Source organism: Paraburkholderia tagetis (assembly GCF_022213065.1).
Taxonomy (GTDB): Bacteria; Pseudomonadota; Gammaproteobacteria; order Burkholderiales; family Burkholderiaceae; genus Paraburkholderia; species Paraburkholderia tagetis.
In genome coordinates, this window is the sequence record NZ_JAKLJA010000005.1 from 171,912 (window position 1) to 287,254 (window position 115,343).

General features: G+C 65.2%; 98 protein-coding genes and 1 pseudogene (1 of these 99 only partly in view). 66 read left to right on the top strand and 33 right to left on the bottom strand.

What is annotated here, in order from left to right; translation table 11 throughout:
• The 11 genes from L5014_RS09505 to L5014_RS09555 all read left to right on the top strand — a co-directional run.
• On the top strand, window positions 1-221 hold the final stretch of the coding sequence (locus L5014_RS09505; protein ID WP_238463370.1) for a class I adenylate-forming enzyme family protein. 1,402 nt of this gene lie to the left of the window's left edge; the window shows 221 of its 1,623 coding nt (coding positions 1,403-1,623); its start codon lies off the left edge, out of view; the stop codon is at window positions 219-221.
• A gap of 172 nt (window positions 222-393) precedes the next feature.
• The gene (locus L5014_RS09510; RefSeq protein WP_238463371.1) at window positions 394-1,491 is read left to right on the top strand and encodes a porin; all 1,098 of its coding nucleotides are present in this window, start codon (window positions 394-396) and stop codon (window positions 1,489-1,491) included.
• Window positions 1,492-1,511: 20 nt separating this feature from the next.
• Entirely contained in the window at window positions 1,512-2,486 is a 975-nt protein-coding gene (locus L5014_RS09515) for a cyclase family protein (protein ID WP_238463372.1), read from the top strand.
• Window positions 2,487-2,670: 184 nt separating this feature from the next.
• Window positions 2,671-3,432, top strand: coding sequence for an SDR family NAD(P)-dependent oxidoreductase (locus tag L5014_RS09520; protein ID WP_238463373.1), 762 nt, complete (start codon window positions 2,671-2,673; stop codon window positions 3,430-3,432).
• Complete coding sequence (locus L5014_RS09525) at window positions 3,429-4,601, top strand: acyl-CoA dehydrogenase family protein (protein ID WP_238463374.1); 1,173 nt, start codon at window positions 3,429-3,431, stop codon at window positions 4,599-4,601. The genes L5014_RS09520 and L5014_RS09525 overlap by 4 nt, the downstream gene beginning before the upstream one ends.
• Window positions 4,598-5,665, top strand: coding sequence for a phosphotransferase (locus L5014_RS09530; protein ID WP_238463375.1), 1,068 nt, complete (start codon window positions 4,598-4,600; stop codon window positions 5,663-5,665). The genes L5014_RS09525 and L5014_RS09530 overlap by 4 nt, the downstream gene beginning before the upstream one ends.
• On the top strand, window positions 5,662-6,462 hold the full coding sequence (locus tag L5014_RS09535) for an enoyl-CoA hydratase/isomerase family protein (RefSeq protein ID WP_238463376.1): 801 nt from the start codon (window positions 5,662-5,664) through the stop codon (window positions 6,460-6,462). Before L5014_RS09530 ends, L5014_RS09535 begins: the two co-directional genes overlap by 4 nt.
• Window positions 6,455-7,615: an acetyl-CoA C-acetyltransferase gene (locus tag L5014_RS09540; RefSeq protein WP_238463377.1), complete on the top strand. Its 1,161-nt coding sequence runs from the start codon at window positions 6,455-6,457 to the stop codon at window positions 7,613-7,615. Before L5014_RS09535 ends, L5014_RS09540 begins: the two co-directional genes overlap by 8 nt.
• A 7-nt stretch (window positions 7,616-7,622) precedes the next feature.
• Complete coding sequence (locus L5014_RS09545) at window positions 7,623-8,600, top strand: NAD(P)H-dependent flavin oxidoreductase (RefSeq protein WP_274389318.1); 978 nt, start codon at window positions 7,623-7,625, stop codon at window positions 8,598-8,600.
• Between the two features lie 38 nt (window positions 8,601-8,638).
• Window positions 8,639-9,829: an acetyl-CoA C-acyltransferase gene (locus L5014_RS09550; protein WP_238463379.1), complete on the top strand. Its 1,191-nt coding sequence runs from the start codon at window positions 8,639-8,641 to the stop codon at window positions 9,827-9,829.
• Window positions 9,830-9,960: 131 nt separating this feature from the next.
• Window positions 9,961-11,004, top strand: coding sequence for a CaiB/BaiF CoA transferase family protein (locus L5014_RS09555; protein ID WP_238463380.1), 1,044 nt, complete (start codon window positions 9,961-9,963; stop codon window positions 11,002-11,004).
• 25 nt (window positions 11,005-11,029) lie between these two features.
• Here the strand turns inward: L5014_RS09555 and L5014_RS09560 are convergent, their stop codons facing one another.
• The 8 genes from L5014_RS09560 to L5014_RS09595 are packed head-to-tail and all read right to left on the bottom strand — an operon-like array spanning window position 11,030 to window position 18,573.
• Window positions 11,030-11,818, bottom strand: coding sequence for an SDR family NAD(P)-dependent oxidoreductase (locus L5014_RS09560; RefSeq protein WP_238463381.1), 789 nt, complete (start codon window positions 11,816-11,818; stop codon window positions 11,030-11,032).
• 2 nt (window positions 11,819-11,820) lie between these two features.
• Window positions 11,821-12,927 carry a glycerol dehydrogenase gene (locus L5014_RS09565; RefSeq protein ID WP_238463382.1) on the bottom strand — a complete coding sequence of 369 codons (1,107 nt, stop codon included), beginning with the start codon at window positions 12,925-12,927 and terminating at the stop codon, window positions 11,821-11,823.
• Entirely contained in the window at window positions 12,921-13,646 is a 726-nt protein-coding gene (locus tag L5014_RS09570) for an HAD family hydrolase (protein ID WP_238463383.1), read from the bottom strand. The genes L5014_RS09565 and L5014_RS09570 overlap by 7 nt, the downstream gene beginning before the upstream one ends.
• Window positions 13,643-15,160, bottom strand: coding sequence for a xylulokinase (locus tag L5014_RS09575; RefSeq protein ID WP_238463384.1), 1,518 nt, complete (start codon window positions 15,158-15,160; stop codon window positions 13,643-13,645). Before L5014_RS09575 ends, L5014_RS09570 begins: the two co-directional genes overlap by 4 nt.
• A gap of 36 nt (window positions 15,161-15,196) precedes the next feature.
• The gene (locus L5014_RS09580) at window positions 15,197-16,111 is read right to left on the bottom strand and encodes an MBL fold metallo-hydrolase (protein ID WP_238463385.1); all 915 of its coding nucleotides are present in this window, start codon (window positions 16,109-16,111) and stop codon (window positions 15,197-15,199) included.
• Window positions 16,112-16,113: 2 nt separating this feature from the next.
• The gene (locus L5014_RS09585) at window positions 16,114-16,887 is read right to left on the bottom strand and encodes an SDR family NAD(P)-dependent oxidoreductase (RefSeq protein WP_238463386.1); all 774 of its coding nucleotides are present in this window, start codon (window positions 16,885-16,887) and stop codon (window positions 16,114-16,116) included.
• A 43-nt stretch (window positions 16,888-16,930) separates the two neighbouring features.
• Window positions 16,931-17,932 (bottom strand): shikimate dehydrogenase family protein, encoded by a 1,002-nt coding sequence (locus L5014_RS09590; protein ID WP_238463387.1) that lies wholly within the window; start codon window positions 17,930-17,932, stop codon window positions 16,931-16,933.
• Window positions 17,929-18,573 (bottom strand): glucose-6-phosphate isomerase, encoded by a 645-nt coding sequence (locus L5014_RS09595; RefSeq protein ID WP_238463388.1) that lies wholly within the window; start codon window positions 18,571-18,573, stop codon window positions 17,929-17,931. Before L5014_RS09595 ends, L5014_RS09590 begins: the two co-directional genes overlap by 4 nt.
• Window positions 18,574-18,783: 210 nt before the next feature.
• Between L5014_RS09595 and L5014_RS09600 the strand changes: the two genes are divergently transcribed.
• The 5 genes from L5014_RS09600 (at window position 18,784) to L5014_RS09620 (ending at window position 24,923) form a co-directional block, all read left to right on the top strand.
• Window positions 18,784-20,208: an FAD-binding oxidoreductase gene (locus L5014_RS09600; RefSeq protein WP_238463389.1), complete on the top strand. Its 1,425-nt coding sequence runs from the start codon at window positions 18,784-18,786 to the stop codon at window positions 20,206-20,208.
• 75 nt (window positions 20,209-20,283) lie between these two features.
• On the top strand, window positions 20,284-21,261 hold the full coding sequence (locus L5014_RS09605) for a sugar ABC transporter substrate-binding protein (RefSeq protein ID WP_238463390.1): 978 nt from the start codon (window positions 20,284-20,286) through the stop codon (window positions 21,259-21,261).
• A gap of 96 nt (window positions 21,262-21,357) precedes the next feature.
• Window positions 21,358-22,908: a sugar ABC transporter ATP-binding protein gene (locus tag L5014_RS09610; protein ID WP_238463391.1), complete on the top strand. Its 1,551-nt coding sequence runs from the start codon at window positions 21,358-21,360 to the stop codon at window positions 22,906-22,908.
• 61 nt (window positions 22,909-22,969) lie between these two features.
• Window positions 22,970-23,980 carry an ABC transporter permease gene (locus L5014_RS09615; RefSeq protein ID WP_238463392.1) on the top strand — a complete coding sequence of 337 codons (1,011 nt, stop codon included), beginning with the start codon at window positions 22,970-22,972 and terminating at the stop codon, window positions 23,978-23,980.
• An 85-nt stretch (window positions 23,981-24,065) separates the two neighbouring features.
• Window positions 24,066-24,923, top strand: coding sequence for an SIS domain-containing protein (locus tag L5014_RS09620; protein ID WP_238463393.1), 858 nt, complete (start codon window positions 24,066-24,068; stop codon window positions 24,921-24,923).
• Between the two features lie 122 nt (window positions 24,924-25,045).
• On the opposite strand, the gene L5014_RS09625 is transcribed toward L5014_RS09620, so the two are convergent.
• Window positions 25,046-25,519: an Lrp/AsnC family transcriptional regulator gene (locus L5014_RS09625; protein WP_238463394.1), complete on the bottom strand. Its 474-nt coding sequence runs from the start codon at window positions 25,517-25,519 to the stop codon at window positions 25,046-25,048.
• A gap of 254 nt (window positions 25,520-25,773) precedes the next feature.
• Between L5014_RS09625 and L5014_RS09630 the strand changes: the two genes are divergently transcribed.
• The 11 genes from L5014_RS09630 (at window position 25,774) to L5014_RS09680 (ending at window position 37,458) form a co-directional block, all read left to right on the top strand.
• Complete coding sequence (locus tag L5014_RS09630; RefSeq protein ID WP_238463395.1) at window positions 25,774-27,201, top strand: amino acid permease; 1,428 nt, start codon at window positions 25,774-25,776, stop codon at window positions 27,199-27,201.
• A gap of 122 nt (window positions 27,202-27,323) precedes the next feature.
• Window positions 27,324-28,520 carry an amino acid aminotransferase gene (locus L5014_RS09635; protein WP_238463396.1) on the top strand — a complete coding sequence of 399 codons (1,197 nt, stop codon included), beginning with the start codon at window positions 27,324-27,326 and terminating at the stop codon, window positions 28,518-28,520.
• Window positions 28,521-29,142: 622 nt separating this feature from the next.
• Window positions 29,143-29,541 carry a DnaJ family domain-containing protein gene (locus L5014_RS09640; protein WP_238463495.1) on the top strand — a complete coding sequence of 133 codons (399 nt, stop codon included), beginning with the start codon at window positions 29,143-29,145 and terminating at the stop codon, window positions 29,539-29,541.
• A gap of 125 nt (window positions 29,542-29,666) precedes the next feature.
• A complete protein-coding gene (gene tadA / locus L5014_RS09645) occupies window positions 29,667-30,224 on the top strand; it encodes a tRNA adenosine(34) deaminase TadA (RefSeq protein ID WP_238463496.1) in 558 nt (185 codons plus the stop codon).
• Between the two features lie 93 nt (window positions 30,225-30,317).
• On the top strand, window positions 30,318-31,244 hold the full coding sequence (gene ldcA / locus L5014_RS09650) for a muramoyltetrapeptide carboxypeptidase (protein ID WP_238463397.1): 927 nt from the start codon (window positions 30,318-30,320) through the stop codon (window positions 31,242-31,244).
• A gap of 313 nt (window positions 31,245-31,557) precedes the next feature.
• Complete coding sequence (locus L5014_RS09655; protein ID WP_238463398.1) at window positions 31,558-32,280, top strand: GntR family transcriptional regulator; 723 nt, start codon at window positions 31,558-31,560, stop codon at window positions 32,278-32,280.
• Window positions 32,281-32,691: 411 nt separating this feature from the next.
• The gene (locus tag L5014_RS09660) at window positions 32,692-34,206 is read left to right on the top strand and encodes an NCS1 family nucleobase:cation symporter-1 (protein ID WP_238463399.1); all 1,515 of its coding nucleotides are present in this window, start codon (window positions 32,692-32,694) and stop codon (window positions 34,204-34,206) included.
• Between the two features lie 35 nt (window positions 34,207-34,241).
• Window positions 34,242-35,030, top strand: coding sequence for an aspartate/glutamate racemase family protein (locus tag L5014_RS09665; RefSeq protein WP_238463400.1), 789 nt, complete (start codon window positions 34,242-34,244; stop codon window positions 35,028-35,030).
• 256 nt (window positions 35,031-35,286) lie between these two features.
• A complete protein-coding gene (gene puuE, locus L5014_RS09670) occupies window positions 35,287-36,246 on the top strand; it encodes an allantoinase PuuE (protein ID WP_238463401.1) in 960 nt (319 codons plus the stop codon).
• Window positions 36,243-36,764, top strand: a complete 522-nt coding sequence (gene uraD, locus L5014_RS09675; protein WP_238463402.1) for a 2-oxo-4-hydroxy-4-carboxy-5-ureidoimidazoline decarboxylase — start codon at window positions 36,243-36,245, stop codon at window positions 36,762-36,764. Before puuE ends, uraD begins: the two co-directional genes overlap by 4 nt.
• Window positions 36,765-36,930: 166 nt before the next feature.
• Window positions 36,931-37,458: an ureidoglycolate lyase gene (locus L5014_RS09680; RefSeq protein WP_238463497.1), complete on the top strand. Its 528-nt coding sequence runs from the start codon at window positions 36,931-36,933 to the stop codon at window positions 37,456-37,458.
• Window positions 37,459-37,569: 111 nt separating this feature from the next.
• Here the strand turns inward: L5014_RS09680 and L5014_RS09685 are convergent, their stop codons facing one another.
• Both L5014_RS09685 and L5014_RS38995 read right to left on the bottom strand, forming a co-directional pair.
• Window positions 37,570-41,337 (bottom strand): YadA-like family protein, encoded by a 3,768-nt coding sequence (locus tag L5014_RS09685; RefSeq protein WP_238463403.1) that lies wholly within the window; start codon window positions 41,335-41,337, stop codon window positions 37,570-37,572.
• A gap of 138 nt (window positions 41,338-41,475) precedes the next feature.
• Window positions 41,476-41,592, bottom strand: a pseudogene (locus L5014_RS38995) (ESPR domain-containing protein); the annotation flags it as partial.
• A gap of 599 nt (window positions 41,593-42,191) precedes the next feature.
• On the opposite strand from L5014_RS38995, the gene L5014_RS09690 reads away from it, so the two are divergent.
• The 4 genes from L5014_RS09690 (at window position 42,192) to L5014_RS09705 (ending at window position 48,260) form a co-directional block, all read left to right on the top strand.
• Window positions 42,192-43,154, top strand: coding sequence for a hypothetical protein (locus tag L5014_RS09690; protein WP_238463404.1), 963 nt, complete (start codon window positions 42,192-42,194; stop codon window positions 43,152-43,154).
• A gap of 102 nt (window positions 43,155-43,256) precedes the next feature.
• Window positions 43,257-44,477, top strand: a complete 1,221-nt coding sequence (locus L5014_RS09695; protein WP_238463405.1) for an HlyD family secretion protein — start codon at window positions 43,257-43,259, stop codon at window positions 44,475-44,477.
• Between the two features lies 1 nt (window position 44,478).
• Complete coding sequence (locus tag L5014_RS09700) at window positions 44,479-46,593, top strand: peptidase domain-containing ABC transporter (protein ID WP_238463406.1); 2,115 nt, start codon at window positions 44,479-44,481, stop codon at window positions 46,591-46,593.
• Entirely contained in the window at window positions 46,590-48,260 is a 1,671-nt protein-coding gene (locus L5014_RS09705) for a TolC family outer membrane protein (protein WP_238463407.1), read from the top strand. The genes L5014_RS09700 and L5014_RS09705 overlap by 4 nt, the downstream gene beginning before the upstream one ends.
• A gap of 118 nt (window positions 48,261-48,378) precedes the next feature.
• On the opposite strand, the gene L5014_RS09710 is transcribed toward L5014_RS09705, so the two are convergent.
• Window positions 48,379-49,572: a urate hydroxylase PuuD gene (locus L5014_RS09710; RefSeq protein WP_238463408.1), complete on the bottom strand. Its 1,194-nt coding sequence runs from the start codon at window positions 49,570-49,572 to the stop codon at window positions 48,379-48,381.
• 194 nt (window positions 49,573-49,766) lie between these two features.
• Window positions 49,767-50,120, bottom strand: a complete 354-nt coding sequence (uraH, locus tag L5014_RS09715) for a hydroxyisourate hydrolase (protein WP_238463409.1) — start codon at window positions 50,118-50,120, stop codon at window positions 49,767-49,769.
• Window positions 50,121-50,842: 722 nt separating this feature from the next.
• Here uraH and L5014_RS09720 point away from each other — a divergent pair.
• A complete protein-coding gene (locus L5014_RS09720; RefSeq protein ID WP_238463498.1) occupies window positions 50,843-52,171 on the top strand; it encodes an 8-oxoguanine deaminase in 1,329 nt (442 codons plus the stop codon).
• A gap of 142 nt (window positions 52,172-52,313) precedes the next feature.
• On the opposite strand, the gene L5014_RS09725 is transcribed toward L5014_RS09720, so the two are convergent.
• On the bottom strand, window positions 52,314-53,246 hold the full coding sequence (locus tag L5014_RS09725) for a LysR substrate-binding domain-containing protein (protein WP_238463410.1): 933 nt from the start codon (window positions 53,244-53,246) through the stop codon (window positions 52,314-52,316).
• 290 nt (window positions 53,247-53,536) lie between these two features.
• Between L5014_RS09725 and L5014_RS09730 the strand changes: the two genes are divergently transcribed.
• From L5014_RS09730 to L5014_RS09745, 4 genes are all read left to right on the top strand, one after another.
• Window positions 53,537-55,204, top strand: coding sequence for an ABC transporter ATP-binding protein (locus tag L5014_RS09730; protein WP_238463411.1), 1,668 nt, complete (start codon window positions 53,537-53,539; stop codon window positions 55,202-55,204).
• A 155-nt stretch (window positions 55,205-55,359) separates the two neighbouring features.
• Window positions 55,360-56,466, top strand: coding sequence for an ABC transporter permease (locus tag L5014_RS09735; RefSeq protein ID WP_238463412.1), 1,107 nt, complete (start codon window positions 55,360-55,362; stop codon window positions 56,464-56,466).
• A 61-nt stretch (window positions 56,467-56,527) separates the two neighbouring features.
• Complete coding sequence (locus tag L5014_RS09740; protein ID WP_238463413.1) at window positions 56,528-57,457, top strand: ABC transporter permease; 930 nt, start codon at window positions 56,528-56,530, stop codon at window positions 57,455-57,457.
• Window positions 57,458-57,532: 75 nt separating this feature from the next.
• A complete protein-coding gene (locus L5014_RS09745) occupies window positions 57,533-58,618 on the top strand; it encodes a BMP family ABC transporter substrate-binding protein (protein ID WP_238463414.1) in 1,086 nt (361 codons plus the stop codon).
• Between the two features lie 202 nt (window positions 58,619-58,820).
• Here the strand turns inward: L5014_RS09745 and L5014_RS09750 are convergent, their stop codons facing one another.
• Entirely contained in the window at window positions 58,821-59,030 is a 210-nt protein-coding gene (locus L5014_RS09750; protein WP_238463415.1) for a dodecin, read from the bottom strand.
• A gap of 216 nt (window positions 59,031-59,246) precedes the next feature.
• Here L5014_RS09750 and L5014_RS09755 point away from each other — a divergent pair, with 216 nt between their 5' ends.
• From L5014_RS09755 to L5014_RS09770, 4 genes are all read left to right on the top strand, one after another.
• On the top strand, window positions 59,247-60,170 hold the full coding sequence (locus L5014_RS09755; protein WP_238463416.1) for an NAD(P)-dependent oxidoreductase: 924 nt from the start codon (window positions 59,247-59,249) through the stop codon (window positions 60,168-60,170).
• A gap of 268 nt (window positions 60,171-60,438) precedes the next feature.
• Window positions 60,439-62,031, top strand: coding sequence for an ABC-F family ATPase (locus L5014_RS09760; protein WP_238463417.1), 1,593 nt, complete (start codon window positions 60,439-60,441; stop codon window positions 62,029-62,031).
• Between the two features lie 207 nt (window positions 62,032-62,238).
• The gene (locus L5014_RS09765) at window positions 62,239-63,672 is read left to right on the top strand and encodes an aldehyde dehydrogenase family protein (protein WP_238463418.1); all 1,434 of its coding nucleotides are present in this window, start codon (window positions 62,239-62,241) and stop codon (window positions 63,670-63,672) included.
• A gap of 171 nt (window positions 63,673-63,843) precedes the next feature.
• Window positions 63,844-65,034: an NAD(P)H-dependent flavin oxidoreductase gene (locus L5014_RS09770; RefSeq protein ID WP_238463419.1), complete on the top strand. Its 1,191-nt coding sequence runs from the start codon at window positions 63,844-63,846 to the stop codon at window positions 65,032-65,034.
• A gap of 97 nt (window positions 65,035-65,131) precedes the next feature.
• On the opposite strand, the gene L5014_RS09775 is transcribed toward L5014_RS09770, so the two are convergent.
• Window positions 65,132-65,335, bottom strand: coding sequence for a DUF1289 domain-containing protein (locus tag L5014_RS09775; protein ID WP_238463420.1), 204 nt, complete (start codon window positions 65,333-65,335; stop codon window positions 65,132-65,134).
• Window positions 65,336-65,850: 515 nt separating this feature from the next.
• Between L5014_RS09775 and L5014_RS09780 the strand changes: the two genes are divergently transcribed.
• The 6 genes from L5014_RS09780 (at window position 65,851) to L5014_RS09800 (ending at window position 71,328) form a co-directional block, all read left to right on the top strand.
• A complete protein-coding gene (locus L5014_RS09780) occupies window positions 65,851-66,951 on the top strand; it encodes a polyamine ABC transporter substrate-binding protein (RefSeq protein WP_238463421.1) in 1,101 nt (366 codons plus the stop codon).
• A gap of 157 nt (window positions 66,952-67,108) precedes the next feature.
• Window positions 67,109-68,269 carry an ABC transporter ATP-binding protein gene (locus L5014_RS09785; RefSeq protein WP_238463422.1) on the top strand — a complete coding sequence of 387 codons (1,161 nt, stop codon included), beginning with the start codon at window positions 67,109-67,111 and terminating at the stop codon, window positions 68,267-68,269.
• Entirely contained in the window at window positions 68,266-69,201 is a 936-nt protein-coding gene (locus tag L5014_RS09790) for an ABC transporter permease subunit (protein ID WP_238463423.1), read from the top strand. The genes L5014_RS09785 and L5014_RS09790 overlap by 4 nt, the downstream gene beginning before the upstream one ends.
• The gene (locus L5014_RS09795) at window positions 69,198-70,016 is read left to right on the top strand and encodes an ABC transporter permease subunit (RefSeq protein WP_238463424.1); all 819 of its coding nucleotides are present in this window, start codon (window positions 69,198-69,200) and stop codon (window positions 70,014-70,016) included. The genes L5014_RS09790 and L5014_RS09795 overlap by 4 nt, the downstream gene beginning before the upstream one ends.
• A 238-nt stretch (window positions 70,017-70,254) precedes the next feature.
• Window positions 70,255-70,383, top strand: a complete 129-nt coding sequence (locus tag L5014_RS38600) for a hypothetical protein (RefSeq protein ID WP_274389307.1) — start codon at window positions 70,255-70,257, stop codon at window positions 70,381-70,383.
• A gap of 135 nt (window positions 70,384-70,518) precedes the next feature.
• Complete coding sequence (locus L5014_RS09800) at window positions 70,519-71,328, top strand: class I SAM-dependent methyltransferase (RefSeq protein ID WP_238463425.1); 810 nt, start codon at window positions 70,519-70,521, stop codon at window positions 71,326-71,328.
• On the opposite strand, the gene L5014_RS09805 is transcribed toward L5014_RS09800, so the two are convergent.
• From L5014_RS09805 to L5014_RS09820, 4 genes are all read right to left on the bottom strand, one after another.
• Window positions 71,310-72,824: a flavin-containing monooxygenase gene (locus tag L5014_RS09805; RefSeq protein WP_238463426.1), complete on the bottom strand. Its 1,515-nt coding sequence runs from the start codon at window positions 72,822-72,824 to the stop codon at window positions 71,310-71,312. The genes L5014_RS09800 and L5014_RS09805 overlap by 19 nt on opposite strands.
• Before the next feature lie 133 nt (window positions 72,825-72,957).
• Window positions 72,958-74,160 (bottom strand): tetratricopeptide repeat protein, encoded by a 1,203-nt coding sequence (locus tag L5014_RS09810; RefSeq protein WP_238463427.1) that lies wholly within the window; start codon window positions 74,158-74,160, stop codon window positions 72,958-72,960.
• Window positions 74,161-74,270: 110 nt separating this feature from the next.
• The gene (locus tag L5014_RS09815) at window positions 74,271-74,951 is read right to left on the bottom strand and encodes a PspA/IM30 family protein (RefSeq protein WP_238463428.1); all 681 of its coding nucleotides are present in this window, start codon (window positions 74,949-74,951) and stop codon (window positions 74,271-74,273) included.
• A 433-nt stretch (window positions 74,952-75,384) separates the two neighbouring features.
• Window positions 75,385-76,038 carry a hypothetical protein gene (locus L5014_RS09820; RefSeq protein WP_238463429.1) on the bottom strand — a complete coding sequence of 218 codons (654 nt, stop codon included), beginning with the start codon at window positions 76,036-76,038 and terminating at the stop codon, window positions 75,385-75,387.
• A gap of 605 nt (window positions 76,039-76,643) precedes the next feature.
• On the opposite strand from L5014_RS09820, the gene L5014_RS09825 reads away from it, so the two are divergent.
• Complete coding sequence (locus L5014_RS09825; RefSeq protein WP_238463430.1) at window positions 76,644-79,151, top strand: penicillin-binding protein 1A; 2,508 nt, start codon at window positions 76,644-76,646, stop codon at window positions 79,149-79,151.
• 353 nt (window positions 79,152-79,504) lie between these two features.
• Here the strand turns inward: L5014_RS09825 and L5014_RS09830 are convergent, their stop codons facing one another.
• The 4 genes from L5014_RS09830 to L5014_RS09845 form a co-directional block, all read right to left on the bottom strand.
• Entirely contained in the window at window positions 79,505-79,876 is a 372-nt protein-coding gene (locus L5014_RS09830) for a hypothetical protein (protein WP_238463431.1), read from the bottom strand.
• A 306-nt stretch (window positions 79,877-80,182) separates the two neighbouring features.
• Window positions 80,183-81,727, bottom strand: coding sequence for an efflux transporter outer membrane subunit (locus L5014_RS09835; protein WP_420800047.1), 1,545 nt, complete (start codon window positions 81,725-81,727; stop codon window positions 80,183-80,185).
• A gap of 74 nt (window positions 81,728-81,801) precedes the next feature.
• Entirely contained in the window at window positions 81,802-85,002 is a 3,201-nt protein-coding gene (locus L5014_RS09840) for an efflux RND transporter permease subunit (RefSeq protein WP_238463433.1), read from the bottom strand.
• Window positions 84,999-86,174, bottom strand: coding sequence for an efflux RND transporter periplasmic adaptor subunit (locus L5014_RS09845; RefSeq protein WP_238463434.1), 1,176 nt, complete (start codon window positions 86,172-86,174; stop codon window positions 84,999-85,001). The genes L5014_RS09840 and L5014_RS09845 overlap by 4 nt, the downstream gene beginning before the upstream one ends.
• Before the next feature lie 437 nt (window positions 86,175-86,611).
• Between L5014_RS09845 and L5014_RS09850 the strand changes: the two genes are divergently transcribed.
• Window positions 86,612-87,244, top strand: coding sequence for a TetR/AcrR family transcriptional regulator (locus L5014_RS09850; RefSeq protein ID WP_238463435.1), 633 nt, complete (start codon window positions 86,612-86,614; stop codon window positions 87,242-87,244).
• A gap of 19 nt (window positions 87,245-87,263) precedes the next feature.
• Here the strand turns inward: L5014_RS09850 and L5014_RS09855 are convergent, their stop codons facing one another.
• From L5014_RS09855 to L5014_RS09875, 5 genes are all read right to left on the bottom strand, one after another.
• Window positions 87,264-87,494, bottom strand: a complete 231-nt coding sequence (locus L5014_RS09855; RefSeq protein WP_238463436.1) for a DUF2795 domain-containing protein — start codon at window positions 87,492-87,494, stop codon at window positions 87,264-87,266.
• Between the two features lie 168 nt (window positions 87,495-87,662).
• Window positions 87,663-87,932 carry a hypothetical protein gene (locus L5014_RS09860; protein ID WP_238463437.1) on the bottom strand — a complete coding sequence of 90 codons (270 nt, stop codon included), beginning with the start codon at window positions 87,930-87,932 and terminating at the stop codon, window positions 87,663-87,665.
• 413 nt (window positions 87,933-88,345) lie between these two features.
• Complete coding sequence (locus L5014_RS09865) at window positions 88,346-90,091, bottom strand: ClcB-like voltage-gated chloride channel protein (RefSeq protein WP_238463438.1); 1,746 nt, start codon at window positions 90,089-90,091, stop codon at window positions 88,346-88,348.
• 47 nt (window positions 90,092-90,138) lie between these two features.
• Window positions 90,139-90,873, bottom strand: a complete 735-nt coding sequence (locus tag L5014_RS09870) for a glutathione S-transferase (RefSeq protein ID WP_238463439.1) — start codon at window positions 90,871-90,873, stop codon at window positions 90,139-90,141.
• Between the two features lie 300 nt (window positions 90,874-91,173).
• A complete protein-coding gene (locus tag L5014_RS09875; RefSeq protein ID WP_238463440.1) occupies window positions 91,174-92,250 on the bottom strand; it encodes a YeiH family protein in 1,077 nt (358 codons plus the stop codon).
• 116 nt (window positions 92,251-92,366) lie between these two features.
• Here L5014_RS09875 and L5014_RS09880 point away from each other — a divergent pair, with 116 nt between their 5' ends.
• The 8 genes from L5014_RS09880 (at window position 92,367) to L5014_RS09915 (ending at window position 100,469) form a co-directional block, all read left to right on the top strand.
• The gene (locus tag L5014_RS09880) at window positions 92,367-93,374 is read left to right on the top strand and encodes a LysR family transcriptional regulator (protein ID WP_238463441.1); all 1,008 of its coding nucleotides are present in this window, start codon (window positions 92,367-92,369) and stop codon (window positions 93,372-93,374) included.
• 179 nt (window positions 93,375-93,553) lie between these two features.
• Window positions 93,554-94,351, top strand: a complete 798-nt coding sequence (locus L5014_RS09885) for a TIM barrel protein (RefSeq protein WP_238463442.1) — start codon at window positions 93,554-93,556, stop codon at window positions 94,349-94,351.
• A gap of 130 nt (window positions 94,352-94,481) precedes the next feature.
• Window positions 94,482-95,483, top strand: a complete 1,002-nt coding sequence (locus tag L5014_RS09890) for a sugar kinase (RefSeq protein WP_238463443.1) — start codon at window positions 94,482-94,484, stop codon at window positions 95,481-95,483.
• A gap of 78 nt (window positions 95,484-95,561) precedes the next feature.
• Window positions 95,562-96,845 carry an MFS transporter gene (locus L5014_RS09895; protein ID WP_238463444.1) on the top strand — a complete coding sequence of 428 codons (1,284 nt, stop codon included), beginning with the start codon at window positions 95,562-95,564 and terminating at the stop codon, window positions 96,843-96,845.
• A 120-nt stretch (window positions 96,846-96,965) separates the two neighbouring features.
• Complete coding sequence (locus L5014_RS09900) at window positions 96,966-97,931, top strand: 2-hydroxyacid dehydrogenase (RefSeq protein WP_238463445.1); 966 nt, start codon at window positions 96,966-96,968, stop codon at window positions 97,929-97,931.
• Window positions 97,928-99,109 (top strand): LacI family DNA-binding transcriptional regulator, encoded by a 1,182-nt coding sequence (locus L5014_RS09905; RefSeq protein WP_238463446.1) that lies wholly within the window; start codon window positions 97,928-97,930, stop codon window positions 99,107-99,109. The genes L5014_RS09900 and L5014_RS09905 overlap by 4 nt, the downstream gene beginning before the upstream one ends.
• Window positions 99,110-99,196: 87 nt before the next feature.
• Complete coding sequence (locus L5014_RS09910; protein WP_238463447.1) at window positions 99,197-100,033, top strand: YhfC family intramembrane metalloprotease; 837 nt, start codon at window positions 99,197-99,199, stop codon at window positions 100,031-100,033.
• A 70-nt stretch (window positions 100,034-100,103) separates the two neighbouring features.
• Complete coding sequence (locus L5014_RS09915; RefSeq protein ID WP_238463448.1) at window positions 100,104-100,469, top strand: DUF3022 domain-containing protein; 366 nt, start codon at window positions 100,104-100,106, stop codon at window positions 100,467-100,469.
• A gap of 45 nt (window positions 100,470-100,514) precedes the next feature.
• On the opposite strand, the gene L5014_RS09920 is transcribed toward L5014_RS09915, so the two are convergent.
• Both L5014_RS09920 and L5014_RS09925 read right to left on the bottom strand, forming a co-directional pair.
• Window positions 100,515-100,949 carry a PGDYG domain-containing protein gene (locus tag L5014_RS09920; protein WP_213295632.1) on the bottom strand — a complete coding sequence of 145 codons (435 nt, stop codon included), beginning with the start codon at window positions 100,947-100,949 and terminating at the stop codon, window positions 100,515-100,517.
• A 315-nt stretch (window positions 100,950-101,264) separates the two neighbouring features.
• The gene (locus tag L5014_RS09925; RefSeq protein ID WP_238463449.1) at window positions 101,265-101,813 is read right to left on the bottom strand and encodes a Spy/CpxP family protein refolding chaperone; all 549 of its coding nucleotides are present in this window, start codon (window positions 101,811-101,813) and stop codon (window positions 101,265-101,267) included.
• A 367-nt stretch (window positions 101,814-102,180) separates the two neighbouring features.
• Here L5014_RS09925 and L5014_RS09930 point away from each other — a divergent pair, with 367 nt between their 5' ends.
• Window positions 102,181-102,645, top strand: a complete 465-nt coding sequence (locus L5014_RS09930; protein ID WP_035532630.1) for an Lrp/AsnC family transcriptional regulator — start codon at window positions 102,181-102,183, stop codon at window positions 102,643-102,645.
• Between the two features lie 181 nt (window positions 102,646-102,826).
• The gene (locus L5014_RS09935; protein ID WP_238463450.1) at window positions 102,827-103,930 is read left to right on the top strand and encodes a saccharopine dehydrogenase family protein; all 1,104 of its coding nucleotides are present in this window, start codon (window positions 102,827-102,829) and stop codon (window positions 103,928-103,930) included.
• Window positions 103,931-104,016: 86 nt separating this feature from the next.
• Here the strand turns inward: L5014_RS09935 and L5014_RS09940 are convergent, their stop codons facing one another.
• A complete protein-coding gene (locus L5014_RS09940; RefSeq protein ID WP_238463451.1) occupies window positions 104,017-104,607 on the bottom strand; it encodes a P-loop nucleotide/nucleoside kinase family protein in 591 nt (196 codons plus the stop codon).
• A gap of 424 nt (window positions 104,608-105,031) precedes the next feature.
• Between L5014_RS09940 and L5014_RS09945 the strand changes: the two genes are divergently transcribed.
• The 7 genes from L5014_RS09945 to rbsK all read left to right on the top strand — a co-directional run bounded on the left by L5014_RS09945 (window position 105,032) and on the right by rbsK (window position 113,208).
• The gene (locus tag L5014_RS09945) at window positions 105,032-105,424 is read left to right on the top strand and encodes a hypothetical protein (RefSeq protein ID WP_238463452.1); all 393 of its coding nucleotides are present in this window, start codon (window positions 105,032-105,034) and stop codon (window positions 105,422-105,424) included.
• A 220-nt stretch (window positions 105,425-105,644) separates the two neighbouring features.
• The gene (gene corA, locus L5014_RS09950) at window positions 105,645-106,622 is read left to right on the top strand and encodes a magnesium/cobalt transporter CorA (protein WP_238463453.1); all 978 of its coding nucleotides are present in this window, start codon (window positions 105,645-105,647) and stop codon (window positions 106,620-106,622) included.
• 169 nt (window positions 106,623-106,791) lie between these two features.
• Window positions 106,792-107,781, top strand: coding sequence for a sugar ABC transporter substrate-binding protein (locus L5014_RS09955; RefSeq protein WP_238463454.1), 990 nt, complete (start codon window positions 106,792-106,794; stop codon window positions 107,779-107,781).
• 173 nt (window positions 107,782-107,954) lie between these two features.
• Window positions 107,955-109,805 (top strand): sugar ABC transporter ATP-binding protein, encoded by a 1,851-nt coding sequence (locus L5014_RS09960; RefSeq protein ID WP_238463455.1) that lies wholly within the window; start codon window positions 107,955-107,957, stop codon window positions 109,803-109,805.
• Window positions 109,802-110,887 carry an ABC transporter permease gene (locus L5014_RS09965; protein ID WP_238463456.1) on the top strand — a complete coding sequence of 362 codons (1,086 nt, stop codon included), beginning with the start codon at window positions 109,802-109,804 and terminating at the stop codon, window positions 110,885-110,887. Before L5014_RS09960 ends, L5014_RS09965 begins: the two co-directional genes overlap by 4 nt.
• A gap of 166 nt (window positions 110,888-111,053) precedes the next feature.
• On the top strand, window positions 111,054-112,097 hold the full coding sequence (locus L5014_RS09970; RefSeq protein WP_238463457.1) for a LacI family DNA-binding transcriptional regulator: 1,044 nt from the start codon (window positions 111,054-111,056) through the stop codon (window positions 112,095-112,097).
• Between the two features lie 184 nt (window positions 112,098-112,281).
• Entirely contained in the window at window positions 112,282-113,208 is a 927-nt protein-coding gene (gene rbsK / locus L5014_RS09975) for a ribokinase (protein ID WP_238463499.1), read from the top strand.
• A 76-nt stretch (window positions 113,209-113,284) separates the two neighbouring features.
• Here rbsK and L5014_RS09980 read toward each other — a convergent pair whose 3' ends face one another.
• A complete protein-coding gene (locus L5014_RS09980; protein WP_238463458.1) occupies window positions 113,285-113,458 on the bottom strand; it encodes a hypothetical protein in 174 nt (57 codons plus the stop codon).
• A 444-nt stretch (window positions 113,459-113,902) separates the two neighbouring features.
• Between L5014_RS09980 and L5014_RS09985 the strand changes: the two genes are divergently transcribed.
• Complete coding sequence (locus tag L5014_RS09985) at window positions 113,903-114,664, top strand: 2-keto-4-pentenoate hydratase (RefSeq protein ID WP_238463459.1); 762 nt, start codon at window positions 113,903-113,905, stop codon at window positions 114,662-114,664.
• Window positions 114,665-115,343 lie beyond the last annotated feature (679 nt).

Below are 115,343 nucleotides of genomic sequence, written 5' to 3' on the forward strand. Positions count from 1 at the left end.
GAACACCGTGTGCAGTGCTGGGTGAGCGTGCGCATGCTTTCGTCACGTTGAAGAATGCAGCGCTTTCTGCAGAAGAACTGCGGGCCTTCTGTGCAGAGCGCTTGTCGGACTATAAGGTCCCTGAGTCATTCACCATCCTGAACGACCCCTTGCCACGCAATGCGAATGGGAAAGTGCTCAAGCGAGTATTGCGGGATCGACTGATCGGTAAAGCGGATTGATTTGCGAGATAGTCGTCTGCCTGGTGTTCTGATGTCTTAACCAGGCAGGATTTTTGACGGATTTCCATGAATTAAAAATAATTAGGATTACAAATATAAATTACATGAGGCGAAATCCTTAAATCGAATGAAATAAATAAAGGTACGCCTCTCAAAACAAGGAGACGTTTGCATGAAGAGGTCGATCGCTCTATTGATTTCGTCTGGGTTGGCAGTTGGGGCAGCACATGCACAATCATCGGTTGTGCTTTTTGGCGCAGTTGACACGTCGGTTCGATATATCAGTTATTCGGGGAAGGGATCTGCTGTAACGATGGGCTCGTTTGGCAACTCGCCCTCCATGATCGGATTCCTTGGTACGGAGGATCTGGGTGGCGGGTTGCAAGCGGTCTTTCGACTGGAGGCTGCCTATGTGCCTGCGACAGGCCAGTCGGCCACCGGGGCGTTCGGTTTGCCGTTTTTTAACCGTAGTAGCTGGGTCGGCCTGAAAAGCAGCAAGTATGGCGAGGTGCATCTGGGCAGAGACTGGAACCCCGCCTACGTCAACCTTTACCTGTTCGATCCAACCTACAACCTGGGTGTCGGTAATCTGGTTCACTACTCCAATCTGCTTAATCAGGGGCTAGTGCCGAACTATTACTGGAATTCGAACACGATAACGTATTACACACCCAGCAACATGGGTGGTTTCTCCGGCATATTCCAGGTTTCCGTCCGAGGTGACGGAACCGGCTGCAATGGGAATGTTGTCTGCACAACCACAATCGGAACTTATGTCGGCGGACGTCTTGCATACGAGGCCGGTCCCCTGACGATATCGGCGGCCCTTGCGCAGACCGGCATTTCGTCGAATACGCGCGCGACGTCCCCAACAGGAAAATGGACGCAGGCCAATGTCGGTATGGCATATGACTTCGGCATCGCCAAAGTACTGCTGTCGTTGAATACCGACAAATTTATCAATTTGCGCGAAACACGGGGAAGCATTGCCGCCCAGATTCCGATAGGCGGTGACTACGCGTGGATTTCATACGAGGGTTCGCGAGTCGATTCGAGCGCACAAGCCGCTGGCGTGTACGGCGCGCAAGGAGGCGGAATGGGCTTTGTGCACAACCTGTCGAAGCGGACCGCGGTATACGCATCGCTCGCGTATTTGAAGAACCGCGGCAAGGGCACGCTCAGCGTCGAGGACGTCGGATCGTACTCAACCAACACCCCACCAGGAGGTGTCACCACTGGATGTGAGATCGGCTTGCGGCACACCTTTTAACGGAGCAAAGGAGACGCGTGATGAGCAATGAATCGAAGGAAAAGATGGTCCCCGATATGGCTGAGCTGCTTGCGAATTCGCCGAAGAATTGGGGGAAGTGGGGCTCTGAAGACGAAGTCGGATGCCTCAATTACCTCACCCAGGAAGAAGCGTTGCGCGGCATCGCGGCGGTGAAGCAGGGTAAGACGTTTACGTTGCAGGTCAAGATGGGTGATCCGTCCGGTGACCCGATCTGGCCGGGGCGCAGAGAGGCGCAGCGCCTGAATGTGCTCGACCGTGGGCATTTTATGTGCGGTTGCGGCCCACGCTTCCCCGGCAACATGGAGTATGCGGATGACATGATGGTCATTTATCTCCAGGGCTCGAGCCAGTATGACGCACTCGGCCATGTCTGGTACGACGAGCAGCTCTATAACGGATTCGATGCATCGACGACGATCGGCGGCATGAAGAGAGCCAGTGTGCTGCCGCTCGCAGAGCGTGGCGTGGTGGGAAGAGGCGTTTTGATCGACATGGCCAGGTATCGCAACAAGGAATCGCTGGACAAAGGCGAGACGTTTACCCACGTCGACCTGATGAATGCTGCAAAGGCACAGGGATGCGAGATCCAGAAACGCGATGTGCTGCTCATTCGAACCGGATGGCTTGGACGGTTCTATAGCTCGGATCATGCCGAGTTCTACAAGGATTTCATCGAACCGGGGCTGACTTATAGTCCGGAACTCGTGGAATGGTTCGCGACCATGGAAATACCTAACCTGGTTACGGACACGATCGCGAATGAAGTCACCATCGATCCGGTGTCAGGCGTGGCGCTTCCATTGCATAACGCGCTGATGCGCAATCTCGGCGTTGCGTTCACCGAGATCATCGCACTGGACGCCCTGGCGGCCGATTGTGCCGCGGATGGGCAATGGACTTTCTTGTACACCGCTGCTCCTCTGAAAGTGGTGGGCGGGACGGGCGCTCCCGTCAATCCCATCGTTATCAAGTAGTCCATAAAAGCGATTTCTACGGCCAAATACTCCTTGACAAGCCTTGGGCTATGCTAAATTATTACTCATTAGTACATATGTTACTTTGAAGTAGATATTTGCCTGACCAGCGCTCTAGACCAGTTCGGGCTGGAGCGCTGCTCAAGCTGGCGTATCGAAAACTGACGTTGACGTGGAGGCGGAGATGCAAATCAGGAATGTGGCGGCAATCGTGACGGGAGGGGCTTCCGGCTTGGGTGGCGCGGCGGCGAAACGGCTGGCCGATGCGGGTGCGAAGGTTGCGATCTTCGATCTGAACGAGGAACTGGGGCGTGTGCATGCCGCGGCCATCGGTGGGATTTTCCTCAAGGTCGACGTGACTGACGAGGCAGCCGTTGCCCAAGCTATTGCCGAGGCCGAGGCGCAGCATGGCCCGGCCCGGATTCTGGTCAATTCCGCCGGTGTGGGGACGCCCGCCAAAGTGATCGACCGCGATGGCAAGCCGCTGCCCCTCAAGACTTTCTCCAAAATCATTTCAGTCAATCTGCTCGGCACCTTCAACGTGCTTTCGCAGTTCGCTGCCCGGCTGCATTCGGCCGAAAAAGAGGGGGAGGAGCGCGGCGTGATCGTGAATGTCGCAAGCGTCGCCGCCTTCGACGGGCAGATCGGTCAGCCGGCCTATGCCGCGTCGAAAGCGGGCATCGTTGGCATGACCCTGCCCATCGCGCGCGAACTCGCCCGCTACGCGATTCGCGTGATGACCATCGCCCCCGGGATTTTCATGACGCCGCTGCTCGCAAGCCTGCCGCAAGAGGCGCAGGATTCGCTCGGGCAGCAGGTGCCGTTTCCGAGCCGTCTTGGCCAGCCCGACGAGTTTGCGCAACTTGTCGAGGCGATCGTGACGAACCCGATGCTCAACGGCGAGGTCATCCGTCTCGACGGCGCGATCCGGATGGCGCCGCGATGAGCTACCCGGACTACGCCGAGGCATCCGCGATTGCAGAGCGGGTCGAGCGTTTCGTGCGTGACGTCGTGGTTCCGTATGAACGCGATGCACGCCGAGACCATCACAACTGCCCCACCGAGGCGCTGATTGTCGAGCTTCGGCAAAAGGCGCGGGAAGCGGGGGTGATGACGCCGCACATCCTGAGCGACGGCAGCCATCTCAGCCATCGTGGTACGGCCCTGGTCCTGACCAAAACAGGGTTGTCTCCGCTGGGTCCATTGGCATGCAATACCGCGGCTCCAGATGAAGGCAACATGTACTTGCTGGGGAAAGTCGGCAGCCCGGAGATCAAGGCGCGCTTTCTCGAGCCGCTGGTCCTGGGGGAAGCGCGCTCGGCATTTTTCATGACCGAGCCGGCGAGCGAGGAGGGAGCAGGCTCCGATCCGTCGATGATGAAGACGGCTTGCCGGCGCGATGGCGACGGTTGGGTGATTCGCGGCCGCAAGGCGTTCATCACGGGCGCCGACGGTGCGCAGATTGGCGTTGTCATGGCGAAGGCGGATGAAGGTGCGTGCATGTTCCTGGTTGACCTGCCGAACCCCTCGATCCGGATCGAGCAGGTGCCGCGCACGATCGACTCGTCCATGCCGGGTGGTCATGCAACCTTGTACATCGACGACCTTTATGTCCCCGCGAATCAAATGCTCGGCGATGCCGGAGAGGGCTTTCGCTACGCACAGGTGCGCCTGGCGCCCGCGCGGCTGACCCACTGCATGCGCTGGTACGGCGCGTGTCTGCGCGCGAACGAGATCGCCACGGGCTACGCGAACCGGCGGACGGCGTTCGGCAAGTTGCTGATCGACCACGAGGGCGTGGGATTCATGCTCGCCGAAAACCTGATCGAACTGCAGCAGGTGGAGTTGATGATCGATTGGTGTGCCGATGCGCTCGACAAAGGGCTGCAGGGCATTACCGAAAGCTCGATGGCCAAGGTCGCAGTTAGCGAAGCCCTGATGCGAGTTGCGGATCGTTGCGTCCAGGTCATGGGCGGCAGTGGCCTGACTGAAGAGACGATCGTCGAGCAGGTGTTTCGGGAAATTCGCGCGTTCCGGATCTATGACGGCCCGACTGAAGTGCATAAATGGTCGATCGCGAAGAAGATCAAACGTGACTGGAGTATGAAGCCATGAGCGCCGTCGGACAGGATGCGAATAGCGGGGCCGGTGACGTGCGTGATGCGATGCGTTTCGAATCCGCAGCGCTCGAACGCTGGATGCACGAACACGTCGCCGGGTTTCGCGGGCCGCTGACCGTGTCGCAGTTCAAGGGTGGGCAGTCGAATCCGACCTACCGGCTCGAGTCGCCGTCGGGCAGCTATGTGCTGCGCCGCAAGCCGCCCGGTGAGATCCTGAAGGGCGCCCATGCAGTGGAGCGCGAAGCGCGGGTGCAGCAGGCACTGCGCGCGGCGGGTTTCCCCGTTGCGAGGATCCACGGCCTGTGTGTCGACGAGTCGGTCATCGGCAGCTGGTTCTACGTCATGGAACTGGTCGAGGGCCGCATTTTCTGGGACGCGACCTTTCCGGGTGTCGCCGACGATCAGCGTGCGCGCTACTTCGATGCCATGAACGCTACGATGGCCGCGCTGCATCGGATCGATCCCGGCGCAATCGGCCTCGCGGACTACGGCAAATCCGGAAATTACTTCGCTCGCCAGATCGGCCGCTGGTCCAGGCAATATCTGGACGATACCGATGCCGGCCGCGATGCCCACATGGATGCACTGATCGAATGGCTGCCCGCGAACCTTCCAGCCGATGAGGCGTCGAGCGTCGTGCACGGGGATTTTCGCTGCGACAACATGATCTTCCATCCGACGCAGCCGGTGGTGGTGGCGGTGCTGGATTGGGAGTTGTCGACACTCGGCGATCCGCTGGCCGACTTCGCGTACCACGCGATGATGTACCAGATGCCGCCGCATATCGTTGCCGGGCTGGCGGGAGCCGATTTGACTGCGCTGCGCATTCCCGACGAGCGCTCCTATGTGCGCGATTATTGCGCGCGTACCGGGCGAACCGGTATCGAAAACTGGCCGTTCTATATCGCGTTTAATTTCTTCCGGATGGCGGCGATTTTCCATGGCATCAAGGGGCGCGCGATACGGGGCACGGCTGCGTCCGAGCATGCGCGCGAACGCGCGGAGAGTTTCCCGGTGCTGGCGGAACTGGCGTACCGGGCAATGAAGGAGTGCCAATGAACAATGCACACGTATTGTTTTCAGTGGACGGGCCGGTTGCGACCATCAAATTGAATCGGCCGGAGGTTGGCAACGCGATCGGTCTGCCGCTGGCGCGCGCGCTGCTCGAGGCCGCGATCCGCTGCGATCACGATCCCGCGATTCGTTGCGTCGTGCTGACCGGGAACGGGCGACTGTTCTGCGCCGGCGGAGATCTGGCCGAGTTCCGCACCGCGGGAGACGGGATTCCCGGCTACCTCAGCGAGCTGGCCGGCATCCTGCATCTGGCCATTTCCCGGCTCATGCGCATGCCCAAGCCATTAGTTGTGCTGGTCAACGGTCCGGCCGCCGGCGCAGGCCTCAGTCTCGCGATCATGGGCGATATCGTGCTCGCGACCCGCTCGGCGCATTTCACGCCTGCATACGGCGCGGTCGGGTTGAGCCCCGACGGCGGTCTGAGCTGGCTGTTGCCGCGCTTCATCGGCATGAGGCGCGCGCAGGAAATGATTGTCGCGAACCGCCGCGTGGCGGCGGTCGAAGCCGAGTCAATCGGACTCGTCACGCGTGTAGTCGACGACGACGCGCTCGCGAGCGAAGGGGCGAAACTGGTGCAATCGCTGGTCGCGTCTGCGACGCAGGCCATCGGCGCGACGCGGCGTCTATTGCTGGAAACGTATGAGAACGGACTCGAGGCTCACCTGGAAAAAGAGGCGCGCAGTATCGCGGCCCTGAGCTCGGGTCCCGAGGTTCGAGAAGGCGTCGCTGCATTTTCGGAACAGCGAAAACCGAATTTCTGTCTGGAGAACATCAATGGCTGAGGCATATATCGTCGAAGCGGTACGGACCGCAGGAGGACGACGTAACGGGGCGCTGGCGGGGTGGCATCCTGCCGATATGGCTGCTGAAGTACTCAATGCCGTGGTCGATCGCTCGGGAATTGATCCCGCGCGCATCGACGACGTGATTCTCGGCTGCGTCACGCAGGCCGGCGAGCAGTCGTTTGCATTCGCGAGAAATGCCGTACTGGCTTCCCGCCTGCCGCAAACCGTGCCAGCCGTCACCATCGACCGGCAATGCGGAAGTTCGCAGCAGGCCGTCCAGTTCGCCGCCCAGGCGGTCATGTCCGGAACGCAGGATGTCGTGATCGCCGCGGGTGCGGAGAGCATGAGCCGCGTGCCGATGGGGTCGAACTTCGCGCTTCACGAGAAAGCCGGCATCGGCGTTGGTCCGTTCAGTGAGCGGATCAGGCAGCGCTTCGGCGTGCAGTCGTTCAGCCAGTTTCGAGGCGCTGAAATGATCGCGAAGAAGTATGGTTTCGATCGCGACCAGCTCGATCGCTTTGCGCTCGAGAGCCATCGCCGCGCGATTCTGGCGACCGATGCAGGCGCGTTCAAGGATGAGATCGTCCCGCTCGCAATCGATGCGGGGCTGCATCGGGTGGACGAGGGCATTCGCCGGGACGCGACGCTGGAAGGGATTGCGGCGGTCAAATTGCTGTCTGACGACGGCGTCATTTCGGCGGCCAATTCGAGTCAGATCTGTGATGGCGCGTCGGCCGCGCTCGTCGTGAGCGAGCGGGCGCTCGAGGAGTACGGGCTAAAGCCTCTTGCCCGCATCGTCAACATGACCGTCACGGCGGGTGACCCGATCATCATGCTGGAAGAACCGATCGAAGCGACGCGCCGCGCGTTGCGCAAAGCGGGCATGAGCATGGGTGACATCGACCTGTACGAAGTGAACGAAGCGTTTGCGCCGGTGCCCTTGGCCTGGCTCGAGGCGCTCGACGCCGATCCGGCGCGCTTGAACGTCAACGGCGGCGCGATTGCGCTAGGCCACCCGCTCGGCGCGTCGGGAACCAGGCTCATGGCGACCTTGATTCACGCGTTGCGGGCACGCGGAAAACGTTACGGATTGCAGACCATGTGCGAGGGCGGCGGCGTGGCCAATGTCACGATCCTGGAGGTACTCTGAAATGGCGCTGCGGACTCGAGTTACGGAACTGCTCGGCATCCGTCATCCCGTCGTGCAAGGCGGCATGATGTGGGTTGGCCGGGCCACGCTCGCGAGCGCTGTGTCGAACGCGGGCGGGCTCGGCATCCTGACCGCCCTCACGCAGCCGACACCAGACGATTTGCGGCGCGAGATCGATCGGTGTCGCAGTATGACCGACAAGCCTTTTGGGGTGAACCTGACCATCCTTCCGTCGGTGAACCCGCCGCCGTATGCGGACTACCGGCGCGCGATCATCGAGAGCGGTGTGAAAATCGTCGAGACGGCCGGTAGTCGGCCGCAGGCGCACGTCGAGGAATTCAAGGCACATGGCATTACGGTGATTCACAAATGCACGTCGGTGCGTCATGCCGTGTCGGCGCAGAAGATGGGCGTCGACATCATCTCGATCGATGGTTTCGAATGTGCGGGACATCCCGGCGAAGACGACGTCCCGGGGCTGATCCTGATTCCGGCGGCGGCCGCGCAAGTGTCGATTCCGATGATCGCCAGCGGCGGGTTTGCGGACGGTCGTGGCCTTGCCGCGGCGCTGGCGTTGGGAGCCGAAGGCATCAACATGGGTACGCGTTTTTGTGCGACCGCCGAAGCACCGATTCATCACGCTATCAAGCAGTTCATCGTCGATAACGACGAGCGTGCGACGAACCTGATTTTACGGAAGTTTCATAACACCGGCCGCGTTGCACGCAATAGCGTGTCGGACAAGGTCGTCGAGCTGTCGGGTCTGCCGGAGACGACATTCGATGATATTCGCCCGTTGGTAGCGGGTGCCAACGGACGGCAAGCGCTGGAGTCGGGCGACCTCGACGGGGGGCTCATTTGGGCTGGCCAGGTTCAGGGGCTGATTCACGACATCCCGGACTGTGCAGAGCTCGTTGCACGCATCGTCGACGAAGCCGAGACGCTCATTCGGAAACGTCTTCTGGATCTGATCGAGCCCGCCTGACGAATATCGAAACCCGAATCCCATTGAGGAAAATTGACATGTCCGATCCTGTGGTAATTGTCTCCGCCGCCCGTACCCCGATGGGCAAGTTCCAGGGCGCATTTTCGGGCTTGACCGCTTCGAATCTGGGTTCTTTGGCTATCAAGGCTGCGATCGAGCGTGGCGGCATCGACGCCAGTCTGATCGACGAAGTATTGCTGGGATGCGTGCTCCAGGCAGGACAAGGGCAGGCGCCGGCCCGGCAGGCAGCCATTCAGGCCGATCTGCCGCGGACTGCTGGCTGCACGACGATACACAAGGTGTGCGGATCCGGGATGAAGGCCGCGATGCTCGGACATGACGGTATTCTGGCGGGATCGTACAGGGCCGCCGTCGTTGGGGGCATGGAGTCCATGACCAATGCGCCTTACCTGGTGCCGAAAGCTCGTGGAGGCTATCGCCTCGGACATGCCCAGTTGCTGGATCACATGTTCTTTGACGGATTGGAGGACGCTTACTCCGATGAGACACGGGGTCGCCTGATGGGAACATTTGCCGAAGAATGTGCGGCCGGTTACGGCTTCACCCGGGAAATGCAGGATGATTTCGCGATTCGATCGACCCTTCGCGCCAGGCAGGCCTGCACCGACGGCGGCTTCGATTGGGAGGTAATTCCGGTCAACGTGACCAGCCGGGCGGGCAGCGTCATCATCGATAGGGATGAAGGGCCCTTCGCGGTCGATATCGAGCGGATTCCGACGCTCAAAGCGGCCTTCGCAAAAAATGGAACGGTAACGGCCGCCAATTCGTCGTCGATATCCGATGGTGCGGCGGCGATGGTTTTGATGCGGGCTTCCCAGGCAGACAAGCATGGTCTTTCGCCGATTGCCCGTATCGTCGGACATACAACGCACGCGGGTATTCCGGCGCAGTTTCCGTCAGCGCCGGTCGGCGCAATACGGAAGCTGTTCGAGTTGACTGGCTGGAACGAGAAGTCGACGGATCTCTTTGAGATCAATGAGGCGTTTGCAGTGGTCGCGATGGCCGCTGAGCATGATCTGGGACTTGATCCCGACAAATTGAACGTACATGGGGGGGCCTGCGCGTTGGGGCACCCGATAGGTGCCTCGGGTGCGCGGCTTGTCGTTACGCTCCTCGGTGCGTTGCGCAAGCACGGCCGCAAGCGTGGGGTTGCGTCACTCTGCATTGGCGGAGGAGAGGCCACCGCTATGGCCGTCGAGATGCTCTGATGCTTCGGGATGGACCAGCTTCTGCCTGACCGAACCCCATGCCGGCTCGGACGCAAGCGCATGGTGATCGGTAAGGCGGTCGCTGCCGCGCAGGTGTGGTGGCCATTCAACACACAGAGGTACTTTCACTCATGAACCCGCCGCTCGCAGGCATCCGCGTAATCGAGTTTGAGGGGCTTGGACCCGGACCGCTGGCGGGTCGCATGCTCGCTGACATGGGCGCGCAGGTCACGGTCATTGCCCGGCCGACACGGGGTCCGGTCAACGCGCGCTTCAGCAGCGAGCACCATGACCCGTTAGCTCGCGGCAAAACGATCGTGACGCTAGATCTGAAGCAGGCAGTGGGGCTAGCCGAGGCAATGGATCGAATAGCCGATGCAGATGCGCTGATCGAGGGTAATCGTCCTGGTGTGATGGAGCGGCTCGGGCTTGGCCCCTCCGAGTGTGCGGCACGTAACCCGCGTCTCGTCTACGGCAGGATGACGGGCTGGGGACAGGACGGACCATTGGCTCAGGCTGCCGGGCACGACCTGAACTATGTGGCGCTGACCGGGCTCCTGTCTCTATCCGGTCGCGGGGGTCGCGGGGGGCGCGGTAGCGAGCCGCCGAGTGTGCCGCCGACCGTGGTCGGGGATGCGGCCGGCGCACTGGGGCTCGCTTTCGGCATGGTCTGCGCGATGCTCGAGGCGCGTACAAGCGGTCACGGCCGAGTAGTGGATGGTGCGATTATCGATGTAGTGGCAATGCTCGGCACCATTGCGCAGTGGATACGTGCCAGTGGACAACTCGATGGCGAGCAACCCAGTCCGTTCCATGATTCGCCGTTCTACGACGTCTACGCCTGCGCCGATGGCAATTACGTCACGGTGGGGGCACTGGAGCCGCAGTTCTACGCGCTGCTGCTCAACAAGCTGGGGCTCACTGATGTAGACCCGACAGCTCAATATCACGTTTCAACCTGGCCCGCGCTTAAGAAACGCTTCGTTTCTCTTTTCGCGAGCCAACCGCGTGCGCATTGGTGTGCGCTGCTCGAGGGCAGCGATGCTTGCTTTGCGCCCGTGCTAACGCTGGCTGAAGCGGCAGTCCATCCGCACAACGTCGCGCGTGGCATCTATCACGTTGACGCACACGGCGGCATCGAAGTGGCTGGCGCACCTCGGTTCTTCACGCTTTAGCCTGCCGTCGTGATGCCCGCTCTTCCTAGCTGCCGCTCACATAGCCCCCATCGACCGGCAAGGTAACCCCCGTGACAAACGCCGCCGCGGGCGAAGCGAGAAAGACGGCGGCGCCCACGAGATCCTCGGCTTCTCCCCAGCGCTTGAGCGCCGCGCGCGCCGCGATCTTGCCGGCTGACACGGGCGACTCCCACAGCGCGCGCGTCATGTCCGTGCGATGGTAGCCTGGCGCAATCGCATTCACGCGCACGCCCGCCACGCCGAACGAATGCGCGAGCGCGCGTGTGAGGCCCAGAATTCCGGTCTTGCTCGCGCAATAGGCGGGCACTTCGACATCCGCGAGATAGCTGAGCATCGACGCGACGTTTACGACCACGCCCTTCGAACGTTCGAGCAGCGGCCGCGCCGCCATCGAGAAGCGCATCGCCGCAGTGAGGTTCACGTCGAGGACCTCGCGAAATACGTCGTCACGGTATTCGTCGAAGGGGCGCGCCACGCCGGCTGCATTGATCAGGATATCCAACGATTCGAGATCGCTGCAAAAGCGGTTGATGTCCTCGACTTCGCGCACGTCGACGCGCTCGAAGCGGATATGCGAGAGCGTGGCGTCGGCGCGCAGCGCTTCGAGCTTGGCCGCCGAGCTGCCGGTGGCGATCACGCGCGCGCCGAGCGAGGCGAAGCCTTCGGCGATCGCGAGGCCGATGCCGCTCGTCGCGCCCGAGACGAGCACGGTCTTGCCATTGAAGAGGCCGGGCCGGAAGGCGTGAATTTCGTGTTTTTCCGCGGAGTCGTGGTGCTGGGCGGTTTGCGTCATGGTCAGGCAGCTCCTTGCAGGACGAGTGTGTCGAGGCGTGCGCCGTAGCGGTCCATTGCCCTGAGGGCGGCGACCACCATGTCGGGCTCGACGGGATACGGTTCGTTGTGGATGATTTCGCCCGCGCGGCAGGCGCGCGCTGCCACGGTTTCGAGCGCGTGGCTGTCTTCTGCCTCCACATTCACCTGGGCGAGGCGCGTGGGCAGGCCGACCGCGCGGCAAAAGCGGAACACGCGCTGGCGTTCGTCGTCGGGGACGGTCGAGAGAAACAGCGAGGCGAGTACGCCGATCGCCACCTTTTCGCCGTGCAGCAGGCTGTGCGACGAAGGCAGGTCGGCGAGCCCGTGGTGGATCGCGTGCGCGGCGGCCACGCCGCCCGATTCGAAACCGATGCCCGAGAGCAGCACGGTGGCTTCGAGCGTCGCGTCGAAGTCGGGCGTGACGATCTGCGCGCGGCAGTCTTCGACGGCCTGCGGCGCGTGCGCAAACAGCAGGTCGCGGCATAGGCGTGCGGCTTCGAAGGCGAGCGCCGTGCCACGCCCGCCGCACAGGTTGCTCTTATGGGCGCGCCGGCAGGCCTCGGCTTCGTAGTAGGTCGCCAGCGCGTCGCCAATGCCGGCGATGAAAAAGCGCGCGGGCGCGCGCACGATCACGGCGGTGTCGAGCAGCACGAGGTCCGGGTTGCGGCGCACGAAGCGGTCGCGCACCACGCGGCCCGCTTCGTCGTAGATCACGGCGAGCGCACTGCACGGCGCGTCCGAGGCCGCGATGGTCGGCACGCAGGCGAACGGCAGACGCAGGTCGTCGGCGGCGGCGCGGCCCGTGTCGGTCACCTTGCCGCCGCCGAACGAGACCACCACGTCCGCGCCGCTCGCGCGGATCCACCCGGCGGTTTCGGCGACCGAGCGCTCGGTGCAGGCGGCGTCGACTTCACGCACCTGCAGCGCGACGCGCTCGGCGCGCGCGAGCACCGGTTCGAGCAGCGCCGCGACGTTGCGGTCGACGAGGCAGGCGGCGCGCGAGCCAAGACGCGCGAGTTCGGCATCGAGCGTGGCGAGCGCACCGGCGCCCTGGACGTAGCGCGAGGGGAAAATGCTGGTTCTCAACATGGTGTGGTGTGCGGACTCGGTTCAGATGCGGGTTCAGACGCGGGCTCAAAAAAAAGCGCGCCCGGCAGCCCGAGCGCGGCGGCGATTTCGCGCGCGCTGCGCACGATCTGCGTGCCGTGCGGAAAGTTCGCGTTGGCCTCCGATGCGCCCGCATCGGGCCAGCCGAGCACGCGCATGCCGGCAGCGAGCGCGGCACGTGCGCCGGTTGGGCTGTCTTCGATGGCGATGGCCTCGGCGGGCGCGACGTCGAGCAGATACGCGGCGCGCAGGTAGCCTTCGGGGTCGGGCTTGCCGTTGCGCACGTCGCTGGCGCTCACCGAGACGCGTCCGGGCGCCTGCAATCCGAGTGCATTCAGATTGGCTTCGAGCAGCATGCGACCCGCGTTCGAGACGATGGCCTGGCGCAACCCGGCCGCGTGTGCGGCGCGCCAGAGTTCGAGCGCGCCAGGGCGCGCTTCGAGCTGCGGCGCCTCGGCCACATAGCGCGCGGCGCGCAGCGCCGACCAAGTGTCGAAATCCGCTTCAATGCCGAAGCGTTCGCGGCAGATGCGGTACACGTCGAGGCCGGTGCGCCCGAACATCAGCGGATGCAACTCGTCGCCGGCTTGTATGCCGTAGTGCGCGAGCGCCGCGATCAGTGTGTGCATGTGCAGCGGCTCGCTGAGGGCGAGCGTGCCGTCCATGTCCCAAAGCACGGCGCGTGGAGGCGGTGCGTTCATGCTTCGTCTCCGGCGAGTCGGTCGAGGTCGTCGTAGAACTGCTGCGAGTGCGCATAGAGGCGTTCGAAGATCGGCATCATGCGGTCGTAGGTGTCGGCGGCGCGCGGGTCGGGCTGCACTTCGCGCGCGAAACGCACGAAACGGCGCACGGCGTCGCCGAGCGTCGCGAACTGGCCGGTGGCCGTTGCCGCGAGCAGCGCGCAGCCCATCACGCCGCATTCGACCTCGGCGGGCACGAGCACCGGGGTGCGATACATGCTGGCCTTGATGTCGAGCCACAATGCAGCCTTCGCGCCGCCGCTCGCTGCCACCAGCCGCTCGATCGCCACGCCCGCGGGCTGGATCATGGCCATGTGGCGGCGCACGCCGAAGGCCACGCCTTCGAGCACGGCGCGATGCAGATGCGCGAGGCCGTGGCGCGCGGCGATGCCGAAGAACTGCGCGCGCGAGTTCGGGTGCGCGCCGAAGCGCTCGCCGGTGAGGTAAGGCAGGAAGAAGAGGCCCTCGGCGCCGACGGGCGCTTCGGCGGCCTTGCGCGCGACGTCCTCGTACGAGAGCGCGTTTTCGTGGAAGGCGCGGCGCGCCCAGCGCATGGCGTCGCCGCCCGAGTCGAGCAGCGTGAAGCGGCCCCACAGGCCCTCGCAAGTCGCGACGTTCGAGACCTCCGGGTGCAGCATGGGCGTGTCGGCGATCACCGTGATGATCGACGAGGTGCCCGTGATGTCCGAGGCGAGGCCTGGCTCATACACGCCCGAGCCCAGCACCGAGGCCGGATAGTCGGCTGCGCCCACCAGCACGGGCGTGCCTTCGCGCAGGCCGGTGGCCTGCGCGGCCGCCCTCGTCACCGCGCCCAGCACCTCGTGGGGCGCGCGGATGGGCGGCAGCTTGCGGACGTCCAGGCCGAGGGCTTCGAGCATGACCGGCGACCACGCGCGCGTTTGCGGGTCCATCAGGAAGGTCATCGAGGCGTCGCTCCAGTCGCATGCTCGCTCGCCGGTCAGCCGGAAGTTCACGTAGTCCTTCGGCATGAACACGGTCGTGGCGCGTTCGTAGGCGTCGCGCTCGTGCTGGCGGAGCCACTGAAGCTTGAAGCCGGGCCACGCGGGGGTGGGCGGGTTCGCGGTGCGCGCGAGCCATGCCTGCGCGTCGGCGCCGCTGCCGTGGCGGGCGCGAAACGATTCGACCTGTGCGGCGGCGCGCTTGTCGTTCCAGAGCGGCGCGGCCTCGCGCGTGAGCTTGCCGTCGGCGTCGATGAGCACGGTGCCGTGCATCTGTCCGCAGGCGCAGATCGCGGCGATGTGCTGCGCCGCGCCCGGCTCGGCTGCGAGCACTTCGCGGATCGCGTGGACGGCGCCCGTCCACCAGTCGAGCGGGCGCTGCTCGGACCAGCCATAGCGCGGCACGATCTGCTCGTGCTCGCGCGCGGCGAGGCGGCGAATCGAGCCGGTCGCATCGACGAGCGCGGCGCGCACGCTGCCGGTGCCCACGTCGATTGCCAGATAGGTTGTCTCCATGTTTGCTTGTCCCATCGTCGTGGGGAGTGTCGAGGTTCAGGCGTTGCCAGCATTGGCGCGCACGCGCCACGCGCATTGCGTGCGCGCGCGGTAGAGCGCCAGCGCGCCGCGCTCCTCGACGATACGCGCGTCGATCTCGGCCGGCGCGATCGTGTTGAAGTCGAAGAGGCCATGATGATGCGCGATCATCACGCGCACGCCCGCGTCCTTCGCGAGCGTCACCGCTTCGTCGAGCGTGAAGTTGCCCGGCACGCCGTTGCCGCTGCGCTCGGTGTCGCGCCCGTTCACGGGCAGCAGCGCGACATGCGGTGCGAGCGCGGCCACGCGAGCGGCGAGCCCCGCATACGGCACGCAGTCGCCCGAATGATAGACGCGCACGCCCGCAATCTCGATCACATAGCCAAGCCACGGATGCCGCCCCTGCGCGTCGGTGTCGAGCGTTTCGTGCGCCGAGGCGAGCGGCGCGACGCTGAGTCCCGGCACGCTTGCCAGCGGCTGCACGCGCTCGCCCGCATCGACGGCGATCAGGCGCGACGCATCCACGCCGCAGCGCTTCACCGCTTCGTCGAGCGTGGCCGCTGGCACCACGAAACGCAGCCCGGGAAAGCGCCGCGCGAGCGGCTGCAGGGTGTCCGGGTCCATGTGGTCGGTGTGGCGGTGCGTGCAGAGCACGAGGTCGACGCGTTCGAGATCCTCGGGCGCGATCGGCGCGGCCATCATGCGCTCGTGCGGATAGTGCGTGCCGCGGTACTTGCGCGCGAGCGAATCGGAAAGATACGGATCGATCAAGAGGCGCAAGCCCGCGCCCTCGATCACGAAGCCCGCCTGGCCGAGCCAGTAGAGCGCGACGTCGGCGGCAGCGACCGGCGCATGCGCGCGCGGCGCGGCGAGGCGCGCTGCGAGCGGCATCTCGAAGGTCTCGACGTCGATGGAAAGGCGCGCGGCGCTCATGCTTACCAGCACACGTAGCCGCCGTCCGCGAGCACGATCGAGCCTGTCATCAGGCTGGCGGCGTCGCTAGCGAGAAAGAGCACGACCGAGGCCACTTCGTCCACGCGGCCAAGCCGGTTCATCGGCGTGCCGCCGACCCAGTGGCGATACATCTCCTCGTTCTCGTAGACGTACTTGTTCATCTCCGTGTCGATATAGGTGGGCGCAACGGCGTTCACGCGCACGCCGCGCGCGCCCCATTCGGCGGCGAGTGAGCGCGTGAGGTGATGCACGCCCGCCTTCGACGCGTTGTAGTTCGCCTGCTCCTGCGGCCGGTTCACGATGAAGCCCGACATCGAGCCCACGTTCACGATGCTGCCGCCGCCGTGCTCCAGCATGCTCTTGCCGAACGCGCGGCAGCAGCGGAACACGCCGTTGAGGTTCACGTCGATCACGCGGTCCCAGACCTCGTCGCTCATGGTTTCGGCGGGATGGTTCGAGATGGCGATGCCCGCGTTGTTCACGAGCACGTCCACGCGGCCGTGACGCGCGATCACGGCGTCGTGCACGCGTTGCACGGCGGCCACGTCGGTGACGTCCAGCCGTTCGCCTTCAACCTGCGCGCCCGCCGTCGCGAGCTTGCTCACCGCTTCGTCGAGCGCGCCCTGATGCATGTCCGTGAGCACCACGCGCGCGCCGGCCTGCGTGAGCGCGTCGGCGATCGCGAAGCCGATCCCGCGCGCGGCGCCCGTCACCACGGCGAGCTTGCCGTCCAGGCGGAATTTGTCGAGATACATCGTTGGTCCTTCGAATGGAGTGGATGAGTGCGTCAGCGCGCGTTCATGCGACTGGCTGCTTCAGTTGCGTGCCCGGGTGCGTGGGTTGCGCTGATTGCGGCTTGCCCGCCGCGGCGGCGATCCGGCAGATTTCATCGAAAGCCGGGCCGTGCGTCGGAATGTCGATATGAAACACCTCGGCCATCACCCGAGTCCAGCCGTAAATGAAATAGGTCCAGCCGTCCTCGACCTGCAGATGCCGCGCGTCCTGCTGCGCGCGCGCCTGATCGAGGAACACGAGGTCGCCGCGATAGTTCAGGTCCCACACGATGGCGCGCTCGGGAAAGCGAGCCGCGCTCGTGAGCGGCGAACCCGGTGCGTCCTTGCCAAGGCCGGTGGCGTTGATCACGAGCGCGCCGGGTTGCAGGCGCGCGAGCACGGCGTCGTTGTCCTCGGGGCGCGGGGCGATCACATACTCGCACGGCACACCCAGATCGAGCTCGCGGTGGATGCGCTCGATTTCCGCGAGGCGCGCGCCCGAGCGGTTCGAGACAATCACGCGCGAGGGCCGGTTCGCGCCGCGGCTTTGCTGCATCAGATGCCAGGTGAGCGCGATGGTCGAGCCGCCCGCGCCCATCGAAAACACTTCGGCGCCCGTGCGCGCGAAATGCTCCGGCGGCAGAAAGCCGTCGAGCGCGAAGCCCGATGTGATGGGGTCTTTCGCGTGGCACACGAACTTGCCGTCGCGTTTCGAGAGGCAGCTCGTTTCGCCCATGAAGCGCGCGTGCGTGTCGATCTCGTCGAAGAGATCCTGGCACGCGGCGTACAGGTCGATCTTGTGCGTGGTGACGAGTGCGCCGAGCGAGAGCGGATCGCGGCGAATGAACTCCACCGCTTCGCGATACGCCTCGGCGCTCGCGTGCGGCGCGAAGTCGATGCCTTTCATCTCGACGTCGCCGAGCCCGAGATGGCGCGCCCACGCGGGGAACACGCGCATGATCGAGCTCTGCGCGGTGCTCACGCCAATGAAGTAGAAGGTCGGTTTCGTGGCGGGGGCGTAGCTCATCGTGCCTGCTCCATTTCAGTGTGGGACGCGAGCAGCGCGTCGATCTCGGCGTGCGTGCGCGCGCGCCAGGCGGGATTGGGCGCGCTCTGCCAGCCGCCCTGGCCGTCGTCGACGATGCGCGTGCGCATGCCGTTCGAACGCTCGATGATCGCGTAGTCCTGGCCCGAGTCGGCGGGGTAGCAGAACAGCATCACGAAGTCGCTTCCGCCCAGATTCACGGAACGATGAATCCAGCGCGGCGGCACATAGCACACTGTGTTCGCGCGGATCTCGACGATGCGCGTCTCGCCGTCGGGCGCCTCCATCAGCATCAGCCCGTGGCCCTTCAAGCCAAAGTACAGCTCCGGGCGTTCGACGTTCGCGTGAATGTGGCCGCGCGTCATGAAGAACTCGTCGCCCACCTTGCCCGCGCCCATGCGGGTCACGCCCGTGATGAGGTCGCCCGCGTTCGCGTTGGGCCGGTGGTCGGTGACTTCATAAACGACTTCGTCGCCGCGCGAGGCCGCGAGCGCCTCGAAAGCGCGCGCATCGGCGTAGAGCCCGGCGAGATCGCCAAGGCGTTTCTGGTAGTGCGAACCGGTGCCGGCCATCAGGCCGGTCGCCAGATCCACCTCGAACGAACGCGGTTCGGGCCATTGCATCGCTTTCATCTCCCTCGAAGATTGGGTCCGTGTAGCTTTCTGAACGTTAGCGTTTGTGATGATAAAGTTTGTGAAACAAACGACTATTCGGGTTTTTACGGAGTAATATCGTCATTTTCATTCATTTAATAGAAGTGTTACTATCGTTTCAATTCGAGCAACCCACGCTTTGCGACTGGCTGAGCGTCATGGAAAAAGCAGGAGGCAAGCATGCAACAGAGCGCTCATCCGGCGCGCGCCGCGGCAGGCGCACCCGTGGTGGAAGCCTTGCGCGAGGCGCTGGGCGCGGGGGTGGTGAGCCTGCCGGCCGAATTCGCCGGTCGCAGCCACGCCGATTCGAGTCGCATGCCGTGCGCCGAGCCCATTGCGCTCGTGCGTCCGCGCACGACCGAACAGGTAGCCACGGCGCTGCGCATCTGTCATGCGCACGCCCAGCCGGTGGTGACCCAGGGCGGGTTGAGTGGCCTCGCGGGCGGCGCGTGCCTGCTCGGCGGCGAAGTGGCGTTGAGCCTCGAGCTGATGAATGCGATCGAGGAGATCGATCCGGTGAGCGCGACCATGACGGTGCAGGCGGGCGTGCCGCTGCAAACCGTGCAGGAAACCGCCGACGCCGCGGGCTTCATGTTTCCCCTCGATCTGGGCGCGCGCGGCAGCGCGACCATCGGCGGCAATCTCGCGACCAACGCGGGCGGCAACCGCGTGATCCGCTACGGGATGATGCGCGAGCAGGCGCTCGACGTGGAGGCCGTGCTCGCCGACGGCAGCGTGGTGGGCGGCCTGCGCAAGATGATCAAGAACAACACGGGCTACGACCTGCGCAATCTGCTGATCGGCAGCGAAGGCACGCTCGGCGTCATCACGCGCGCCGTGCTGCGGCTGCGTCCGAAGCCGCGCGCCGTGTCCACCGCATGGTGCGGCGTGCCCGACTACGCGAGCGTCACGACGCTGCTTCGTCTCGCGCAGGAGCGGCTGCCCGCCGGTGTTTCGGCCTTCGAAGTGATGTGGCCGGGCTATTACGACTTCGTGCTCTCGCGCCTGCCCGAGCTGCGCGCGCCGCTCACGGGCCGTCACGCGTTCTACGTGCTGCTCGAAAGCAGCGGCGCCGACCCCGAAAGCCAGAACGCCGCCTTCGAAGCCTTTCTCGCCGAGATGCTCGAAGCGGGCACGCTCGAAGACGCCGCGCTCGCGGCCAATGAAACGCATGCCGCCGCCTTCTGGGCGATTCGCGACGCACCCGGCGAATACGGCCGCCTGATTCCGGGGCGTGTCTCGTTCGACGTGAGCTTTTCGATCGCCGACGTGGGCGAGGCCGCGCGCCGCTGCGACGAGCGCCTGCGCGCGCAGTGGCCCGGCGCCACGATCCTGATCTACGGGCATCTCGGCGACGGCAACCTGCATATCGTCGTTCAGCAGCCGGACTGGCCCGCGAGCGCCGCCGCCGAAGTCAAACGCACCGTGTATGGCGTGACGGGCGAGATGGGCGGCTCGGTGTCGGCGGAACACGGCATCGGCATCAAGAAGCTCGAAGTGCTCGCGCTCTCGCGCAGCCCCGCTGAACTCGCTGCGATGCGCGCCGTGAAGGCTGCGCTCGATCCGCTCGGCATCCTGAATCCCGGCAAGTTGCTCGCGTCATGAAACTGACGCCACACCGAAGCGCACCGCGCGCAACGCGCCGTTTTACCGCGTGACACACCTATATAAGGAGGAGACATGTCGCGTCTCATGCAGAAGCTGATGTGCGCCGCCGCGCTTGCCGCGGCCGGCATGGTGGCCGCCGCACCCGCGCTCGCCGCGGACAAGCTCAAGGTCGGCGTTTCGATGAAGGTGCTCAATGCGCCGTACTTTGCCGCCGCGATGGAATCGGCGAAGGCGCGCGCCACCGAGCTTGGCGCCGACGTGATCGTCGCCGACGCGCAGGGCAAGATGCAAAAACAGATCGCCGACGTGGAAGACCTCGTCACGCGCGGCGTGAAAGTGCTCGTGATCGATCCCGCCGATCCCGAAGCGCTGGTGGGCGCGGTGAATGCCGCGAGCGCGGCGGGCGTGAAGGTCGTGGTGATCGACAGCACGCTCAACCCGAAGGCCAACTACCTCACGCTCGTGCAGTCGTCCAATCGCCAGAACGGCGCGCTGGTGGGTCGCTGGGTAGTCGACAACATGGGCGACAAGCCGCTGAAGATCGCGCTCATTTCGGGCGAGAAGGGCAACCCGGTGGGCAAGGAGCGCCGCGACGGCGTGCTCGAAGGGATCATCGAGGCGCAGCTCGAAAAGACCGGCAAGTCCAACGTGCAGATCGTTGGCCAGGGCTGGGGCAACTGGTCCGACGAAGGCGGCCTGAAGGCAATGGAAGACCTGCTCGTGGCCAACAAGGACATCAACATGGTGCTCGGCGAGAACGACAGCATGGTGCTCGGCGCGCGCCGCGCGATCGAAAGCGCGAACCGCCAGGGCATCACGCTCGTGGCCGCCGCCGACGGCCAGAAGGAAGCGCTCGCGCTCATCAAGCAGGGCAAGTACGGCGCGACCGCGCTCAACGACCCGGCGCTCGTGGCACGCACGGCCGTGGACATCGGCGTGAAGGCCGCGAAGGGTGAGACCGTGAACGTGCCGAAGGTGTCGTACACGCCGTCGGCGGCGATCTCCAAGGGCAATGTCGACAAGTTCTACAACCCGAAGGCGATCTTCTGAAGCAGCCGTTCATCAGGTTTCCGAACCGTTTTGGTCGTTGAAGACGCAAGCGCGCCGCGCACAAGGCGGCGCGCCTGTTCGACTGGAGAGAGTTACATGATTCCGTTCATCGCGCTCACGGGCATCGACAAGCGCTTCGGCGGTATTCACGCGATCGAGAACATCGACTTTGACGTGATGAGCGGCGAGGTGCATGCGCTCGTCGGCGAAAACGGCGCGGGCAAGTCGACGCTCATGCGCGTGATCGGCGGCGGGCATCAGCCCGACGCCGGCACCATCCGCGTGGCAGGGCGCGAAATGGTGCTGCGCAATCCGCACGCGGCGCTCGCCGAGGGCATTGCCGTGATTCACCAGGAAACGGCGCTCGCCCCCGATCTTTCGGTGGCCGAGAACGTGTTTCTCGGCGCGTTGCCGCGCGTGATCGACTGGCGCACCCTGCGCGAAAAGGCGCGCGCGCTGATCGAGAGCCTTGGGTTCGAGATCGATCCGGCTGCGCTCGTTGGCACGTTGTCCGCCGCGCAGTGCCAGGTGATCGAAATCGCCAAGGCGCTTTCCGGCGAGCTCAAGCTGCTCGTGCTCGACGAGCCGACCGCCGCGCTCGCGCCAACGGACGCCGAGCGCCTGCTCGAGATCGTGCGGGCGTTGCGCGCGCGGGGCGTGGGCATCGTCTATATCTCGCACCGGCTCGAAGAGGTGTTCGCGATCGCCGACCGCATTACCGTGCTCAAGGACGGCAAGCGCGTCGACACCGTCAAGCCCGCCGATCTCACGCGCGACGAGCTGATCCGCAAGATGGTGGGTCGCCCGCTTTCGGTGCTGTTCCCCGAGCGGCACGCCACGCTCGGCGAGGCCGTGCTCAAGGTGAGCGATCTCACGCGCGGCGACGCGGTGCGCGGCGTTTCGTTCGAGGTGCGCGCGGGCGAAGTGGTGGGGCTGGGCGGCCTGATCGGCTCCGGGCGCACCGAGGTCGCGCGGCTGATCTTCGGCGCCGACCGGGCTGACGCGGGCGAGGTCGAGCTCAAGGGCCGGCGCCTGAACGCACGCACGCCGCGCGCGGCAGTACGCGCGGGCATTGGCTTCGTGCCCGAGGACCGTAAAGGCCAGGGCGCGGTGCTCAAGATGCCGATCCGCATCAACGCGACGCTCGCGGCGCTCAAGTCGGTCAGCGCGCCGGGCGGCTTTCTCGCCTTCGGGCGCGAACGCGCGAGCGTCGCGCAACTCATGGACGCGCTGCGCATCAAGGCGCGCTCGATGGACGCCGACGTCTCGACGCTCTCGGGCGGCAACCAGCAAAAGGTCGTGCTCGCGAAGTGGTTCCATGCCGACGGCGATCTCATCATTCTCGACGAGCCCACGCGCGGCGTGGACGTCGGCGCGAAAGTCGAGATCTACACGCTCATCAATCAGCTTGCCGAGCGCGGCAAGGCCGTTCTCGTGATCTCGTCGGAGCATCAGGAACTGATCGGCTTGTGCGACCGCATTCTCGTGATGGGCGACGGCCGCATCCGCGGCGAACTGCAGCCTGCGGGGTACAGCGAAGAAGCGATTCTTTCGCTCTCGCTGCGCCGCGATCCGGGCGAAACACACGGCAGCCCGCACGGCAACGCGGCGTCGCCGCGCGAGAGCGCCTCGATCACGCATGCCTGACCCCAAAGATCATCAAGCTCATCAAGCTCATCAAGCTCAATCCAGTCTGGAGACACCCATCATGAACCCCAGCGCCGTCACCTCCGACCCGCGCGAGCGCCGCTCCGGCATCGCGTCGCTCAAGCACGGCTGGCAAGCCGCGCGCAAGTTCAACACGGTCGCGATTCTCGTCGTGCTGATCGTGGCCGCCTCGTTCATCTCGGACGACTTCTTCTCTGTCGCGAACCTCTCGAACATCTCGCGCCAGGTGGCGGGCGTCGGCATCATGTCGGTCGGCATGCTGCTGGTCGTGCTCACGGGCGGCATCGATCTTTCGGTGGGCTCGGTCGCGGCGCTCGGCAGCGTGCTTTCGGCGCTGCTCATTCCCGAGCATGGCCTCGCGTTCGCACTGGCTGCCACGCTCGTGACCGGCGGCCTGTGCGGGCTCGTCTCGGGCGTGCTCGTGGCGTTCTGCCGCCTCACGCCGTTCGTCGTCACGCTCGCGATGATGACGGTTGCACGCGGCATTGCGATGATCGTCTCGAACGGCTCGCCCGTTCTCGTCGACGATGCCGGCCAGGCGCTGCTCGATTTCGGCCGTCACAGCTACCTGGGCATTCCGGGGCCGACGCTCGTGATGCTGATCGTGTTCGTGCTGGGCGGCATCGCGCTCGGGCGCATGCGCGCCGGACGCGTGGTGCGCGCGATCGGCTCGAACGAGGAGGCGGTGCGGCTTTCCGGCGTGCCGGTGGCGCGCCACGTGCTCGGCACCTACGTGTGTTCGGGCGTGCTGGCGGCCATGGCGGGCATCATCTCCACCTCGCGCGCGAGCGTGGGGGCGCCGACCGTGGGCGTGGGCGACGAACTCACCGTGATCGCGGCGGTGGTGATCGGGGGGGCGAGCCTTGCGGGCGGCAAGGGCGGTGTGCTCAATACGCTGATGGGCGTGCTGATTCTCGGCGTGATCGGCAACATCATGAATCTCGCGAGCGTGCCGGGCTATCACCAGCAGGTTGTGATGGGCGCGATCATCGTCGCGGCGGTGCTCATGCAGCAGGGCCCGAACTTCTGGCGCCGCTGGCTCTTCCGCTAAACTGCGTCGTAACCGCGTGACAGCCGCAGGGTGGCCGCCATGCGGCGATGGCGTTGCGCCAGCCCATCGACGAAGGAATTTTCGCGTGCCCGATTACAACATTCTCGAAGTGATTGACCGCGCCCGGCCGGACCTGCGCCGCGGCAGCCGGCAAGTCGCCGATTACATTCTCGCCAACGTTCACACGATCGCGGACCTGAGCCTTTCCGAGCTCGCGCGGCTTGCGCAGGTGAGCGAGCCCACGGTGCTGCGCTTTTGCGCCACCATCGGCTGCAGCGGCTTCAAGGAGTTCAAGATTCGCGTGGTGCAGAGCCTCGCGCTGGGGGCGCCCGCCACGCACTCGGTGCTCAAGGGCGCCGACACGCCCGAAACGGTGGCCACCAAGATCTTCGACTACACCATCACGAGCCTGGACTGGGCGCGCAAGAAGCTCGACTTCGAGGCGATCGGGCGCGCCGTGGATCTGCTCGCGGTGGCACAGCGCATCGAGTTCTTCGGCTTTGGCGCGTCAGGCATCGTGGCGCTCGACGCGCAGCAGAAGTTTCCGCTCTTTGGCGTGCCTTGCATCGCGCACCAGGATTCGCACCAGCAGTTCATCGCGGCCTCGATGCTCAAGCCCGGCGACGCCGTGGTGGCGATCTCGAACACGGGCTCGACGCGCTCGCTCATCGAAGTGGCGCGCACGGCGAAGGAGCGTGGCGCGAGCGTGGTGGTGATCACCGGCTCGCACGGGCCGCTCACGCGCTACTGCGACGTGGCGGTGGTGGCGGAAACGCTGGAGAACACCGACGTCTATACGCCGACGACCTCGCGCCTCGCGGCGCTCGTGATCGTCGACATCCTGTCGACCAGTGTGGCATTGAAAAAGGGCGAGGCGCACGCGCTCGACGTCCAGGACATGAAACGCCATCTCGCCGACATGCGCTCCTCGGGCGTGATCTGAACGCTCGCGCGCGGTCCGGAAACACAATCATCCCTCATGCGGGGCGTGCAAATGAGATAAAATTGCATATCCGCGCGGAACTTATCCCCAGCGAGCCTGCTTCGCTCCGTTTGACGCTCCGCTCACGGCTCCAGCGGCATCGCGCTCGTTCCCTTGAGTTCATCGAGGCAAACGATCGAATGCACGCTGCTCACGCCGGGCGCGCGCATGAGGGTATCGAGCAGGAATTCGGACAGCGCCTTGAGATCGCGCGCCACCACCTTCAGAACGTAGTCGATATCGCCGGTCACGGAGTAGCACTCCTGCACCTGCGGCAGCTTCGCGACGAGCTCCTTGAACTTGACGAGCTCGCGCATATGCCCGCGCTCCATCGTTACCTGAATGAACGCGACCACGCCGAAGCCGAGCGCCTGGGCGTCGAGCCGCGTCTCATAGCGCTTGATGACGCCCAGTTCCTCGAGCCGGCGATGGCGCCTCAGTGTTTGCGCCGGCGAGAGCTTGACGGCGGCGGCCAGTTCGATATTCGAGGCGCGTCCGTGCTCCTGAAGCGCGGCGAGGAGCCGCATGTCGATGGGGTCTAGGGCGAAGTTTTGCACTTTTCTTGCCTTGGAAGTAGCCAATGCGAAATGAAATTGTACCAATCAGGGTTTGCCTGCGTATCAGATGAAATCATATTTTTCGGCTCCGCCTATACACTGGGCACACCTGACAGGGCTGTCGGCCAACACTGGCGGCCCTGAGAGCGCGCCAGCGCAGAAGGTTGCGCGCGCAATTTTATTTCGCGTGGCTGCGAAGGGATCCCACCCGGATTCACAGCAGACGCATCGATAAAGAAGAGACAGGAAGAGACATGGTTTCAAACGAATCACGTGGTGGCAGTACTCAACCCGGAGCGCAAAACGGCGACCAGAACGGTCACCTGAAGCGCGGCCTCAAGAATCGTCATATCCAGCTGATCGCGCTGGGCGGGGCGATCGGCACCGGACTGTTCCTCGGCATTGCGCAGACGATTCAGACCGCCGGGCCCTCGGTGCTGCTCGGTTACGCCATTGCCGGCGTCGTCGCGTTCTTCATCATGCGGCAACTGGGCGAGATGGTCGTCGACGAGCCGGTTGCCGGATCGTTCAGCTATTTCGCGGACAAATACTTCGGCCCGTTCGCGGGCTTCCTTTCGGGCTGGAACTACTGGGTGCTCTATGTGCTGGTGAGCATGGCCGAGCTTTCGGCCGTCGGCATCTACATGCATTACTGGTGGCCGACCCTGCCTACCTGGGTTTCGGCGCTCGTCTTCTTCGTCGTGATCAACGGCGTCAACCTTGCGAGCGTCAAGTCATACGGCGAGCTTGAATTCTGGTTCGCGATCATCAAGGTGCTGGCGATCGTCGGCATGATCGCGTTCGGCGGCTGGCTGCTGCTCTCGGGCTCGGCGGGGCCGGAAGCGGGCGTCTCGAACCTCTGGCGCCACGGCGGCTTCTTCCCGCACGGCATGTCGGGTCTCGTGATGTCGATGGCCGTCGTCATGTTCTCGTTCGGCGGTCTCGAGCTCGTCGGCATTACCGCGGCCGAAGCCGACGATCCTTCGCACACGATCCCGCGCGCGACCAATCAGGTGATCTATCGCATCCTGATTTTCTACGTGGGCGCACTGGGCGTGCTGCTTTCGCTCTATCCGTGGGAAAAGGTCGTGTCGGGCGGCAGCCCCTTCGTGCTGATCTTCCACGCGATGAACAGCAATCTGGTGGCGAACGTGCTCAACGTCGTGGTGCTCACGGCGGCGCTCTCGGTCTATAACAGCGGTGTCTATTGCAACAGCCGCATGCTCTACGGCCTCGCGCAACAGGGCAATGCGCCCAAGGCGCTGCTCAAGGTGAACCGGCGCGGCATTCCGCTGGCGGCACTCGCCGTGACGGCGGTGGCGACGGCGGCCTGCGTGGTCATCAACTACTTCATGCCGGGCAGGGCGTTCGAGCTGCTGATGGGGCTCGTGGTGTCCGCGCTCATCATCAACTGGGCGATGATCAGCCTGATTCACCTGAAGTTCCGCCGCGAGAAGGCACGTGCGGGCCAGACGACGCGCTTCCAGAGCCTCGGCTATCCGCTCACGAATTACCTGTGCCTGGTGTTCCTCGCGGGCATTCTCGTTGTAATGTATCTGATTCCGGATCTGCGGATTTCCGTCTACCTGATTCCGGTATGGCTCGTGGTGCTCGCCGCCGCGTATCGCTTCTGGCGTCGCGGGGCAGTGCCGGCGCTGCAGGGCAGCGTCCAGACCCGCTGAACCTGGCGGCGCGTTCGGTCGCGCCGCCTCGCTCAGCGCTTCGGCCAGCCGTTTTTAGCCAGGCGCTTTGGCCAGCAATTTGTAATCGCCTATAACCAGCAAGCAACCGTCAAGCAAACGCCATGTTCGAACATATCGATGCCTATCCCGGCGACCCGATCCTCTCGCTCAACGAGAACTTCCAGAAAGATCCGCGGCAGAACAAGGTCAATCTGAGCATTGGCATCTATTTCGACGACGACGGCCGTCTGCCGGTGATGGAGGCCGTCCACGAGGCCGAGGCGGCGATTCTGGCCGAACCCGGCCCGAAGCCGTATCTGCCGATGGCCGGTTTCGCCCAGTACCGTGACGCCGTGCAGGCGCTCGTGTTCGGTGCGCAGTGTCCGTCGCGCGCGGCGAACCGCATCGCCACGGTGCAGACGCTCGGCGGCTCGGGCGCGCTCAAGGTGGGCGCCGATTTCATCAAGCGCTATTTCCCGCAAAGCCAGGTGTGGGTGAGCGATCCGACGTGGGAAAACCATCGCTTTATCTTCGAGCGCGCGGGCTTTGTGGTGAACACCTACCCGTACTATGACGAGGCCACCGGCGGCCTGAAGTTCGAGGCGATGCTCTCGGCCATCGATGCGCTGCCGGCAAAGAGCGTCGTGCTCCTGCATGCGTGCTGCCATAACCCGACCGGCGTGGATCTGGACGAGTCACAGTGGGCGCAGTTGATCGACGTGCTGGAAAAGCGCGATCTGCTGCCGTTCGTCGACATGGCGTACCAAGGCTTCGGCGCGGGTCTCGACGCCGACGCGTTCGCGGTGCGCGAGCTCGGCCGACGCGGCGTGCCGGCGCTGGTGGCGAACTCGTTCTCGAAGAACTTCTCGCTGTACGGCGAGCGCTGCGGCGGTCTGCACGTGATCTGCGAAGACGCGGCGGCGACCGATCGCGTGCTCGGGCAACTGACGGGCTCGGTGCGCTCGAACTACAGCAATCCGCCGACGCACGGCGCGAAGATCGTCACGCGCGTGCTCACGAACCCCGAGCTCAAGCAATCGTGGGAGACGGAGCTGGCGGCGATGTGCGAGCGCATCGCGCGCATGCGTCAGGCGATTCACGATGGGCTGAGCGCGCACGTGAGCGGCGAGGCCCTTTCGCGCTACGTGAAGCAGCGCGGCATGTTCACGTACACGGGCTTGAGCGCCGACCAGGTCGAGCGCCTGAAGGAAGAGTTCGGGGTGTACATCCTGCGCTCGGGCCGCATGTGCGTCGCGGGGCTCAACGAGAAGAACGTGAGCATCGTGGTCGATGCGGTGAGCAAGGTGTTGCAGGCATAACCGGCGTTTCTCGTATCAAGCCGGCACCGGATTGCCGTCCGGTGCCGGCCTGAGTGCCGACTTTGGGTTTCAGGCCTCGGTCCCGGGCTTTGGTCCCGGCTTCGGCGCCTTCAGGCGCCTCAAAATCTCATCCCCGTTCCCACCCCGCACCCACCCCCGACGCCACCGCTGCCGCCTCCCGCGGCGCAGAATACGCCGCAGCCGGAAAGGCTGGCGGCCAGTAGCACCAAAGCGGCGCCAAGGCGCAGCCGTCCCACCACGCGGTTCCCGCGCGATAGATTCCGAGGCGCACCGGCGCGAACGCCAGAGGTCGGCGAAGCACTGGAAATCGAAGCATGTTTCATCGTGATTTGAACCCGAATTGAGCCTGAACGCGGAGTTGAGCCGCCGGATCGCCGCTCGATAATCGCGGCCGCAGCGGAGTCGGATCGACGATAAACTACCCGCCGCGTGCGCTCCAATCAGACGAATCCGGCTTTACGTTGCCTGCTTTCATATGCGCATCGCATTAAATCCTCCGCCTGTCAATCTGTAGGAATCCGACGTCGGCCACGACAGACGAGCCGGGTCTTCCAGGTGTTACCCTGATAGAATGCAAGCGCCGCAACGTAGTGGATTGCCGATGAAATTGCTTGATGCCCTCGTCGAACAACGGATTGCCGCCGCAGCCGCGCGCGGTGAGTTCGACGATTTGCCGGGTGCCGGAGCGCCGCAGGTGCTCGACGACGACCCCTTCGTGCCCGAAGAAGTCCGCGTGGCGAACCGCATTCTGAAAAATGCGGGCTTTGTGCCGCCTGCGGTCGAACAGCTTCGTGCGCTGCGCGATCTCGAGGATGAACTTGCCAAGGTGAGCGACAAGGCCGAGCAGTGCCGGCTGCGTGCCCGCATGCTGGCACTCGACATGGCGCTCGAGTCGCTGCGCGGCGGTCCGCTGGTGGTGCCGCATGAATATCGACGCCGCATCGCCGAGCGCTTGACCGAACGTGCGACGTTGCAGGACGTCGCGGCGGGGGCCGCGTGAGCGTGCCGGCCGCCACGCCGCCAGGCGAGGCTGAACAGCACGACGCGGAGCGCCACGAGCCATTGCGGGGCGATGCCGCGCCGCAAACCGAACCTGTTGAACCTGCGAAGGCCGCCGAACCGCAAGTGGAGCCCACTGAACCGCAGGTTGATCCCATCGCCGAGCGGGACCGCCATTTCATGCGTCTCGCGCTAGAGGCTGCCGAAACGGCGCGCGCGGCCGGCGAAGTGCCCGTTGGCGCCGTGCTGGTGCTAGGGGACGAGGTGGTCGCGACGGGCTTCAATCATCCAATTGGGACACACGATCCCTCGGCGCATGCCGAAATGGCTGCGCTGCGCGCCGCGGGCACGGCGCTGAGCAACTACCGTCTGCCCGGCTGCGAACTCTATGTGACCCTGGAGCCGTGCCTCATGTGCGCCGGCGCGATCATGCACGCACGCATCGCGCGCGTGGTGTACGGTGCGCGCGATCCGAAGACCGGAGCTTGCGGCAGCGTCGTCGACGCATTTTCGAATGACCAACTCAATCACCATACGAGCGTGGCGGGCGGCGTGCTCGAGACCGAGTGCGGCGACGCGCTGCGCTCGTTCTTTGCGGAGCGCCGCCGCGCGAGCCGCGAAGTGCGCCGTGAAGCCCGCAGCGCCGCCGGGTCGGAGCCGGGCGTTGCCGATAACGGCCGATAGCGATCGATAACATCGGATAATAGCCACTGGCGGCCGCGCGTCCGCGCCGTGGCAGGCGCATGGCGCGGTTGCCGATCACCTAACCCGTTGACCATGACCATGCATCGCACCATCGAACTGATTGCACCGTCGGGCTATCCGCATGACCCGGAAGCGGTGCAACGCGGCATTACGCGTCTTCGCGCCGAGGGCCACCGCGTAGAGGGGATCGTGGCGACCGAGCGGCGCTTCCAGCGCTTTGCCGGCACCGACGGCCAGCGCGCCGCCGAGCTGAACCGTCTCGCCGACCCGGGGCGCGGCTTGCCCGATATCGCGCTTGCCGTGCGCGGCGGCTACGGCGCCGTGCGGATCCTGCACGGTCTCGACTACGACGGCTTGCAAAAACGTCTCTCCGGGCAGCCGATCGCATTCGTCGGACATAGCGACTTCACCGCGGTCCAGCTTGCGCTCTATGCGCGCGCGGGCCTTACGACGTTCGGCGGCCCGATGCTGGTGAGCGATTTCGGCGCGCCGGAGTTGAGCAGCTTCACGATGCATCACTTCTGGAACGCACTCACGAAACCCGAATTCACGCTCAAGGTGAAGGCGCCGCAGGCGCAGCACGCCAACGTATCGGGCATGTTGTGGGGCGGCAATCTTGCCACCCTCACTTCGCTCGTCGGCACGCCCTATATGCCGCCAGTGGAGGGCGGGATCCTGTTTGTCGAGGACATCAACGAGCAGCCGTTCCGGGTCGAGCGAATGCTTTATCAGCTCCATCTCTCGGGGATTCTCGCGCGCCAGCAGGCGCTGGTGCTTGGCGATTTTTCCGGCGGCAAAACGTTCGATTACGACAACGGTTTTGACCTGCACGCGGTGGTCGAGCAAGTGCGTTCGGTGGTGGGGATTCCCGTCATCACGGGCCTGCCGTTCGGCCACATCGAGAATATGGTCACGTTGCCATTCGGCGCACAGGCTCATCTGAATGCCGATGCCCATGGATTCGAGCTCACGATGAGCAACTATCCGTACCTCGCCTGACCGGACGATTTCAGGCAGGACAAGCGCTCTCGAGCGCTTTTTTCCGGTGTCAAACATGCAACTAACAGCTTGTCCAATGAAAATTAGCCGAATGCTCTGGAGACCGTACCGCATTTAAATTGTTGACAAAAAATGAGCCGTTATGAGCCGCCGTATCACCAGAATAGGGCTCAGTGCCCCGTAATGGCGCGGGTTTCATGGAGCGCAGGCATACAAACGTTGAGCCAGCCTGGGTATCTTCCCCAGGTTAGCCGATAAAATTGTTGACAATATTTATGTCCAAACTAGGATACTCAACATCAAGGTGAGAGACATGCGAAACGCCGATACCGAAGCCGACGCGACCGGCACGAAACCCGAGGCCATTGCCGCGCGCATCCGCGCCGCGATCCTCGAACATCGTTTGCCGCCTGGCGCGAAGCTCACGGAAGCGCAGTTGTGTGAAGTGTTCAATGTGAAGCGTGGGCCGATCCGGCAGGCCCTCTCGCTGCTGGCCGGCGATCATCTCGTCGATCTGGAGCCGAACCGTGGCGCCTTTGTGGCAAGCCCGTCGCTCCAGGAGGTGCACGAGGTGTTCGAGATGCGGCGCATCATCGAGCTCGCGGTGGTGGAGCGCATTTGTAGCGCGCAGCACGGCAGCCGGAGGCTGAAGGGTATTAGCGAGACCATCCGGCGCGAGCGCAGGGCCTTCGAAGGACGCGACTTTCCGGCCTGGATTCGTCTGTCGGGCGAATTCCATACCGAACTGGCGGCGCTGACCGGCAATACGGTGCTGTGCGATTGCCTGAACGGCCTCGTGGCGCGCTCGACGCTGATTTCCGCGCTCTACGAGTCGCCGGGACGCAGCCCGTGCTCGTTCGACGACCACGAAACGATTATCGCGGCGCTGGAGGCCGGGCAGGCAGAGGAAGCCGCCGCATTGATGACGCGGCATCTGCAGGGCGTCGAGCTGAGGATGCTTGACCGTCCGGCGGGCGCCTCGGTGGACCTGCAGGACGTGTTTGGCACGCGTGCCGCAGCCACGGCCGGGCGTTGAGGAAGGGCCGAGCGGCTTTGCACCGGCGCTGAGCAGCATGGCGCCGGGCAGAAACGAAAACTGAAGCATCACGGCGGCGTTTGCTCGAAGGGCGGACGCGCCGGGCAGGACTGAACTGGAGACACGCGCGGCGGGGCGCAACGCCGGCCGCGCGCGAGAGAAAAGATCGATGTGGCAGTGGGCGCCGCGAGGGCGCCCGACGGGCAGGGGGCACGGCGAGCAGGGCGCGCGCAGGCGCGACCGGCATGGTGCTACGGGCGTCGAGCCAGACGCCGGGAGGGCGGAGCCCTCGAACCCCTAGTCAGAGCCATCCGCAGACATCGCGGCAGCCGCAATACGCGGCGCGGCACGCGTTTCGAGGCGTTTCAAGCGTCTTTTTTCCGTCGGCGTATCCATCCCAAGGAGCGGATCATGGCTCAGTTCAGCGCGTCACCAGGCAGTCCGGCAGTGCCCACGTTCGATTCATCCGAGAGCAGCCAAGCGGCAGACAGCATGCAGCTACCGGCCGGCTACAGCGAGCGCCTCTACAACCACGATCTCGCACCGCTCAAGGAGCAGACGTGGGGCGCCTATAACATCTTCGCGTTCTGGATGTCCGACGTGCACAGCGTCGGCGGCTATGTGTTCGCGGGCAGTCTCTTCGCGCTCGGGCTCACGAGCTGGCAGGTGCTGCTGGTACTGATCGTCGGCATTACGATCGTCAACGTGCTCTGCAATCTCATCGCGCGGCCCAGCCAGCGCCACGGTGTGCCCTATCCGGTTGCGTGCCGGGGCACCTTCGGCGTGCTCGGCGCGAACATTCCTGCCGTGATCCGCGGCCTCATCGCAGTCGCATGGTACGGAATCCAAACTTATCTTGCATCGAGTGCGCTTGTGATCGTCGTGCTCAAGTTCGTGCCTCAGTTGATGCCCTACGCGGACGTGCACAAGCACGGCATGCTCGGCCTCTCGGCCATGGGCTGGGCCGGCTTCATGACGCTGTGGGTGCTGCAGGCGCTGGTGTTCTGGAACGGCATGGAGACCATCAAGAAGTTCATCGACTTCGCAGGCCCGGCCGTCTATGCCGTGATGTTCATTCTCGCCGGCTACATGGTGTATCGCGCGGGCTGGCACAACATCGGCCTGAATCTCGGTGGCGTGAAGTATCACGGCACGGAAGTGATCCCGGTGATGATTACCGCAGTTTCGCTCGTGGTGTCGTATTTTTCGGGGCCGATGCTCAATTTCGGCGACTTCTCGCGCTACGGCAAATCGCTCAAGAGCGTGCATCGCGGCAACTTCTGGGGCTTGCCCGTCAACTTCCTCGCGTTCTCGATCGTCACGGTGATCACGACGTCGGCCACGCTGCCTGTGTTCGGACAACTGATTACCGATCCCGTTGAAACAGTGAGCCGCATCGATCACCCGACGGCCGTCATTCTCGGCGCGCTGACGTTCACGATTGCAACCATCGGCATCAATATCGTCGCGAACTTCGTTTCGCCGGCGTTCGACTTCTCGAATGTCGCGCCGCGCCTCATCAGCTGGCGTGCGGGTGGCATGCTTGCGGCAGTGGCCTCGATTTTCATCACGCCGTGGAATCTCTTCAACAACCCCGCCGTGATTCACTACACGCTCGATGTGCTGGGTGCCTTCATCGGGCCTTTGTATGGTGTCCTGATCGTTGACTTCTATCTCGTGAAGCGTGGCCGTCTTGCCGTCGACGATCTCTATACCGTCTCGCCGAAGGGCGCGTACTGGTACAGCAACGGCGTGAACTGGCGTGCGGTGTCGGCGCTGCTGCCCGCTGCCGTCATTGCGGTCCTCTGCGTGATGCTGCCGGCGCTTGACGGCGCGGCGAACTTCTCGTGGTTCATCGGCGCGGGACTCGGCGCGCTGTTCTACCGCGTCTTGACGGTGGGTGAACGTGCACGGGCACGGGCGTAATACCAAACAAGCTACGAAACGAGCAGAGAACTGACATGCGTATCAAGTTGATTAATCCGAACACCACGCAGCGCATGACGGCTGCGATGGGGCAGTGCGCGCGCGCGGTGGCTGCGGCGAGCACCGAGATCGTCGCGGTGAGCCCGACGATGGGACCGCCCTCGATCGAAGGCTACTACGACGAGGCGCTTGCGACGCCCGGTCTGCTCGCGGAGGTGGAGGCGGGCGAGCGCGAGGGCTTCGACGGCTACGTGATCGCCTGTTTCGGCGACCCGGGACTGTACGCGGCGCGCGAACTGGCGCGCGGGCCGGTGGTAGGCATTGCCGAAGCGGCCATGCACGCGGCGAGCGTGCTTGCGCCTGGATTTTCGGTCGTGACCACGCTCTCGCGCACCAAGGCGATGGCGTGGCACCTCGCTGAACGCTACGGCATGAGCCGCTTTTGCCGCAACGTGCGGGCGATCGACGTGGCCGTGCTCGAACTCGACGAGCCGGGCTCGGCCGCGCGCCGGGCGATCGTCGATGAGTGCCGCCGCGCGCTCGACGAAGACGGCGCGGACGCGATCGTGCTCGGCTGCGCGGGCATGACGAGTCTGTGCGCGCAGGTGGAGGAGGCGCTCGGCGTGCCGGTGGTGGATGGCGTGACGGCTGCGGTGAAGTGGGTGGAGGCACTGGTCTCGCTGCGCCTCGCAACGGCCAAGCGGGGCGACTTCGCGCGCCCCCTCGCGAAGCGCTACGATGGCGAATTCGCGCACTTCAGCCCGACCAATGCGGCGAGTGTCACCGAAACGCCGCCGCCGGTACGGCCCCTACGGTACGGGTAAACACGCAAAACGCGCTCCGCCGCACCAGGCGGGGCGTGCCCGGCACATAACCCTCGCTTGACCCGTACTATCTGTCGGCGCGTATGGGCGCGCCGGAGTGATTTAGCTACACTGGGCCGATCCTGAAAACGGTATGACCCGGCGTAACGCAAAGCCTTGTGGCGCAAGGATTTCAGCCGGTTCAGCCGCTTTCCGCCAGTGCGGGTTGCCCGCGCGGTTTTTACGTTTCGTTATCCATTCGAAAGATTCGACCAGCATGCCACTCGATCCCCAATATCCACGCGATCTGATCGGTTACGGCCGGCATCCGGTGCAGGCCAACTGGCCCGGTCAGGCGCGCGTCGCGGTGCAGTTCGTGCTCAATTACGAAGAGGGCGGTGAGAACTGCGTGCTCCACGGCGACCCGGCCTCCGAGCAATTCCTCTCCGAGATCGTTGGCGCCGCCGCCTATCCGGCGCGTCACATGAGCATGGAGTCGATCTACGAATACGGCTCGCGCGTGGGCGTGTGGCGCATTCTGCGCGAATTCGAAAAGCGCGGCCTGCCGCTCACCGTGTTCGGTGTCGGCATGGCAATCGAGCGCCATCCCGAAGTGGCGCGCGCGTTCGTCGAGCTCGGTCATGAGATCGCTTGCCACGGGTATCGCTGGATCCACTATCAGGACGCAACGCCCGAACTCGAAGCCGAGCACATGAAGCTCGGCATGGAAGCGATCGAGCGCGTGACGGGCGTGCGGCCGTCAGGCTGGTACACCGGCCGCGACAGCCCCAATACGCATCGCCTCGTGGCGGAGCACGGCGGCTTCCTCTACGACTCCGACTATTACGGCGACGACCTGCCGTTCTGGATGGATGTCGAAGTCACCGGCGGCAAGCGCGTGCCGCAACTGATCGTGCCTTATACGCTCGACACGAACGACATGCGCTTTGCGACGCCGCAGGGCTACAACACGGCGGATCACTTCTTCACCTACCTGCGCGATGCGTTCGACGTGCTCTACGCAGAAGGCGACGAAGCGCCGAAGATGCTTTCGATCGGCATGCACTGCCGTTTGCTCGGCCGCCCGGGGCGGTTCCGCGCACTGCAACGCTTCCTCGATCACATCGAACAACACGACCGCGTGTGGGTTACGCGTCGTGTCGACATCGCGCGCCACTGGCACGAGAAACATCCCTATCAACCGCAGCAGAACGACCACCGCGGGGCCGCCGCATGAAGGCAATGCAATACACCCTCGACCAGTTGAACAACGCCTCGGCCGACGCCTTCGTGGCGGCGCTTTCGGGCATCTTCGAGCACTCGCCCTGGGTGGCGGAAGCGGCGGCGCAGCAGCGCCCTTACACGAGCATCGACACGTTGCACAAGACGATGTCGGCTGCGGTGGAGACCGCGGGCGAAGCGAAGCAACTCGCACTCATCAACGCTCACCCGGAACTCGCGGGCAAGGCGGCAGTGCGCGGCGAGCTGACCGACGAATCGACGCGCGAGCAAAGCGGCGCAGGCCTGAACCTGTGCACGCAGGAAGAGTTCGACAGGCTTCAGGCGCTCAACAGCGCGTATCGCGAGAAGTTCGGCTTTCCGTTCATTCTCGCGGTGCGCGGTTTCGATCGCCACGGCATCATCGCGAATTTCGAGTCGCGCGTGAACAACACCCGCGCCGACGAAATGCGCGCGAGTCTCGACCAGATCTACCGCATCGCGCGCTTCAGGCTCGACGAGCTGATCGACGCATGAGATTGACGCCGCGCCTCGCGTTTAGCGAAGGCGCGGCGCCGTTTTGATCTAACCAAAAGACACGAAGGCACTCTCGATCCTGGCGCGCTCACGAATGGCAGCGTCTCGCGCGTGCGTCCGCAGGGCACGCTCGCTTGAGTGCGGTAACGAGGTGAATATGAGCGATATGACACAGGATCTTGGCATGACACTTGTGATCGAGCGGCTGACTCCCGAAGCATTCGCGCCGTTCGGCGATGTGATCGAGCTTGCGGGCGCGAAACAAATTCCGATCAACCTGGGCACGACGATCCGCTATCACGATCTCGCGAACGTGGACGTCACGGACGAGAACGGCCGCACGCTCGTCAATCTTTTCCGTGGGCAGCCGCGTGTGTTGCCGTTCGAGATCAAGATGCTCGAGCGGCATCCGCTGGGCAGCCAGGCATTCATACCGCTCAACGACAAGCCGTATCTCGTCGTCGTGGCGCCGGCGGGCGACCTGGACGTCACGAAGATTCGCGCGTTCGTTTCGCATGGCTGGCAAGGCGTGAACTACGCCAAGGGTGTCTGGCATCACCCGTTGATCGCGCTGGGCGAAGTGAGCGACTTCATCGTCGTCGATCGCGGCGGGGATGGCTTGAACCTCAACGAACAGGATCTGCCAGAGTCGTTCTGGTTGACCGAAGAGGCGATGGCGGCCGCTCAGCGTTGATGCTCTGACACATCGAGCTTCGCGAACGAAAAAGCCAAGGCCGTGGCTTTTTGCATTTGAAGAGGCACGCGCGTCAGCGACGTGCCCCCGGTCATGCCTGGTTAGCGAGGATCAGAACTCGTAACCGACCTGAGCGCGTGCTGCCGTGTTACCGGTACTCGTGACGGAAACGCCGCCGTTGACGAGCCAGTGCATGTTCGTCGAGCGATACGTCACGCCGACGGCTGCCGCACTGCCGCCCATGTAGTAGCCGCCACCGGCCGCGACCACTGCGCGCCCCGGACCCGAAGGCGTCAGGTTCGGCATGGCCATTGCCGCGGCCACACCCGCGTACGCGTTCTTCGAAACCGTGTTGATCGAGTTTTGCAGATTGCCGATCTGCTGGCCGAACGCGTTCGATTGCTGCGTCATCGCGTTGTTCAACTGGTTCAGGTTGACCGCGTCGGTACCCGACGTGCCGGCAGCCACGTTGACGATCTGGCGCTCGGAGCCTTCGGCACCGACCGACACCGCGTTGTCGCGGTTCGCGATCGAGTTGGCGCCGATTGCCACGGCATTGTTCGCCGATGCATTGGCCTTGTCGCCGATCGCGGTCGAGTTCGCGCCCGTCGCGACGGCGCCTCCGCCGACCGCAAGCGATTGCATGCCCGAGGCTGCCGCGACACCGCTCGTCGAGTTGACCGAGGTTGCCGTGGAGCCGCCCGTGCCGATATTCTGCAGCGCCTGGTTGAGGCTCGCGACTTGCTGGTTCGTGGCGTAGAGCTGCTGGCCGGTCACCGCGTCCGTGCTGTCCAGAGAGAGGGCGCCGTTCGAAAGGCCGCTCAAGCTGACGTTGCCGCCGCTCGTGCTGCTCAACGTCACGCTCGAGTGATCAGCGGTGTCGTAATGGAGCGCCTCGGCGTCGGTCGAACCGGTCGCGGTGTCGGCCGGGCTCGTTGCGGCGAAATTCGCCACCGCGGCTTCGGCGGTGCTGCTGCCTGCGCCTGCGCCGAGCAGCGTGCGCGATGCGGCGACCATGCGCGTCGTGGACGAAGCCGCAGTCGGGCTTGAGGTGCTCTCGACAGCCACAGGCGCGTTCGCGTCCGTAGCCGCCAGCGCGGCAATCTCGGCCGTGTTCTTCTGCACACGGTTGTCGAGATTAGCGATTGCGTCGCCCACCGTATTCACGGTCGTGCCGCCCACGGAGTAGGAGGGCGCGATAAGGCCGCCGACCGAATTGATTCCGGCGCCGCCGCCCAGTGCCGCTGCCACGCTGCGCAATTGCCCGACGTTGACCGCGTCGGTATCGCCCTGGCCCGCGGCCAGATTGACGATACGGCGCGTGTTGGCGCCGTTCTGAACCGTATAGGCCTGGCCATTTGCGTCATAGGCGACATACGAGCTCGTGCCGTCGTTGCCGACCGAGACCGTGTTCTGCTGGTTAGCCACCGAGCCGGCGCCAATCGCCACCGCGTCCCTTGCGCTCGCATAGGCCTGCACGCCGAGCGCGACGCCGTTCGAGGCGGGCGTATAGGCATTTGAGCCGATAGCGATGGCGCCGGCGCCGATTGCACGCGCGGCGTCGGACGGGCCTTGCGAGCCGGAGCTGTCCGCGAGGCCTGCGACCTGCGAGTAGTACGCCGCTGTCGTATAGCTCCGCGTGAGGCCGGTCGAGTTGACACCGGAGGTGCCGTTCGCGGCGTCTGCCGCCGATGCGCGCATCGGGAGGGACATGAGGCCACCGCCGGTTGCCGCACTGACGATGTCGTAGACCTGGCCGACGTTGGCGGCGTCCGTATCCACGATGCCGTCGGCCACATTGCTGATGACGGTGCCTTTGGGCAGGAACTGAGTGCGGTTGCCGTTGACGAAATACGGACTGTTGCCTTTACCCGGATCAAGGACGATTTGCGCGTTTTCCGTGCCGATGGTGTTCGGGACGTAGAGGACGGCGGGATTGCTCACGTTGCCGTTCGCATCCATGATGAAGCCGCCGTACGTATACGCGGTCGGATCCGTCGACGTTGCCTGCGCGCCCCAGCCAGCCGTGGCCAGCGTGTTGTGGATCCGCGTGATGTCGCTGTTGATGTTCGTGACATTCTCGGAGACGTCGTACAGCTGCGCGCCATTGACCGCATCCATGCTCGAAGCCGTCACGGCTCCCTGCGCCACGTTGACGAGCTTCGTGCCATTCGCGCCGCCAAGCGTAATCGAGCTCTTGTTCGAATCGTCGTATTGCACGAAGTTGGCACTTTGCTGCGCGAGGCCGTCGAGCGCGGTATTGGTCGCGTACAACTGCGAGCCATTGACGGCATCGGTCGACGACGCGCTCAGGCGGCCGGCTGCGACGTTCGTGAGCGTACGTTCGTTGCCGACGCTGCCGATACTGATGGTGCTCGTCGGATTGCTGCCTGCGAAGGTGTAGTCCTGGCCCGCGATCGTTGCGCCCGTCGTGGCGACCGCGGCTGCCGTCGTGGAACCTGCTCCGAGTGCGACCGAGTCGTTGTGCGCGGCAGTGGCCCCGGCGCCGATGGCGAGCGCATTGTCGCCGCTGGCGAGTGCGTTCGCGCCGACGGCGATCGCGGCATTGCCGGTTGCGCCTTCGCCGCTGTAATTACCATCGTTCGGGTCGCTGTTGATGCCGATGTAGTGCGTCGACTTGCTATCGAATTGCTGGATGGCGTCATAGAGCTGCGAACCGTTGATGGCATCGGTGCTGCCAGCCGAGAGCTCGCCATCAGCCACGTTATGCAGTGCGACCGGCTTCATGGCACTTGCGCCACCGAGCGTTACTGATTCGTGTGCGGACGAATCGTAGACCACGGCATCGGCGAGCTTGCCGTTGATGTTGGTGATATCACCCTGGATGTTGGTGACGTTGCCAGCGAGGTTCGAGATGCTCGAGTTCGTGGCGTAGAGCTGGCCGCCGTTGACGGCGTCGGTGCTGCCAGCCGAGAGCTCGCCATCAGCCACGTTATGCAGTGCGACCGGCGTGCTTGCGTCTTTGCCACCGAGCGTCAGCGAATCGTGCGCGGACGAATCGTAGACCACGGCATCGGCGAGCTTGCCGTTGATGTTGGTGATATCACCCTGGATGTTGGTGACGTTGCCCGCGAGGTTCGAGATGTTCGAGTTCGTGGCGTAGAGCTGGCCGCCGTTGACGGCGTCGGTGCTGCCAGCCGAGAGTTCGCCATCAGCCACGTTGTGCAGTGCGACCGGCTTCATGGCACTTGCGCCACCGAGCGTCAGCGAATCGTGCGCGGACGAATCGTAGACCACGGCATCGGCGAGCTTGCCGTTGATGTTGGTGATGTCGCCCTGGATGTTGGTGACGTTGCCAGCGAGGTTCGAGATGCTCGAGTTCGTGGCGTAGAGCTGGCCGCCGTTGACGGCGTCGGTGCTGGCAGCCGAGAGTTCGCCATCAGCCACGTTGTGCAGTGCGACCGGCGTGCTTGCGTCTGCGCCACCGAGCGTGACAGCGCTCCGCGCCGGCGAGTCGTATTGCACCGAATTGCCGACGCCTGCGGCAACGGCGTAGAGCTGCGAGCCGTTGACGGCCTCCGTGCTGTCAGCCGAGATTGTTCCCGGCGCGAGCTGCACGATCTTCTGGTTGCTCATCGTAACGACGCTGTCGAACGTCGTCGGACCGTAAACCATCACGCTCGCGCCACGGATACTGAGCGTGCCGTTCTGGTAGCCGGTTACCTGCGCGGTCGACGCGCCAAACCCATAGCCACCCTTTGCATCACCGGCGTTGTTCAGCGAGAAGGCGAGGCCGTCGGATGTGCCGTTGCCATCTGCCGAGCAATCGAGCGACTCGCTACCGCCGCTGGCGCCCCACGAATAGCCCCTTGCGCCCGAGCAAATCTCAAGGCCGCCCTGGCCCAATGTTCCTGGCACTGGCGCTACGGTTGTTCCGGATGAGGTGCCTGTAGTTGTTTCAGAAGCCGTAGTCGCTGCGGCAAGGGCGGCAAGTTGCGCTGGTGTTAGCGCGGCAACGGCTGCGCCGGACGAGATGCCTGTAGCGATTCCCACAGCTCCAGTGGCGAGGACGGCAAGTCGGCGTGAAGATTTGCGGTTCGCCTTGGCGGTTTCGGGTGCGGCGACCCAGGTTTGGTCTGTTTCGCTCCAGACAGAGCGATAGGTCTTATTCATTAGGAAACCATATTAGAGTTGATTTTAGTCAGCGCACGCGCCTTTGACGTCCGTGTGAGCACCCGGCAATCAAAAAAAAGGAAACCCCGTTTTTGGCGATGCGTTGCGCAACTCTATGGGTGGAGTGCAGGTGTCAGGAATACGAATATTCTTAATTAGGTCGATAGATGCGCCGTTATTTACGATGTAAAAAAATTTTGCATGGGATTGAGGCTGGAATTCCTATCTCTTGACGGCGGCGATAAAAGCAGAATTCTTATTATTCTGATCTGCAAATTTAATTATTTGAGAAAAATGTGGAATTTTGAAAATTAGTGTGAAAATGTGTCAATAATGGATTGGATTTAATTCGTGCTGTTAAGATGGCCGCGCCACCAAAACGGGGTGGCTTTCACTTGTACATTGGAGAACAAAAAATGGAAAAAATCGATCGAGGCCAACTGGCCAACGCCAAGCTCGCCGGTGGTTGCTGCAAGTCCAAGACGAACCCGCAGCCGGATCCGACGCCGGTTCCGCGTTGATCGTCTGATCTGATCGAAAGGGGGCATGCACCCCCTTTCGGCTTTTGAGGCTTGGGTTCGTTACGACATCGTTGGGCCATGCAAATGATCGCCGGCACACTTTCGCCATATTTCAAACGTCTTCATGCACGACTTGCGAGTTGGCGTCTGACGCTGCGCCGACGGTTGCTCGCATGCTTGCCCTTCGTGGTGGTCGAGCGAGTTGCACTTGCCAGTTGGCTGGTTCAGTCGGTGTTCGACGGCCGCCTCCGTGCAACCGGGGTGTCGCGTTACGAGACCGGTCGTATCGACGTCGGCCTCGCGCGCACTCATGCACTGCGTACGATGAGCGCGAACGTGCGAGAGGCGTGGCTCGACGAACGCATTTACGCGGGGCGCGCGCTGCAACAGGATGCCTGGCCCGATCTACGCGCGGCCGCGCAACAACTGGCCTCGCGGATCAAGCAGATCAAGGCCAAAGAGCCTGGCCGCGTCGTGGTGCTGTCGCCGTTCCACTACGTGTCGCAATACGCGAACATCTATGTCGTGGACGAAGTGCGCCGCGCTTTGGGGCTTGAATCGATGGCGGTCGTATCCGGCGTGCCGCGCGACATTTACGGTAACGACGCGGCGATGATTCCTTCGATCCGCGTGCTCAACACCTACGACGAAAATGGCCGCGAAAGCCGCAACGGTTTGGGTTTGCGGGTCATACGCGCATTGCGCCGTGACGGTGTGGCCGTGGTGTTTTCCGACGTTCCGCCGTTTACATTGGCCAAATTTCCCATGGAGACGGTCGGTGTGAAGATCGGCGGTCGGCACGCGCGCGTGCATAACGGCGTCTTCCGGATCGGTGCACCCATGGACGCGCTCTTGCTTCCGTTTTATCTGAGCTTCGAGAAAGGGCGCTTCAACGTGAGGGCGTTCGAGCCTGTCGCGCTTGCCGATGCCGCCGCGCCGCAACGCCTCGCCGACGATATCGAGACTGCACGCCGGGAGAATTATCCGCATTGGCTCTACGCGGGGCATCCGTCGGTTTACCACTTTGCGGCAGCCCGTTAGAAATCTTTCAGAAGTAGCAGTGCGAGCAGACCAAATGGCGCACAGCGCCGAAAAGAATACACGTTCGGCCGGCACGACCGGCTGCAGGGGATCTATAACAACGTGGAACCGATTTATCTTCCCGAGTTCCGGGATATCCGCTGGCGCTGGATTGCCTATGCAGCGTCGACGATCGTGGTGCTGGGCGTTGCATTTGCTTTCACGCACGAAGTGGAACTGAAGCAGGACGTGCGCTGCGAGATCGTGTCGCCTGCGGAAATCAAGGTCCAGGGCGCGAGTGGGTTGATCTCGTCGATCTACGTTCAGCCGCCCGAGCACGTGAGCGCCGGCCAGCCGCTTTTTCGCGTCGAGCGCGACTTGTCGCTCGCGAGCGACGGCATGCGCCGAACGACGTTCGATGCCCAGGTGCGCGACGAGGAGCGTCGCGCCGCCGACGCGCGCTATGCCCAACGACACATCGAACTGACGACGCAGCTTTCCACGGCACGTACCAACGAAGCGAGCCGCCGCGCGGAGCTCGCCGAGCTGGACGTGCAGGGCGCGCAGAACAGCCTGCTCGTGAACGAGGCGCAGAAGAAGCTCGCGCGGCTCGAATCTGTTTCGGATTATGTCGCCGCCGATCGCGTCGAGCAGGCGCGCGCGGACTTGCACCAGAGCCGTATCGGGCGTGCCGAAGCGGCTTCGCGTCGTCAGCAGGCCGTGGCAGCGATTGCCGATCTGCAAAATAGCCAGACCGCGCTGGCCGCGCAGCTCAAGGAACTCGAATCGAGCCACGCGCGCGACCTCCAGGAAGCCGATGCGCGCTTCGAACAAAACCGACGCGACGCGACGATTTCGGCGCCGAAAGCGGGCATGGTGACGTTTTCGCGCCTCGTGCAGGGAAGCACGCTGCAGCCCAGCGACATCGCGATGGTGATCGTCACCGATCCGACCCAACCCTTGCGCGCCGAATTGCGCATTCCGTCACGCCGGCGCGGTTTCGTGCACGAGGGGCAGACGGTGCGCCTGAAGTTCGATGCGTTTCCCTACGCGCGCTTCGGTTCGTACGAAGCGCGCATCAACTCGATTTCGCACACGACAGTGGCCGCAGCGTCGCCACCCACCGTGCCGGAAGCCGCTGCGGGTGCGGCCAACGGCGGCACGCCGCCGGACCAGGGCGACGAGTACGTCGCGTGGGTCACGCTGCCCAGCCACACGTTCCACTATGGCTCGCAGCGTTTCGACATCCTGCCGGGCATGCAGGCGACCGCCAGTGTCGTCGTCGAGCGGCGCACCATCGCCGAGTGGGTGCTCGAGCCGTTGTTCAAGATCGTACGAGGCTGAAATGCGGGTGATTTACCAGAACGAAGTCGCCGAGTGCGGCTACGCGTGTCTTGCCATGGTGCTCACGCATTTCGGGCGGGCCACGGAGGTGCGCGAGCTTTCGGCGTACCGGCCGATCTCCGCGAACGGTCTGTCATTGATGGACCTGTACGACACGGCAACCGATTTTGGCCTCGAGGTGCAGGCGTTCCGCTTCGACACGTCGCAGGTCGGCGAGATCAAGCGCGGCTCGATCATCCATTTCGGCGGGGCGCATTTCGTCGTGTTCGAGCGCGCGTCGCGTCACTACGTGACGTTGCTCGACCCCGCAGTCGGACGCCGGCGCATCGCAATGGACACCTTCCTCGCATGCGTTTCCGGCTATCTGATCGAATGCACGCCGACGCCGGCGCTCACGCGGATCAAGCTGCGCTCGCGGGTTCCCGATGCGCTTGCGCGCCTGCGTGCGCTCAACCCGCAACTGCGCGGCCAGTTTGCGAAGATTCTCTTCGTTGCACTCGGGGCGCAGTTTGCGATTCTCGCGCAGCCTTATTTCGGCTCGTTCGTACTCGATCATGTCGTGGCCGCCGACAACCTCGAGCTGCTGAATGTGCTCGCGCTCACATTCGGAACGATCTTCCTCGTGGGCGCGCTCAGTCAGTACGTGCAGGGCGTGCTGGTCGAGCTGCTCTACGCGCGTATGAGCGTGAACGCCACGGAAGGGCTGTTCGCGCACCTGCTGCGCGTACCCATCGCGTACTTCGAGAAGCGCAATGTGGGCGACATCTTCACGCGCTTCAAGTCCCAGGACGAGATCAACGGCTTCGCGTCGCGTCAGGCCGTATCGTTTTGTATCGACATTACGGTCGGTTTGCTGGCAATGCTTTTGATGTTCGTTCAGAACGTCAAACTATCATTCGTTGTACTGGTGATTTTCGGAGTCTATGTCATCGTTTCCGGAGCGATCTTCGCGTCGATGCGCGATGCGCACGCACGCGTTCTCCAGGAAGGCGCGCGTTGCGACGACGCGCTCTTCGAGACCGTGCGCGGCGCGTCGCTCATCAAGCTTTCGCAAGGCGAGACGAGGCGCGTGGCGCGTTACATGGGGATCTTTCGCACTTATGCGTCTGCGTTGTTCAAGAGCAGCCGGCTCGCCGCCACGCGCGACGCGGTGCTCAAGCTGCTCATGCACGCTGAGACGCTCGTCGTCACCTGGTTTGCCGCGAAGTTGATGCTGGGCGGCGTGCTCTCGGTCGGCGCGTTCTACTCGTTCATGATCTACAAGGCGCTTTTCTCGGAGCGGATCGCCAGCACCATCAATACGGGCTTTGCGTACTACATGCTGAGCGTGCCAGTCGCGCGCGTCGACGACATCGTCGCATGCGAGCCGGAGCGTTATACCGCACTCGCAGACGTGCACAAGACCGTCGAGGTGCGCGAGTTCGAGCGCATTGGCGTGCGCAACGTGACCTTCGCATATGGCGTTTCAGACCAGCCCGTGCTCGCGGGCGCGAGCATCGACATCGCGCGCGGCGACAAGATCGTTATTACCGGACCGTCGGGCGCCGGCAAGTCCACGCTCTTCAAATTGCTGGCCGCTTCCGAGGTGCCGCAGCAAGGCGAGATCACGCTCAACGGAATTGCATGGCCGAATCTGAGCGTCGATGAAATCCGCCGTCATGCTGTCCATATGCGTCAGGGCGACATCATCCTGCACGGTTCGATCGCCGACAATATTTCGCTTTTCGAGGGCAATCCCGACGAAGCGCGCATTCTCGCGCTGCTCGAAGAGGTCGGCCTGCTCGATGACGTCATGCGCTTGCCGATGCGCACACGCACGATCATCAGCGATTCGCTCGCGAATGTTTCGGCCGGTCAGCGGCAGCGGTTGTTGCTCGCCCGCGCGCTTTATCAGCGGCGTGAGTTGCTGCTGCTCGACGAGCCGACCTCGAATCTCGATCCCGTTGCGGTGCGGCGCATATCGGCGCTGCTCCAGCGGATCGATCGCACGGTCGTGGTCATCACGCACGACGTCGCCATGGCCGAGGGCTTCGAGCGGCATTACCGGCTCGTCGACGGTGCGTTCGTGCGTGTCGAACGCGAGCACGCGGGCGCGGCGATGGAGGGCATGGCATGAGCAGCGTCAGTCCACGACGCGTCATACGCGCGCTTGCGCTCGCATGCTTGCTGCTCGCGAGCGGTGCGCGCGCCGCGGACCTGCTTTCCGTGGTCGACGATGCGCTCGATCACGATCCTGCGCTTGCCGCATCGCACGCGGCTTCACGCGCCGCCGCGCAGGCCGTGCCCAAAGCGCGCGCGGGACTCCTGCCTCGCGTCACAGGAGGTTGGGGCCGCGCCTATAACGGCGTCGTGACCGAGGATTTCCCGACCCAGCATTACTGGCAGAGCGGCTGGCAGATCGGGCTGACGCAGCCGGTCTTCAACTGGGCGAACTGGACCGCGTACCGCCAGGCCGACTATGAGGTGTTGCGTGCTCGCCTGCAAACGGCCAATGCCACGCAGGACGCCATCCTTGCTGCGGCGCAGGCGTATTTCGATGCACTCGCCGCCGCCGACGAGGTGGCGCGGGCGACAGATTATCTGCGTGCGCTCGATGCGCATCTCGCGCTGGTCGTGCGTGCGAAGGCGGCAGGAGAAGCGACGCTCATCGACGTTCAGGATGGCGAAGCGAGCCGCGCGCAAGCGCAACTGCAGTTGCTCGATGCGCAAAGCCAGGCGCGTCTCGCACGCGCGGCGCTCGAACGTCTCTCCGGCAAACCGGCGCAGACCCTCGCACCGCTGCCGCCGGGCGGGGCGCCGACGCTCCAGCCTGCTGATGTCGAGCCTTGGGTCACGCAGGCGCAGACGCATGGCTATGCGGTGCAGATCGGCGAGGTGGCGTTGCAGATCGCGAAGTTCGATACCGAAAAAGCGCGTGCGGAGCGTTATCCGACTGTCGACCTCCAGGTGACCCACACGCCGGCCGGCGCGGCGGGCGGCTATGCGCGTCCCACCACGACAACGACGGGCATGCTCGCCGTAACAATTCCGCTTTTTGCGGGCGGCGAAATCACGGCAAAAGTCGATGAGGCGAGTGCGCTGGAAGACAAGGCGCGCGACGAACTCGACGCGGCGGTGCGCGACTCGGGCGCGGGGGCGCGCAACGCCTGGCTGCGCGTGACCTCGGGGAAGGCGCGCGTGAGCGCGCTCGAACAGGTCGTGTTACGTGCGCAGACGGCGCTCGATGCGACGCGCATCGGCTTCGGCGTGGGCAGCCGCACGAGTCTGGACGTGCTGCGCGCGACCGATACGCTCTACTCGAGTCGTCGTGACCTGATCCGCGCGCGCTACGAATCGGTGCTCGCTTTGCTCAAGCTGCTTTCGCAGACCGCCACGCTCGATCTCGACGAAGTCGGGCGCATCAATGCACAGCTCTTTGTGAGCGGTGGGGCGCAGGAGCGCGAGCAGGCGACCAGGACGGCCGTTGCCGCGGCGGGCCAAGGCGGCGAGCGAGGGCAGCCGCAACGCGAGGCCCTGGGCAGCAAGACGCCTCAGACGCCGCCGCGACCAATACAGCTACCAATACAGCGACCCATACATTCACCAATGCAGCCGTCAGCCACGGCGAGCCAGACCAGCGCCACGCAGGTGTCTGTCCCGCCGAAGCGCGATGAGGCGATGCCGCCGCAAAGCGCGGCAGCTACGCCACAGGTCGCGCCACGGGCAGCGCGCATGCTCTCCGCTGCGGACATGGCGCCCGCCACACCGGTCCAGAACAACGGCTACGTGCCGCTCGCGCCCTGAGCGCTGCACCACATCGTTTGGCGGGTTTGGCAGATTCAGCCGCAAAAGAAAAAGGCCCGAAGCATTGCGCTTCGGGCCTTCTCATCTTGCTTGACTGCTTAAGTCGCGGTTTGGGCGATTACTGCTTTGCACCACCCTGGAACCACGCGGCAATCTTTTGACGCTCGTCGTCGGTCATTTTCGTGACGTTGCCGAGCGGCATGGCCTTGAGCGTGACAGCCTGCTGATACAGACGCTGGGCGTTCTTCGAGATCTCGTCAGGCGTATCGAGCATCACGCCGGCGGGCGCTGCGCCCATCATCGTCGGGTGGGCCGAGTGGCAGCCCGCGCAACGCTGCTGCAGGATCGGCTGGATGTCCGAGATCTTGAGCGACGGAGCGTTCGCGGCTTCGGCTTGCGGCACAACCGGGCGCGGCAGCGTCCAGACCAGTGCGACGAACATCAGCACCACGCCGCCGATCGGCAGATACCACAGTTGCTGACCACGGTGACGCATCACGAAGAACTGGCGAATCAGCGCGCCGGCCAGCATGATCACGACGAGCACGGCCCAGTTGTAGGCGTGTGCATAGGTCATTGCGTAGTGGTTCGACAGCATCGCGAACACGACGGGCAGCGTGAAGTAGGTGTTGTGCACCGAGCGCTGCTTGCCGCGCTTGCCGTAGATCGGGTTCGGCGTTTCGCCCTTGAGCATCGCGGCGACCATCTTGCGCTGGCCCGGGATGATCACGAAGAACACGTTCGCCGACATGATCGTCGCCAGCATCGCGCCCATGATCAGGTACGCTGCGCGGCCCGAGAAGATGTGGCAGGCGAGGTAAGCCGCGATCACGACATAGATGCCGACGCAAACGCCGAGCAGCTTGTCCTTCGTGCCGAGCGTGCGGCACAGCGTGTCGTAGACGATCCAGCCGGCGGCGAGGAAGCCGAGTGCCGAGAAGACCGCGACGACCGGACCCATGTCGAGCACGCTCTTGTCGATCAGGTACGTGTTCGGCGCCATCAGGTACAGCACCGTGAACAGCGACGCGCCCGAGAGCCACGTGGTGTATGAGGGCCACTTCGACCAGTGCAGGTCTTCGGGCATTTCGGGCGGTGCGACGGTGTACTTCTGCATGTTGTAGAAGCCGCCGCCGTGCACGTGCCACAGTTCGCCGAACACGCCGCGGCGACGCTGGTTAGCGTCCGTCGGCGGTTTGAGGCTGTTGTCGAGCGCGACGAAGTAGAACGACTCGCCAATCCAGGCGATTGCCGCGATGACGTGGAACCAGCGCAATGCGAGGTTCAACCAGTCGGTAATAAAGCCTTCCATGAAACTCCTCCACTCCTGATTCGTTGCGCGCGGACGGCAATGCGTCTCGCGCTGACTGCGGGGGTGGCGCGCAGGATCCGGATGATCCGGCCTCGCGCCAAACGCCGCGAGAAAATGCGGCGCGGCAAAGGCGCGGCGTCGCTTGCGCGGGCCATCGCCAGTTTGTTATGCGTTTTTGAGTTTGGCGGGACCGCTCAGCTACCGCGATAGGTGCTGTACGACCACGGCGAAACGAGCAGCGGCACGTGGTAGTGCGCGGTGGTGTCGGCGATGCCGAAACGCAGCACGACGCGGTCGACGAAGCGCGGTTCCGGTACTTTGGTGCCGAGCGCGGCGAAATAGTCGCCGGCGTGGAACACCAGTTCGTATTCGCCCGTGGCGAGTGCCGTGCCTTCGAGCAGCGGTTCGTCGCAGCGGCCGTCGTGATTGGTCGTGACAGTCTTCAGCGCGCGACGGGCTTCGCCGTCGATCGCATGGAGTTCGACTTTGATGCCCGCGCCGGGGCGGCCGTTCGCGGTGTCGAGCACGTGGGTAGTCAGCTTGCCCATTCGCAGTTTTCCTTGTCTTTTCCTGGTGTCATTGCGAGGTTTCGGCGGTAGTCCGATCCGGCGAATCCGAAGATTCTTGCGGCGGATCGAGGCTCCACGTCAGCTGTGGCTACATACCCGTCGGCGGATCGATGTGAGCGCCGTGCATGCATTTTAAGAACAATGCGGCATAAGCGCGCGACCGATAGGAAAGATAATGCCGGCAGCATGTGCCTGTGCTCTGCGCCTTACTCCATGGGGCTTCCGGGGCGGTTCAGAGCTGGGGTTTTCACTCATGGATGAATCGTAAACGCGCCAATAATCGACCTTTATATGTATTGGCTGAATGTGGTTATCGCGGCTGGGCGAATTGTCAGCGTAATTTTGGCCACGCAAGGTAACGGTCATGCGCGGCCCACGACGAGGTGAGCCGCGCGTCCCGAAGACGGCGCCACGCGCTGGGTAACCGGGCCAGCGGCGTCTGCAAGTCGGGACGCGTCGGCACCCGGATTCCCGGATCGACTGGCGCGTGCGGCGAGGGCGTCTGCTTCATATTCACAGTCATTTCAAACGCGGTGTGCGACGCGCTTACCAGCGCGAGGCACGCACGCGGCAAGACAACGGAGCGAACAGACACGATGGAACCCACCAACCGCACAGCGCACCTGCAAGGCGCAAAGCAAGGCACGGAGCAAGGCGCAAAGCAGGGGCGCGGCAAGACGCTGCTGGTGAAAAACGCCGACATGCTCGTGACGATGGACGGCGCGCGGCGCGAGATTCGCGGCGGCGGCCTCTACGTCGAAAACAACCGCATCGTCGCGGTCGGCACGGCCGATGAACTGCCCGAGACCGCCGACGAAGTGCTCGACATGCGTGGCCACCTCGTGCTGCCGGGGCTCGTCAACACGCACCATCACATGTACCAGAGCCTCACGCGCGCCGTTCCGGCCGCGCAGGACGCCGAGCTATTCGGCTGGCTCACGAATCTCTACAAGGTCTGGGCGAACCTCACGCCCGAAATGATCGAGGTCTCGACGCTCACGGCCATGGCCGAGCTGCTGCTGTCGGGCTGCACGACTTCCAGCGATCATCTTTACATCTACCCGAACGGCAGCCGGCTCGACGACAGCATTCGCGCCGCGCAGCAGATCGGCATGCGCTTTCACGCGGCGCGCGGGAGCATGAGCGTCGGCCAGAAGGACGGCGGCCTGCCGCCCGATTCCGTGGTCGAAAACGAAGACGCGATTCTCGCCGACAGCCAGCGTCTGATCGAGACGTATCACGACGAGGGCCAGTACGCGATGCTGCGCGTGGTGGTGGCACCGTGCTCGCCGTTCTCGGTGAGCCGCGACCTCATGCGCGAGTCGGCGACGCTCGCTCGCCACTATGGCGTCTCCATGCACACCCACCTCGCGGAGAACGTCAACGACATCGCCTATAGCCGCGAAAAATTCGGCATGACGCCCGCCGAGTACGCCGAGGACCTCGGCTGGGTAGGCCCCGACGTCTGGCATGCGCACTGCGTGCAACTCGACGAGCACGGCATCGGCCTGTTCGGGCGCACCGGCACGGGCGTCGCCCATTGCCCGTGCTCCAACATGCGCCTCGCGTCGGGTATCGCGCCCATCAAGAAAATGCGTCTCGCGGGCGTGCCCGTGGGGCTTGGCGTGGATGGCTCCGCCTCCAACGACGGTGCGCAGATGGTGGCCGAGGCGCGCCAGGCCATGCTGCTCGCGCGCGTGGGCTTTGGTCCCGACGCAATGACCGCGCGCGAAGCGCTCGAGATCGCCACGCTGGGCGGCGCGCGCGTGCTGGGCCGCGACGACATCGGCGCGCTCGCACCGGGCATGGCCGCTGACTTCATCGCTTTCGACCTGCGCCAGCCGCACTTTGCGGGTGCGCTGCACGATCCGGTGGCGGCGCTCGTGTTCTGCGCGCCGTCGCAGGTTGCGCTTTCGGTAATCAACGGGCGGGTGGTCGTGAAGGAGGGTGTGCTGCAGAGCGTCGAGCTCGGGCCCGTGATCGAGCGGCATAACCGGCTCGCGGGGCAACTCGTGCAGTCGGCGCGTTAAAGAGCCGACCCGGGGCAGACGGTGCCAGACGGTGCCAAAGAAAAACGGGCGGCGCGTAGGTGCGGGCCGCCCGTGGGAAAAACGGTGAAAGTGCGGTAACGCGACGTCGGGCGGCCACCTCGGCGCGGCGGCGTCGCGTAGGTCAGGGCTTGTCGATCAGCGTCTTCGTCGCCTCGGTCACGAGGCTGCGTAACCAGCGGACTTCATCCGAGTAATGACAGCGTTCATGCCACAACTGGTAGTACTGCATCGGCGGGAAATCGAGCGGCGCCGGCACGACCGTAAGCGGCAAAAAGCGCGCGTAATGGTCGGCGAACAGGCGCGTCGTCGTGAAGACGAGATCCGACTTGATGAGCACGTAAGGCGCGAGGTTGAAATACGGCAGCGTGACGACCACGTGGCGCTTGAGGCGCTCGCGCGCGAGATGCACGTCGATGGCGCCGCGCTGGCCCACGGAGTAAGGCGTGGGCGCGAGGTGCGGCGCATTGAGGTACTGGTCGAGCGTGAGCCCGCCGCGCTTGGCGAACGGGTGCGTGCTGTTCATCAGGCAGACGATCTGGTCGACGAACAGGTTCGAGAGGTGCAATTGCTCGGGCGGCTCGGGCCAGTTGCCGATCACGATGTCGAGCTTGCCCTCTTCGAGCGCGAGCTCGTAGTCGAAAGAGGGGCCAAGCGAATGGAATTCGAGCGTAGCGTTGGGCGCGGCCTGGCGAAAACGCTCGACCACGGTGGGCACGAACAGCACGTTCAGGTAGTCCGGGCAGCCGATGCGGTAGCAACGGATGGAAGTGGCCGGATCGAAATTGTGCTGCTGGAAACGAATGCGCTCGATCTCGCGCAGGGCGTTCTGCACGGGCTCGAGCAGGCGCAGACCGTATTCGGTCGGCACCATGCCGGATTTGCCGCGCACGAGCAGCGGGTCGCCGGTGATGTCGCGCAGGCGCCGCAGCGCGGCACTGATTGCGGGTTGCGATTGATTGAGCTTGACGGCGGCGCGCGTGACGCTGCGCTCCATCAAAAGGGTGTGCAAGACGCGCAAGAGGTACGTGTCGATCGCCTCGCGTTGCTGGCTCATGAACTCTCCGGATTATATGTTTAGGCTGATCGATGGACTTGGTCAGTATATGATTTTTAATATGAACTGAAGGCTCCGTCAAGGGCGGCTTTCTACCAGGCGGTCTTGTGGAGTCCGCGCCGCGCGGGGCAACGCGGGTTTTTGGCGGCTCGACGCTGGCACTGCGAACAAGGTATCGTCATTTCGCACGGCGCTGCTTGACGGGGACCTGCCGGGGCATCGAGCGGCATAGAGCGGCACCGCACCACGTCGAAACACAGATGGTCATAACGTACTACGGCGGAACCTCCATGGGCGACTCATCTTCACGGCTGGCCGGCAATCCACACGCGGGGCATGCCGGCGCGCACGCGCCGCGGCTGGCGCTTGCGGGCATCACGAAGCAGTATCCCGCCGTGCGCGCGAACGACGACGTCACGCTCTCGGTCGCGCCGGGCGAAATTCACGCGCTGCTCGGCGAGAACGGCGCGGGCAAGAGCACGCTCATGAAAATCGTCTACGGCGCGGTGCGCCCGGACGCGGGCGAAATCCGCTGGGAAGGCGAGATGGTCGAGATCCCCAGTCCGGCTGCCGCACGCAAGCTCGGCATCGGCATGGTGTTCCAGCATTTTTCGTTGTTCGAAACGCTCACGGTGGGCGAGAACATCGCGCTTTCGCTCGACGAAGCGTTCGATCTCAAGGCTTTGGCGAGACGTATCCGCGAGGTGTCGGCGCAATACGGGCTCGACGTCGATCCCCAGCGCCACGTGCACAGCCTCGCGGTGGGGGAGCGCCAGCGCGTGGAGATCGTGCGCTGCCTGCTGCAAAACCCGCGTCTGCTGATCATGGACGAGCCGACCTCGGTGCTCACGCCGCAGGCCGTGCGCAAGCTGTTCGGCACCTTGCGCCGGCTGGCCTCGGAGGGGTGCAGCATTCTCTACATCAGCCACAAGCTCGATGAAATCCAGGAACTCTGCGACACGGCCACCGTGCTGCGCGGGGGCAAGGTGACCGGCAACGTGAGCCCGCGCGAGGAAACGCACGCCTCGCTCGCGCGGCTGATGGTGGGCCACGAACTGCCGGCCTACACGCGCCGCGCGCATACGCCGGGCGAGGTGCGGCTCGACGTGAAGCATCTGTCGATGCAAAGCGAGGACCCCTTCGGCACCTCGCTCGACGATGTCACGTTCGCGGTGCACGCAGGCGAGATCTTGGGAATTGCTGGCGTGTCCGGCAACGGCCAGGCGGAGCTGCTCGCGGCGCTCTCGGGCGAGGCGCGCGATGCCTTCCAGTCGCGAATGGGCCGAACGGGCCGCCACGGCGCGGCCGCCGATACCGTGACGATCTGCGGCAAGCCGGCCGCGCGCCTTTCCGCTGGCGCGCGCCGCAAGCTAGGCTTCGCGTTCGTGCCCGAGGAGCGGCTCGGGCGCGGCGCCGTGCCCGCGATGTCGCTCGCCGAAAACGCGCTGCTCACGGGGCATCGCCAGGGCATGGTGCGCTCGGGCTGGCTGCGCACGGGCGCGATGCGCGCATTCGCCGAGCGCTGCATCGGCGCTTTCGATGTGCGCTGTGGCGGCCCCGATGCGCTGGCTCAGAGCCTCTCGGGCGGCAACCTGCAAAAGTACATCGTCGGGCGCGAGATCCTGCAGGCGCCGAAGGTGCTGGTGGTCGCGCAGCCCACTTGGGGCGTGGACGTCGGCGCGGCGGCGTTTATCCGGCAGCAACTGCTCGACCTTTCGGCGCGCGGCGTGGCGATCCTCGTGATTTCGGAGGAGCTCGACGAACTCTTCGACATCTGCGATCGCATCGCGGTGCTCGCGGGCGGGCGGCTCTCGCCCGCCCGCCTCACGGGCGAGACCAACGCCGAGGAGATCGGCCGCTGGATGGCGGGCCTGTTCGGGGATCGCGGCGCGGGCGCGGGGCGCCCGGACGGCGGCCCGCCGCCCGCAGAGTCGGCCGCGCCGCCCGCGCATGCGTGACGCGCCTCGTCTGCAATACAGGCGCCTGCCGTAGCCCGAGTCACAGCCCGAGTCGCAGCCCGAGTCATAGCCCAAAACGCAGCCCAAATCGCATCCCAAGTTTCTCCGCCAGAGCCGAAACCACGACCACCGGACCGATTGCCGATATCTCCATCATGATCTTTCCGTACCGCCTCGAAGCCCGCACGACGCCTTCCCGCACGGTTCGCATCGCCGTGCCGCTGGTCGCCGCGCTCCTCACACTCGCCATTGGCTTTCTGATCTTCGGCCTCGTCGGGCGCGATCCCGTGCAGGCGATGCACGCGTTCTTCATCGAGCCGCTCTCGAGTATCAACGGCTGGTCCGAGCTGCTGCTCAAGGCGTCGCCGCTCTGCCTGATCGCGCTCGGTCTCGCGGCGGGCTATCGCGCCAACGTCTGGAACATCGGCGCGGAAGGGCAGATGGTGCTGGGCGGCATCGCGGCGAGCGGCGTGGCTATCTACTTCGATCAGTCGACGGGCTGGTGGATCCTGTTCCTCATGATGCTCGCGGGCGTGCTCGGCGGCATGGCCTGGGCGGCGATTCCCGCCTGGCTCAAGAGCCGCTTCAACACCAGCGAAATCCTCACGAGCCTGATGCTCACTTACGTCGCCACGCAGTTGCTGATCTGGCTCGTGAGCGGTCCGTGGCGCGACCCGAACGGCATGAACTTCCCGCTTTCGGAGATGTTCAGCGGCGACGCGCTTTATCCGACCTTCGGCGGCGACTGGCGCATTCACTGGCTGCGCGGCACGCGCCTGAACGCGTCGATCTTCCTCACGCTCGCCGCCATTCCGCTCGTCTGGCTCTTCATGCGCCGCAGCTTCGCGGGCTACCGTATGAGCGTGGGCGGCCTCGCGCCGCTCGCCGCGCGCTACGCGGGTTTTTCGGAGAAGAAAACGATCTGGACCTCGCTGCTGCTCTCGGGCGGCCTCGCCGGACTTGCGGGCATGGGCGAGATCGCAGGCCCGATCGGCCAGTTGCAGGCGACGTGGTCGCCCGGCTACGGCTTCACGGCGATCATCGTCGCGTTCGTGGGGCGGCTGCATCCTGTCGGGATCGTGCTCGCGAGCTTACTAATGGCGCTGCTCTATCTGGGCGGCGAAGCGGTGCAGACCTCGCTGCAACTGCCGCAGGCGCTCTCGGGCGTATTTCAGGGCCTGCTGCTGTTCTGCCTGCTCGGCGCGGACCTCTTCGTGAGTTACCGCGTGCGCCGCCGTCATCCCATCGCGGCCGCCCGCTGATCCGCTGCCGCTTCGATCGACGCCATCCACGAAAAAAGTACACGAAAGAGGCTCCAACAACATGGATATCCAGCAAGCCAGCTCGCTCGCCTCGAGCGCCGTCACTGCGGCGATCCCGCTGATGTTCGCGGGCGTCGGTGAACTCGTTACGGAAAAGTCGGGCGTGCTCAACCTGGGCGTGGAAGGGATGATGCTAATGGGCGCCGTGACCGGCTACGCGCTCACCACGATCACCGGCGATCCGTGGCTCGGGATGCTGGCCGGCATGGGCGCGGGCATCGCCATGGCGCTCTTGTTCGGCTTCCTCACGCTCACGATGCAGGCCAACCAGGTCGCAACCGGCTTGTCGCTCACGATCTTCGGCGTCGGGCTTTCGGCCTATGTGGGCAAGCCCTATACCTCGGCCGCCACCTCGGCGACGATCGCCGCCTGGCCGATTCCGGGCCTCTCGCATCTGCCCGTGATCGGGCCGGCGTTTTTCAGCCTCACACCCGTCGATTACCTCGCATTCCTGATGTTCGCCCTGGTCGGCTGGTTCCTCTACCGCACCCGCGCGGGGCTCGTGCTGCGCTCGGTGGGCGAATCGCCGCAGGTCGCGCATTCGGTGGGCTTCCCGGTGATCGGCGTGCGCTACTGCGCGACGGCGTTCGGCGGCGCGATGGCCGGCCTCGCAGGCAGCTACTACTCGGTCGTTCAACTGCATCTGTGGCAGGAGCAGATCACGGCGGGGCGCGGCTGGATCGCGCTTGCGCTCGTGGTGTTCGCGACCTGGCGCCCGGGGCGTCTGCTGATCGGCGCATTGTTGTTCGGCGCGGTCACGGGTGCGCAATTCTATGCCCAGGCCGTGGGCGTGCCGGTGCCCACACAGTTTCTCGCCATGCTGCCTTATGTGGCGACGATCGTCGTGCTGGTGCTCATCTCGCGCAACCCGAACACGATTCGCCTGAATGCGCCGGCCTCGCTCGGTAAATCGTTTTATGGGGCCGCCTAGGTGGCGCCGCCTGGGTGAGGCCATTTTGAAGCTACGAACGCACGCAGTATCCCCATCCACGACAGGAGATCCACGATGAGAAAAACCATCCTGACCGCTTTCGCCGTTGCCGCAACCTGCGGCGCGGCGGCGCTCGCGCCGCAGGCTCAGGCCGCCGACGCGCCGGGCGTTGCGTTCGTCTATCTCGGCAATCCGGGCGACGCCGGCTGGACCTACGCGCACGATCAGGGCTCGAAGATGGTCGAGCAGAAGTTCGGCAACAAGATCAAGATCACGCGCATCGAGAACGTGCCCGAATCCGCCGACTCGGAGCGCATCTTTCGCGATCTCGCAAGCAAGGGCAACAAGATCATCTTCGGCTCGAGCTTTGGTTATCAGGACTTCGAATTGAAGGTCGCGAAGGACTTCCCCGACACCGTGTTCCTGCACGCGACCGGCTACAAGAAGGCCGCGAACTTCGGCACCTATGACGTGCGCATGTATCAGGGCGCCTATCTCGCGGGCGTGGCGGCTGGCTACGCCACCAAGACCAATACGCTCGGCTTCGTGGCCTCGGTGCCGATTCCCGAGGTCGTGCGCAACATCAACGCGTACACGCTGGGCGCGCGCTCGGTGAATCCGAAGGTCCATACCAAGGTCATCTGGATCAATAGCTGGTTCGATCCGGGCAAGGAGAAGCAGGCGGCCGAGACGCTGATCGGCCAGGGCGCCGACGTGTTGCTGCAAAACACCGACTCGAGCGCGACGCTCGCGACCGCCGAAGCGAAGAAGGTCCACGCGTTCGGCTGGGATTCGAACATGAAGAAGTTCGGCCCGCACGCGCACCTGGGCTCGGTCGAGGCGAACTGGGGCGTCTACTACGTTGCCGCGATCCAGCAGGTGCTGGACGGCAAGTGGAAGAACGATCCGGTCTGGTGGGGCATTCCGCAGAAGGCCGTCGATCTCGGCGACGTGAACACGTCCGAGCTGTCCGCCGACGCACAGAAGGCCGTCGCCGCGAAGCGCGAGCAGATCGCGAGCGGCAAGTGGGACGTCTTTGCGGGCCCGATCAAGGATCAGACGGGCGCGGTGAAGATTCCGGCCGGCAAGACGCTGACCGATCCGGAACTACAGCGCCTGAACTGGTACGTCGAGGGCGTGGACGGCTCGCTGCCGAAGTAAGCGCACGGCGCCAGGGCGCCAATGCGCGATTGCGGCGCGAGGCGTGCCGCAATCGCGCCACGACTAGCGAATTCGCGAGGTTGGGGCCGCGTTGGGGTCACACCGTCGGCCGGTCTTCGCAAGCACCCGCCGTGCGGCTGCGCAACCTTCGAGGCTCGCGCAGCCGCGCGCTTTTGGGGCATGAAGCTGGGCCGCCCGAACCTCACTCGTCGATGCGCAGCCCGACCTTGATCGTCACCTGCCAGCGCGTGATCTGGTCGTCTTCGATCAGGCCGCGCGTTTCGGTCACCTCGAACCAGTGCAGATTGCGCAGCGTTTTCGAAGCGCGTCCGATGGCGCAGCGTATGGCGTCGTCGCTCGAAACGGTCGAGGAGCCAGTGAGTTCGATTTGCTTGTAGACGTGGTCGTTCATGAAGTGTCTCCTTCTTGCGGGCGTCGCGCGGCGCATTCGGCCCACGCGTCAATCGAGTATAGGCAACGCTCCGGCGGGCATCAGGCCACAGATGGCGGTGCCGTGCCGGTATCATGGCGCCTCGCCATTGCGTCGCATCGGCCGTGCCGGCTGTGACCGGGAAAGACCCGAGGCGGCGCGGAATTTCAAACGTAGCGTGCTGGAACGCGGTGCGGCATGAAGCAGGAGATGGAGAAGATGCAGAAGCAGGAACTGGGATTTTGCGGACCGGGGCTGATGGGCGCGCCGATGATTCGCCACTTGCTGCACGCGGGTAACGCGGTGCGCGTGTGGAATCGCTCGCCGGAGAAGGCCGAGGCGCTGGTTGCCGACGGCGCGCGGGTCGCCGCCACGCCGGCGGAGCTGGCGCAGCACACGGACGTCGTGCTGTTGTGCGTCGCGGACGGCGCCGCGGTCGAGCAGGTGGTATTCGGCGAGCACGGCTTGCTGAGCGCCGCGGAGGGTGAGGGCGGTCGTGCCGCGCGCGTGCGCCGTATCGTCGACCATTCGAGCATCCCGCCCGAACTGACGCGCAAGCTGGCCGCGCGCGCGGCGGCGCTGGGCGTGGGCTGGGTCGATGCGCCGGTTTCAGGGGGCGTGGCGGGCGCGCAGGCAGGCTCGCTCGCGGTCATGGCGGGCGGGACGGCGGAGGACGTTGACGCGGTGGCGCCTATCCTGGCCGCCTACGCGGCGCGGGTGACGCACATGGGCGGCCCTGGAGCGGGCCAGACCACGAAGCTGTGCAACCAGGCGATCGTTACGGCGACGGTCGCGGCGATCGCCGAGGCGGTGGGCCTCGCGCGCCGCAGCGGCATCGACGCCGCCAAGCTGCCCGAAGCGCTCGCGGGCGGCTGGGCCGACTCCACGCTGCTGCGCACATTCGTGCCGCGTATGACGCAGGACAGCCTCGCGCCGATCGGTGCGCTGAAAACGTTCCAGAAGGACGTGGACACGGTCGCGGACGCCGCGCGCCAGACCGGCACACCCATGCCGGTTGCGGGCACCGTGCAGCAGATCCTGCGCCTTGGCGCGGCGATGGGGTTGGCCGAGGCCGACTTGTCGGGTTTCATCGACGTCCTGCAAACACCGCGGCACGCCTGAGTGCCTTGGCTTGGGGAACTGGCGTCAAGCGGTTCCCCGTCGCGGCTCCAGCCGCTCCAGCTCCAGGGTGGCACGACCATCACCGGATCCCCGGATCCTCCCCGATCCCCATCGGGTGGCCGATGCGCCGCCGGCACGAATCTGCCACGAATTTCCAGCACCTTTTCTGGCGCGCCCTTGCGGGCCCGTAGCGCTGGCAGCCGCGCGCGAACTGGCATAACCTGCTAAAATTACAGGTTTTTCGTCGATCTACTTTCCGGGACGCGCTGTGCTCTCTACCGCCAACATCACCATGCAATTCGGGCCGAAGCCCTTGTTCGAGAACATCTCGGTCAAATTCGGCGAAGGCAACCGCTATGGCCTGATCGGCGCGAACGGTTGCGGCAAGTCCACGTTCATGAAGATCCTGGGCGGCGACCTCGAGCAAAGCTCGGGCAACGTGATCCTCGAGCCGAACGTGCGTCTGGGCAAGCTGCGCCAGGACCAGTTCGCGTACGAAGACGTGCGCGTGCTCGACGTCGTCATGATGGGCCACACCGAAATGTGGGCCGCGATGACCGAGCGCGACGCGATCTACGCGAACCCCGAAGCGACGGACGACGACTATATGAAGGCCGCCGACCTCGAGACCAAGTTCGCCGAGTATGACGGCTACACGGCCGAGGCGCGCGCGGGCGAGCTGCTGCTCGGCATCGGCATCGACACCGAATTCCACAACGGCCCGATGAGCGCCGTGGCGCCGGGCTGGAAGCTGCGCGTGCTGCTCGCGCAGGCGCTGTTCTCGAAGCCGGACGTGCTGCTGCTCGACGAACCGACCAACAACCTCGACATCAACTCGATCCGCTGGCTGGAAGATGTTCTGAACGAGTACAACTCGACCATGATCATCATTTCCCACGATCGACACTTCCTGAACCAGGTCTGCACGCACATGGCGGACATGGACTACGGCACGCTGAAGGTCTGGCCGGGCAACTACGACGACTACATGCTGGCTTCCGCGCAGGCGCGCGAGCGTCAGCAGGCCGCGAACCAGAAGGCGAAGGAGCGCGTGGCCGACCTGCAGGACTTCGTGCGCCGCTTCTCGGCGAACAAGTCGAAGGCGCGCCAGGCCACCAGCCGTCTGAAGATGATCGACAAGATCAAGATCGAGGAATTCAAGCCGTCTTCGCGCCAGAACCCGTTCATCCGCTTCGAGTTCGAGAAGAAGCTGCACAACATCGTCGTGGTCGCGGAAGAGATCACGAAGACGTATGAGCGCCGCATCTTCAACAAGCTCAGCATCAGCGTGCAGCCGGGCGAGCGTATCGCGATCATCGGCGAAAACGGCGCGGGCAAGACCACGCTGCTGCGCTCGCTGCTGGGCAACCTGGCCGTCGACAACGGCACGGTGAAGTGGGCCGAAAACGCGAACGTGGGCTACATGCCGCAGGATACGTACGAAGAGTTTCCGGCTGACGTCACGCTGATGGACTGGATCGACCAGTACCGTCAGGAAGGCGACGACGAGCAGTCGGTGCGCGGCACGCTGGGCCGTCTGCTCTTTAACGCCGACGACATCCGGAAGTCGGTCAAGGTGCTGTCGGGCGGCGAGAAGGGCCGCATGATCTGGGGCAAGCTGATGCTCGGCCGCCACAACGTGCTGCTCATGGACGAGCCCACCAACCACATGGACATGGAATCGATCGAGTCGCTGCAGATCGCGCTCGAGAAGTTCGAAGGCACGCTTGTTTTCGTCTCGCACGACCGGGAGTTCGTGAACGGTCTCGCCAACCGCATCATCGAAGTGAAGACCGACGGCACGATCAAGGACTACAGCGGCAACTACGAGGACTTTCTTGCTAGCCAGGGGCTGCATTGAGCCCTTGTCGATGAGGCACGGTAGTTACCAAAACAAATCGGGCGGCGCGAAAGCGTCGCCCGATTTGTTTTTGCGCGGCGCGCGGCGCACCGGTCAATCGGCGTATCACAGGACCTTACGTTTGCGTCAACCACGCTAGAATGCACTGTTCCCGCGGCGAGCGCCGCGATGAGATCGCAAACGAACACGGAGTCAGGAGGAACGCGCATGCACAACTACGACCAGCTCTACATCAACGGCCAATGGGTCGTGCCGCACGGCAAGGGCACGATCGACGTGATCGACTCGGGTACCGAGGCGGTCATGGGCCGCATCCCCGAAGGCAATGACGCCGATGCCGAAGCCGCCATCGCCGCCGCGCGCGCCGCCTTCGACAAATGGGCGGCAACGAGCCCGCAGGAGCGCGGCGCTTATCTCCAGAAAATCGCCGAAAACCTCAAAGCCCGCACCGACGAGCTCGCGCAGTTGATCGCGGGCGAAGTGGGCATGCCGCTGAAGCTCGCACGCGCGATTCAGGTGGGCGGCCCCGTCTACAACTGGGGCGCCTATGCGAAGCTCGCGAGCGAGTTCCAGTACGAGGAGCGCGTGGGCAATTCGCTCGTCGTGCGCGAGCCGATGGGTGTGGTCGCGGCGATTACGCCGTGGAACTACCCGCTCAATCAGGTCACGCTCAAGGTGGCCGCCGCGCTCGCAGCGGGCTGCACCGTCGTGCTCAAGCCGTCCGAGGTTGCGCCGCTCAACGCGTTCGTGCTCGCCGAGGCCATTCACGAGGCTGGCCTGCCCGCGGGCGTCTTCAATCTCGTGACCGGCTACGGGCCGGTGGTCGGCGAACTGCTCGCGCGTCATCCCGGCGTCGACATGGTCTCGTTCACGGGCTCGACGCGCGCAGGCAAGCGCGTCTCGGAGGTGGCCTCGGCCACCGTCAAGCGCGTCGCGCTGGAGCTGGGCGGCAAGTCGGCCTCGGTCTTGCTGGACGACGCCGATTTCGCGGCGGCCGTGAAGGGCACCGTGGGCGCCTGCTTCCTGAACTCGGGGCAAACCTGCTCGGCGCACACGCGCATGATCGTGCCCGAAGCGCGCTACGAAGAGGCGCGCGCGCTCGCGAAGGAGGCCGTCGAAGCCTACACGGTCGGCGATCCGCGCGACGAGAAGGCGAAGCTCGGGCCGCTCGCCTCGAAGGTGCAGCAAGAGCGCGTGCAGCAGTACATCGAGCGCGGCATCGCCGATGGCGCCGAACTCGTGACGGGCGGCGCCGGCATGCCCGAGGGCGTGACGAAGGGCTTCTTCGTGAAGCCGACCGTGTTCGGCCGCGTGCCGCGCGATGCGGCCATCGCGCAGGAGGAGATCTTCGGCCCGGTGCTCACGATCCTCACGGCCAAAGACGAGGACGACGCCGTGGCGATCGCCAACGACTCCCTGTACGGCCTGGGCGGCGCGGTCTGGGCCGGCAGCGACGAGCGCGCGGCACGCGTGGCGCGGCGTATCCGCACGGGCCAGATCGACATCAACGGCGGCACCTGGAACATGGCCGCGCCGTTCGGCGGCTTCAAGCAGTCCGGCCATGGCCGTGAGAACGGCGTATACGGCCTCGAGGAGTACCTCGAGTACAAGTCGATGCAGTTCAAGGTGCCGAAACCTTGATCTAATGCCGTTTTCGCGCCTTGCAAATGTTTTGGTGCGACGTTTTGATTTGAATCAAGAATACAGGGATCCTTGCGGGTCCCCGTATTTTTTATTGATATAAATCAATATCGTATGTGGGCAGCGCGCGACCATTGATGCTTTGCCAACGACAACGCAAAGCGGCTCACCATGTTTCCTACTCATTCTTTCGCGCCGCTTGAAATCCGCGGCCGCCAACTGCTACCCATCGTGCAAGGCGGCATGGGCGTCGGCATCTCGGCGCACCGCCTCGCGGGCAGCGTCGCGCGCGAAGGCGCGCTCGGCACCATTGCAAGCATCGACCTGCGCCATCACCATAACGACCTCGTCGAGCTGTGCCGCGCCGACCCTCGGCAGGAGACGCTCGCGCGCGCGAATCTCATCGCGCTCGGCCGTGAAATCGAGGCGGCGCGCCAGCTCGCGCAGGGCAAAGGCATGATCGCCGTGAACGTGATGAAGGCGGTCAGCGCCCACGCCGACTACGTGCGCGCGGCCTGCGAGCATGGCGCCAACGCTATCGTCATGGGCGCGGGCCTGCCGCTCGATTTGCCCGATCTCACCCAGGGCGTGGATATTGCGCTCATCCCGATCCTTTCCGATGCGCGCGGCGTCTCGCTCGTGCTCAAGAAGTGGATGAAGAAGGGCCGACTGCCCGACGCCGTCGTGCTCGAGCATCCCGCGCACGCGGGCGGACACCTCGGCGTGACCGACATCGCCGACATGAACAACGAGCGCTTCGCGTTCGAGCGCATTTTCGAGGAACTCGACGGCGTTTATGCGTCGCTCGGCATTACGCGCCGCGAGGTGCCGCTCATCGTGGCAGGCGGTGTCAACAGTCACGAGGCCGTGCGCAAGTGGCTCGAGGCGGGCGCCAACGGCGTGCAGGTGGGGACGCCGTTCGCCGTGACGGAAGAGGGCGACGCGCATCCGAACTTCAAGCGCGTGCTCGCCGACGCCACGCCCGAGGACATCGTCGAGTTCGTGAGCGTGACCGGCCTGCCCGCGCGCGCGGTGAAAACGCCGTGGCTCGATCGTTACCTGCGCAACGAGTCGCGCATCCGCATCAAGATCGGCTCGAAGAAGAATGTCTGCCCGACCGGGCTCGAATGTCTGTCGATCTGTGGTTTGCGCGATGGCATCGAGAAGTTCGGCCACTTCTGCATCGACACCCGCCTTGCGGCGGCGTTGCGCGGCGATGTGGCGAATGGCCTGTTCTTCCGTGGCCGCGAAGCATTACCGTTTGGCAACGCCATCCGCAGCGTCAGGGACCTGCTGGAGCTGCTCTTGACCGGTGTTACGCGGCCTCAGGTCGCACATCAGCCGGCGTATGCGCTGAGCTGACGACTATCCACGTGGGTCAGGCGGGCTAAGCTCGCCGTAAACCCAAAAGCAACGCCGGCTCGTCCGGCGTTTTTTTTCGCGCTAGGTGCCATCGGATTCAGGCGCGGTCCTTCTGAAAGCGCATGGCGGTGCCTTCGCGCTCGATACGCGTCCAGACGGCGCGCTTTTCCTCGTCACTCAGGAAAACCCAGTTCGAGACCTCCATCGCGGTGCGGCCGCAGCCTTTGCAGATTTCGTCGAAGAGCGTCGAGCACACGCCGATGCACGGGCTGTCAGGAAGGTCGTGGAGATTGGAGGCCATCGATATGTCTTGGGGGCAGAGTGGCTGGTGCGCGAGCATGCGCAGCGGCCGTGCGGAAAAACCCCGCTATGTTAGCCGATTCTCCGGCGCCGTCCTCTTTGCCCCTGCCTTACGAATCGATTCGTCGTGAACGCTGCGGGCTCAGCGGCGGTGCGCGAATGTCGCGCAGGCGGCTTTTTTGGTGGACAGGGGCCGATAAACGGCTAAAATTGCGCGCGATTTACCGTCCACGGCGACCATCCTGGGCGACCGCCGGCTGCGGCCACGCAGACTGCGCGGCAAGCCCTGTTCCGTTTGTGCGACACGCCGGAGCGCTTTTTTTGTCGCCTGGCAGGTTTGATGGTAGGTTCGGTGAATTCAGGAGAGCAGCGCCAGGCGCGGCAGACGGACGGGGCAGGCGGCCGGCGAAAGCGGGCTAACAAGCGGGCAGCAAGCGGGCAGCAAGCGGGCTAACAAGCGGCTAACAAGCGCGCCACCAGCCAAACTAACCAGCAGGCTAACAAGCGGAGAACGGGATGAAGAAACGGGTTTTGGCGAAACTGGCTGTACTCGCGCTGTGCGCGGCGCCGTGGGTGGCGTCAGTGGCGAAGGATATGCAACTGAACGTGTACAACTGGTCCGATTACATCGCCAAGGACACGATTCCGAACTTCACGAAGCAGACCGGGGTCCAGGTCAAGTACGACAACTACGACAGCGACGATACGCTCCAGGCCAAGCTGCTCGCGGGCAATTCGGGCTACGACATCGTCGTGCCGACCAGCAACTATGCGGGCAAGCAGATTGCCGCCGGTATCTTCTCGCCGCTCGACAAGTCGAAGATTCCCAACCTCAAGTATCTCGATCCGCAGTTGATGGCGCTGGTCGCCGGCGCGGATCCGGGCAACAAGTACGCGGTGCCCTGGGCGTATGGCACGACCGGTCTCGCCTATAACGTCACGAAGGCACAGCAGATCCTTGGCAAGAACGTGCCGCTCGACAACTGGGACATCCTCTTCAAGCCCGAGAACATCTCGAAGCTGAAGGCCTGCGGCGTGTCCGTGCTCGACGCACCGGACCAGATGTTCGCGGCTGCCCTGCACTACATCGGCAAGGATCCGCTCTCGACGAAACCGGACGACTATCGCGCCGCGCTCGCGATGATGAAGAAGATCCGCCCGTACATCACGCAGTTCAACTCGTCGGGCTATATCAACGACCTCGTGGGCGGCGACGTTTGCTTCGCCTATGGCTGGTCGGGCGACGTCGTGATCGCCAAGCATCGTGCCATCGACGCGAAGAAGCCGTACAAGATCGAGTACTACATCCCGAAGGGCGGCGCCCCGATCTGGTTTGACGTGATGACCATCCCGAAGGACGCACAGCACAAGGAAGCCGCGTACGAGTGGATCAACTACATCGAGACGCCGCAGGTTCACGCGGCCATCACGAATGCGGTCTACTACCCGAGCGCGAACGCCGAAGCGCGCAAGTACGTGAACAAGGACATCGCCAGCGACCCGGCCGTATACCCGTCGCCTGAAGTGCTGAAGACGCTGTTCCTGCTCAAGCCGCTGCCGCCCGAGATTCAGCGCCTGCAGACGCGTCTGTGGACCGAGTTCAAGTCGGGCCGCTGATGCGCCGGCGCGCGAGGTCCCGGCCGCTGTTGGTGCGCGGCTAGTGCTCTGTTAGCGCTCAATTATCGTTTCACCCGAGCCCTCGGCACGATGCCGGGGGCTTTGTTCGTCAACCCCGTTCAGCAGCAAGGCAGAACCAGGCAGGGCAGAGAGAATCATGAGTGACCAGTCGAGCGTGCCGGCAGGCCCCGGCGCGCTGCCTTCGGGCAACGCCACGGCGGATAGTGCCGCGGACAACTTCGTGCAGGTCGTCGATGTCGTCAAGAAGTTCGGCGAAACGGCGGCCGTCAAGGGTGTCAACCTGTCGGTGAAAAAGGGCGAGCTGTTCGCGCTGCTCGGCAGCTCGGGCTGCGGCAAGTCCACCTTGCTGCGCATGCTTGCCGGTCTGGAAACCATCACCTCGGGCAAGATCCTGATCGACGGCGAAGATCTCGCGGTGCTGCCGCCGTACCGCCGTCCGGTCAATATGATGTTCCAGTCGTATGCGCTCTTTCCGCATATGACCGTGGAGTCGAATGTCGGCTTCGGGCTGCGCCAGGAAGGCGTGAAGAAGGGCGAGTTGAAGGACCGCGTGGCCGCCGCGCTCGAACTCGTGCAAATGTCGCGGTTCGCCAGGCGCAAGCCGCATCAGCTTTCGGGCGGCCAGCAACAGCGCGTGGCGCTCGCGCGTTCACTCGTCAAACGCCCCAAATTGCTGCTGCTCGACGAGCCCATGTCGGCACTCGACAAGCAGATTCGTCAGCGCACGCAAATCGAACTCGTCAACATTCTCGAGAAGGTGGGCGTCACCTGCATCATGGTCACGCACGACCAGGAAGAAGCGATGACGATGGCCAACCGTCTCGCGGTCATGAGCGAAGGCCAGATCGTGCAGCTCGGTGCGCCCAACGAGGTCTATGAATTTCCGAACAGCCGCTTCTCGGCGGAGTTCATCGGCTCGACCAATCTGTTCGAGGGCAATGTGGTCGAGGACGAGCCCGATCATGTGTTCGTCGAATCGCCGGATCTGCCTGTGCGCCTCTACGTGAACCATGGCATCACCGGTCCGCTCGGCATGCCCGTGACGATCTCGGTGCGGCCCGAGCGCATCGCGCTCACACGCAAGCCGCCCGAGGGGGCGTTCAACTGGGGCAAGGGCGTCGTCAAGAACATCGCGTACATGGGCGGCTACTCGCTCTATCACGTCAAACTCGATTCGGGCAAGACGGTGATCGCGAACATGTCGAGCCTCGCGCTCTCCGAGATTGATTCGCCCGGCTGGGAAGACGAGGTCTACGTGCGCTGGAGTGCGTCGGCCGGTGTGGTGCTGACGTCATGAGCACGTTGACCTTCAAGAGTCTCCTGCACTGGCCGGCCAGGCGCTTCAACCTGACCGGCCGCACGGCCGTCGTGGCCGGCCCGTTCTTCTGGCTGCTGCTGTTCTTCCTCGTGCCGTTCATCCTGGTGGTGAAGATCAGCTTCGCCGACCAGCAGCTCGGCATTCCGCCGTACACGGAACTCACGTCGTTCAGCGAAGGCGTCTGGCATATCGCGCTCGATCTTTCGCACTACGCGTTCCTGGTCCAGGACAGCCTGTATTTCGCGACTTACGTGAATTCGGTGGTCGTGGCGGCCATTTCGACGCTGCTGTGCCTGCTGATCGGCTATCCGATGGCGTATTACATCGCGCGCTCGAACCCGGCCACGCGCAACATCCTCATGATGGCGGTGATGCTGCCGTTCTGGACGTCGTTCCTGATTCGCGTCTACGCCTGGATCGGCATTCTGAAGAACAACGGACTGCTGAATAATTTTCTGATGTCGGTCGGCATCATTCACTCGCCCATCGAGCTCTATCACACGAACACGGCCGTCTATATCGGCATGGTGTATTCGTACTTGCCGTTCCTCGTGATGCCGCTCTATGCGCACCTCGTGAAGATGGACCTCACGCTGCTCGAAGCCGCCTACGACCTCGGCGCGAAGCCGTGGCGCGCGTTCGTGGAGATCACGCTGCCGCTCTCGAAGAACGGCATCATCGCGGGCTGTCTGCTGGTGTTCATTCCGGCGGTGGGCGAGTACGTGATTCCCGAACTGCTCGGCGGCGCGAACACGCTGATGATCGGCCGCGTCATGTGGAACGAGTTCTTCGACAACGCCGACTGGCCGATGGCCTCCGCCGTCACCTGTGCGATGGTCTTGCTGCTGCTCGTGCCGATGGCGCTGTTCCAGCACTTCCAGGCGAAGGAACTGGAGGCGCGCGGAAAATGAAACCGAATCGCGTTCTACAGTTCATCGCGCTCGGCATCGGCTTTGCGTTCCTCTATATTCCGATCCTCAGCCTGATCGTCTACTCGTTCAACGACTCGCAACTCGTGACGGTGTGGACGCGTTTCTCGACACGCTGGTATCAGGCGCTCGTCACCGACGACGAGCTCATCGCCTCCGCGTGGCTGTCGCTGCGCATCGCGCTGATGACGGCGTTTGCTTCGGTGATCATCGGCACATGGGCGGGCTTCGTGCTCGCGCGCATGGGGCGCTTTCGCGGCTTCACGCTCTATACCGGCATGATCAACGCGCCGCTCGTGATTCCCGAGGTGATCCAGGGCATCTCGCTGCTGCTACTGTTCGTGGAAATGGGCAAGCTGTTCGGCTGGCCGTCGGGGCGTGGGGTGTTCACGATCTGGATTGGCCACGTGATGCTGTGCATCTCCTATGTCGCCATCATCGTGCAATCGCGCGTGCGCGAGCTCAATCCTTCGCTGGAAGAGGCTGCGCTCGACCTCGGCGCCACGCCGCTCAAGGTGTTCTTCCAGATCACGCTGCCGCTGATCTCGCAGGCGCTCGCGGCGGGCTGGCTGCTCTCGTTCACGCTCTCCATCGACGACCTGGTCTTGTCGGCGTTCCTCTCGGGCCCGGGCTCGACCACGCTGCCGCTCGTGGTGTTCTCGCGCGTGCGTCTCGGTCTGAACCCGGAGATGAACGCGCTCGCGACGCTCTTCATTCTCGTGGTGACGGCGGGCGTGATCGTCGGCAACTTCTTCATGCAGCGCGCGGAGCGCAAACGTATGGCGATGGCGGTCTGAACCGCTCGCAAGCGTGCGCGAGCGGGCGCAAACGGGCGCAAACGGGCGCTTTCGTGCAAGGCGGCGCGTGGGCTTCGGCTCACGCGCCGTTTTTCGTTTTTCAACGCGCCTGCGCGAGCCGTGCGGGGAACTTCAGCGTGCCATGGGAGTATGGGGCTATGATCGGAAAATGTGGGCTGACAGCGAGCGCCAGGTAGCACGATGCGCGGCGTCCAGCGCGGCCTGCGGCGGAAACACGATGATCGAAGCAATAATGAAGGAGGGCGCGATCGTAGCGCTCTGGCAACAGCTGATTCAGCTCTGGGAGCTGATCGTCATGGTCTGCCGCTTCCTCTGGGGGTTGCTCAAGCTCTTGAGCGGCGCCTGAGTGCGAGGCCGCGCGGTGAGCGGCCGGAAAGCGGCGGACGGGCGCGGCGCGCTCGTCTGAACGCGCCGCATCGGGTTTGACGTCGCGCGCGAGGGGCCTTCGGGTATGCGCGCGGACACGACACGAGGCAACACGATGATCGACGATTCCACCCGGCGCTTCACCGACCGGGTCTCGGACTACGTGAAGTACCGGCCGACTTATCCCCGCGAAGTGACGACCTTCGCCCACCTCGAATGCGGCATTGCGCCGGGCGCCACGGTGGCCGACATCGGCGCGGGCACCGGCATCTCGGCAAAGCTTTTTCTCGACGCGGGTCACCCGGTTGTGGCTGTGGAGCCGAACGCGGCGATGCGCGAGGCTGCGGACGCGTACCTCGCGGACTATGCCGGCTATCGCAGCGTGGCCGGCAGCGCGGAGAACACGACGCTCGAAACCGCGAGCATCGACCTCGTGACGGCGGCGCAGGCGTTTCATTGGTTCGAGAAGGCAGGCGCCCGGCGCGAGTTCGCGCGCATCCTCAAGCCGCGCGGCAAGATCGTGCTGTTCTGGAACAGCCGGCTCGTAAAGGGTTCGGCGTTTCTCGAAGGCTACGAAGCCCTGCTGCGCGAATTCAGCACCGACTATGCGAACGTGGCCGAGACGTATCCCGATGACGACGCCATGGCCGACTGGTTCGGCGACGGCTTCGAGCAGAAGACTGTGTTTCCGAACGCACAGCTGCTCGACTACGACGGGCTGCGCGGGCGTCTCGCGTCCTCGTCATACGCGCCCAAGCCCGGCGACGCGCGTCATGAGCCGATGCTTGCGGCGCTGCGCAGCTTGTTCGACGCGACGCAGCAGGACGGGTGCGTGAATTTCGCCTACGAAACGCGCGTGTATGCGGGCAAGCCGATGGCCGCCCGCGCATCGGTGAGCGCGGAAGCTCAGCGTCCGAACTCGTAGTCGCGCTCGCGCACGCGGCGCGTGCGGCGCCGGAACGTGAACGTGAAGCCCGGCCACAGCGACGTGACCTTGCCGCTCATGGTCTGGTAATAGCTGTGGCAGCCCGAGGTCCACACCGTGCGCGCGAGCTGCGCTTGCAGCCGCGCGTTGAAGTCGCGCTGCACGCTCGTCCGCACGCTCATCGTGCGCGCCCCTCGGCGCTGAAGGGTGCGGATGCACTCGGCGATATAGCGGACTTGCGACTCGATCATGTAGATCATCGAGTTATGCCCGAGGCCCGTGTTCGGTCCGACGATGATGAAGAAGTTCGGAAAGCCCGCCACGGTCGCGCCCAGATACGCCTCGGGGCCGTCGCGCCGCCACGCCGTGCCCAGGTCCGCGCCGTTCAGGCCGGTCACGCGAAACGGCGCATCCACATCGTTTACCTGGAAGCCGGTGCCGCAGACGATTGCATCGAATGCGTGATGCACGCCGTCCGCGGTGACGATGCCGTCGGCGACCACTTCGCGAATCGGCTCGGTCACGAGCTCCACGTTCGGCTGCGCTATCGCCGGGAAATAGTTGCTCGAGAGCAGCACGCGCTTGCAGCCCAGCACATGGTCGGGCGACAGCTTTGCGCGCAGCGCCGGGTCTTTCACCTTGTGCGCGAGATAGTTGCGCGCGAACTTCATCGGCGCATTGAGCAGGCGCCGGTCGACGACGAAACCCAATGCGCGCGATTCGAGCTGCCAGTAAATCGCCGCGCGTGCGAGGCGCTGCGCGAGCGGCACATGGCGATACACCCAGCGCCGGCGCGCGCCGATGGCGCGATCGCGGCGCGGCATGATCCAGGGCGCCGTGCGCTGAAACACCGTGAGTTGCGCGACGCGCGGCTGGATCTGCGGCACGAACTGGATGGCGCTTGCGCCGGTGCCGATCACGGCCACGCGCTTGCCGTCGAGCGCGTAATCGTGATCCCAGCGCGCCGAATGAAAGAGCGTGCCTTCGAAGCGCTCGAGCCCGTCGACGGCGGGCAGGGCGGGACGCGAGAGCGGGCCATTCGCGGCGATCAGCAAATCGGCCTCGATGGTGCGCATGATGCCGTCGCACTCGATCTCGATCAGCCACACGCTGCGCGCCGCATCGAAGCGCGCGGCATGCACGCGCGAGCGATAGTTGATGTAGCGCTCGACGTCGTACTTGTGCGCGCAACGGCCCAGGTAATCGAGAATTTCACGCTGCGGCGCATAAGTGCGCGTCCAGTCCGGATTCGGCTCGAACGAAAATGAATAGAGGTGCGAAGGAACATCGCAGGCGGCGCCGGGGTAGGCATTGTCGCGCCATGTGCCGCCGAGGTGCTCGGCGGCCTCGTAGATCGTGAACGTTTCGATACCCATGCGCCGCAAACGGATCGCCATGCCGATGCCGGCAAAACCGCTGCCAACGATGGCGATGCGCGGTGTGGCTCGCGTGGCGTCGGACGTCTGTTGCTGTGAAGAGGACGCGTGAGTGGTCATGTTTGAATGTAGGGAGTCGCCGCGCGGCGGATCGAGTGCAAGAGGCGAATGATGCAAAACGGGCTCCGCAAGGGAGCCCGTCGTTGCTCGACATTGAATGGAGGCGGCGAGTGCGCCGCCCGGAAGGATGCGCTCAGGTATTCCAGTCGTCCGAACTGTCGTTGCTGCCCAGATCGACACCGCCGCCGCCCGAGCCATCGTCCCAGTCGTTCGAGCCCTGGCCAAAGTCGACACCGCCACCATTGCCGCCATCGCGCGGAATACGCCGGCCTTCGTCGTCGACGATCACATCGCGCTCGATCACACGGTCGTGGCCCTGATTGAGCACCTGGCCCAGCAGCACGCCGGTGAGCAGTCCACCCATGCCGCCCATGCCACCGCCGCCTTGTTGCACGACGACTTGCGGCTGTTGCTGCTGGGGGGGGTACTGCGGTGGATATTGAGGGTTATGCCCGAACGCGTTGTCCGCCTCGCGCGCATAGGCCGAGCTGCTGCCGTCATACGACGCCGGCGACGGCGACGCGGCGGCCTGGGCGTTCGGATCGGGCCGGCCTTCGGCGCGCGCCTTGAGGCTCGCGAACTGGCGCTCGAGATCCTCGATCTGATACGGGGCCACCGGGTTCGTGCTGCCCGAAAGCGTTTCGACCACGCCGCGCAATTGCGTCTCGAAGGCTTCCACTTCCTTTTCGAGCGCTTCATGGCCCGGCGCCGTCGAAAGCTTCACGTCGAGCTTGAGCGAGCGCACGGCGTTGAGCAGTTCGGTGGCGCGCTTGAGCTGGTCGCGGCGGTCATCGCCGGCCTTCGCGTCTTCCGTGGATTTCGCGCGACGCAGCGTCCAGCGCAGCACGAGCGCCACGCCCACCAGCACGACGGCAATGCCGATCCACATGCCCATGCCGGGACCGTGCTTTTGCGGCACAGCAGCAGCGGCGAGCGCCGCTGGGGCCGCCGCCTGGGTCTGCTGCTGTGCGAAAGGGTTGTTGGTGCGGCTCGTCGTGGTGGCGCCTGCGCGCGTCGCGTCCGAGCGGATCTTCGCTTCCACCTGTGCGAAGCGCTGCGGCTGCGTGAAGCGGATTTGCGGATCGAGCGACTTCGCCTGCTGGACCTGCGCGAGCGCGTCGGCGTAGCGGCCTTCGCGATTGAGCACCTGCGCATACAGATAGTGCGCGCGGGCGTTGTCGGGGTGAGCCTGCAGGACCTGGGTGAGCCCTGAGTCCGCGCGTTGCCAGTCGCCTTGCGACATCGCGGATTCGATCTGCTGCACGCTCGGCACGGCGAACGCCAGGCCGCTCACGAGTGCGAGCGAAGCGAAAAGTGCGATGAGATACTTTTTCATGTTGCAGGCCGGGCGGCTTGTCGCCCGTCTCCATGACATACGAAACGTGGATGCGGCGCGGTGCGCGCCGTTGCTTGCTGGCCGCACCGCATCCGTTACGCCCGGCGCACTTACTGTGCCGGCGTATTGAGCTGCTTCTTCAGAGCTTCGAGGCGGTCGTCCACCGACGGGCCCTTGTTCAGCGCGGCGAGCTTGTCGTCGAGCGCCTTGCCGCTCGACGTATCCGCCGAGTTCAGTCGGGCGTCCGAGCGCGCATTCGACAAATTCACCTTGTCTTCGAGCTTCTGGAAGTCCTCGGAAAGATTCTTGCCGCCAATGCCGCCGAGCGCCGTGGCCGCCACGTCCTTCGCCTGGGCGATCTGCTGCTTCGCCTGCAGGATGTTCGAGCGTGCGTTGAGGTCGTTGCGGCGCGAGCGCATGTCGTCGATCTGCTGCTTCAGTTGATCGACCGACGGCTCGAGTTTCGCGAGTTCGGCCGCGAGCGCGTCGCGTTCGGCTTCGGCCGTGGCTTGGGCGCCGAGCGCTTCGCGTGCGAGGGCTTCGTCGCCCGATTGCAGCGCGCGCTTCGCACCGTCTTCATACTTCTTCGCCTTGTCCGCGGCCACGTCGCGCTTGCTTTGCTGCATCGCGACCTGCGCCTGGATCTCGACGAGCGAGTTCTCGGCCTTTCCGATGCTGTCATCGAGCTCGCGCACGATCTGGCGCGCGTCGCGCGACGGGTCTTGCACGGAGTCGGCGGCGTCGTTCAGCAGACCCTTGACCGTGCGAGAGATAGAGTCGAAAAGCGACATGAATTCCTCCGGTGAAATGAGATTGGCCCCGCCGTGCTCCAGCGGGCCGCGATGCACGCTTGCGGCGTTAGCGTCGCGATGTGCTGCGGCGGACCCGGTCGGTCCGCCCGGCAATCTCGCGTTTAGCTTACGCCGCTTTGTGCGAGCCGCGCATGCAGCGCGAAATTCGGGGCGGTTTGACCAATTGCAACAGGCCCGCGCCGCTAAATTAACCGTTGCGCCACATACTCGGCCGCATTTGCCGAATCGTCCCGTTCGCGGCCAAATTGGCTCAATTGGCTGCATGGGACAGGGACAGCTCGCCGGCCCTGGCGCATCGCTCGCGGATATTACACCACGGGGTCTCTTAAAAGGGACTTAAAGAGGTCACGCGGCCGTAGCGCGGTTGCGTGCGGGTTTCGGGTTTCGGGTTTCGCGTTTCCCGTTCCGGCGCTCAGGCGAACTTGCCTGCATCGGGTGCGGGGTCGCTGCTGTGCGCATCTTCCTCATCGTCGCGCGCCGCGCGAGCGAATGGCGCGCCGCCGCTGAGCGGCTTCAGCGGTTCGGCGTCTTCTCGACGGGTGTCCTCGGAGTGCGCGATGTCAGCCTCCGCTTCGGTAAGCTCGGCGGGTTCTGCAGTTCCTTCAGCCTCGCCGGCCAGCCGTGCAACGGCCTGGGCCAGGTCGCGCTCGGCGCGAGCGGTATCCGCTTTGGCGCCGGTCGCCTGCGCCGCGTCGGCGCTTTCGCCGTTCGTCGCTGACAGCGGTGCTTCGGTCCCGGCGCAAAGGGGCGCGTCAGCCCCGATATCGGGTTGCACGGCCGTCGCTGCGGGTTCCGCAGCAGCGGGCCGCAGCCCCGCAGCGCGCCCGTTCCGCAGCGGCCTTGCCGCCTTGCGCAGCACTTGTGCGAGCGCGTCGGGCTCGCGGGTCGCGCTCAGCCGGTCGACGATGCTCGCCGCCTTCACCTGGTCGCTCGTCGCGCTAAAGGCGATCACGGCGCGGCGCATCAATTCGCTGATGCTGATGCCGAGTTCGTCGGCCGTGGCGGAGATCGCCCGTTTTTGCGCGGGCGTGACGAAGACGACGATGCGTTCGCTGGGCTTGTTCATGATCGGCTGGCCGTTGGATCGGCTTCGAGTAAACTTCGGGTCCCGCATGCGCGCGACGGCGGATGGCGTGGTTCGTATTGGCCGGCAAGCAAAGCGAGGAGGGTACAGAGCGTGCAGTAGCCTTTCCATCATATGACGAGACGCGCGATGCGCAACGCAAAGATGCGTGCGTATCGTTTGTCGTGTTTGTCGTGTTCGTCGTATCGCGCGGTGACGCAAGCGGGTACCGTGAAGCGCGAACAATGAGGGACGCAGACCGGTTCCCAAGAAACTCTTACAAAAAAAGCCCGACTGGCCGCGCACGAATTATTTAGAATGCGCTGTTACATTTCGCGCGGCTGCTTCCTGTGGAGGCGTTCACGCGAAAGGATATTGAAAGAGTAACTTGCGAAGGCGCGCCGAACATGCGCGCCGCGTGACCGAACGGGGGCGTTGCCGGTCACGCCACGGCGCCGCGCTCATGCAGATTCAAGCAGATTCAAGCAGATTCAAGCGGGCGCCGCTTTTCACACGCCGCATTGGCGCCATGACGCCAGGATCGAGATCTATGCGCGCGAGCCGCGCGCAGCCGGGGGCGCAGAACGAACGCGCCAATCATTCCAGTCATGCCTATCATCAAACGACCGCCTTCCGCACACTACCCGAACGATCGGGAACCCTCCTTCAACAATGGACATCAGCCACCGCGCCGCCCGCGCGGCGACGATTCGCGCGACGAGCGCCCTCGCCGCCGCTCGTTTGGCGCATCGATCGCGCTCTGGTTCGCCGGCTTGATCGCCACGCTTTGCGTCGTTGGCGCGCTGATCGTCGGTTATGCGCTCGTCGTGATGGGGCCGCAGTTGCCCTCGCTCGACGCGCTCACCAACTATCAGCCCAAGGTGCCGCTGCGCATCTATACCGCCGATCACGTGCTGATCGGCGAGTTCGGCGAAGAACGGCGCCAGCTCGTGCGCTTTCAGGACATCCCCGACGTGCAGAAGAAAGCGGTGCTCGCCATCGAGGACTACCGCTTCTACGAGCACGGCGGCGTGGACTTCGTCGGCATCCTGCGCGCGGGCGTCGCCGACCTGATGCACGGCGGCGCGTCGCAGGGCGCGAGCACGATCACGATGCAGGTCGCGCGCAACTTCTTCCTCTCGAGCGAGAAGACCTATACGCGCAAGATCTACGAGATGCTGCTCGCCTACAAGATCGAGCGCGCGCTCACGAAGGACCAGATCCTCGAGCTGTACATGAACCAGATCTATCTGGGGCAGCGCGCCTATGGTTTCTCGGCGGCGGCGCGCGTGTACTTCGGCAAGGATCTGAAGGACATCACGCTAGCCGAGGCGGCGATGCTCGCGGGCCTGCCGAAAGCGCCGTCCGCGTATAACCCGATCGTCAATCCGAAGCGCGCGAAGATTCGTCAGGAGTACATCCTCAAGCGCATGCTCGACCTGAACTACATCACCCAGGCGCAGTACGACGAGGCGATCAAGGAGCCGCTGCATACGCGTACCGCGGGCACCGAGTACAGCGTGCATGCGGAGTACGTCGCGGAAATGGTCCGCCAGATGATGTATGCGCAGTACAAGGACGAGACGTATACGCGCGGCCTCACGGTCACGACGACGATCGACTCCGCCGATCAGAACGCGGCCTACGCGGCCGTGCGCAAGGGCGTGATGGATTACGAGCGCCGCCACGGCTATCGCGGCCCTGAAGGCTTCGTGAAGTTGCCCGAGCCGGGCGACGACCGCGACCAGGCCATCGACGACGCGCTCACCGATCACCCCGACAACGGCGATATCGTCTCGGCCGTGGTCATCGACGCGAGCCCGAAGTCGGTCACCGCGCAGGTGCTCGACGGCACCCGGGTCACAGTGACGGGCGATGGCCTGCGGTTTGTCGCGGGCGGTCTTTCGGCGCGTGCGTCGGCGGCATTGAAGATTCGGCCCGGTTCGATCGTGCGCCTGATGGCCGACACCAAGGGCAACTGGCAGATCACGCAGTTGCCGCAGGTGGAAGGCGCGCTCGTTTCGCTCACGCCGCAGGACGGCGCGATCCGCGCGCTCATCGGCGGCTTCGACTTCAACAAGAACAAGTTCAACCACGTCACGCAGGCGTGGCGCCAGCCGGGTTCGAGCTTCAAGCCGTTCATCTATTCGGCCTCGCTCGAGAAGGGGCTCGGACCGGCCACCTCGATCAACGACGCGCCGCTGTACTTCCCGCCCAGTTCCCCGGGCGGCGAAGCGTGGGAGCCGAAAGACGACGACTACCCCGAAGGCCCGATGTCGATGCGCCTCGCGCTGCAGAAGTCGAAGAACCTCGTGTCGATCCGCATCCTCTCGTACATCGGCACGAAGTACGCGCAGGACTACGTCACGCAGCGCTTCGGCTTCGATGCGGACAAGACGCCGCCGTACCTGCCGATGGCGCTGGGCGCGGGTCTCGTCACGCCGCTGCAGTCGGCGGGCGCGTATAGCGTGTTCGCGAACGGCGGCTATCGCATCAACCCGTACCTGATCGCCGAAGTCGACGACGCACACGGCCAGCCGGTCCTGCGCGCCCAGCCGCTCGTGGCGGGCCAGAATGCGCCGCAAACGCTTTCGCCGCGCAATGCGTTCGTGATGAACAGCCTGTTGCATTCGGTGGCGACGGCGGGCACGGGTGCGGGCACGAACGTTCTGCATCGCGACGACCTGCAGGGCAAGACCGGTACGACCAACGAAGCGCACGACGGCTGGTTCGCCGGCTATCAGCACACGCTGGTGGCGGTGGCGTGGATGGGCTACGACCAGCCGAAGAGCCTCGGCAGCCGCGAGTTCGGCGCGCAGCTCGCGCTGCCGATCTGGGTGGATTACATGGGCAAGGCATTGCGCAACGTGCCGCAGGAAGAGCCGCCGATGCCGCCGGGACTCACGACGATCGGCGACGAGCTGTACTACTCCGATGCGACGCCGGGTGCGGGCTTTGTCTCGGCGATCGGCATGGAGTCGGGCAACCCGGCGGGCGCCGCCAGCGACGCGAGCGGGGCGACCGGCAGCATGGGGACGGGCGGACTGGCGACGCCGAATGTCACGCAGAGCGAGCGCAAGCAGATCATGGATCTGTTCGAGACGAACAAGCCTTGACGAACGCTCATTGACGGACTTCGGGCTGGCCCATCTGGGCTGGCCCATCCGGGCTGGCGCTGCTCATGCAGCACAGCCTGGCCCGACGCCTTGAACGCGGCACACCGGCAACGGTGTGCCGCGTTTTGTTTGGGCGCGTGGTTTTCCTTGTGCGTCAAGGACTTGGCTGGGTTGCCCAGGGCTTTTCCACAGGGCCATCAACAAAAACTGGGGATAACCTGGCGCGAGCGCAATGCTCCGTTGTCCACAGTTTTTGTTGAAGGCCCTGTTGATAACGTTGGGAGAGCGAAGCTAACTCACTGATCCACAAGGCCCTGCGCACACCGAAGCACTTCCAGGCACTTCGGAGCACATCAGAACGTGTTGTTGTACTGCAGCCCGAATGTTTTGCTGTGCGAGTCGCGCGAATACGTGACGGCCCAGTGCGAGAGCCAGGCGCCCGCGAGTGCGCCCAAGGCATCGGCGAAAAGATCCTTGTACGAGAAGCCGCCGGTGGGGCAGGTGCCGTTCAGGACCTCAAGCGCGAGCCATCCGCCGAACGCGCCGAACGGTGCGGAAACGGCAAAGTGCTCGAGTTTGTCGGTGCTGCCCCAGCTATCCGATTCGAAACGGAAGCCGCCGCGCGTGCCGGAACATTGAAGATCCGCGTGCGCGGCGGTGCTGGCTATGAGAAGCGATGCGAGAAGCGCTGTGGCGCAAAGGCCGTGATTCGATACGAGTGCCATGATCGATGTCGTCGAGGGTGTAATGCGCCGCTGCGTACCCGGACTGCGTGGGCAGCACGTATGGCAATGGCTGGTCTCCGAATGAAGCGTTGGCGGTTTATATAGCAATCCGAATTAATTGGCTTTTGTTATCTCGATTTGCGACGCAGTGTAGCAGCTATGTCTCAAAATTAGGGCTCAGATCTTTCTGACGGGAATGGGCGATCGCGGACCGGGCGGAGGCAGGGTGGAAACGACTCTGAGGGAGCGCGCGCGGCGTATTCATTGTTCTATTTCTCTCGCGCGCACATCGGGGCCGGGCGGTTCTTAGTCCCGTGCCGGGGTTGTCGCGGTAGCGGCGCTGTCACCATTCACAGCATGTGGTTGAGCGTTCGCAGCCGAGGCATCGGCGCCCGTGGGAGGCTGCCCCATCGCCTGGAACAGCGCAGCCGTATCCGAAAGCCGCGTGCCGCGATAGCGCACTTCGTCGAGCCGCGCGTTGCGCCATTGCTGCTCGCTCTGACGCACGGCGTAGTAAGGCACGGCGCCCAGCCGGTAGCGTGCGTTCGTCTCTTCGTAGACACCCTGCGCGGTTTGCGCCGAGGTGCTGGCCGCGTCGAGCGCCTGCGCGTCGTGTTCGAGCGCGGCGAGGCGGTCGGCGACGTCCTGGAATGCCGCGAGCACGGTCTGCTTGTACGACGCGTTGGCCGCATCGTAGGACTGCAACGCCGCGCGGCGCTGCGCGAGAAGCGCGCCGCCGTGGAAGAGCGGCTGCGTGAGCGAGGCGCCGATCATCCAGAGTGCGCCTGCACCTGACGTGATGACCGGCCAGCTGAATCCGCCCTGGCCGAGGCCTGCGGAAAGCGTGATGCTCGGGAACATTTGCGCCGTAGCTGCGCCTACCTCGGCAGAGGCCGCGATCAGCGCCGCGCCGGCGGCCTGGATGTCGGGCCGCGTTTTGAGCAGGTCCGATGGCACGACCACGGGCACCTGCGCGGGCAAGGTCAAGCCCGCAAGGTCGAGGTCGGGCGGCGCGGCGTCGGGCGTGCGCCCGAGCAGCACGGCGAGCGCATGGCGCTGCGCCGCGCGTTGCTGGCGCAGCCCCGGCAGGCTCGCCGCGAGCGAAGCCGCGCTTTGCTGCGCGTTGAGCAGGTCGGTATGCGAGACCGCGCCGAGCGTGTAGCGCTTTTGCAGGTCGTCGGCCTGCGCGTTGGCGAGCGCGACGAGCCGCTCGGTCGTATCGATCTGCGCATGGAGCGTGGCCGCGCCCAGCGCACTCGCGACGATGTTCGCCGCGAGTGCACGGCGCGCCGCCTCGTATTGAAACACCTGCATGTTCACGCGCGCGGCGAGTGCGGCGTTGTTCAGGCGCGTCGCGCCGAAAATGTCGAACGAGTAACGCACCTGGACAAGACCCGCGAACACGTCGTAGTACAGCTTGTCGAAGCCGAGTTGCGGGATGCCTGGCGCGCGCCCGCGCTGCGCCACACCGAGCGCATCGACCGTGGGCAGCATCGAGCTGCCCAACTGACCGCGCAACTGCTCGCGCGCCGCTTGCAGGCTGTGATCGGCGGAGGCGAGATTCGGGCTGTTGGCGAGGCCCTCGTCGACGAGCGCATCGAGTTCGGGCGAACCATAGAGCGTCCACCATTGCGGCACCGGCTGCGCGCCCGTCACGAACTGCTGCGCGAGGCCTTGTGCGGCAACCGTCTGCACGGGCTGCGCCTCGGTGCCGTAGTGCGCGGGCTCGGGCATCGCGGGCGGCGCGCCGCCCGGCCCCCATGCGCAGGCGCTCACGAAGAACGCACAAAGCACTGCCGCGCACGTGCGCGGGCTCGCCGGATTCGATGCGGGCGAACGGCGTGTCTTCATCGGCGCGCAATCCGTCATGAAGCATTTCATGAAGCAGTTCTTGGTGCGGTTCGTGATGCTATTCATGACACGGTTCATGATGCGTTCTCCGCGTTGGGGCGCGGCGCGTCGGTCTCGCTGCTGCGCACGCGGAACGCGGCGGCATAGAGCGCGGGCAGGAAGAACAGCGTGAGCACGGTCGCGCTCGTGATTCCGCCCATCAGCGCGGTCGCCATCGGCCCGAAGAAGTTCGAGCGCACGAGCGGGATCAGCGCGAGCACGGCGGCCGCCGCAGTCAGGATGATCGGACGGAAGCGCCGCACCGTTGCGCCGACGATGGCGTCGAAGCGCTTGTACCCGGCGCGGATATCGCGCTCGATCTGGTCCACGAGGATCACCGAATTGCGCATGATGATGCCGAACATGGCAATCACGCCCAGCATCGCGACAAAGCCAAACGGCTCGCCAAAGACGAGCAGCGCGAGCGCCACGCCAATCAGCCCGAGCGGCGCGGTGAGCACGACCATCATGACGCGCGAGAGGCTTTGCAACTGGATCATGAGCAGCGTGAGCACGGCGATCGCGAGGATCGGCAACTGCGCGTAAATCGACGCCTGGCCCTTCATGCTTTCCTCGACCGAGCCGCCCACCTCGATGCGGTAGCCCGTGGGCAGCGTCGCGCGCATCGGCTCCAACTGCTTTTGCAGCGCATGCGTGACGTCGATGCCTTGCGCGCCCTCGCGCACGTCGGCTTGCACGGTGAGGGTCGGCTGCCGGTCGCGCGACCAGATCACGCCGTATTCGAGCGTGTTCGCGAGGTGCCCGATCGCGCCGAGCGGCACCGGGCCGTTCGGCGTGGGCATGGCGAGCGAGAGCATATGGGCGGGGGCCACGCGTTCGTTGGGCGGCGAGCGCAGGTCCACGCCGATGAGCTTGTCGCGCTCGCGGTATTGCGTGACCGTGTAGCCGGAGTAGGTCATCTGCAGGAAGTTCGCGACGTCCTGCGAGGTGATGTTGAGCGCACGCGCCTTCTGCTGGTCGATCTCGAAGTGCAGCGAGCGTTCGGCGGGCTCGTCCCAGTCGAAGTTGACGTTCTCGGCGCGCGGGTCGGCGCGCATGGCGGCGGCCACGCGTTCGGCGATGCCGCGCACGGTCGCGATGTCGTCGCCGCTCACGCGGAACTGCACGGGGTAGCCCACCGGCGGGCCGTTCTCGAGGCGCGAGAGGCGCGTGCGCACGGCGGGGAAGTCGCTGCGCAGCTTCGTTTCTAGCCAGCTCGCGAGTTTCTCGCGATCCACCACGGACTTGGTCGTGATGACGAACTGCGCGAAATTCGGCTGCTGCAATTGCTGATCGAGCGGCAGATAGAAACGCGGGGCGCCGGTGCCGACGAAATCGATCGAATGGTCGATCTCGGGCCGACCCTTCAGCGCTTCTTCGAGGCGCTTCGTCTGGCGCAGCGTGGCGTCGAACGAGGCGCCCTCGGGCAGGCGCACGTCCACGAGCAGCTCGGGGCGGTCCGAGCTCGGGAAGAACTGCTGCGGAATCAGCGCGAAGCCCGCGAGCGCGACGACGAACAGCACGACGGTAAGTGCGAGCACAACGACATGGCGCTCGATGCACCAGCCGACCCAGCGGCGCAGGCGGTGGTAGAAGCGCGTGTCGTAGATGTCCTCTTCGTGATGCTCGCCATGCGCGGCGCCTGGTGTTCCGCTTTGTGGTGCATTCGGGTCGCGCTTGCGCTCGGGCAGCAGCCGATAGCCGAGCAGGGGAATCAGAACGACCGCCGCGAACCACGAGGCGATCAGCGCGATGGCCGAGACCTGGAAGATCGAGCGCGTGTATTCGCCGGTGCTCGACTTCGCGAGCACGATGGGCAGGAAACCCGAAACCGTGACGAGCGTGCCGGTGAGCATCGGGAACGCCGTGCTGGTGTACGCGAACGCGGCAGCGCGCGTGCGGTTCCAGCCCTGCGCGAGCTTCACGGCCATCATCTCCACGGAAATGATGGCGTCGTCCACGAGGAGACCCAGCGCGAGCACGAGCGTGCCGAGCGAAACCTTGTGCAAGCCGATGTCGAACAGATACATCACGAGCGAAGTGACGGCGAGCACGACCGGAATCGTGATCACGACCACCATGCCGGTGCGCACGCCGAGCGAGACGAGGCTCACCACCAGCACGATGCCCACGGCCTCGGCCACTGCCTCGATGAAGTCGTCGACGGAATGCGAGACCGCGTCGGGCATGCTCGATACCTCCACGAGCTTCAGGCCCGCGGGCAGTTCGCGGCGCAGCGCGTCGGTGCGCTTGTCGAGCGCCTTGCCGAGCCGGATCACGTCGCCGCCGGGCTGCATCGTGACGCCGATGCCGAGCACGGCCTTGCCCTGGAAGCGCATCTGCGTGGCGGGCGGATCGTCGTAGCCGCGCCGGATCATGGCGATGTCGCCGAGACGGAAGCTGCGGCCGTTCACGCTGATGAGCGTGTCCGCGAGCGCCTTGAGGTCGGTGTACTGGCCGCTCGGGCGCACGAATATGCGGTCGTCGGCGGTGGTGAGCGTGCCGGCCGCCGCGACGCTATTTTGCGCGCCGATTGCCTGACCGATCTGCGTGGGCGAGATGCCGAGGCGCGTGAGCTGCGCGTTGGGAATCTCCACATCGATGCGCTGGTTCGGATCGCCGAAATAGTCGACCTTGCCGACGTCCTTCACGCGCAAGAGCTCTTCGCGCAGGTTGTCGGCGTAGTCGTGCAACTGCGCGGGCGAGAAACCGTCGCCTTCGAGCGTGTAGATGTTGGTGTAGACGTCGCCGAACTCGTCGTTGAAGAACGGACCCTGCACGCCGGGCGGCAACGTCGGCGCGATGTCGCCCACTTTCTTGCGCACCTGGTACCAGGTCTCGCGCACCTCGCTCACGGGCGCGGAGTCCTTCATCGTGAAGAACACGAGCGATTCGCCGGGGCGCGAGTAGCTGCGCAAGAAGTCGATGTACGGCGTTTCCTGGAGCTTGCGGCCGATGCGGTTGGTGACTTCGTCCTCGACCTGGCGCGCGGTAGCGCCGGGCCAGAAGGTCTGGATCACCATCACGCGGAACGTGAAGGGCGGGTCCTCGGACTGCGAGAGTCGCGTGTACGAGAGCGCGCCGAAGATCGTGGCGAGCACGATCACGAACGTGACGAGCGCCCGATGGCGCAGCGCCCATGCCGAGAGATTGAAGCGTCCCTCTTCGTGATCGGAGCCCGGGTCTTGGTCACTGCGCTGGTCACCGCGCTGGTCACTGCCGCCGAGCTGGCTCATGAAGCGAAATCCTCAGGGTGCAGCGGCGCGACCGGGCGCACCTTCTCGCCCGCGGTGACCGTGTGCACGCCTTGCAACACGACGCGCTCGCCGTCCTTCAGGCCCTGCGTGACCGTGATCGTGCGCGCGTCGTAGCGCGAGACGCTCACGCGGCGCAATTGCAGCACGTTGTCCGCGCCTTGCACGATCCACAGCGCGGGCGCGTTGCCGTCGTGAAAGAGCGCAGTGGCGGGGATCGTGAAGGTGCCGCCGTCCGCCTGGGCGGCATTGGTGGCATTGGTGCCGTTGGTGGCACTGCTCGCGCTGGCCGCGTTCGCCATGAGCGCGACGTTCGCGGTCATGCCGAGACGCGCGTCGGCGTCCGGCTGCTCGAGCGTGAGCTTCACGCGCCAGGTCCGGCTTTGCGGGTCAGCGGCGGCGGCCAGCTCGCGCACCCTGGCCGTGTAGTGCCGGCCCGGCAGCGCGGGCAGCGTGACCTGCGCCGTGTCGCCGATGTGCAGGGCGCCAATGGCGTTCTCGGGCAGATCGCTCGCCACGTCCACATCGCCGGCCCACGCGAGCTGGTAGACGGGTTGGCCCGCCTGCACGTTCTGGCCGGTGTCGGCGTTCTCGGCGGTGATGACGCCGGCGTGATCGGCCACGAGCTGGGTGTAGCGGCGCTGGTCCTGGGCGAGCGCGAGCTGCTGCTTTGCCTGGTCGCGCTGCGCCACGGCCGATGCGTAGGCATCCTGGGTTTGTTCGAGCTGCGCGCGAGCGATGAGGTCGGCCTGGGCCTGGGCGGTGTCGCGATCGAACTGCTGCTTCGCGAATGCGAAGCGGTGCTGAGCGGCGTCGTATTGCGCCTGCGCGCTCGCCGCATTCTTGTCGTAGTCGGCCGGGTCGAGGCGCGCGAGCACCTGGCCGGGCTTGACGGTGTCGCCAAGCCGCGCGCTGCGCTCGACGATCTTGCCGTTCACGCGAAACGAGAGCGGGGTGGTATAGCGGGCCTGCACGGTGCCGGGCCAGCTGGCTGACGGAACGTTGCCGTCGGGGTGGACGGTCATCGAGACGACCGGGCGCGGCGAGGGCGCAGTTTCCGGGGTCTTCCCGCAGGCCGCGAGGCCGGCGAGCGCGCATAGCGCGATCAATGGGGCAAATGAGGCCAACGAGGCCAACAAGGCAACCGGACTCACGAGGTGCGCCAAACCGCGCCGCAGCGCCTTTGGTGCTCGCCGGATGAACGGGATGGATTCGACGAACCCACTGGATTGACTGCGCATCCTGCTCGATGCGCCGCGACCGCGACGATTCACATGGACCTCGACATGCCTGGAACGCATGCGCGCAGGCCCCTGTGCGCCGTGCATCGTGCTGGCTGTGAGGGCAGGGTGACCGGGTCGGGCTGACTGCTGGCTTGACCGTTGGATGACCTGTTGCGCGCTTTGGCTGAGTCCGTCCGCGTGAGCTGTGCCTCGATGTTTCCTGCCTTGCGCGGCGGCCGGTCTCAGATGATTTGATGAATTTTAATACAACCTTGTATCTGAATACACGATTGAATCAGAGGAATCATTCAGTGCTAGACTCGCGCTACTATCGCGCTGTCCAACTTTCTGTCCGTTCGCCTTACGCCATGACGCGCCAACCCGCCAAGCGCACCCGACTCACCCGCGAGCAAAGCCGCGACCAGACGCGCGGGCGCCTGCTCGATGCCGCGCAGGCCATGTTCATGCGTAAAGGGTTCGTGGGCGCGAGCGTGGAAGACATCGCTCAGGCGGCGGGCTATACGCGCGGGGCGTTCTATTCGAACTTCCGCAGCAAGTCGGAGTTGCTGGTGGAATTGCTGCGCCGCGATCACGAGGCGATGCAAGCCGACCTGCGCGCGATTTTTGCCGAGGACATGTCGCGCGAGGACATGGAAGCGCGCGTACTCACGTACTACAGCCGTCTGCCGCAGGACAACAAGGCGTTCTTGCTGTGGGTCGAGGCCAAGCTGCTCGCGGCGCGCGACGCGCGCTTTCGCACGCGCTTTAACGCGTTCATGAAGGACAAGCGCGATCAACTGGCCGCTTATATCGAGGAATTCTCGGCGCGCGTGGGCACGCCGCTCACGCTTGCGCCCGAGCTTCTCGCGATCGGGCTGATCGGCTTGTGCGACGGCGTGCAGTTTCTTGCCGCGGCGGATCCGCAGCACGTCACGCCGCCGGTTATCGCGGAAGTGCTTGGCCGCTTCTTTGCGCGCGTGGCGTTCGGGCGCGACGCCTGACCCGTGCGCGCAACGGGCCTCAGATGCTGAGGCCAGGGCCGTAGTTGCTGCCGATCAACCGCGTGACCGAGGCCACGTCGCGATAGTCCTGCTCGGGCAGGCCGTCGAGGATCGCGAGCACCTCGTTGCTCGCACCGGCGGCGCGGGCGGCCTCCACGAGTTCGTCCTTGTTGGCGGGCCAGCGCACTTCATGCAGCACGTCGGTGAACTGGAGATCGATCGGCTCTTCGGGGATGGGCGTGGCGGACATGCGTCGGATCCTTGGTTTGCGCGGCAGGGCGTCGCGAATCAAGCATACACAATCCTTGAGGCGCCCTGCCTGTGGATGTGCGCGGGCGACAACGTAGCTAACGAGATGACGATACGCGTGGACCACCGCGCGCCACGGCGCGTCGCTGTGTACGCCGGGCCGCGGCGTTCAGGTTTGCTGATGCAGCACCGGGGTCAGCACCTGGTCCAGTCGGTGAGATTTCGGCAGGGTCAGGTATTGCCAATGCTGAATGCCCGTTGCGGTGACAGGGACGTCGGGCGCCGGCGGCGCTACGGGTGCGTCATCCATCTGCGAGCGCACGACCGGTGCATAGACAGGGGCGCTCGCTCGGTCGACCTGGGCGTCCTGGGTGCGCACGGGTGCGGCAAAGCACGAGGCAGATAACAGCACAGTGGTCATCAGTGTCGAGGTTTTCATCGCTCGACCTCCTTTCCTCATGCGGCCCATAGGTCGCAGCAAGTGCCATGCCGCGACAATCCCGCTGACCGGCGCGGCAGGGCGGCCACGATTCGGGAGCAAGCCTCACGGCGAGCCCGGGAGCGGCGTGGCGCGCCACTGTGTGTGCGATGAGACTGCGAACGGCGAGCGGGGAGATTTCGCCCGCTGGTGCACACTCAAGCGGTGGTCTCATAATGGCAGCAAATGTGCCAGCACGTCTCGAACGATCGTGCTTTTTTAGGGTGCGCGGATGTGGTCATAGACGTTGCAACAGACGTTGCCACGGCCGTTGTCGCCGCGCTCCGCCCCCCTTTTGCATACCCACATTGGTCATGCGAGCGCGTCGTGCCACGGCGCGGCGGGTCGCTCGTCTTTCGAGGAAGGCGCGCGCGTCAGCGCTCCGGCGTCATGCGCTGATACGCGTCGAGCAGCGACGTCTTGTAGACCACGCCTGCAAGCATGGGATGCTGCGCGCTTTCGATCACGGGCAGGCGCTCGCCCTGGAACGACATGAAGTGCTGCAGGGCCACCGCGAGCGGCATGTCGGGCGTGAGCACGTCGAACGAAGGCTTGATGTAGTCGCTCGCGTGCCTGTTCGAGGTATCGCGCTTTTCCAGCAGGTCGTTCGTGATATCGGCGAGCGCGACCGCGCCGAGAAAGCGGCTGTTATCGTCGGTCACGTAGAGATACTTCACCGGATATTCGAGGAACACGCGTGTCATCTCCTGCACGGTGGCGTCGCCGCGCACCACGGTGTCGGCGGGGCGAATCAGTTCGCGCATCTGCGTGGCGCGCAGGCGCAGGCGCTCGGCTTCCTCGCGATTGCGGTGCAGCGTGATTTCGTACATCGACTTCTTGCCCGTGGCGCGCGCGACGAAGTACGCGACGACGCACGAGACCATCAGCGGCAGCACCACCTGATAGCTGAGCGTCATTTCGAAGATCATCAGGATCGCCATGAGCGGCGCCTGGGTCGCGCCCGCGAGGAACGCACCCATGCCGACCATCGCATACGCATATGGCGCGGAGGCGTGCGGCCAGAGCGCGTGCATGCCCTGGCCGAACAGGCAGCCGAACACGGCGCCCATGAAGAGCGTCGGCGTAAAGACACCGCCCACGGCGCCCGAGCCCACGGTCGCCGCGGTCGCGACGAGCTTGAACACGAGCACCGTGGCGAGCGCGGTCCACGTCCACGGCGAATGCAGCAGCGAGTTCACGACGCTATAGCCGTTGCCCCAGACCTCGGGCGTCCAGATCGACAGCACGCCGCAGACGAAGCCGCCCAGCGCGAGCTTCGCGGGCAGCGGCAGCTTCAGGCGGCCGAAGCCGGCCTTCGTCACGTCGAGCAGCGAGAGAAAGCGCGGCGCGAGCACCCCGCACAAGAGACCGAGCGCCACGAAGAGCAGCACTTCGACGCCCGTGACCGGCGGAAACACCGGCATTTCGTAAGGCGGCTTGTAGCCCGCGAATTCGCGCATCGTGATGTTCGCCACCACCGAGGACACGACGATGGGCCCGAAGCTCTCCATCACGATCGCGCCGAGCACAATCTCGGTCACGAAAAAGGCGCCCGCGATGGGCGCGTTATAGGCCGAGGTAATACCGGCGGCCGCGCCGCACGCCACGAGCAGGCGCAGGCGCTGCGGATCGAAGTGGACCCAGCGGCCGATCAGCGAGGCGGCCAGCGCGGCGAGCTGCACCATCGAGCCTTCGCGGCCGATCGAGCCGCCGCTCGCAATGGTGAAAAGCGAGGAGACGCTGCGCCAGATGCTTTTGCCGACGGGCATCACGCCGTCGCCGATCGCCACGGCTTCTATGTAGTCGGTGTGCATCGGCTTGCCACCGCCGCCGGGCGCGCTGCTGCGCCTCGCGATCAGCAGGCAGCCGCCCGCCACGAAACCGCCCGCTGCCGGCAGCCAGATGCGCGTGTGCCAGGGCAGGCTGCGCGCCATCGCCACGAAGCTGCCCTCGTGGCCCGTGAAGAGGATCTGCAGATGCGCGATACCCTCGCGAAACAGCACGGTCGCGAACGCGCCGGCTATCCCAACGATGACCGACCAGATCAGCATCGTGTGGGCGTCGGAGAGGCGAAAGAGTTCGCGGGCGCGGGTGCGCAGTTTCAGCAGGAATGACAGCACGGCGGTTGGGTGGTTGGGTGTTTTTCTGGTTGGGGAATGCCGCGAGTCTACCGGGCGGCGCGATCGAGTTCAGGGTAGTGGCGGAAGATACCGGTCTCGTTGAACGGCAGCCGCCGCTCCGAGTCGAGATACGCCGCGATGTGCGGACGCGCGGCCACGGCATCGTGCAGCGCGACGACATGCGGATAATGGTCCGCCAGATGCTTCGTCGCTTTCGGGAACGCGTAGCGCAGCCCCGCGACGACCTGAAACATCGACAGGTCCACATAGCTGAGCGTCTTGCCGACCATGTGCTGAGGCCCGTCCGGGTTCTGCGCGAGCACGCGCTCGAAGTAGCTCATGAATTTCGGTATGCGATGCGCGATGAAGTCCTTCGCGCGCGCTTTCGCCTCGTCTTTCTGATCCTCGTAGTAGAGGCCGCTCGCGATCGGATGATGCGTGTCGTGCACCTCGGTCACGAAATCGGCGATCGTGAGTTGCAGGCCATTCGCGACCAGGCGCAGCGCCTCGTCTCGCGGCGCGAGCTTCAGCTTCGGGCCGAGATAGAACAGGATGTTCGCGACGTGCGGCACGATCAGATCGCCGTCCTTGAGAAACGGCGGCGCAAAAGGCGGATACGGGCCGTCGCTCTCGAGTTCGGCCATCATCGCGCTCATGCCCTGGCCGTCTTCTTTCGCGCCGCGCGCCACATCCACATAGGGCGCGCGCGCTTCCTCCAGCGCGAGCCGCACGAATTCGCCCCGGCCTTGCAGGCCGTCCCAGTAATACAGTTCATATGCCATCGGTCGTCTCCATTTCAGGATTGCCACGACGGCCGCTCGCGCGAGACGAGCGGCATGGGACGACAGTATGGCGCGCAATGGCACGAAGCGGCGCGGCGCTCGCCTGCGTTTCACTGGGTGCAATTGCGCACTGCGATAGCCCCGGCGAAAAAACGCAAAAAGCCCCGCCGTGGGCGGGGCAAGCGGCCGGCAAAGCCGGGGCGCGGTCTCTCAACTGAGGGAAAGCCGTGTGGTCGTCCCTCTGGTAGTCCCTTTGGTAGACCGTGCGGCAGTCGCTGCGGCAAGTCCGGCAGTGCCAGGTCATCCGAAGAATCGCTCCACCGCCCAGGTGATCGCAAGGCCTCCGCCGATCAGCCAGACATAGACGATCAAGCCGGTGGTCAGGGCGCGCGGGCCGGCCTGGCGGATCTGCGAGACGCGCGTCTCGATGCCGAGCGCCGTCATCGCCATGGTGAGCGCGAAGGTGTCGAGCAGGTTGAGCGTCTGGGTGGTCGAATCGGGCAGCACGTGCAGCGAGTTCACCACGACGAGCGCGAGAAAGCCGAGTGCGAACCAGGGTACGGCGAGCTTGCGCGCGCCTTGCTGCCCCGCGCTGGCGCCGCGCGCCGAGCGGTTCAGCCACACGCCGAGCGCGAGCAGCACCGGCACGAGCAGCATCACGCGAGTCATCTTCACGATGGTGGCGATATGCGTCGCTTCGGGGCTCACGTTGCTCGCCGCGCCCACGACCTGCGCGACCTCGTGGATCGTGCCGCCGAAGAAGAGCCCGGCGCCCACCGTGTCGAGATGCAGCCAGCCGGCGCGATAGAGCAACGGGTAGAGGAACATCGAGAGCGTACCGAACAGCACCACGCTGCCCACCGCCATGGCGCTCTTGTGCGGCTTCGATTGCAGCGTGGATTCGAAGGCGAGCACGGCGGCAGCGCCGCAGATCGCGCTGCCAGCCGCGGTGAGAATGGCCGTGTCGCGGTCGAGCTTCATGAGCTTCATGCCGGCCCAGGTGCCGATCGCAAGCGTGCTCACGACGATCACCGCCGACTCCACGAGGCCCGGCAGACCCACCTGGGCGATCTCCTGGAGGCTCACGCGCAGCCCAAAGAACGCCACCGCGATGCGCAGCAGCTTGCGCGCCGAAAAATTGACGCCGGCGGCCCAGCTTTCGGGCATGCCATGGCGCAGCGCGTTGCCGTAGATCGCCCCGCCGACGATGCCGACAATCAGCGGGCTCAGGCCGAGACCGGCAATGGCGGGCAGGGCCGCGATGCGCGTGACGGCGGCGGCGAAGAGCGCGACGAACAGCACGCCATTCAGTTGGCCATAAAGCTGGCCGCGCGCGGCGGACGATGCAGAGGCCAGGGAAGTCGACGGTGTGGACATGGTTGTGGCAGCAAATCTGTCTGTCTGACGAATGTGCCAATCCTAAATTAGATATAAGGATATGAAAAATCGTCATTTGCGACGTAAAATATAGGTCAACCCGATAGTTTGATGCGATGACCCCGGAACAACTGATAACCTTCGCCGCCGTTGCAGAGCACCTGAACATCAGCCGAGCGGCGCTCGCGTTGCATTTGTCGCAGCCTGCCGTATCAGGGCAATTGCGGCTGTTGCAGGAGGAATTTGGCGAGCCGCTTTATCTGCGCGACGGGCGCGGCGTGCGTCTCACGCCCACCGGCGAGCAGCTCGCGGCCTACGCCGCGCGCCTGCGCGACACCTGGCGCGATGCGCTGGCGTTTCGCGACGCGCTGCGCGGGCTCGAGCGCGGCACGTTGCGCATCGGCGCGAGCACGACGCCCGCGAGCTACCGCCTGCCGTATCTCGTGGCGGCGTTTCATCGGCGCTATCCGGAGGTGAAGCTCGAAACGGCGAGCGGCAATACGACCGACATGGTCGCCATGCTTGGCGAGCTCGATATCGCACTGATCGAGGGGCCGGTGGGAGAGCAGTTGCCCGCCGATTGCGCCGTGCACCCGTGGCACGAGGACGAGATCGTGGCGATCGCGCCGCGTGGCCACGCGCTGGCCGCTCAGGCTGCGAGCGCGGGGGAGAAGAAGGGGCGCGGCGGACCCAAACACGCCAACGCGGGACCGCTGAGCAGCGAGCTGAGCGTCTTTGCAGGGCTGCCGCTCGTGCTGCGCGAGGACGGCTCGGGCGTGCGCCAGGTAGTGGAGCGCGCATTCGCGCGCGCCGCCGTGCCGATGCGCGTTGCGCTTGAGATCGCCGGTGTGGAGGGCGTCAAGGAAGCGGTGCGGGCCGGCATGGGCATCGGCTTCGTTTCGGCCATGTCGATGCGCCACGAGGACGACGCACTCCAGCAGGTCCGCATCCGGCCGGAGCCGCTGGTGCGGCGTTTTTCGATCATCGTACCGCACGCGGGCGCGGCTTCGCGGGTCACCCAGCGCTTTCTCGAGCTGTGTCTGCTCGACGCGCCGGACGCGGGGTCCGTCGGACTCAATGGCGGCGGGAGTGGGGGTACAAGCGGCACGCGGTTCCCGCCGTGAGTTCGCTGCGGCCTTTAGGGGATTTCCATGATGGCGCCGCACGCAGTCTCGGCGCACTATCCGCCCATCAACCGAAGCGCCCAGGCGCTTTTTTTCGGCACTGATTTGGAACCGGTTCCAAAAGTGTTGTTCCACGGATTCGGCGCAGCAGGAACAGGGCAGGCAACAGGAAGAAAACGATGGCGGAAGTAGCGATAGTGGCAAGTGCGTTTGGTGCCGGAGCGATCCGTCGCGATGGGCACGCGGCATGGTTCGGCGCGACGAAAGAGGCGGGCGCGGGCGCGTTCGAGGTGCGGCGCGAACTGATGGACGATGCCGATGCCCGGCCCGAAGCGCTGCGCGCGCTCGGCGCCGCGCTGGCCCGCGAGGGCCTGTGGCCCGTGTGGTCGACGCCCGACACGCTGTATGGCGAAGACGGCACGCTCGACGAAGCCGCGCTGCGCGACGCCATCGCCTGCGGCCGGGCGCTTGGCGCGCGCTTCGTCAAGCTGCAACTGGGCGGTTTTGCTGGCGACGCGCAGGTCGCGCGGCTCGCTGAGGTGCTCGACGCGCTCGGTGTCGCGGGCGCACAAGCCGGCGAGGCGTCACAGGCTCCGCGCGTGGTCGTCGAAAACGGCCAGCTCGTACAGGGCGGCAGCCTCGCCCAGTTCGTCGGTCTCTTTGGCGCGCTGAGCGCCGCAGGGCAGGACAAGCTGATCGGCATGACCTTCGACATCGGCAACTGGCAATGGGCCGGCGAAGCGCCGCTGACGGCTGCCGCCGCGCTGGCGCCCTACGTCGATTACATCCATTGCAAGGCCGTCGAGGGCGCGGGCGCGCGCCGCTTCGCCTGCGCGCCCGCCGCCGACGATGCGCTGTGCCGTGCCGCGCTCGCGCACCTGCCTGCGGACGTGCCGCGCGGCATCGAGTTTCCGTTCGATGCGGCGTGCGTGAACGAGGACGCTGCGCGCTACGTGGCGTGGCTCGGCGCCGCATGAAGCGAACGTGACAGTGACCGACGTGACCATTTTGTGAGCCCTTTCTAGCCGCTCGGGCGCACGCCGCAACCCCCTTGCGCAGAGGCCAACGCCCGCGCCACCCGGATACGATTTTTCAGGAATGCACCCCATGACGCACTCACTCGATGTCATCACCTACGGCGAGGCCATGGCGATGTTCGTGGCCGGCGAAACCGGCCCGCTCTCCGATGTCGCGCGCTTCACGAAGCGCGCCGCCGGCGCCGAGCTCAACGTGGCGACGGGCCTCGCGCGCCTCGGCTTCAGGGTGGGCTGGATGAGCCGCGTGGGCGCCGATTCGTTCGGCCAGTTCGTGCGCGGCGTGCTCGCACAAGAGGGCATCGATGCGCAGTGCGTGCAAACCGATGCGCGCTATCCCACGGGCTTCCAGCTCAAGTCGAAGAACGACGACGGCAGCGATCCCACCGTCGAATATTTCCGTCGCGGCTCGGCGGCGAGCCATCTGTCGGCTGACGACTTCCGGCGCGACTACGTGCTCGGCGCCCGGCACCTGCACCTGAGCGGCGTGGCGCCCGCGATCTCGGCGAGCTCGCGCGAGCTGGCTTTCACGCTCGCCCGCGAGATGCGCGCGGCGGGCCGCACGATCAGCTTCGATCCGAATCTGCGCCCGACGCTGTGGGGCTCCGAGGCCGAGATGGTTGAGACGCTCAACGAGCTTGCGCGTTTCGCCGACTGGGTGCTGCCCGGCGCACAAGAAGGCCGCATTCTCACCGGCTCCGACGATCCCGCAACGATCGCGCGCTTCTATCTGGAGCGCGGCGCGCGCGGCGTGATCGTCAAGCTCGGTGCGCAAGGCGCGTACTTTGCGACCAGCGAAGGCGAATGCGGCCACGTGAAGGCGCAGCCGGTGGCGAATGTCGTCGACACGGTGGGCGCGGGCGACGGCTTCGCAGTGGGCGTGGTGAGCGCGCTGCTCGAAGGGCACACGCTGCGCGACGCCGTGGCGCGCGGCAACCGCATCGGCGCGCTCGCCGTGCAAGTGGCCGGCGACTCCGAAGGGCTGCCCACGCGCGCGCAGCTCGACGCGCTCGAAGCACAGGTCGCACCAAAGGACACCCCACAGCACACTTCGCAGCCCCGCGCCGTCGCATAAGCGGAGCACGGAGCCTCACACGTCATTCCAACAGCTTTGCCCAGAACAGAGCAAAGCGCCATGAGACAGGAGACATCGATGACCTCAACCTCACTCCCGCCGCGCCGCTGGTGGGCAATCATGCCCATCGTGTTTATCACGTACAGCCTGGCCTATCTCGATCGCGCAAACTACGGCTTCGCCTCGGCGGCCGGCATCAATCGCGATCTGGGCATCAGCCCCGGGCTGTCGTCGCTGATCGGCGCGCTGTTCTTCCTCGGCTACTTTTTCTTCCAGTTGCCGGGCGCGGTTTATGCCGAACGCCGCAGCGTGCGCAAGCTCGTGTTCGCGAGCCTCGTGCTGTGGGGCGGCTGCGCCGCGCTCACGGGCGTCGTCACGAACATTCCCTCGCTGATGGCGATCCGCTTCGTGCTCGGCGTCGTCGAAGCCGCCGTGATGCCCGCGATGCTGATTTACATCAGCAACTGGTTCACGAAGGGCGAGCGCTCGCGCGCCAACACCTTCCTGATTCTCGGCAATCCGGTCACGGTGCTGTGGATGTCGATCGTCTCGGGCTATCTCGTGCATGCGTTCGGCTGGCGTCACATGTTCATCGCCGAGGGCGTGCCCGCCGTGGCGTGGGCCGCGTGCTGGTGGCTGCTCGTGCGCGACAAGCCGGCCCAGGTGAACTGGCTCTCGAACGACGAAAAGCGCGCGCTCGACGCCGCGCTGCGTGCCGAGCAGGCCGGCATCAAGCCGGTGAAGAACTACGCCGAAGCGTTCCGCACGCCGGCCGTGATGCTGCTCTCGGCGCAGTACTTTTGCTGGAGCATCGGCGTGTACGGCTTCGTGCTGTGGCTGCCGTCGATCGTGAAGAACGGCTCGGCGCTCGGCATGGTCGCAACGGGCTGGCTCTCGGCACTGCCGTACCTGGCTGCTACCATTGTGATGCTTGCCGCTTCGTGGGCCTCAGACAAGCTCGATAACCGTCGCGCGTTCGTCTGGCCGTTCCTGCTGATCGGCGCGCTCGCGTTCGCGGCTTCGTATGCGCTCGGCACGACCCACTTCTGGGCCTCGTATGCGCTGCTGGTCGTGGCGGGCGCCGCGATGTACGCACCGTATGGCCCGTTCTTTGCGATCGTGCCCGAGTTGCTGCCGAAGAACGTCGCGGGCGGCGCGATGGCGCTCATCAACAGCATGGGCGCACTGGGCTCGTTCGTCGGCTCCTATGTGGTCGGCTATCTGAACGGCGCGACGGGCTCGCCCTCGGCATCGTATGCGTTCATGAGCGCGGCGCTGGTGGCCTCGGTGATCCTCACGCTCGCGGTGAAGCCGCGCCGCGACGAAGTCCGAGCCTATGCCACGCCGGCGCATGGGAAGTGACCCGGGGAAGTGCCCTGGGGAAATGACCTGGAAAGTGGCGCGGCAGGCGATGCGCGCCCAGTAAACGCAATACGCGCAGGAAATGATTCACGGAACATTGCAGACGGAAATAGCGCACTCATGAAGCAGAAAATCGTTGCCTACAAGACCTTGCCCGCGGACGTGACCGAGTACCTGCGCGAGCATCTCGACGTGACGTTCGTCGACGCAAGCGACTCGCAGGCGTTCGCTGCCGCGCTCAAGGAGGCCGACGGCGCGATCGGCGCGAGCGTCAAGATCGCGCCGGCGCTGCTCGACGGCTCGCGCATCAAGGCGCTCTCGACCATCTCGGTGGGTTACGACCAGTTCGACGTGCCCGATCTCACGAAGCGTGGCATCGTGCTCGCGCACACGCCCGACGTGCTGACCGAATCCACGGCCGACACCGTGTTTTCGCTGATCCTCGCGAGTGCGCGCCGCGTGGTCGAGCTGGCCGACTGGGTCAAGGCGGGCCACTGGAAGGCGAGCATCGGCCCCGCGCAATTCGGCGTGGACGTGCAGGGCAAGACGCTCGGCATCGTCGGGCTCGGGCGCATCGGCGGCGCGGTCGCGCGGCGCGCGGCGCTCGGCTTCAACATGAAGGTGCTCTACACGAACCGCAGCGCGAACGACGTGGCCGAGCGCGACTACGGCGCGCGCCGCGTCGAGCTCGACGAACTGCTTGCCACCGCCGATTTCGTCTGTCTGCAGGTGCCGCTCACCGACGCGACGCGCCATATGCTCGGCGCCGAGCAGTTCCGGAAAATGAAGAAAGGCGCGATTCTCATCAACGCCTCGCGCGGTGCGATCGTCGACGAGAAGGCGCTGATCGCCGCGCTCGAAGCAGGCACGATCCACGGCGCGGGGCTCGACGTGTTCGAGAAGGAGCCGATCGATCCGGCGTCGCCGCTTCTGCGCATGCCGAATGTCGTGGCGCTGCCGCATATCGGCTCGGCCACGCACGAGACGCGTCACGCCATGGCGCGCTGCGCCGCCGAGAACCTCGTGGCGGCGCTGGCCGGCACGCTCGATCGCAACATCGTCAATCGCGAGGTGCTCGCGCGATGAGCACGGGCAGCGCCCGCCCGAAAACCCCGGTCGCGCTGGCCGCGCCGGGGAGCGATGGCGCGGGCAGCAAGGGCAGCGGCGGCAGCGAGGGCGCTACCGCATTCGCGCCGCCGCGCCGCGCGACCATCAGCGACGTCGCCCGCGAGGCGGGCACCGGCAAAACCAGCATCTCGCGCTATCTGAACGGCGAGCTTGCGGCGCTCTCGCCGGATCTGCGTGCGCGCATCGAAGCCGCCATCGAGCGGCTCGACTATCGGCCCAACCAGATGGCGCGCGGGCTCAAGCGCGGGCGCAACCGGCTGCTCGGCCTGCTGCTCGCCGACCTCGCGAATCCCTATTCCGTCGAAGTGCTCCAGGGTGTGGAGGCCGCGTGCCACGCGCTCGGCTACATGCCGCTGATTTGCCACGCGGCGAACGAAATCGACATGGAGCGGCGCTATCTGCAACTGCTCACGACGTATCGCGTGGAAGGCGTGATCGTCAACGCGCTCGGCGTGCCCGAGTCGATGCTCAAGCCAATCGGCAGCGGCGGCATTCCCGCCGTGCTGGTCGACCGCACCGTGGACGGTCTCGACGCCGACATGGTCGGGCTCGACAACGCGGCCGCCGCGCGCCTGGGCGTCCAGCATCTGCTCGCGCACGGCTACGACGACCTCGTGTTCGTCGTGCAGCCGTTCGAGCGTGTGAGCTCCCGGCGCGAGCGTGAAGCGGCTTTTCGTGAGTCGATCGGTGAGTCGATCGGTGGCCCGGCGGATGCGTCGGCCCGGACGCTCGCGCCTCACGCGCGGAGCGTTCGCGCGACCACGCAGGTACTCGATCTGCGCGAGGACGCGAGCGTCGAGGCAGCGCTCGCTGCACTCGATGCGCATATCGCCGATGCCGCGCGCCGCGACGCACGTTGCGCGCTGTTCGCGGCGAATGCGCCGGTCGCTCTGCGGCTTGCACTGCATCTGAAAGCGAAGTTCGGCGTGCAATGGCAGCAGCACGCGGCACTGATCGCCATCGACGATCCCGAATGGGCCGAGTTGGCCGGCATCACCACGATCCGCCAGCCCACGCACGAGATCGGCTACCGCGCGGTGGAGTTCCTGCACGAGCGCATCGAGGGCATGGCGCTGGCTGCACGCGCGGCGGAGTTTCCGGGCGAGCTGGTCGTGCGCGCCTCGACGCCCGGCTAGCACCGCCGGGCTCCGCGAGCGCCTCGATATCTGCGATGATTCGGGCTGCGGCGCACGCCTCGCGCGCCGGACGTCACAAGGAACCCCATGCACGTCGAACCAGTCACGCTGGTCTGCATTTCGCTCGCGACGCTCTTCGTTGCCGTCCTGCCCATCTCGCTCTATCGCCGGCTGCGCGGCCCGTTCGCCTTCGACTGGCGCGACACCATCGCCGGTGTGGCCATCTTCGCCCTGTTTGCGACGCTGATCGAGCGTGCGCTCAACGGCTACGTGCTGCATGGCAATCCGGTCACGGCGCAACTGCTCGCCGATCCGCTCGCGTTCGTGCTCTACGGCGCGCTAGCGGCTGGCATATGCGAAGAAGTGGGGCGCTACATCGCGATGCGCCTGATCGCTCGGCGCGCGGAGCGCCAGCCCGGTCCGTCCGGTTCGCCGCGTTTGCACGACAGGCCGGCCGACAGCACGGGGCTCGCTTACGGCATTGGCCACGGCGGCGCGCAAGCGTGGTTCGTCGGCGTGCTCGTGCAGTTGCAGTGGATTTTCTTCGCGGTGCTCTCGAACCGTGGCGCGCTCGACGAGCATCTGAGCAATCTACCGATGGATGCCGTGCTGCGCATGCATCTGATTCTCGCCACGCTTTCGCCGACAGTGGCGGGCGTGTTCGCGCTCGAGCGCGTGGCCGCGCTGGTGTTCCAGATCGGACTCTCGGTGCTGATGTGGCGCGGCGTGCGGGCAGGGCGCAAATCGATCCTGCCGATCGCGATCGTGCTGCATGCGCTGATCGAGGTGCCCGCCGCGATGTTCCAGGCGCGTCTCGTGCCGCTCCTCGCCGTGGATGCGCTCTACGCGGTCGTGGCGCTTGCGGTGGCCGTCGTGCTCTTCAGAACATGCGCGCGAACGAGGCGTGCGCCGCGCCCGGCCTGACGCGGCGCGCTTGTCCCTGTTCATTATTTAGTTGCGCGAGCAACGTCTTATCAATTCCTCTTTGCCAGCGATGGAAGATTATCTGTTTGAATGCGCGAGTCCCGATTTCGAGGAGCTTGCGCGCGTGATCGCCGATCTGTTCCCCGAGCAAACGCGCTTTAGCGAGCGGCCCGCCGAAACCGGCGCACCGCTGCTCGTCGTGCATTGGGTGGCGATGCGCATGGGTGCCGCCGCGCGCCGCATGACGCTCACGGTGGCCATCGCGCCGGCGGCGCTGGCGCGCTATCGGGCGTTGCCGGCGCGCTTGCGCGCACGCAGCTTCGCCGTACTGCGCGCGTATGTGGAAGCCACCATCGGCTCGCTCGAAGAACAGCATGCGAAGGGCGAGGAGACACCGCGCGACGTCACGCTCGATCTCGACGAGGAATTCGCCTGAAGCACGCGACAAGGCTCACGACCGGGCATGCGCCAGGCGCGCAATTCAATCGGCGAGCCGGTACACCTTCGCGTAGCGCTCGGCCTTCACCACGCCGTAGTCGCCGGGCGCATATTGCATGACCCAGTCGCCGGCCGCGCCGGTGAGGCGGTCGCCGCCAGCCGAGCGCACGATCGTGAACGGCTCGTCCATGCGTTTGGCCAGCACCACGGTCGGCAGGTTGCGATAGGCGCCGGGCGCACCGTGCGCGAGCGCGGCATCGGCCGGCCGATACTTCGGATCGAAGCGCTCGCGCGAGACGACCCAGCGCTCGCCCGTCGCACCGGTGATGATCGCGTCTCCCGGCGCGTAGCGGTTCGGGCCTTCGAGGCTCATCAACTCGCCCGGCGCAGCGGCGAATTCGACGGTGACGGTTTCGTCCTTGACCACGCGTTGCGCGGCGGGATCGGCGGCGAGGTCGAGTTGGGTCAGTTCGATCATGGTGGTGGCAGCGGACCTGTTGCGAAGAAGTGTCGCCGATGGGGCGCGGGCGGGGCCCGCTTCATGCGGCGTCGATACGGAGAATAGCCGGAAATCCAGACCGGATATACGGGCCTGTTACTGGTCTGTTATGGGTTTGTTACGGGCCGATTAAAGCGCGACGGCCGGGCAAACATGCCCGGCCGTCATGAGGTCCGCGAGCGTACCACGAACGGCGCAGCGCGCGAACCGGCCGGCTGCATGGCCCGTTCGCGCGCTGCGTGAATACGACTCGAATGCGTGCCATCTGAATGCACGCTGTCCGACTGTGCCGGCTTACTGGGCAGCCGGCGTGCTGGCTGCTTGCGCACCGCTTGCCGCTTCCGCGGCCGGCGCCTTCGCGCGCGGCTTGCCCTTGTGCTTCGCATGGCCTTCGTGCTGGCCATGGCGGAAGGTGGCGTCGGCAACCTTCTTCTGTTCCGGCGAGAAGCTGTTGTAGAGCGGCTCGAAGGCCGTGACGAGCTTCTGCATGTCGTCGGCGTGCGTCTGCGCGATCTGCGCATACTGCTTCATGTCGTCGAGCGCGTTACGCTGCGCTTCGCCTTCGACGCGCTGCTTGTAGAGGCCCGACATGGTCTCGCCGTTGTTGCGCATGACCTCGGCAAACGTCTTCCATTGCGGCTCCTGGTCGGCCGTGATCTTCAGCGCCGAGTGCAGGTAGGTGATGCGCTCCTCCACACGCTGCTGATGCTGCGCGGCGCGTGCTTCGGCATTCGACGCCGCCGCGGCAGCCGCGGGTGCGGCCGTGGCGGACGACGCGGCGGTCTGTGCAAAGGCGCCGCTCATCGAGAGCGTTGCAGCAAGGATCACGAAAGCTTTCTTCATTGTTGCTCCTTGGAACTTCAATTCTTGGAGGTTACGTAGCGAGTAGGTAGCGAATAAATGTGAAACCGGTCGGTTACCGGCGGTATTAGTACCACGTTATCTCGTAAATGCGGCCGCGATGCGACAACTGCTTACAAACGAAACGCACAGGAAACGCCCGGAAATAAGCCGCAATACGAAAACGCAATAAGAAGCCGCAATAGGAAGCAGCAATACGCGCGATGCATGGCGCGTGCGCGAGCACTTGCGTATTCCTCGCGTATTCGTCCGCCGCTCGCTGTAGTGTTGGCCGCGCGCGATAATGGCTCGACCTTGAATCATGGCATTCGACCATTCAATCATCGACACCCCAGGAGACCGCCCCACGATGAGACCGCCGCGCCTCGACCAACTCGACGACCTCGATCGCAGCCTCGTTGCGCTGCTGCAGGAGAACGCCCGCGAGAGCGTGGCGAATCTCGCGCGCCAGCTAGGCGTTGCGCGCACCACGGTGCTTGCCCGCATCGCGCGGCTCGAACGCTCCCAGGTTATCGCCGGCTACGGGGTGCGCCTCGGCCAGGACGTGCTCGACGCGAGCCTGCAGGCGTGGGTCGGGCTCATCATCGCGCCGCGCAATGGCCCCGACGTGCAAAGGCGCTTGAGCAAGATGCCCGAAGTGCAACTGCTCTGCGCCGTGAGCGGCGAGTACGACTATGTGGCATGGCTGCGCGCGGATTCGCCCGATCGCCTCAACGATCTGCTCGACCAGATCGGCGGCATGCAGGGCGTCGAGCGCACCACCACGTCGATCGTGCTCGCACGCAAGATCGACCGCGGCACGGTGATGGGTTGAAGGCGTCGTTGACATCGTTTTTGCGAGCTTTCGTCGTTATGACGAAAACCGTCGTCGAAATGACGAAATTCCATGTCAAAGCGCATCATTTTGCGTCTAGGATCTGATTTGGCACCTCCTTAGACTATGTGCATCCGGGCACAGCATGGCCCCGAACCACAGAAAACTCAGGAGATACAAAATGAAAGTCGCGATTGCAGGCGCCGGCCTGATTGGCCACACCATTGCACACATGCTGCGCGAAACCGGGGACTACGAAGTCACTGCGCTCGACCGCGATGCCCAGGCGCTCGAAAAGCTCGCGGCGCAGGGCATTCCCACCATGCGTGTCGATTCCGGCGACGCCGCTGCGCTGCGCGGTGCACTCGAGGGCTTCGACGTGCTCATCAACGCGCTGCCTTATTACCTCGCGGTGAACGTCGCGTCGGCGGCGAAGGGCGCGGGCGTTCATTACTTCGACCTGACCGAAGACGTGCGCGCAACGCACGCGATTCGTGCGCTCGCTGAAGGCTCCGATCACGTATTCATGCCGCAATGCGGTCTCGCGCCGGGCTTCATCGGCCTGGCGGCCCATGCGCTGGCGAGCCGCTTCAGCGAGATCCGCGAAGTGAAAATGCGCGTGGGCGCGCTGCCGCAGTTCCCCACCAACGCGCTCAAGTACAACCTCACCTGGAGCGTGGACGGCCTCATCAACGAGTACTGCCAGCCGTGCGAGGCGATCCACGAAGGCCGCAAGCAGTGGGTGCAGCCGCTCGAAGGCCACGAGCACTTTTCGCTCGACGGCGTGGAGTACGAGGCATTCAACACCTCGGGTGGCCTCGGCACGCTGTGCGAAACGCTGTCCGATCGCGTCGAGTCGCTCGACTACAAGTCGGTGCGCTATCCGGGGCACCGCGCGCTCATGCAGTTCCTGCTCGAAGACCTGCGCCTCTCGGGCGACCGCGACACGCTCAAGTCGATCATGCGCCGCGCGATTCCGTCTACGGAGCAGGACGTCGTGCTGATCTTCATCACCGTGACCGGCATGCGTAACGGCCAGCTCGTGCAGGAAGTGTTCACGCGCAAGATCTTCGCGAAGACGGTCTGCGGCGTGCCGATGAGCGCGATCGAGATCACCACGGCAGGCGCGATGTGCGCGGTGCTCGACCTGTTCCGCGAGAAGAAGCTCCCGCAAAAGGGCTTCGTGCGCCAGGAGCAGGTGTCGCTAGAGCAGTTCCTCGCGAACCGCTTCGGCCAGGTGTACGAGGGCGGGGCGCTCGAGGCACTTGCGCCGGCGCACGCATAAAGCAGCGGCGGTATCTGCGCGGAAAGACGAAAGCAGGGCGCCGCGGCCTGATTGAGCGTTGGATCGAACGTTGGATCGAACCTCGATCAGGCCGCGGATGCCGTCACGATGCGTTGCAGCAATGCGTCGTAGTCGGCAGGCGCGGGCGCGGTCGTGTCGAACACGATGAGGTCGTCGAGCTGCGCGCCCGCCGGCTCGAAGCGCCGCTTGCGATACGTTTTCCAGTGCGCGAGCTTGTAGGCATCGTCGGGGTGGGCGCGCGCCACGATGCGCTGGCGTGCCGTTTCTTCGTCGGTGCGTACCCAGACGGCGGCGAGTCCCACGTCCGCCGCCACGCCCAGCCACGCGCGATCGAGCAGGCGCCGCTCGCGCACCTCCCCCGAAAGCGGCCCGACCGCAATCACGCTCACGCCAAGCGCGAGATTCTCTCGCGCGGTGTCGAGCATGCCCTGATATTCGGGGTCCCGCAGATGACGCAGAAATAGCGGGCTGTCTCGGTCGTGCGGATCCTGACCGAGCGCGGCGAGCGTCGCGGCGCCGGTGCGTCCGTAGAGCGTGTCCTTGTCGAGCAGGCAAAACGGCTCGCCCGTTGCCCGCGCAAGCGGGCCGATCAGGCGTTTGGCGAGCGAGGTCTTGCCGGTGCCGGCGTGGCCGCAGAAGAAAATCAGCCGCGTCACGAACGGCGGCCCTGGACTCTGGTGGATGGTGTGGGCTGCGCGCGGCCGATGCCGAATATCCACGTGACGTACCCCATCGCCTGCATTCTCCTCGTGTGTGACGCGATTTCCGAAGCTTATACCATCGATACGGCATCGATTTACCGCCCGGCCTTGCTGCGCAATGTGTGCGGCGGCGCGCGCGGGCAGGGCGCCGCGGGCGTATATCATGGGCGCTCACGGGGAGCGGTGGCGCCAGCGGTGGGAATCGATGCGCGGCGCGCGCCACGAACACACCCAAAACCGCACCAAACCGCACCCAAAAACCGACGAGGGGATAGCGCCCATGGCATCGCGCGTGTTCGGAGTGAGCTTGGGTTCGCGGCGCGCCGCGCGGGTGGCCCCGCTAGTGCCACTTGCGGCAGCGCTCATGGCGGCGGCAGCCTTGGCGCTACCGCTGGCGCTGGGCGGCTGTGCCGAGGAACGCGCGCCGCCGATGCCGTTCAAGCCGGTGCCCGCCGAGCGCATCGGCAAGCCGGGCTATACGCAGCCGGGCGAGGGCCTCGTTGCCGTGGACGTGCGGCGCGAGCGCACGAGCAATCTCATCGTCAAGTTCCGCGACGCTCCCGTCTATATCGACGGCGAGCCCGTCACCGACCTCATGGACGGCGAGCACGTCACGTTCTACCTGTTGCCCGGCGTCCACCGCATCGGCGTGACCACGCAGTTCGATCCGGTCATCGAATTGCGTTTCCTCGTCGATCCGCGCTATACGAACCGGGCGAGCGTAACCTTCGACAAGGATCATCGCATCGGCATTCGACGGGTCGTGCAGTAGCGCTGTCCGCGAGGCGCTCGCGCCGGGTTCACGTCCCCGCGCCGGGCAGAGCGCCGTCTAGCCCAGCCCGGCGCCACTTTGCGTTTGCGCGCGGGCGGGGTACCCGGCACGCGTTGCGGCGCCCAGGCCGGCGCAACGCTTAAACTTGGAGCATCGATCAACTTCAGGACAGGCGGCGCGCCCATTTTCCCCACCGGCGCCGCCGGGACGCACAGGACACATGCTCATCAATTGCGCCGCGTACCAGAGCGGCAAAAAACTGGCCGATATCGGCATCGAGGCAATCAGCGATTATCTTCAGAAGCCCGGGTGCTTCGTCTGGGTCGCGCTCAAAGACCCCGACGCGGGCGAGATGGACTCGATGAAGGAGGAGTTCGGCCTGCACGCGCTCGCCATCGAAGACGTGATGAACGGCAACCAGCGGCCCAAGATCGAGGAGTACGGCAGCACGCTTTTCGCGGTGTTCCATACGATCGAGATCGACGACGAGGGCGAAATCGTCACCGGCCAGGTGAACGTGTTCGCGGGGCCGAATTTCGTGCTTTCGGTGCGCCACCGCGCGCAGCAGGGTTTCCGGGACGTGCGCGCACGCTGCGAGCGCGAGCCGGAGCTGCTCAAGGAAGGCGCCGGTTTCGTGCTCTACGCGCTCATGGACAGCGTGGTCGACCGTTACGCGCCGGTGCTGGAGAAGCTTTCCGGCGAGATCGAGGATCTGGAAGACCGCATCTTCGAGAAGCACTCGCTCGCCCAGTCGCGCGCCATCATCGAGGATCTCTATTCGCTCAAGCGCCGCCTCGTGATCGTGCAGCACCACGTCACGCCGCTCGTCGACGCCGTGGGCAAGCTCGTGGGCGGGCGCATCCCGCAGATCTGCACGGGCATGCAGGCGTACTATCGCGACGTCTACGACCATCTCGTGCGCCTGTCCAACGCGGTCGACGCGCGCCGCGACATGATCGTCACCGCGATCCAGGTGAATCTCGGCATGATCTCGCTCGCCGAAAACGAAGTGACCAAGCGGCTCGGCTCGTTCGCCGCGCTCTTCGCGGTGCCGACCATGATTGCGGGTATCTACGGGATGAACTTCGCGAACATCCCCGAACTGCATTTCAAGTATGGTTACCAGGTTTGCCTCGCCATGATGGCGATCATCGACATCGTGCTGTACGTCCTGTTTCGCCGCGGCGGGTGGCTCTGAGAGCGGTGCTCGGCGCCGCGCTGCTGCTCTGCTGCACCGCAGCGTGGCGCACGGCGCGCGCGTGATTGACATTGCCGACTTCGCGCGCCGAGAATGGGGCGCCTGAAAAAACGTTTGCGCATAACCAGAAATACGGCCCGGCCGGGCCCGACAACCGGAGACACAAACGATGAACTCCCGCATTCGCCGGCGCGTTCTTGGCGCCGCAGCCGCATTTGCCACCGTAGCCACCGTCACGCTCGCGGCCGCCATGCCGCTTGCCGCTCACGCCCAGACGGCGGCCGGCCACAAGCCAAAAGTCGCGCTCGTCATGAAGTCGCTCGCCAACGAGTTCTTCCTCACCATGGAGACCGGCGCGAAGGACTACCAGAAGCACAACGCGTCCGCGTTCGACCTCGTGACCAACGGCATCAAGAACGAGACCGACACGGCCGCGCAGATCCAGATCGTCGAGCAGATGATCGTCTCGAAGGTGGACGCCATCGTGCTCGCGCCCGCCGACTCCAAGGCGCTCGTGCCGGTCGTGAAGAAGGCCGTGGACGCGGGCATCGTCGTCGTGAACATCGACAACCGGCTCGACCCCGACGTGCTCAAGTCCAAGGACCTGAACGTGCCGTTCGTCGGCCCCGACAACCGCAAGGGCGCGCGCCTCGTCGGCGACGATCTCGCGAAGAAGCTCAAGGCGGGCGACCAGGTGGGCATCGTGGAAGGCGTCTCGACCACCACCAACGCCCAGCAGCGCACGGCGGGCTTCAAGGATGCGATGCAGACGGTGGGCGCGAAAATCGTTTCCGTGCAGTCGGGCGAATGGGAAATCGACAAGGGCAATGCGGTCGCCTCGGCCATGCTCAACGAATATCCCGACATGAAGGCGCTCCTGTGCGGCAACGACAACATGGCGATCGGCGCCGTGTCCGCCGTGCGGGCCGCCGGCAAGCAGGGCAAGGTCTACGTGGTGGGCTACGACAACATCGACGCCATCAAGCCGATGCTCAAGGACGGCCGCGTGCTCGCCACCGCCGACCAGTACGCCGCGAAGCAGGCGGTGTTCGGCATCGACACGGCGCTCAAGGCGCTCAAGGAACACAAGAAGCAGTCGGAGCTCTCGGGCGTGGTCGAGACACCGGTCGTGCTCGTGACGAAGGACTCCGCGAAGTAAGCGCTCAAGAAAACCGCCACGCCGCCGTTATTCGTACCGTGATGGCCGCGCAAGCGAGCGGCCGCCGTGGCCGTGTCGCTTGAACGCGCGGCCTGAACGGCTGCCGCCCGCTCCGCAATCCTGCGCTACCCCTGCTGGACCCGGGCGGCGCGGCTCGCGATAACAGGATCGTGATGGAAGCAATTGCCCCCGACGCACAGTCACCCGAATCCGCGCGAGACGCGGTGCTGACGGTGACGGGCGCCGGCAAGACCTACGAGCAGCCGGTGCTCGCCGACGTCAGCCTCGCGCTGCACGCGGGGGAGGTGCTTGCGCTCACGGGCGAGAACGGCGCGGGCAAGAGCACGCTCTCGAAGATCGTGGGCGGGCTCACGGCGCCCACCACCGGCACCATGACGCTCATGGGGCAACCCTATGCGCCGGCGAGCCGCAAGGAGGCGGAAGCGCTCGGCGTGCGCATGGTGATGCAGGAGCTCAACCTGCTACCCACGCTTTCGGTTGCCGAAAACCTGTTTCTGAACCGCCTGCCGCGCCGCTTCGGGCGTTTGGGGCGTTCGGGCCGTTCGGGGCCGCTCGGCTGGGCGGGCTGGATCGATCGCACGCGTTTGCACGAAGACGCGCGCGCGGCGATGGCGCAAGTCGGGCTCGAGGCGATTGCTCCCGAGACGCCCGTGGGCGAACTCGGCATCGGCCACCAGCAACTGGTGGAGATCGCGCGCAACCTGATCGGCGACGAGGCGCAGGGCGCCGCACCGCTGCGTGTGCTGATTCTCGACGAGCCTACCGCGATGCTCACGGGGCGCGAGGTCGAGCTGCTGTTCGAGCAGATCGCCCGGCTCAAGGCGCGCGGCGTGGCGCTCGTCTACATCTCGCACCGGCTCGAGGAGCTGGAGCGCATTGCGCAGCGCGTGGCGGTGCTGCGCGACGGCCGGCTCGTGCGCGTGGATGCCATGGCCAACCTCACGCCCGAGCGCATCGTCGCGCTGATGGTGGGGCGCGAGCTCGGTGAGCGCATCGAGCTGGGCGAGCGGCGCATCGGCGCGACGCTGCTCAAGGTGGACGGCATCGGCCGCGCCAACGTCGTGCGCGACGTGTCGTTCGAGGTGCGCGCGGGAGAGATCTTCGGCGTATCGGGGCTGATAGGCGCGGGGCGCACCGAGCTCATGCGGCTCATCTACGGCGCCGACGCGAAGGATCGCGGCACGGTGGCGCTCGCGAGCGCGCCGGGTGTTCCGCCTGTGCCGGTGCGCATCGACTCCCCGGTGGACGCGGTGCGCCATGGCATCGCGCTCATCACCGAGGACCGCAAGGGCGAAGGTTTGTTGCTGCCGCAACCGGTGGCCGCGAACGTGTCGCTCGGCAATGTGGGCGCCGTGGCGCGCTTCGGCGTGGTGGACGCCGCGCGCGAGAACGCGCTCGCCGGCGCGCAAATCGATGCACTGCGCATTCGCACGTCCGGCCCCGGCCAGAGCGTGGGCGAACTCTCGGGCGGCAACCAGCAGAAGGTGGTGATCGGCCGCTGGCTCGCGCGGCGCGTCGCCGGCGACCGGGACGCGAATCGGACAACGAATCGGACAACGAATCGGACAACGAATCGGACAACCGATCGGGACGCGAAACGGACAACAACGGGCGGGGCGGAAAAGGGCGTGCGTGTGCTGTTGTTCGACGAACCCACGCGCGGCATCGACGTGGGCGCGAAATTCGACATCTACGCGCTGATGGGCGCACTGGCGCGCGATGGCTGCGCGCTCGTCGTGGTGTCGAGCGATTTGCGCGAGCTGATGCTGATCTGCGACCGCATCGGTGTTATGTCGGCGGGAAAAATGACGGCGATCTACGCGCGCGGCGAGTGGACCCAGGATGCATTGCTCGGCGCGGCTTTCGCGGGTTATCGCGCCGAAGACGCGGTGCTCGCCGATGTCGCCGACCTGCCTGACCTGCAAGCGGCCATGCCCGCGGATCGACCCGAGGGCCGTGTTCAATCGCCGCCGCCCGACGGGCGAGGAGGGAGCGCTTCATGACGAACGGACCGTTGCGCGAACAACCAGATCGATCGACGGAATCGGCACATTCGGCACATTCGCCGAGATCGCCGCAGCCCGCGCCGCCAGGCCACGACGCGCATGCCGCCGCGGCGGCAACCGCGAGCGCCAAGCCAGTTGGCACGCGCTTTGGCTTTTCGAACTATCTGGGTCTCGCGCTCGCGCTGGTCGCGATGATCGTGCTGTTCTCGCTGCTGAGTTCGCACTTCCTGACTTACGATACGTTTAGCACCATCGCGAACCAGATTCCCGACCTCGTGGTGATGTCGGTGGGCATGACGTTCGTGCTGATCATCGCGGGCATCGACCTCTCGGTGGGTTCGGTGCTGGCGCTCGGGGCGTCGGTGGTGAGCGTGGCTGCGCTCAAGTGGGGGCTCTCCGCGCTGCCCGCCGCGCTGCTCGGGTTGCTGGCCGCGGCGGCCACGGGCACGCTCACGGGCGCGGTCACGGTGGGCTGGCGCATTCCGTCTTTCATCGTCTCGCTCGGCGTGCTGGAGGCCGCGCGCGGCCTTGCGTATCAGATGACGAATTCGCGCACGGCCTATATCGGCGATGCGTTCGACTTCCTCTCGAACCCGATCGCGTTCGGCATCTCGCCCGCGTTCCTGATCGCCGTCGCGGTCATGGTGATCGCGCAACTGGTGCTCACGCGCACGGTGTTCGGCCGCTATCTGATCGGCATCGGCACCAACGAGGAAGCGGTGCGTCTCGCGGGTGTCGATCCGCGCCCGTACAAAATCGTCGTGTTCGCGCTGATGGGGGCACTCTCGGGGCTTGCGGCGCTGTTTCAGATTTCGCGGCTCGAAGCCGCCGATCCCAATGCGGGCGTCGGCCTCGAGCTGCAGGTGATCGCCGCCGTGGTGATCGGCGGCACGAGCCTGATGGGCGGCCGCGGCTCGGTCATCAGCACGTTCTTCGGCGTGCTGATCATCTCCGTGCTCGCAGCGGGGCTCGCGCAGATCGGCGCGAACGAGCCGACCAAGCGCATCATCACCGGCGCGGTGATCGTGGTCGCGGTGGTGCTCGATACGTATCGAAGCCGCCGCAGCGGCAGCAGATGAAGTACGAAGGGTGACAAGAATATAACGAGAGCGCGGCCGGTGAACCCACTGGTGCGCTCGCCGAGGGCAATCGCCGTGCAAGGCCGCCGCCAATAACACGCAAGAGGCGCGGCCGCGCGGCGGCAGCAGCAGAAAACGTGCAGGACAAAGCAGGAGCAACAGCAAGATGGCGACGATCAAGGATGTGGCCGCCGTGGCGGGGGTGTCTTTCACGACGGTGTCGCATGTGGTGAACAATTCGCGGCCGGTATCGGCGGACGTGCGGGCCAAGGTCGAGCAGGCGATTCGCGACCTCAACTACGTGCCGTCGGCGGTCGCGCGCTCGCTCAAGGCGCGCTCGACGGCGACGATCGGGCTCGTGGTGCCCAATGGCACGAATCCGTATTTCGCGGAGCTTGCGCGCGGCGTCGAGGACGGCTGCGCGCAGAAGGGCTATTGCGTGTTCTTCTGCAACTCGGACGACGATCCGGTCAAGCAGCGCAATTATCTGCGCGTGCTGCAGGAAAAGCGCATCGACGGGCTGATCGTGGCGTCGGCGGGCGACGACGCCGTGCTCGCAGCGACGCTTGGCGAGACGCGCGAGCCGATCGTCGTGGTGGACCGCAACATCGAAGGCCTGGACGCCGATCTCGTACAGATCGACCACGAGCGCGGCGCTTGGCTCGCGACGCGCCATCTGCTCGAACTCGGACACTCGAAGATCGGTTGCATCACGGGGCCGGTCAGCGCGGCGGTGAGCGCGATGCGCATGCATGGCTTCCTGCGCGCGATGGCCGAGCGCGGCGTCGAGATCGCGCCGGGCGCCATTGTCGAGGCCGACGTTTCGGGCGCGGGAGGTTACCGCGCCGCAGCGCAACTGTTCGACACCGTGCAGCCCAGCGCGATTTTCGCGGGCAACGACATGATGGGCATCGGCGCGCTGCGGGCGGCCGCCGAGCGCGGCCTGCGCGTGCCGGCCGATTGCTCGATCATCGGCTTCGACGACATCGAGCTCGGCCAATTTACGTGGCCCGCGCTCTCCACGGTCGGGCAGCCAGCGCGCGCGCTCGGCGAGATGGCGGCGCTCACGCTGATCGAGCGGATCGGCACCCCGGGGCAGACGCGTAGTGACGCAACGGTGCTCCGGCGCGTGATGGCGCCGCAGCTCATCGCGCGCGAATCGACCGCGCCATGGTGCGGCGCCGCCAGGCAGGCTTCACTCGCGGCCTGAAGCCGATTGCATGGGCACGTGAGCAAGCGCGTGCATAATCGGCCGACTGGATACCGCACAGGAGGCAAACGAAGTGGCGATTGACGAAGCTTGGCGCTCAGAGGCGCAATCGGGTACGCAAGGCAGTGGCAAGAACAGCGCGAAAGCGGCGCGCGGCGGCGTCGCGGTGGTCGGCAGCCTGAACATGGACCTGGTCGCGCGCGCGCCGCGTCAGCCGCACCCGGGCGAGACGCTCGCGGGCAGCGCGTTCGCGCAAGTCGCGGGCGGCAAGGGTGGCAACCAGGCGGTCGCGGCGGCGCGTCTGGGCGCGCGGGTGGCGATGGTCGGCTGCGTGGGCGCCGACGCCAACGGCGAGCTGCTGCGCGCCGGGCTCCTTGCCGAAGGCATCGATTGTGGCGCGCTCGACACCGCGCCAGAAGCGCCGAGCGGCGTGGCGCTGATTATCGTCGACGATGCGAGCCAGAACACCATCGTGATCGTGGCGGGCAGCAACAGCAAAGTGACGCCCGCAAGCCTCGCGCGCCACGAGGCGGCGCTCGCGTCGGCCGATGTCGTCGTCTGCCAACTGGAAACGCCGCCCGAGACGGTGCGCGCGGCGCTCGCCACTGCGCGCAGACTCGGCAAGACCACCATACTCAATCCCGCGCCGGCCACCGGTCCGCTGCCCGCCGACTGGCTGCCGCTCATCGACTACCTCGTCCCCAACGAACTCGAAGCCGCGATGCTCACAGGCCTGCCGCTTGCCACGCCCGAGGACGCCTCGCGTGCCGCGCAGGCGCTGCATCGCGCGGGCGCGCGCAACGTGCTGGTGACGCTCGGCGCGCAGGGCGTTTGCGCGCTGCTCGGCGACGGTGAATCGGCTGGCTCGGTTACTTCGGATGCATCCGATGCATCGGGTGCGCCGACGCCCGTTCACTGGCCCGCGCCCAAGGTAGCCGCGCTCGACACGACGGCGGCCGGCGACACCTTTATCGGCGCGCTGGCAGCACGGCTGGCCGCCGGCGAGGCGCCCGCGCAGGCGATCCAGTTCGCACTGCGCGCGGCGTCGATCTCGGTGACGCGCACCGGTGCGCAACCGTCCATTCCCACGCTGAAAGACATGGAACGCTGAAACCGGGCAGCGAGAGGCGGCGCGTCTTCGCACCCGGCGAAGCGCCCGCTGCGGCCCGTTGTAATTTATTCGTCAGCTATTCCAGCAAACTTCTCATATCGATAACTATTTCAAGCCTCGCTACCAATCCGGCGACAAATTCGGTGGCAAATTCGCAGACAAATTCGCAGACAAATTCGGTTGCAACCGCCGCAGCGGGATCGAGCGACGATTGGGAGACCTTCTGACGCGAGGCTGTCACGACTTTCATGCATGGCGTGTTTCCGCGCCTGCTGCGTCCGCGCCGCTGCATCGCAGCGGCGTTTTTTCTTGTGACGAGGCCCATGCATGCGCGGTCCGGAGCCGGTTACGGTACATTGTGAATCTTGTCACGCGCGCAGACGGGGTCGCACGGTACACTGCGCTGCGCTTCGGCGGCGAAGGCCAAATGCCAGATACCAGATGCAATACCAGGCAACGCCGGGTAACACCGTACAACGCCAGACGTCGCGAGCGCACAGCAGGTCCGGGCGTTAGCGGAGCGCCCAAGCAAGGCCGCAGGGCGAGCCGCTTCGCGCTGCGGCTTTGCACCGTGGCTGCGCACTGCAACCGCAGCGCAGCAACACGCATGGCAGCATGCGCAACATGACGCAAACATGCCGGCTCGATGTGCAATTCGCGGCCGGCGCACGAACGCACAAGAAAGGATCCAGACATGACACGTGACGATCTCGCGCAGCGCCTCGTGACGGCGCGCAGCCGCCATCAGATGATCGAAGTGCTGGCGCCGGAATGCCTGCCGCCCGACGCCGCCACGGCCTACGCGATCCAGCAGGCGGTGCTCGCCGGGCTGGGCACCGCCACGGGCGGCTGGAAGATCGGCGCACGCGCGCCCGGCGGCGCGGTCTCCGGCGCGCCGATCCCCTCGACGCATGTCCATGCCTCGCCAACGCGCATCGAGCGCCAGTCGTTCTTCAGGGTGCTCGTGGAACTGGAGATCGCCTTTCGCTTCGCCGAGCCGGTCGCGCCGCGTGCCGACGCCTACGCACGCGACGAGGTGCTCGCGCTAGTGGGCCAGATCCTGCCCGCCATCGAAATCGTCGACAGCCGCTTCGCCGAATGGCCCAACGTCGCGCCGCTCGCGCAGCTTGCCGACGCGCAGAACAACGGCGCGCTCGTGACCGGCCATGCGCAGCCTTACGGGGCGCTCGCGCGCGCGCTCGACTTCGTCGCGCCCGAGCTCGAACTCGCCTTCGACGGCGTCTCGCTCGTGCCGGAGGTGGCCGGCAATCCGGCGGGCGATCCGCGCGAGCTGCTTGTATGGTTCGTCAATCACTGCGCCGCGATGGGCATCACCATCGAGCCCGAATGGACCATCACCACGGGTTCATACGTAGGGGCGCACCGCATCGAGGGCGCGGGCCTGCTGCACGGTCATATCGACGGCCTCGGTGAAGTCGAGATCGAGTTCGTCTGAAAAGCGCCTGCGAGACTGGCGCGCAAAGGACACGCATATACGCCGCGCACCTCACAGCACTACACCGCACTACACAATACGCAAATGGCCCAAGAGGCAAACGGCCGTCACGCATCGCGCGTGACGGCCGTTTTCTTTGGCGCGCCGAATTCGCAAGCGAGCATCGGCAGGTTGAAACGAGGCGTCGATGCACCGCTCATGCAGTACCCGCTCAAGTTACGGGAAAGCCACTACTGCTAACAGGGACAGCGCGGGGACAGCGCGGCTGTTATCGCCCCATGATCGAATGCGCGCAAGCTCACCAACGCAGGCGCATATGCCGCGTATAACGATAAAAAATCGCTCGCGCATACCGGCGACGGTCCGCAACGACACAGCGCGCGCTGTTACAAACACGGCGTTACAAGTATTCGTTGCGATCTGTACACGGCTTGCGCAGCCGTGCGTTTTATGAAGAAGCGACGTCAGGCGTCGTTCGGGGGTGGCGAAGCTGGAAACGGGTTGGATCAGAGAGGGCTAACTGCGGGGCGTAAGTGCGGGGTATAACTGCCGGCTCGCTGCTCGAGCGTCGATGTTCGGCGCTGTGGTCGTGCACTTGCGGCGTGAAATTTGCGAGCGCAGGAAATTGATTGTACGGTGTCCCCGGCCTGGCTCCAAGGTTCGAGTTTGAACTTTCAAT

Excerpts from the sequence above, each read along its gene's own strand:
- L5014_RS09920 (WP_213295632.1), bottom strand. The coding sequence starts at position 100,949 with ATGATCGAACTGACCCAACTCGACCTCGCCGCCGATCCCGCCGCGCAA.
- ldcA (WP_238463397.1), top strand. The coding sequence starts at position 30,318 with ATGACCATGCATCGCACCATCGAACTGATTGCACCGTCGGGCTATCCG.
- L5014_RS09850 (WP_238463435.1), top strand. The coding sequence starts at position 86,612 with ATGACGCGCCAACCCGCCAAGCGCACCCGACTCACCCGCGAGCAAAGC.
- L5014_RS09750 (WP_238463415.1), bottom strand. The coding sequence starts at position 59,030 with ATGAACGACCACGTCTACAAGCAAATCGAACTCACTGGCTCCTCGACC.
- L5014_RS09985 (WP_238463459.1), top strand. The coding sequence starts at position 113,903 with ATGACACGTGACGATCTCGCGCAGCGCCTCGTGACGGCGCGCAGCCGC.
- L5014_RS09515 (WP_238463372.1), top strand. The coding sequence starts at position 1,512 with ATGAGCAATGAATCGAAGGAAAAGATGGTCCCCGATATGGCTGAGCTG.
- L5014_RS09665 (WP_238463400.1), top strand. The coding sequence starts at position 34,242 with ATGCGTATCAAGTTGATTAATCCGAACACCACGCAGCGCATGACGGCT.
- L5014_RS09610 (WP_238463391.1), top strand. The coding sequence starts at position 21,358 with ATGATTCCGTTCATCGCGCTCACGGGCATCGACAAGCGCTTCGGCGGT.
- L5014_RS09805 (WP_238463426.1), bottom strand. The coding sequence starts at position 72,824 with ATGACCACTCACGCGTCCTCTTCACAGCAACAGACGTCCGACGCCACG.
- uraD (WP_238463402.1), top strand. The coding sequence starts at position 36,243 with ATGAAGGCAATGCAATACACCCTCGACCAGTTGAACAACGCCTCGGCC.
- L5014_RS09860 (WP_238463437.1), bottom strand. The coding sequence starts at position 87,932 with ATGAAAACCTCGACACTGATGACCACTGTGCTGTTATCTGCCTCGTGC.
- L5014_RS09970 (WP_238463457.1), top strand. The coding sequence starts at position 111,054 with ATGGCGACGATCAAGGATGTGGCCGCCGTGGCGGGGGTGTCTTTCACG.
- L5014_RS09560 (WP_238463381.1), bottom strand. The coding sequence starts at position 11,818 with ATGACGCAAACCGCCCAGCACCACGACTCCGCGGAAAAACACGAAATT.
- L5014_RS09965 (WP_238463456.1), top strand. The coding sequence starts at position 109,802 with ATGACGAACGGACCGTTGCGCGAACAACCAGATCGATCGACGGAATCG.
- L5014_RS09855 (WP_238463436.1), bottom strand. The coding sequence starts at position 87,494 with ATGTCCGCCACGCCCATCCCCGAAGAGCCGATCGATCTCCAGTTCACC.
- L5014_RS09915 (WP_238463448.1), top strand. The coding sequence starts at position 100,104 with ATGGAAGATTATCTGTTTGAATGCGCGAGTCCCGATTTCGAGGAGCTT.
- L5014_RS09735 (WP_238463412.1), top strand. The coding sequence starts at position 55,360 with ATGATCTTTCCGTACCGCCTCGAAGCCCGCACGACGCCTTCCCGCACG.
- L5014_RS09840 (WP_238463433.1), bottom strand. The coding sequence starts at position 85,002 with ATGAGCCAGCTCGGCGGCAGTGACCAGCGCGGTGACCAGCGCAGTGAC.
- L5014_RS38600 (WP_274389307.1), top strand. The coding sequence starts at position 70,255 with ATGATCGAAGCAATAATGAAGGAGGGCGCGATCGTAGCGCTCTGGCAA.
- L5014_RS09780 (WP_238463421.1), top strand. The coding sequence starts at position 65,851 with ATGAAGAAACGGGTTTTGGCGAAACTGGCTGTACTCGCGCTGTGCGCG.
- L5014_RS09955 (WP_238463454.1), top strand. The coding sequence starts at position 106,792 with ATGAACTCCCGCATTCGCCGGCGCGTTCTTGGCGCCGCAGCCGCATTT.
- L5014_RS09585 (WP_238463386.1), bottom strand. The coding sequence starts at position 16,887 with ATGTATCTCGACAAATTCCGCCTGGACGGCAAGCTCGCCGTGGTGACG.
- L5014_RS09775 (WP_238463420.1), bottom strand. The coding sequence starts at position 65,335 with ATGGCCTCCAATCTCCACGACCTTCCTGACAGCCCGTGCATCGGCGTG.
- L5014_RS09595 (WP_238463388.1), bottom strand. The coding sequence starts at position 18,573 with ATGCAATGGCCCGAACCGCGTTCGTTCGAGGTGGATCTGGCGACCGGC.
- L5014_RS09890 (WP_238463443.1), top strand. The coding sequence starts at position 94,482 with ATGACGCACTCACTCGATGTCATCACCTACGGCGAGGCCATGGCGATG.
- L5014_RS09530 (WP_238463375.1), top strand. The coding sequence starts at position 4,598 with ATGAGCGCCGTCGGACAGGATGCGAATAGCGGGGCCGGTGACGTGCGT.
- L5014_RS09590 (WP_238463387.1), bottom strand. The coding sequence starts at position 17,932 with ATGAGCTACGCCCCCGCCACGAAACCGACCTTCTACTTCATTGGCGTG.
- L5014_RS09730 (WP_238463411.1), top strand. The coding sequence starts at position 53,537 with ATGGGCGACTCATCTTCACGGCTGGCCGGCAATCCACACGCGGGGCAT.
- L5014_RS09680 (WP_238463497.1), top strand. The coding sequence starts at position 36,931 with ATGACACAGGATCTTGGCATGACACTTGTGATCGAGCGGCTGACTCCC.
- puuE (WP_238463401.1), top strand. The coding sequence starts at position 35,287 with ATGCCACTCGATCCCCAATATCCACGCGATCTGATCGGTTACGGCCGG.
- L5014_RS09605 (WP_238463390.1), top strand. The coding sequence starts at position 20,284 with ATGTCGCGTCTCATGCAGAAGCTGATGTGCGCCGCCGCGCTTGCCGCG.
- L5014_RS09935 (WP_238463450.1), top strand. The coding sequence starts at position 102,827 with ATGAAAGTCGCGATTGCAGGCGCCGGCCTGATTGGCCACACCATTGCA.
- L5014_RS09655 (WP_238463398.1), top strand. The coding sequence starts at position 31,558 with ATGCGAAACGCCGATACCGAAGCCGACGCGACCGGCACGAAACCCGAG.
- L5014_RS09525 (WP_238463374.1), top strand. The coding sequence starts at position 3,429 with ATGAGCTACCCGGACTACGCCGAGGCATCCGCGATTGCAGAGCGGGTC.
- L5014_RS09705 (WP_238463407.1), top strand. The coding sequence starts at position 46,590 with ATGAGCAGCGTCAGTCCACGACGCGTCATACGCGCGCTTGCGCTCGCA.
- L5014_RS09700 (WP_238463406.1), top strand. The coding sequence starts at position 44,479 with ATGCGGGTGATTTACCAGAACGAAGTCGCCGAGTGCGGCTACGCGTGT.
- L5014_RS09830 (WP_238463431.1), bottom strand. The coding sequence starts at position 79,876 with ATGGCACTCGTATCGAATCACGGCCTTTGCGCCACAGCGCTTCTCGCA.
- L5014_RS09565 (WP_238463382.1), bottom strand. The coding sequence starts at position 12,927 with ATGTTGAGAACCAGCATTTTCCCCTCGCGCTACGTCCAGGGCGCCGGT.
- L5014_RS09740 (WP_238463413.1), top strand. The coding sequence starts at position 56,528 with ATGGATATCCAGCAAGCCAGCTCGCTCGCCTCGAGCGCCGTCACTGCG.
- L5014_RS09690 (WP_238463404.1), top strand. The coding sequence starts at position 42,192 with ATGCAAATGATCGCCGGCACACTTTCGCCATATTTCAAACGTCTTCAT.
- L5014_RS09960 (WP_238463455.1), top strand. The coding sequence starts at position 107,955 with ATGGAAGCAATTGCCCCCGACGCACAGTCACCCGAATCCGCGCGAGAC.
- L5014_RS09570 (WP_238463383.1), bottom strand. The coding sequence starts at position 13,646 with ATGAACGCACCGCCTCCACGCGCCGTGCTTTGGGACATGGACGGCACG.
- L5014_RS09710 (WP_238463408.1), bottom strand. The coding sequence starts at position 49,572 with ATGGAAGGCTTTATTACCGACTGGTTGAACCTCGCATTGCGCTGGTTC.
- L5014_RS09765 (WP_238463418.1), top strand. The coding sequence starts at position 62,239 with ATGCACAACTACGACCAGCTCTACATCAACGGCCAATGGGTCGTGCCG.
- L5014_RS09580 (WP_238463385.1), bottom strand. The coding sequence starts at position 16,111 with ATGAGCGCCGCGCGCCTTTCCATCGACGTCGAGACCTTCGAGATGCCG.
- uraH (WP_238463409.1), bottom strand. The coding sequence starts at position 50,120 with ATGGGCAAGCTGACTACCCACGTGCTCGACACCGCGAACGGCCGCCCC.
- corA (WP_238463453.1), top strand. The coding sequence starts at position 105,645 with ATGCTCATCAATTGCGCCGCGTACCAGAGCGGCAAAAAACTGGCCGAT.
- L5014_RS09755 (WP_238463416.1), top strand. The coding sequence starts at position 59,247 with ATGAAGCAGGAGATGGAGAAGATGCAGAAGCAGGAACTGGGATTTTGC.
- L5014_RS09745 (WP_238463414.1), top strand. The coding sequence starts at position 57,533 with ATGAGAAAAACCATCCTGACCGCTTTCGCCGTTGCCGCAACCTGCGGC.
- L5014_RS09630 (WP_238463395.1), top strand. The coding sequence starts at position 25,774 with ATGGTTTCAAACGAATCACGTGGTGGCAGTACTCAACCCGGAGCGCAA.
- L5014_RS09880 (WP_238463441.1), top strand. The coding sequence starts at position 92,367 with ATGACCCCGGAACAACTGATAACCTTCGCCGCCGTTGCAGAGCACCTG.
- L5014_RS09815 (WP_238463428.1), bottom strand. The coding sequence starts at position 74,951 with ATGTCGCTTTTCGACTCTATCTCTCGCACGGTCAAGGGTCTGCTGAAC.
- L5014_RS09925 (WP_238463449.1), bottom strand. The coding sequence starts at position 101,813 with ATGAAGAAAGCTTTCGTGATCCTTGCTGCAACGCTCTCGATGAGCGGC.
- L5014_RS09600 (WP_238463389.1), top strand. The coding sequence starts at position 18,784 with ATGCAACAGAGCGCTCATCCGGCGCGCGCCGCGGCAGGCGCACCCGTG.
- rbsK (WP_238463499.1), top strand. The coding sequence starts at position 112,282 with ATGGACCTGGTCGCGCGCGCGCCGCGTCAGCCGCACCCGGGCGAGACG.
- L5014_RS09885 (WP_238463442.1), top strand. The coding sequence starts at position 93,554 with ATGGCGGAAGTAGCGATAGTGGCAAGTGCGTTTGGTGCCGGAGCGATC.
- L5014_RS09795 (WP_238463424.1), top strand. The coding sequence starts at position 69,198 with ATGAAACCGAATCGCGTTCTACAGTTCATCGCGCTCGGCATCGGCTTT.
- L5014_RS09640 (WP_238463495.1), top strand. The coding sequence starts at position 29,143 with ATGAAATTGCTTGATGCCCTCGTCGAACAACGGATTGCCGCCGCAGCC.
- L5014_RS09535 (WP_238463376.1), top strand. The coding sequence starts at position 5,662 with ATGAACAATGCACACGTATTGTTTTCAGTGGACGGGCCGGTTGCGACC.
- L5014_RS09725 (WP_238463410.1), bottom strand. The coding sequence starts at position 53,246 with ATGAGCCAGCAACGCGAGGCGATCGACACGTACCTCTTGCGCGTCTTG.
- L5014_RS09615 (WP_238463392.1), top strand. The coding sequence starts at position 22,970 with ATGAACCCCAGCGCCGTCACCTCCGACCCGCGCGAGCGCCGCTCCGGC.
- L5014_RS09930 (WP_035532630.1), top strand. The coding sequence starts at position 102,181 with ATGAGACCGCCGCGCCTCGACCAACTCGACGACCTCGATCGCAGCCTC.
- L5014_RS09980 (WP_238463458.1), bottom strand. The coding sequence starts at position 113,458 with ATGAAAGTCGTGACAGCCTCGCGTCAGAAGGTCTCCCAATCGTCGCTC.
- L5014_RS09770 (WP_238463419.1), top strand. The coding sequence starts at position 63,844 with ATGTTTCCTACTCATTCTTTCGCGCCGCTTGAAATCCGCGGCCGCCAA.
- L5014_RS09825 (WP_238463430.1), top strand. The coding sequence starts at position 76,644 with ATGCCTATCATCAAACGACCGCCTTCCGCACACTACCCGAACGATCGG.
- L5014_RS09905 (WP_238463446.1), top strand. The coding sequence starts at position 97,928 with ATGAGCACGGGCAGCGCCCGCCCGAAAACCCCGGTCGCGCTGGCCGCG.
- L5014_RS09575 (WP_238463384.1), bottom strand. The coding sequence starts at position 15,160 with ATGGAGACAACCTATCTGGCAATCGACGTGGGCACCGGCAGCGTGCGC.
- L5014_RS09820 (WP_238463429.1), bottom strand. The coding sequence starts at position 76,038 with ATGAACAAGCCCAGCGAACGCATCGTCGTCTTCGTCACGCCCGCGCAA.
- L5014_RS09875 (WP_238463440.1), bottom strand. The coding sequence starts at position 92,250 with ATGTCCACACCGTCGACTTCCCTGGCCTCTGCATCGTCCGCCGCGCGC.
- L5014_RS09550 (WP_238463379.1), top strand. The coding sequence starts at position 8,639 with ATGTCCGATCCTGTGGTAATTGTCTCCGCCGCCCGTACCCCGATGGGC.
- L5014_RS09785 (WP_238463422.1), top strand. The coding sequence starts at position 67,109 with ATGAGTGACCAGTCGAGCGTGCCGGCAGGCCCCGGCGCGCTGCCTTCG.
- L5014_RS09810 (WP_238463427.1), bottom strand. The coding sequence starts at position 74,160 with ATGAAAAAGTATCTCATCGCACTTTTCGCTTCGCTCGCACTCGTGAGC.
- L5014_RS09870 (WP_238463439.1), bottom strand. The coding sequence starts at position 90,873 with ATGGCATATGAACTGTATTACTGGGACGGCCTGCAAGGCCGGGGCGAA.
- L5014_RS09910 (WP_238463447.1), top strand. The coding sequence starts at position 99,197 with ATGCACGTCGAACCAGTCACGCTGGTCTGCATTTCGCTCGCGACGCTC.
- L5014_RS09800 (WP_238463425.1), top strand. The coding sequence starts at position 70,519 with ATGATCGACGATTCCACCCGGCGCTTCACCGACCGGGTCTCGGACTAC.
- L5014_RS09555 (WP_238463380.1), top strand. The coding sequence starts at position 9,961 with ATGAACCCGCCGCTCGCAGGCATCCGCGTAATCGAGTTTGAGGGGCTT.
- L5014_RS09660 (WP_238463399.1), top strand. The coding sequence starts at position 32,692 with ATGGCTCAGTTCAGCGCGTCACCAGGCAGTCCGGCAGTGCCCACGTTC.
- L5014_RS09540 (WP_238463377.1), top strand. The coding sequence starts at position 6,455 with ATGGCTGAGGCATATATCGTCGAAGCGGTACGGACCGCAGGAGGACGA.
- L5014_RS09790 (WP_238463423.1), top strand. The coding sequence starts at position 68,266 with ATGAGCACGTTGACCTTCAAGAGTCTCCTGCACTGGCCGGCCAGGCGC.
- L5014_RS09510 (WP_238463371.1), top strand. The coding sequence starts at position 394 with ATGAAGAGGTCGATCGCTCTATTGATTTCGTCTGGGTTGGCAGTTGGG.
- L5014_RS09635 (WP_238463396.1), top strand. The coding sequence starts at position 27,324 with ATGTTCGAACATATCGATGCCTATCCCGGCGACCCGATCCTCTCGCTC.
- L5014_RS09835 (WP_420800047.1), bottom strand. The coding sequence starts at position 81,727 with ATGAAGACACGCCGTTCGCCCGCATCGAATCCGGCGAGCCCGCGCACG.
- L5014_RS09520 (WP_238463373.1), top strand. The coding sequence starts at position 2,671 with ATGCAAATCAGGAATGTGGCGGCAATCGTGACGGGAGGGGCTTCCGGC.
- L5014_RS09895 (WP_238463444.1), top strand. The coding sequence starts at position 95,562 with ATGACCTCAACCTCACTCCCGCCGCGCCGCTGGTGGGCAATCATGCCC.
- L5014_RS09900 (WP_238463445.1), top strand. The coding sequence starts at position 96,966 with ATGAAGCAGAAAATCGTTGCCTACAAGACCTTGCCCGCGGACGTGACC.
- L5014_RS09720 (WP_238463498.1), top strand. The coding sequence starts at position 50,843 with ATGCTCGTGACGATGGACGGCGCGCGGCGCGAGATTCGCGGCGGCGGC.